We start from the raw sequence: 89,844 nt of genomic DNA on the forward strand, positions 1-89,844 counted from the left end.
AATGAACCGGTTGTCGTTTACTAAACGTCAGTCATCCTATTGTGTTAGCCATTAAAGCTGAAAAGGCAGGAAATCGTTCGGGACGATTTCCTGCCTTTTTTGATAAGGTATCTATTACTTTTATACTCTACTAAACTCATCAGGATCCGCAAACATACGCTTATCCTGATTCAAAGCGTTTATTTTATCCATATCCTCTTGTGAAAGTTCGAAATCGAAGACATCCGCATTTTCAGCAATTCGGTGAGGTTTAACTGACTTTGGAATAGTGATTACTCCAGTTTGAATATCCCAGCGAATAATGACTTGAGCCGTGGATTTACCATACTTTTTGGCAATTTCAACTAACACAGGCTCGTCTAGAAGCCCCCCTTGCATTAAAGGTGACCACGCTTCAAGCTGTATTTCATTTTTCTTACAAAAATCATGTAATTCTCTTTGATTAAACCGTGGATGGTATTCTACCTGATTAACCATTGGTTTAATTTCACAGTTAGTCAGAATATCTTGAAGGTGATGGACTTTAAAGTTACTTACTCCAATGGCACGGACACGTCCATCTTTATAGAGTTTCTCAAGCGCTCTCCATGTATCCACGTATTTTCCATGGGATGGAAGCGGCCAGTGAATGAGAAGAAGGTCTAAATAATCTAACCCTAGCTTTTTCATACTTACATCAAATGCCTTTAATGTCTCTTCATATCCTTGATCAGCATTCCAAACCTTTGTGGTAATAAAGAGCTCCTCACGGGGAACGTTTGATTCAGCAATGGCCTTGCCAACACCTTCTTCATTTTTATAAATTGCTGCTGTGTCAATACTTCGGTAGCCAGCCTCAAGAGCTGCTTTAACGGAATTGACCACTTCTTCTCCGTCACTTACTTGAAAAACACCTATTCCTACCCATGGCATTTTGACACCATTATGTAATGTCACCGTACTTTTTAGACTAGTAATCATAGATCTTCTCTCCTTCACAAACTATTAATATTTTCGAATACTAAAGCTTCACGTAATCTCTCCACTGATGAACAGGCTGCCAATTTAACAATTTTTTTGCTTTTTCATTATTTAGCAATGGTGCAAAACCTGTTAAATCCTTACGGAAATCCTTAACATCTGGATAGCAAATTTCCATTAATTGTTTGCTTTCAATGTCCATACTGGTTTCATCCGCACCAATATTAAGAGCAACTGAACCGAGTCCGTCTGTCTCAATGGCCAACCGGTACGCAGTCGCAGCATCTCTTGTATCAATATAACTCCAAAGAATGGTTTTTCGTTGTTCAGGGTCATGAATAAATCCAGGAAAATTTTTATACATTTCTGGAGAAATGACATTTCCTAATCTGAATGACACCACTTGCATGCCTGTTCTTCGGTGAATCATATCGGCTGTTTTTTCATTCACAATCTTGGATAATCCATAGCTTTCTTCCGGCAATTGTGGATGTTCCTCATCGATCGGTACGTATTGAGGCTGCAGATTCTGCTTTGAAAAACAAATACCATAGGACGACTCACTTGAAGAAATGACAGCCTTTTTAATTCCTAAATTCCCTGCGGCTTCTAAAATGTTATAGGTGGACATGACATTGTTTTGGAAGGTCACTTCATTTGGATGCGAGTAAGCAACTGGGATTGCTGCAAGATGAATGACAGCATCCGCACCAGCTAATACTCCATATACCTCCCCTAGTTTCGTTAAATCTGTAATAACCGTCCGACAAAGCTGTTCTTTAGGGTATTTCATGTCGGCATTGACAACCTCATACCCATGGTCCAGAAATTCTTTTATGACGTCCCGTCCCAGGAGCCCGCTTCCACCTGTTATTACTACTTTTTTCATGCCTACTCCTCCCTTTCTAACAACTCACTATTCAGCGATTGACATTTGTTTGTTGTTTGCATAAACTAAGTATATTATAAAGCGTTTTATTTTCAAGTATTTTGTTTATGATTTGTTCTTTATAAAACGCTTCCCCGCTTGCACTATTATCATGCCTAAAAACTAGTAGAATCTTAAAATAGTAAGGAGATTATAAAATGGCTAAAACCGTAAAACCCAATAAACCTGTAGTGGAACATATCTATACAGCCGATCCTTCAGCCCATGTTTTCGAGGGTAAAATTTATATCTATCCTTCCCATGACCTTAGTCATGAAGGACCTCTAACCCAAGACGGGGAACACTATGCAATGGAAGATTATCATGTTCTCTCGATTGAGGATTTTAACTCTCCTTGTGTAGACCACGGAGAAGTGCTTCACGTGAAGGATGTACCATGGGCAAAGAAACAGTTATGGGCACCCGATGCAGCCTATAAAAACAATAAATATTATTTATTTTTCCCTGCCAAAGATCACAATGATATTTTCAGAATAGGAGTTGCTACTAGCTTACATCCCGCTGGCCCTTTCATACCAGAGGAAAATTACATACCAGGCAGCTTTAGCATTGATCCCGCTGTTTTAGTGGATGATGATCAAAAGGCATATATGTATTTCGGCGGACTGTGGGGCGGACAATTAGAAAAATGGCAAACGGATACTTTTCTTGCTGATGGGGAAGGTCCCGCTGAGTCAGAACCTGCTTTAGGACCGATGATAGCGGAATTAACGGAGGATATGCTGACTTTTAAAGAAAAGCCACAACAGATTTCCATTGTAGATGAAGAAGGGAATCCAATCCTTGCTGGAGATGAGGAAAGGAGATACTTTGAAGGCCCATGGGTCCATAAGTACAACGGAAATTATTATCTCTCTTATTCTACGGGAACTACACATACCATCGCGTATGCTATGAGTAAAAGTCCACAAGGCCCATTTGTTTTTAAAGGGACAATCCTTACTCCAGTAATAGGCTGGACAACCCATCATTCGATTGTGCCATTTGGCGATAAGTGGTATTTATTTTATCATGATAGTTCTTTATCAAATGGAGTAGATCACCAGCGCTGCGTAAAATACACAGAACTAAAGTATAACGAGAATGGGACCATCCAAACAATTGATCCCTATAATGGTAATGAATAAAAATGGGAAAACCCACAAATGAAAATTTTTATGAGTAGTTAAAGGCCATCTCTTAGAGTTGGTCTTTATTACATAATGGGATTGGAGGAAATGAGATTTGATATGCCAATCATGACCGGAGCTAATCGCCCCGGTGCTCCAAAAGAAGAAAAAATCCCAACGGTATGATAAATTCACTGTTTAAAGAGAGGTCCTAAGTACTAGAAGAGAAAATGCCAATCTTAGGAAGTAAGTGTTATGATATAAATATAATACTAGAAAGGAGCATCAGGATGGATCAAGATATTCTAGTTCGGAATAATGTGAAGGTCAAAGGCCAAGGCAGACAATCAATTATTTTTTCTCCAGGCTTTGGCTGCGATCAAACGGTATGGAAGTCGGTTGCCGACGCATTCAGTAAAGATTACCAAGTCATTTTATTTGATTATGTAGGTTCGGGGCATTCAGACCTTCGTGCTTATGACTCAAAAAAATATAGTAGTCTTCATGGCTATGCTCAAGATGTACTGGACATTTGTTCAGCCTTAGATCTAAAAGAAACTGTATTTGTTGGACACTCTGTTGGGAGTATGATTGGTGTATTGGCATCATTGAGGCATCCTGAGTACTTCTCTCATCTTGTTATGATTGGCCCTTCTCCATGTTATCTAAATGACCCTCCGCATTATTTTGGAGGTTTTCAAAAAGAGGAGCTGTTAGGTTTAATTGATATGATGGAGAAAAATTACATAGGCTGGGCGAATATGTTTGCACAGACGGTAACGAACAATCCGGAACGGCCGGAGGTTAAACTTCAGCTGGAAGAACGGTTTTGCTCCACTGACCCGATTATTGCCCGCCAATTTGCAGAGGCTGCCTTTTTCGCAGACAACCGCGACGATTTAAAAAAAGTAACGGTACCCTCACTTATTTTACAATGCTCAAATGATATTATCGCTCCAGCAGCAGTGGGAGAGTATGTTCATCAGGAAATTCCTGCTAGTATACTGAAAATAATGGAGGCAACAGGCCATTGCCCGCATATGAGTCATCCCGAGGAGACCATCCGCCTCATCCATCAATACCTGGAGGAAGCTTCCACAGCAGGCAGCCTGGTGGTTAGAGGTGTTACTATTTAATGGACGAACAACTCGATCATGCACCTTGTGGATTTCTAACTCTATCAGAAGATGGTCTGATTTTATCCATTAACCACACATTACTTACGATACTTGATTACACCCAAAATCCATTCATAGGACAGCATGTCAATTCCATTCTCACCGTTCCTGCCCGTCTGTTCTTTCAATTCTACTTTTTTCCGCTCATAAAACTAGAACAGCATGTCGAGGAAATGTATATTTCACTCGTATCTAGTAAGGGAGATGAGATCCCGGTTCTGATCAACGCTCTCCAAAAAGAGAGAACAGAGGCAACGGTATTGGAATGTATTTTGATTCCCATGCGTAAAAGAAGCGAATATGAAAATGAGTTGCTGCTAGCAAAAAAGGAAACAGAAGCGGCATTAAAGGCAAAGGATCAAGCGAATGCAGAATTAGAGGCTACTCTTAAAAAGCTGGAAAAGCAAAAAGAAGAACTGCTTGAACTGAACAAACAAAATCACAACTATAAAATAGAAACAAAAAAAGAGTTGGAGCTTGCTAGAATCATTCAGGAAACATCATTAACTAACCCGATTAACAATGAAAAGGTAGAAATGGAAGTATTCTATAATGCCTCTAGCGAGTTATCCGGTGACATCTATGGGATTTACCAAATGGACCAGCATCACTATGGAGTTATTCTGCTTGATGTGATGGGCCACGGGATTTCTTCCGCTTTAATTACGATGACTCTTCATTCTCTGTTTCAAAGATTACTTTCAGCCGGAGTTGCGGTTGATATTGTGATGAAAGAGCTGGATCGCCATCTTCACAAATTGTTTGAGAACAACGAGGAAGCTAGGCATTATTCTACCGCTATCCTTCTTGCAATTGATACAGATAGACAAATAATAGAATACATCAATGCAGGCCATCCGCCTGCTTTATGGCAGGACTCTGACGGAAAACAATGTGAATTATCTTCTACAGCCCCGCCACTTGGAACCTTTGAGGGTATAGAATTTAAGGCAAATTCATTCACCTTCGGAAAGGGGGACAGATTGCTCCTTTACACAGATGGTGTTGATCCCCTTGCATCAGACCACTTAGCTCCATTATTAAAGGAAACAGTCTCATTACCTTTAGTAGAACTAAAAGAAAAAATTTTACAGTCCCTAAACCACGAAAAGAATATCTATCATAAGAGCGATGATGAAAGCTTTATTCTCATTGACCTAAAATAACGAAACCAAAAAATGTCCACTCTACGTGGACATTTTTTGTGTGTTTGTCTTTTTATGGTGTCAGGCACCAATATTATAATAAGGATTCTGCCCCGTCGATATAGATTTCGCTTCCGGTGATGTGGCTTGATTGGCTGGAGGCTAGGAATAGGACGAGGTCGGCGACTTGATCGGATGTTCCTGCTTTATGTTCTAGCGGCTGGCTGCCCTGCGGATATTCAACAGGTATTTCAATCTTTTTTAGATTCTCCTTTTCTTTCCAGGTATTCTCATTGATATTCGTATCTATTGCCCCTGGACAGATCATATTGACTCTAATCTTATAATTAGCGAGCTCGAGTGCTGCCATTTTCCCAAAGCCCATCTGGCCGATTTTAGATGTACTATACGCAGACATACCAAAGTTTTTATATACTCTGTTCCCATTGATGGAACTCGTAATAACGATACTGCCGCCACTAGACTTCAAATGAGGAATGGCATATTTGACAGTAAGAAAGGTACTTGTTAAATTATTAGAAATAGTCAGCTCCCAATCTTTCGGATTCAAATCCTCAATTGGAGCAACCTCCCCGTTAATGCCAGCATTCGCAAAAACAACATCAAGTCTTCCCCACTGATCAACCGTTCTTTTGTAACATTCCTCTACTTCCTCTGGATGAGAAACATTGGCTTCTATGACAAGCGCCTCACTGCCCATTTCTTCAATTTGCTGTTTCACTTCTTCTACGTTTTCTTTATGCAAATCGACTAAGGCAATCTTACCGCCATTTTGTGCTAGCTTTATAGCAGCTGCTCTGCCGATCCCTGACCCAGCCCCTGTAACAAAAGCAACTTGATTTTGAAGTAGTTTCTCCACGTAATAAAGCCTCCTTAATTAATGATGTATTTTGTACTATAACCATCCTCAAGGTTTTAAAACGGGAGAAACACATCTATTTAAGAAATGGTCCAAATGTCCTGCCGTTCTTACTCGATTGAAATAATACCCTTTTCGCCCTGTGAAACTTTCCCCTGCTTCTTAATGTTTAATTTCGTTAAGTTTGTGAAAACAACAGGAGAAACGGTCGACGGTACTGATTGCTTAATCTTATCTAAATCAAATTTTATAATTTCTTGCCCTTTCGAGATTGAATCGCCATCCTTCACAAGAACAGTAAATCCTTCCCCTTTTAAACTTACGGTGTCCATACCAATATGAATCAATATCTCATATCCCTGTTTTGATTTAATGCCCACCGCATGTTTAGTAGGGAAGACATTGATAATTTTCCCATCTACTGGAGAAACCACAGAACCCTTGGCAGGAATAATTGCAAATCCGTCTCCCATCATTTTTTGTGAAAATACTAGATCCTCCACTTCCGTGATCGGAATAATTTCTCCTTCAATCGGCATCACAAAATCTTGTTCACTTAACGGCAGGTAGTTTTGAGTTTCAGCCATTACAGCTTGCTCAGAAGGAATGCTTACTGACTTTGTTTCCAATCTCTTCATCGCATCTGCTACAAATTCAACTTCCGTCCCGACAATGATTTGCAGGTTTGTTTTGTTTAATTTCATAACACCCTTTGCACCGTGCGATTTTAATGAAGAATCTCTTACTTGGTCCATGTCCTTAACATTTAAACGAAGACGTGTGGCACAGTTATCAATAGTTGTAATATTTTCCTTGCCGCCAATATCATTGATAAAATGATAAGCCATCGTTTCGTATTTAGTTGCTCCAGTAACGGATTCAATCGATGCTTTTTCTTCCGATTCTTCTTCTTCGTCTTCACGGCCTGGAGTTTTGATATTAAATGCTTTAATGACGCCATAAAAAACAAGAAAATAAACCACTCCGTAAATCAAACCAACTAGTAGTAAAAGCAGCGGTTTTTGCGCAATATTAAAGTTTAAAATATAGTCAATTGCTCCGGCTGAGAAGGTAAAGCCGTCCTTAATCCCTAACAAAGTTACGATGACAAATGAAAGGCCTGTTAATAAGGCATGAATTCCGTATAGCAGCGGTGCAATAAACATAAAGGAAAATTCAATTGGTTCGGTAATACCTGTAATGAATGAGGTGAGTGCGACCCCAATAAACATACCAGTAATCGCTTTTCTTTTTTCCTTCTTAGCAGCTGCAATTATGGCAAGTGCTGCCCCAGGCAATCCAAACATCATAATAGGGAAGAAGCCTGTCATATAGGTTCCAGCCGTTGGGTCACCTGCAAAGAAGCGGGCAATATCTCCTGATTTACCTTGGAATGTTCCAAATTGAAACCAAAACAAACTGTTTAAAACATGGTGAAGACCAAGCGGAATTAACAGACGGTTTAAAATCCCAAAGATACCTGCTCCAAGTGCCCCTAAACCAATGATCCAGTTACCGACCCCATTTATCGCATCTTGAATCGGCGGCCAGATAAATCCAGCAACGCCAGCAATAATGACCATTGTTACCGAGGTTATAATCGGTACGAATCGTCTTCCACTAAAGAAACCTAGCCATTCAGGTAATTTGATATCATGAAAACGATTGTATAATAGTCCGGAAATAATTCCAGTAAGGATTCCTCCAAGAACACCCATATTAATATCTTTATCAATAGCTACTGTTCCTTGGGTTAAAACCAAGTAACCAATCGCCCCCGATAATGCGGCTGCCCCATTACTATCCTTTGCAAACCCCATGGCAACACCAATCGCAAAAATTAAAGCTAAGTTTGCAAAAACAGCATTACCTGCATTTGCAATAAATGGGATATTCAGCAAATCCGGCTGCCCAAAACGTAATAACAGACCAGCAGCTGGTAAAACGGCGATCGGAAGCATTAATGCTTTCCCAATTCGCTGTAAAAATCCTAACATGAAGCATCTCTCCTCTTTTTATGTGTAAGCGTTTTTATATCACAAGGACCATCATACCATCCAACTATTATAGTTGTCTATACCAATAAAGTTGAAATTATTGGTAAACAAGCAGATAAATAGCATATAATATAGAGAGATACCGATATTTATTCCTGAAAATTGGTATAGACATCTATATTTTGTAAATGATAAAATTACGGTGTCTGGAAAGGGAGTAATGAACATGACGATAAAATTTACACCTATTTTGCTCAAGGGAATTCAAATATATGCCGAAGGTCAATGGATTAAAAATGGCTATATAAAAATAAAAGATCAAAAAATCGTAGAATTAGGTCCAATAGAAGATCTCACCTTCGAGGAAGAATGGGAGGCACTTAACATTCCTACATCCTATAAAGCCGTTCCCGGTTTTATCGACGTTCATATCCACGGGGCCAACGGAGCCGATACGATGGACGCCACACAAGAAGCGTTAGATACCATGACCCTGGCATTGCCAGGTGAAGGAACCACTAGCTTTTTAGCCACAACCATGACCCAAGAAGAAAATAAAATTGAAGAGGCCTTACTAAACGCCGGCCGCTTCATAAAAAAAGATCAATCTCCAGGAAAGGCGGAAATACTCGGAATCCACCTTGAAGGTCCGTTTGTTAATAAAAAGAAAGCTGGAGCCCAGCCCATTCAACATATTGTTAATCCGAATCTGAAACTGTTTAAAAAATGGGAAGACCTCGCTAGTCAATCCATTAAACTTGTCACACTTGCACCCGAGCTGCCAGACGGGCTCGAGCTGGTACGATATTTAAAGTCAAAGGGAATCATTGCTTCCATTGGCCACTCAGACGCCACATTTGAAGACGTCATTCAAGCCATCGACGCTGGTGCAAACCATGTCACCCATCTATACAACCAAATGCGGGGCCTGCATCACCGTGAGCCTGGTGTGGTGGGAGCAGCCTTCTTAAGGGAAGAGCTAAAGGCAGAATTAATCGTAGATGGTGTGCATGTCCATCCCGAAATGGTGAAACTAGCCTACAAACAAAAAGGGAAAAAGGGAATCATTTTAATCACCGATGCCATGCGGGCAAAGTGTCTAAAAAATGGTCATTATGATTTAGGCGGACAGGATGTAATCGTCCAGGATGGAAGAGCAACCTTACGTGACGGAACCCTTGCAGGCAGTATTCTAAGATTGGGACAAGGAGTTAAAAATATAGTAGCCTTTACCGGATGCAAACTAGAAGAAGCAGTTGAAATGGCTGCTGTCAATCCAGCCAAACAACTGAAAGTTTTTGATCGAAAGGGCAGCATTTCGAAAGGAAAAGATGCGGATATTGTAATCCTTGATGAGAACTTGGATGTTTATCTGACGATATGCCGTGGAAAGGTTGCCTATATTAAGGGAGGAAGAACAAAATGAAGGTTATAGAAGCAATCGATTACCAAGATATGAGTAAAATAGCCGCCGATTATATTATTCAAAAAGTGATTCAATCTCCAAAAATTAAACTTGGACTTGCCACAGGCGGAACGCCTATGGGGATTTATGCCAATTTAATTGCTGATCATCAAAAGAATGGGACTTCGTATCGAGAGGTTACATCCTTCAATTTGGATGAATATGTCGGACTCTCTGGAGACAACCCGAATAGCTATCGTTATTATATGGACGATCACTTATTTAATCATATTGACATTCAAAAAAATAACACATTTGTTCCACGTGGAACGGTCGATGATGTCCTAAAAGAATGTGAAGCCTATGAGAAATTAGTTGCTCAACATAACGGAATTGATTTACAAGTTCTTGGGATTGGAGCAAATGGCCACATCGGATTCAATGAACCTGGAACACGCTTTGATACTAAAACGCATGTGGTTCAATTAACGGCATCCACGAGACAAGCGAATGCACGATATTTTAACAGTTTGGAGGAGGTTCCGACAAAAGCCCTAACGATGGGAATAGCGACAATAATGAAAAGCAGAGAAATTCTCTTACTCGTTTCTGGAGAACAAAAAAAGGATGCACTGAAGAGACTTTTGACTGAAGATACGATCGATGAAAGATTTCCTGCATCCGTGCTGAAAAATCATCCATATGTTACAATTATTGCAGATAAGGCTGCAATTGCTGGTTTAAAGGTTCACAGTTGAGTTCTCCTCTTTCGTGTCCTTTTAAACGAGAAGCAAACAGGTTTCCCGAGTTTAAATAGAAAGGATGCACGAGAGGAGTATGATCAAAAAGGATTCCCCCATCCCGATATATTATCAACTTCAAGAGCTTATAAAGGATTTAATTGAGAAAGGTGAGTTAAGACCCGGCGATTCCATTCCTCCTGAACGAGAGTATGCTGAAAAGTATCAAATCAGCCGGATGACAGTGAGACAGGCTTTAACCCAGCTTGTGAACGAGGGCTACCTACATCGAATTCAAGGCAAAGGGACTTTTGTGTCAGAGCGAAAAATTGAACAACCGCTTCATCGATTACGCAGCTTTACTGAAGATATGGTTGCTAGAGGATTAAAACCAGACAGTCAATTGCTCTCCTTTGAAATTATTCCTGCGACTAGCCAAATTGCCAGCCAGCTCGGTATTCAAGAACATGGCCCCGTGTATGAGATTAAACGTATTCGGCTTGCTGATGATGTTCCAATGGCTGTGGAATCAAATTATATCTCAGCAAATCTTGTTAAAGGCCTAACAGAACAGATTGTGAAAAAGTCTGTTTATGCCTTCATTGAAGAACAACTGAATTTTCAAATAGACCACGCCTCACAAGTAATTGAATCGTCCATCGCGAATCAAGTTGAGGCTAAATTTTTAAAAATAAAAAAAGGTGCCCCGATTATGCTTATTCAACAACAAACCTTTTTAAGGGATGGTACTCCCGTTGAATATGTCCGCTCCTCTTATCGTGCCGACCGGTATAAATTTATGATTCAAATGAAACGGTAAAGTCGAATAGCGGAGGCGCCTTGGTCCATTTTCAAGTTAATTTTAAACTTTCTTTATCATTAGAAAAGCCAAGACTCAATCTAGAGTCTCGGCTTTTTTAGCATTCGTTTATCCTTTCATGTATTTTGATAAAATCAAACTTAATGATACGCCATAAGAATATTATCTCTTTACTTCGACTTTCCCTGAACCAATCGCCTCGAGCTCTTCTAACGCAGGTATACCTTCCCAGTCACCTTTAAATTGAGTTGCTAACGCTCCCATAATATTGGCTCGATTCAAGGCTTTTTCCAGAGAAGCTGGTGTCATGGAAGTTTGATTGTCTAAAAAGACAGAGACAAATCCAGCCGCAAATGCATCCCCAGCACCCACTGTATCGATTACCTGTTGGACAGCATGGGGAGCCGCTTTCATTGAATTTCCTTCTATAAAACCAATCGAACCTTCTGCGCCAAGCTTTACTGCCACTACCTTTGGTCCCATTTCAAGAAATTGTTTACCGTAATCCTCGATTGATTGTTTCCCGATGAGAAAATCTGCTTCTTCTACACCCGGAAGAAACACATCGCATAATGGGATAAGAGAAAGCAGCACCCTTCTTGCCTGCTCCTCACTCCAAAGCTTTCTCCTTAGGTTAGGATCCAATGAAATCGTTAATCCCATTTCTCTGGCAAGTTCCATTGTTTTACGAATGGCCGCAGCAGCATTTTCACTTAATGCAGGTGTAATTCCTGTAACATGTAAGTGCCTGGCACCTTCCAGCCACTCTGGACCAACATCAGACGGTTCCAATTTACTGGCGGCAGAGTTTTTCCGATAATAGTACACGGTTGGATCTCCAAACGCTTTTGTCTCCTTAAAGTAAACAGCTGTAGGGGATCCTTCATCGCGGAGGGCATGGGATACATCCACCCCTTCGCCCGCAAGCGTTGATAAGATAAAATCACCAAAAGGATCGTTGCCTACTTTACTAATCCACCGAACGTTTTTCCCTAAACGAGTTAGTCCAATGGCTACATTTGATTCTGCACCTGCCAATGACTTTGTAAAAAGGGACTCATACTTAATTCCCTTTTCGCCCATTGGCTGGAATAAGACCATACTTTCACCGATTGTCACAACATCCGCTCTATGATTTTGCTGCAATTTCCTCCACCTCTTTAGCTAGTTTGGTATACGATGCTGCCATATGAGTAATCCTCTCAAAATCACCTTTTTCAATCAAGCTATTATTTACGAGATTTCCCCCTAGGCCTACTGCAACTGCGCCGTAATCAAGTACTTCCTTGATATTATCTAAATTGACCCCGCCCGTAGCAACCATTGGAATATGAGATAGAGGCGCTCGTAAATCCTTAATATATTTCACACCTAGGGAACCAATTGGAAATACTTTTACTGCCTTTGCCCCGAGATTATAAGCCCGGACAATCTCGGATGGAGTCATGGTTCCCGGCCAGACCTCCACACCCTGCTCAAGTCCATATGTTAAAACTTCCTCATCAAGGTTTGGCGAGATGATGTATTCAGCACCCGCTTGTATCGCTTCCTTTGCCATTTTAAGATTTAAAACGGTCCCTGCGCCTACTTTTATTCGTTCTCCAAATTTCCCCTTGATTTCGTTAATCATATCTAAGGCGCCATCCGTATTTAAAGTAATCTCTAAAAATGAAATTCCTCCTTCCGCTAGAGCTTTGGCGGTTTGCTCCCCGCTGCCCATTGGAATTCCCCTGACGATAGCGATTATTTTTTCCTTTGCAAGTAACGACAGTAAATCTTGTGCCAATGTCTTGTCCTCCTAAAGTAGAATTGATCGTCCCCACGGCTTCGTTATAGCAAAGCCTATAAAGTAACTCCGGTCTTAAAAATAGCAATCTCTTTAAATTCATTTTTTTCATTGTTTACGAGTTCACCGCTCGCTACTTTAATAATATAGTCAATAAAGTCCCGCAAAACAGCATCGCTTGGCTGCTCAAGCAAAACTCCTGCATTATAGTCAATCCAATGAGGCTTTGTTTCATAAAGCGGTGTATTCGTTGATACCTTCATTGTTGGGACATATGTGCCAAATGGGGTACCTCTGCCAGTCGTAAAGAGAACCAATTGACAGCCAGCTGATGCCAAAGCAGATGCAGCAACAAGGTCATTACCCGGAGCACTTAAAAGATTTAAACCATTTTTCTTGATTCTTTCTCCATATTTAAGTACGTCATTAACCATCGATGTTCCTGCTTTTTGGGTACAGCCAAGCGATTTATCTTCTAGTGTCGTGATGCCGCCCTCCTTGTTCCCTGGTGATGGATTTTCATAGATCGGCTGATTATTGGCAATAAAATATTGTTTAAAGTCATTGATTAGTTCTACAGTTTTAGAAAATACTTCTTCATTCGCTGCCCGTTCCATGAGAATCGTCTCAGCACCAAACATTTCAGGAACCTCGGTTAAAACTGTCGTTCCACCTTGAGCCACAAGGAAGTCGGACAGCCTGCCGAGCAGTGGATTAGCAGTAATACCAGACAGACCATCCGAGCCGCCACATTTTAGACCGATTTTTAATTCAGACAATGGTACATTATCACGCTGATCATTTTTGGCATTTTCATAGATTTCCTTTAATAACTTTACTCCTGCCTCAATTTCATTTGAAACCTCTTGCGAAACGAGAAACTTTACTCTATGGTCATCAAATTCGCCAAGACTCTCTTTAAATTCATATAAATTATTATTTTCACATCCAAGGCCTAACACCAGCACACCACCCGCATTTGGATGAAGGACTGCATCTCGCAATATGTCTCTTGTATTCGTATGGTCATCCCCAAGCTGGGAGCATCCGTAGTTATGTTTTAGGACAAGAACGTCCTCAAAAGGGCTAATATCGCCAACTTCTTTTACAAACCGCTTAATGATCGTTTCTGCTACGCCATTCACGCAGCCAACTGTTGGGACAATCCAGAGTTCATTACGAATCCCAACAAGACCGTTTTGGCGTCTGAATCCCTTAAAGAATAACGGTTCTTGTTCATAGGGATTTTCAGTAAGCTTTTGGTTGAATTGGTAGTCCTGAATGCCATCAAGATTGGTTTTCGTATTGTGAGTATGGACATGTTCCCCAGCATGAATAACCCCTTTTGCATGCCCGATTGGATAACCATATTTAACCACATTTTCATTTTCCTGTATGTCCTTTATAGCAACCTTATGGCCTCTTTTAACAGCCTCTTTTATGGTGACTTCATTTTCGTTTACTTTAAATGATTGACCCATTTCCAGGTCCTTTAAGGCAACGACAACATTATCATTTTCATTGATTTGAATAATATCTAACATGATTGTTCCCCCTTATTGTTCGACTTTTACGTTTAATACAGCTGCAACCGCGCTTATCATTCCCTTAGTTTCAATCTCATAAAGATAATTTGTTACCATATCGGTTAATCCCGGAACTGCATTTAAGTCTAATTCCCAATTCTTCTCATATCCTAAGACCGATTTGACAATGGCTCTCAAACTTTCAACTGTTCCATCAAATGTTCCCCATTGCTGATGAAATAAATCAAGAATATCCTGGTCATCTGACAACTGAATATCTTCTGTTCCTCTTTTTCCTTTATAGAAAGAAATAAGCGCTGCAAGAGAAAATACAAGTTTAGCAGGCAATTCTCTCTTCCGATCAATAAATTCCAATAACGATGGCAGATTTCTTGTTTTATATTTTGACATGGAATTAAGTGAAATGCTCATAAGGAAATGTTTGATAAATGGGTTCATAAATCGTTCAAGAATTGCATCAGCAAAATGGTTTAATTCTTCAACTGGAAGATCTAAGGTTGGAATAATTTCATCAAAGATTAGTTCCTTAATATAGGACCCCACTACTGGGTGACCAACTGCTTCAGCGACAGTATCTAAGCCATATAAATAAGACACTGGGGTCATGGCTGTATGAGCGCCGTTTAAAATTCGTACTTTTCTTGTCCTGTATGGGGTTAAGTCATCCACAAATAATGTATTTAGGCCTGCCAAATGTGTTGGAAACTCTTCCTTAATCCATTGCGGACCTTCAATCACCCATAAATAAAATTGTTCGCCGACTACAACTAAATCATCTTTGTAACCAAGCTCTTCTGTCATTTCATCAATTGTATCTCTTGGAAAACCTGGGACAATCCGGTCCACAAGGCTGTTACAGAAGGTATTTGCTTCATTTAGCCACTGAATAAATTCGTCACCAAGGTTCCATTGGATCGCATATTGGAGAACAATCTTTTTCAATTTTTCACCGTTACACTCAATTAATTCACAAGGAATAACAATGAATCCCTTATTTATATCCCCATTAAAGGCTTGAAAGCGGCGATAAAGGAATGCTGTTAGTTTACCAGGATAGCTTTTTTGCGGTTGATCTTCTAAACCATCCTTTTCATCATAAGCAATGCCGGCTTCTGTTGTATTAGAAAAAATAAACCGCAAATCTGGATTTTTTGCTAGCTCAACAAATTGCTCGTATTGAGTGAATAAATCTATACCTCTACTGATAGCATCAATTAAGGTATGCTCTTTAACCGGCTTTCCGTCTTTGAAGCCTTGCAAATAAAGGGTATACAGGCCATCCTGTTCATTGAGTTTTTCTACCCCTGCACTTCCCCGTGGCTGGACGACCACCACACTGCCATTAAAATCCGTGGTCTTGTTCAGAATATCAATTTGCCAATCAACAAACGCCCTTAAAAAATTCCCTTCTCCAAATTGCAACACCTTTTCAGGATAGTTTTTATAACCTTCAACTGTTTTTTTGTTTAGTTTTTGCATGATGGTTCCTCCTCTATTATGCACACGTGAACATTGTGTTTTATTTAAAACCCGTTTATAAGCATTTCCTTACAAACGGGAAAATCATTACTTCCATGTTGAAACGGATTTTCTTATCATTAACTCTGTTTCAACAAATATTTTTTCGCCTTTAATCTCTTGACTTTCGATAGCTTTCAGGATTTTTTCTGCACCGAGCCTGCTGATTTTCTCAATTGGTTTCTTGACGGTTGTTAATGAAGGATTGGTATATCGTGCAATTTGAATATCATCAAAACCTATGACAGAAATGTCCCCAGGGACAGTTAGTCCCTTTGCAAATACAGCATTGAGAGCACCTACTGCCATATCATCATTGGAACTAAAGACGGCTGTTGGCGGGTTTTCTAAAGACAACAATTTTTCCATCGCCTTATAGCCGCTTTCCATATCATAATTTCCGTTAACAATATATTCGCTCTGAATGGGAATTTGCTCATCAATCAAGGCCTTTAAATATCCCTCTCTCCGCTCCAATGAAGATTTAAACCCTTTAATACCTTCTATAATCGCAATATCCTTGTGACCCTTTTGGATAAGATACTTTACAGCCTGACAAGAACCTTCACGGTCATTCGATAAAATATTAATAATAGACTGGTCGCTAACCTCTCGATTAATCACAACAAGAGGAATTTTTTGATTAAGGACATGATAGATAAAGGAATTATCTACTTCACTTTGACTCATTAAAATAATTCCATCGAATCGTCTATGATGAATCGATGAAAAGGTAGGATAATCATCGATGCCTCTTACAAATAAATTATAATCCTCATTAATGACATGATTAACACCTTTTACGGTGTCTGCGAAGAAACTAGGTGATGTACCATTTGAAATACTTGTAAAGAAAAGACCTATTGTATAAGACTTTTGCATGACAAGGCTTTTAGCATTAAAGTTAGGAGTATAATTCAGCTGCGCAGCTATTTCTTGTATTTTTTTTTTGGTCCCCGGCTTTATAAGCGGACTGTCATTTAAGGCACGGGAGACAGTCGTATGGGATACATTTGCCAGTTTCGCAATATCTTTAATTGTAACCATGTTTGTTCACCCTTTATCTAACCTTCCGCTTTTAATTTTACCAGTAGAACCGATTTTTGAATATAATTATAGCTGCTTAGCTGCAAATCTAAAAGACGGGGGAGTGGATACCCTCCCCCTGTCTTTATTCTTAGAAACTTCCTCTTTCCCAACGGCCATTATTTAAATCATTAGCAATACCTTTGAATTTATCATCAGACAAATTGTATAGCAAGCCAAGAATGACTGCAGCAAGCAGTAAGGCAACTGCTGGATAAAGAGTCATTGTCCCCTTAATTCCTAAGAGTGTACCTGCAGATTGGTGAGCATTTGCAATATAGCCCGTTGCCGCAAGAACACCGGCAGATACTAGTGCAGCAAGTGACTGAGCAATCTTACGAGAGAAGTTAAATGCGGCATACGTAACACCTTCTTTACGAACACCAGTGTGCCAATGTCCATAATCAATTGTATCGGAAACAAAAGCCCATGTAACACCATTTGAAATCGCTAACGCGGCATACCCAATTGAAACTAAGACGATAAAGCTATAAATATTTGTTGGGATAATAAAATTTAAACCATCAGCAACGACACCGATTAACAAACCGGCCATCGCTGTTCTCTTTTTGCCAAAACGGCGTACTAACATTGGAATTAACGCGATACCTGCAACTGAACTACCCATTTGAATGAAGTTAATAATTGGCTGTAAACCAACGTGACCAAGGTTATACTGGCAGAAATAAATCATCATGGCATTATTTGTATTCATTGCTGAAATCGTAAACAAGGTCATTAAAATTAAGCACCATAATGGACGGTTTGTGAAGACGACCCGGAAATAGTCTTTCGCTGACTGCTTTTCTTTACCCTTAGCGTTTTCAGTTTTAATATGTTCTTTTGTATTTTTATAACAAATGAAGAAACCAACAATACCGATTAACGCCATAATAGCAGCAGTTACTGGATACCCTATTTTTTGACTTGGGAATAACATCAGTATGGGAACAAAGGCCACACCTGTAATCAATTGCGCACCGATTGAACCTGCTTGGCGTGTCGATGCCATGATCGACCGTTCGCCAACATCCCTCGTCATAACGGAAGCCAAGGAACCATAAGGAACATTTGTAAAGGAATAGATTAGACCCCATGCCATATAAGTACCATATGCCCAGGCAATTTTTCCGCCCATTGATAGATCAGGCATTGTAAAGGTAACAACCGTCATCACTGCCAGCAAAATAGAAGCAAACATCATAATAGGGCGGAATTTCCCACGTTTACCAGGCGTCCTCGAGTCAATAAAGGAACCTGCCAAAGGATCCATAAAGGCATCGAAGATTTTCGTTATTGAAAAAACACCTGCTGCAGCCGCTGCGCTAATGCCAGCAATGTCCGTATAGAAATGCATTAAGTAAGATTGACCTAAATCGAACATGAAGCCGTTTCCAAAGTCACCAAAACCATAACTTACTTTTTCTTTTGTGGTTATTTTTCCTAATCCTTGATCTGAAGTACTATTTTCATTATTTAATGATCTTGCCATATTGTCTGCCATAAATACACCACCTTTATATAATAAGGACTGCAGTTCTTTCTGATCGGTTCATTTAGACCCATCTATTGAATCCGTTTCCATAAATCTTAAAACCTCTGGTTTTTATTCTTGTAAAGGTTGTGTCTCCTTGAAATAAGAAGTGCCCTTTTGATATAATTTTATTGATCAATTTTTTCTAATGTTCCACCTTACTAGTATTACTCGCAATAATACTAGTAAAAGGGTGGGATTTTTTTTATAGTTCAAAACCAAAGTAGTCTTTGGCATTTTGATAACATATACCTTGGACAATACTTCCTAAAAACTCAATGTTATCTGGAACTTCCCCGTTTTCAACCCATTCGGCAATCTGGGAACATACGATTCTTCTAAAATATTCATGTCTTGTGTAAGATAGAAAACTTCTTGAATCTGTCAGCATACCAATAAATCGGCTGAAAAGCCCCATATTGGATAGTGACTTCATTTGTTCAATCATTCCATCCTTATTATCATTAAACCACCAGGCAGTACCGAATTGAATTTTCCCTGGAATTCCGCCGCCTTGGAAGTTACCAATCATAGAGGCAATGGTATTGTTGTCGTTAGGATTTAATGAATAGATGATGGTCTTTGGCAGTCCACTTTCCTGTTCAATTAAGTTCAATAATTTGGATAATGGCTTCGCAATCGATTCATCATTAATCGAATCCCAGCCAGTATCTGGGCCCATTACGTCAAACATTCTACTATTATTGTTTCTTAATGCATTAATGTGGAATTGCATCGCCCAGCCTAGCTGACTATAAAGTTTGCCTAAAAACTGATAGGTGAATGTTTTGTATTTCTTTTCATCCTCAATGGAAACCTTATTTCCCTGTAGTGCTTGATTAAAAATGGCAGCCGCTTCTTCTATTGTCGTATCCGCATACATCATTTGATCCATCGCATGGTCAGAGACTTTGCAGCCAACTGAATCAAAAAATCTTACCCGTGATTCAAGTGCCTCTAGGAAATTTTCATAGGATTCAATTGAAACACCTGATACTGTTTGAAGCAACTCAATCCATTGTTGAAAGGTGTCTCTATTAATTTCTAAAGCCTTGTCAGGCCTAAAGCTTGGCAGCACTTTAACAACAAAATTCGTTTCTTCTTTCAATTTAAGGTGGTACTCAAGACTATCAGCAGGATCATCGGTTGTACAAACGACTTTTACATTTGATTTGCTAATAAAATCTCTTGCTCCAAAGCCCTCACTATTCAATAAAGCATTAACCTTCTCCCAAATTTGCGGGGCACTTTCTTCATTGAGTAAATCATAAATCCCAAAAAACCTTTGTAATTCCAGGTGTGTCCAATTATATAACGGATTACCTATTGTCATTGGAACTGTTCTTGCCCAAGCCAGGAATTTTTCATAGTCACTTGCACTTCCAGTGATGAACTCTTCCTCTATCCCATTACTTCTCATTAAACGCCATTTGTAATGATCACCATATAGCCATATTTCCGTAATATTTTTAAAGGTTTTATTTTCATAAATCTCCTTAGGGCTTAAGTGGCAATGATAATCAATGATTGGCATTTGCTTTGCATAATCATGATATAAGCGGACGGCTGTTTCATTTTTTAAAAGAAAATTATCATTCATGAATTTTTGCATATTCTTCACCATCTTCCGATAAATTAGGTTTTGGCCATTCAGATCGCAAAACCTTTTTTGTTAACGTTAACATTGCGGCTGAAAAAAATTTTAATCCAAATAGTTATTGCTCTTTGCTTTGTTTTCTCGAAATGTTAACGTGAACATTTTTTCTATCTCTATAATAACTCGGATAAAGTCATCATTCAATCGTTTTTATAAAAATTTCAAAGCGTTTTCAAAAAATGTTCAAAGTGTGTCACAAATCTGTTATTACACTTTATTTGGCTAGATTAAATTGATAAACGATCATCAATCAAAAAATGCCGCCAATTCTGGTGGCATTCATTTAGTCAATAATCGTTTCTAGATTCTCTATAGACTTGCACTTGATTACGTCCTTCTCGTTTTGCAGAATATAAAGCTTTATCCGCTTTATTCAACAACTGATGTAGTGTTTCCTCTGTGTCTTCCATTGCCTCCGCTACTCCGCTGCTTAAGGTAACAGAAATAACTCCCTCAGTAGTTAGCAGCGGCTGTGTTTCGATCTGCTTTCGCAGTTTATTAGCCAACACTTCAGCCTCTACTACTGTCCATCCTTTCAGAGCCAGAACAAATTCCTCACCACCATATCGCGCGAATAGAATACCTTCCTTCAACTGTGTTTGGCACACGTTTACTACATGCACAAGCAATTGATCACCGACATGATGACCATAGGTATCATTGACCCTTTTAAAATAATCTATATCGCACAATATAACCGTAAATGGTAATGAATCCTTCTTTGCTGCAAAAAATTCTTGCTCACACTGCTGAAAAAATGCTCGGCGATTAAAAATTTGTGTAAGTTCATCATAATAGGCTTGATGCTCCAATTTCACCTGCAGCCTTTTTAGCTCGGTAATATCAGTAAATATAATTAATTGACCTTTACTATTATTAGCATGTTGTAAGGGTGAAGTACGCACTTGATAGATACGCTCTAAATGGTCGGCAGCTAACTGCATTTCCCAAGTGGACGCTGCCTTTTTTAGCTTAAAGGGAGACGAGCTGCCGGATAACATTGACCAAACCCGATCAAAGTCCAACCCGAACATCGATTTAGCCAGAGGTGGAAACATATTCTTACACGCTTGGTTAAACTCTATTAATCGATAGGATTCATCTAACACAATCACTCCATCATTAATACTATTAAATATCGCGTCTTTCGCAACTGGCATAATGGTAAACATTCGTGAGATGTTAATAGACCATAAATATAATAGTGATGAAAGCCATAAGACCATTGGAACTGGATCAATACCCGCAGGTGTAAAACCAATTAGATAAACAAAAGCGGTTAGCATCGGAACTAGTTGACCGCACAATAACGAGATTAATTGCGGGCGATAAATCTTAGCAGTCTCTCGCCAATGAAAAATAACGAGTAAAAAGGCTACAAACATACAGGCAAATATGAAAATGCCATGAATCATATACCAGATACCGATCTCCTGATGAACGTAGGGAGCTCCCAAGATTGGATCAATTTCAAACACACGATAATGCAAATGATGCCAATCATTCGTAGCAACCATGATCAAACTAACGAGTGGGATGGTAAGAAGAGCTGTAACCCCTTTTTTCGTTATCCTTATTCCCAAATACTGCATGATGAACAATAACCCTAAGGGTGGAGAAAATGGCATGCCAATGTATTGAATGATTGTCCAAAACTTTAGTTCTTCAAGTGTTGTAGCCATTAAACCAACAGCAGAAGCAAAACAATAAATGGTGATGGAGGCAGTATAAAAAATAAAGAAATAAGCTATATTTGTATAATGGTGCCGCTTTACATAGGCGTATAAGCATAAATACAAATTAAGTACGCCCGATGTACAAACCAGCGTAATATAGGCTGTCAATTGTGAGTTCACGTTTTTGATACCTCTTTTTGGATAACACTTTTCCCTTTAATGTAGCATAGATAAAAATAAATGTGGAATATTATTAATAACATCCTCTAGACCATCGTCTGCAAAATTGAAACCAAACCGAAACGGGAATTGGATCATCCAATTCCCGTTTCTCTACTGTATTTATTATGATGATTCTATCATACTAGGATTTAACGAAATTAACTATAGACCAATTCTTTTTCGCTTAGGTTAAGCGTCTGTGCTGTTGAAGTATGAATGTCGTGGAAAAACTCTGGATTTTCCACTAACGACAAGCCATAGGAAGGGATCATCTCCATGATTTTCGGTTCCCACTCTCTCAAATGCTGCGGGAAACATTTCGCTAACACTTCCAGCATAACGTGGACCGCAGTAGAGGCACCTGGAGAAGCACCCAGTAATGCAGCGATTGAGCCATCCGCAGCGCTAACTACTTCTGTTCCAAATTGAAGTGTCCCTTTACCGCCTGTCTCCGTATCCTTAATTACTTGCACACGTTGGCCTGCTGTCACGATATCCCAATCCTCGATTTTAGCATTCGGAATGAATTCCCGTAACTCTTCGATTCGTTGTTCCTTTGATAGCATGAGTTGTTGGATTAGATATTTTGTTAATGGAACATTCTTTGCCCCTGCAGCTAACATCGTCAGGACATTATTCGGCTTTACGGAATTTAGTAAATCCATGTTAGAACCAGTTTTTAAAAACTTTGGCGAGAAGCCAGCAAAAGGTCCAAACAGTAAAGTTTTTTTATGCTCAATAAATCTTGTATCAAGGTGTGGGACGGACATTGGGGGAGCACCCACCTTAGCTTTCCCATATACTTTTGCATGATGCTGTTCGACAATCTCCGGTTTGTTACATACCAAAAACAATCCACTTACCGGAAATCCCCCAATATGTTTTGACTCAGCGATACCCGTTTTTTGCAGCAAAGTCAGACTGCCGCCGCCACCGCCGATAAAGACGAATTTTGCTGTATGATATTCGATCGTATCGCTAGCGATATTATGAACTTTTACTTCCCAAGAGCCATCGTTTGCACGTTTAATATCTTTAACACTATGGTTATAATTTATCTCGACGTCTTTGCTCTTTAAATGATCAAACAACATGCGGGTTAACGCACCGAAATTGACATCCGTTCCGGAATCAATTTTAGTTGCCGCTATCGGTTCATTGGTTGTACGGCCTTCCATGATCAGCGGAATCCATTCCTTCAGTTTTTCAGGATCTTCGGAAAATTCCATCCCTTGAAACAGGGGATTGCTTGACAGCGCTTTAAATCGTTTTTTCAAAAAGGTTACATTATCTTCCCCTTGTACCAAACTCATATGAGGGATTGGCATGATAAAGTCTTGCGGATTTTGAATTAAATTACGGTTTACAAGATAAGACCAAAACTGTCTAGAGAGCTGAAACTGTTCATTAATTTGGATAGCCTTGCTAATATCAATAGATCCGTCCGATTTTTCGGATGTATAGTTTAGCTCACACAGAGCTGAATGGCCGGTACCGGCATTATTCCATTCATTCGAGCTTTCTTCTCCAGGATTTGCGAGTTTCTCAAATACTTTGATTTCCCATTCCGGTGCTAACTCTTTCAACAATGACCCCAAAGTCGCACTCATGACTCCGGCACCAATTAAAATAATGTCTGTTTTTGTCTGCATGCTGCTCATTATAACCGCTTCCTTATCTCTATATTTGAAAAAAGATGCAGGCGCTCCTGAATAGGTGTCACAAAAAGCAAGGCGCCGCCTAGGAACACACGTTTTTGAACCAATGATAATCAAGTGACAATTACTATTAATATTTATAGATTAATATATTTAGCATTATCTGATAATTATAAACTATTTAAAGCATGTAATAAAGTGGGACGTTCCTTTTTCGAGACCCTATAACACAAAAAAGCCGTTATGATTGGCATTCCTTTCCATACACAGTGAAGTTGAGCCAATTAGTAATGGTATTTCTATCAAACGAAAAGTAAAATAAAGGATGTAGTCATTATTTTTGTTAAGGGGCGGATCGATTTGATTATCGTAACAACTGAAAATATTGCTAATCATAAAATTACAGAAGTGATAGGTCCAGTATTTGGCTTAACTGTACGAGCAAGAGGAATTGGTAAAGATATCGTTGCTTCTTTAAAGGGACTTGTAGGCGGGGAAATCAGTCAATATACTGAAATGCTCGAAGATGCCAGAAAACAAGCAATTGACCGGATGGTAAAAAATGCTTCGGCCATGGGTGCAACCGCAATCATAATGATGCGCTTTGACTCTGGAGAAATCGGCCAGAATATGAGTGAAATTGTTGCTTATGGAACAGCGGTTATTGCTGAAAAGGTATAACCTATGAAATGGATTGTTGGCTTTTATGGAATTCAACTCATTATTCTAATCATTTTAATCATTGGATCTTGGTTCATTTGGGACCGCCGCTTCAAAGCCAAGCATGGACAGCAAGTACCTAAAGGCTTTGTCCGAACAAATGAGGTATCATTTGATCCAACAACAAATAAAAGATTAGTCGTTTACTTCAACCAGGAAACAGGAGAACGCTTTTATAAAGAAGAATGATGCCATTTCGATTATTAAAGAAAAAAGGAGCCGGTTTAATGTTTAACTAAACAGGCTCTTTTTGTTTTATTTTTCCGAACGGTTTTTGCTCGGTATGGCAAGCAAGCCCTCTATGCGTTTCTTTGAGACTGGTTCATTCGGATCAATATTTTGATGGGTGGTTTTAATTGCTTCCTCATAATTGGAAGCGTGATAGATACCTGTCCCAATCACAACTGCATCCGCACCTGCTTGAACAAATTCTGAACAATTATCCGGCTTCATCCCGCCATCGATAACGACGAAAAGATTAGGGTTTATTTCTTTGGCTCGTTCTCTAATTTCAATGATACGCTGAACGGTTTCAGAAGAAGGCTTTTGACCACCGAATCCTACCGTAACAGCCATGATTGTCAATGCATCTATCGACTTCAGTACATCATCTGATAGTTTGTCGAGAGGTGTTTCCTTAAGAATGGCGATACCTGCCCGTAACCCCCGCGCATGGATCGAGTCTATAATGGAAAGTGGGTCATTCGCTGCCTCTATATGGAATACCACCTGGTCTGCTCCCGCATCACAATACGATTCAACATGGTTCTCTGGATTACTAACCATTAAATGTACTTCAATCGGTACATTTGTTAAATTCCTAATATCAGAGACATCTTTTGGCCCAAATGTTGTTCTTGGAACAAACTTTCCATCCATAATATCAATACTAAAACCATCTACTCCTGCACGATCCACATCACGTATTTCATCTGCTAATTTCGACCAATCTGCATCTAGAATGGACGCAAGTACAATTGCCATATATTTACACCTTCCTGTATATAAGTTAACCACTTCAAGGGTATCTTAGAAATCCGATTAATTCAATATTTCCCTATTGTAAGCTTCAGGAAAATATACCCACTAATTGTACTTTACCTGTAATAAGGGAGTCAAGATTCCGCATTTTTTTAAAAAAAGGGAATTATAAAGAGGAGAAAGGAAGGAATAGGAAGGCAGAGGACCTAAGTAGAGACTCTGAACAAGTATTGAGAAAGGATGTGAAGAAACATGAGAAAACAATTAATGGAGATGCTAGAAGCTCGGCAAGAAGAAATGATTCAAATTCGCCGATATTTACATGAAAACCCTGAATTATCTTTTTACGAGGAAAAAACAGCTCAATATATTTTCGATTTCTATAAGGAAAAGGACGTAGAAGTTCAATCCAATGTTGGGAATGGTCATGGGATTATCGTGACCATTAAAGGTGGAAAGCCGGGGAAAACGATTGGACTTCGGGCTGATTTTGATGCCCTGCCAATTTTAGAAGAAACGGAGCTTCCCTTTAAATCAAAGAATGAAGGGGTCATGCATGCATGTGCCCATGATGGTCATACTGCTTACTTAATGATTCTTGCTGATTGTCTGATTCGATTAAAAAATGAGCTGCCTGGTACCATCAAAATCATTCATCAACATGCCGAAGAAGTACCACCAGGCGGCGCAAAAAGCATTGTTGACTCTGGAGCACTTGATGATCTGGACACTATTTTTGGAATTCACTTACTTCCACTGAATCCGGCAGGTTTTGTGGGATACCACAGCGGCTATTCGATGGCAGGTAGATCCTATTTTAAATTAGGAATTCAAGGGGTAGGGGGTCATGGCTCTTCTCCGCATATGGCCAATGATGCTATTGTTGCCGGTTCCTATTTTGTGACAGCCGTACAGACAATTATTAGCCGACGTTTAAATCCTTTTGATATGGGGGTCATCACCATAGGATCATTTGACGGCAAAGGAACCTTTAATGTGATTAAAGATCGTGTCGAGCTTGAAGGGGATATCCGTTACATGACAGGAGAAACAAAAGAGTTGATTGAAAAGGAAGTTCGCCGCATTGTCAGCGGGATGGAAGCTGAATTTGGTGTGCAATGTGAATTAACCTATACATCTGATTATCCGCCTTTGTATAATCATCCAGAGGTTACAGCAGGCGTGAAAGCCAGCCTTGAAGGGGCAAATGATCCTGACATTAAGCAGGTTGTGGAATATCCAATGATGTCACCTTCAGATGACTTTGCTTACTACTTAGAAAAAATCCCTGGCTGCTACTTTTATATTGGCTGCACCCCAAAAGGCGTCGAAAAACCTTATTTCAATCACCATCCAAAATTTGATATCGACGAAGACGCCCTCATTGTCGCAGCAAAATCAGTCGGTTATGCCGTTTGCGGCTACTATGGATTAGAGCAATAAGGTGTCAGGCACCATGTGAAAAATTCACATGGCGCCTGACACCACCGCGGCTATGGCTCTATTTTCAACCCCTTAAGGATTTTTATTTGTTTTTTTGAGGATTAAAAATAAGATCCTTGCTATAAAAATAGCCGAACCGATTTTCGTTAAATTGAACTCTATATGAATATGCACCCGATTTACTCTGCATTTGTTCACTAATAACCCCTGTTTTACTCTCAAATCCTTTTAAATAATAGTAATCCTCAGGCTCCATTCCCTGAATCGATTCTTTATCCATCACTTTTATCTTTACTCTTTCCCCAATTTCAAATTGCATCGCGGGAGACGCATCGTCTTTCTCATCTTCAGAAAGCAGCTGATGTTGTTCTTTCACAATCTCCATTTTCTACATCTCCTAATTTTTAAAAAATCACATTCTAACTGTACATAAGTCCCCTTTCATTGTCAACAAGGTTGACAAAACACAAAAATAGGAGTAACGTGGATTGTAAACTAGGTTTACAATCCTAAAAAAGGGGGTATAAAAATGTTTAACGTCGGAGATATGGTGATTTATTCCATACATGGTTTAAGCAGAATTGATGATATTTGTGAAAAAACGATTTCGAATGTGACCAAAACGTATTATGTTTTACATCCTCTTGATCAGACGAATCTCATCATCAGTGCACCCATTGACAGCGATAAAGTCGTGATGCAAAAATTGCTAGATCCAGATGAAGCTAAGGAAATTTTACTATCCTTCCAACAGCCGGAGGCAGGCTGGATCGAAAACCCAAAACATAGATACAGACAATACCAAGATATAATAAGAACAGGGCATCGCAGGGAGATTGCTAAAATAACCCGTACGCTGATGAGGAAAGACATGGAGTTGCATTTGGAACATAAAAAGTTGCATGAGCAAGACCGCAAAATATTAGACCCCATTCAAAATTTATTGTTTAAGGAATTAGCAATGTCTCTGGATACCACTTTTGATAAAATAGTTGAACAAGTAAACAGTTTAATAAAGCAATAATCAAAAAAAGAGTTGGAGATCATAGGATGACCATCTCAACTCTTTACTCTTTATAGGCTTCCTCTAATCCCCAATTAGATTTTAATAAATCCTTCAGGAACGCTACTTGCTGTTCTCCAATTTTATCAGCGACCTTTTTCACAAGTGAAGCCTTTAGTGCCGCATTTTTTTCATAACATGCTTCACCTAATAAAGTTAATTTTATGCATTTTTCTTTATTGTTGTTTTTTACATTCATTACCTCAACTAAATCTTTTGATTGCAGGCTTTTAATAAACTTATGGACTGCTTGCCGCGAAATATCTACACTTTTTGAGATATCCGCAATCGTCGGCTGCTTTTTGTAAATTCTCGCCATGATAAACCATTCAGAATTGGAAATATGAATATCACTGCTATCATTCCACAATTTCTCTGTGATTCTGCGAAGCAAAAGATGACGCTCACTTAATAAATCAATTAAGTCCAAGTAGTCTAATTCCGGATTCAAGTGTGTTCACTCCAATCATTCAATTGCCACCTACTATATAAAAAAACCTTTCAAATGTCAACCACGGTTGACATTTAATCAGTTGACCAAAAAAATGATTTAGTTGATATTAATCCTAATTTAATTATTAGAATTTTCACTTACTTCCGAAATGTTATTGTAATATAAATGGTACGAATGTAAACGATTTAACATCCCCCTGTTCTTTATCTCAGAAATATCTATGTTACGATTATGAAAAGTTAGCAAACAAAGAACATGGGGGTAAAAGAAATGCTTAAAAGAATAATAACGATTTTAGCAGTTGCTGTACTCTCGGTAACTGTAAGTGCTAATGTACAAGCTGCAACGGTAACAGTACAAAAAGGGGATACCCTCTGGGATTTCTCACGTAAAAATAATATATCTCTAGAAAGTATCCAAAAGTGGAATCAACTTACTACCGACCTTATCCATCCCGGAGATATCTTAAATGTTTCACCGGATAAACAACATATTGTTAAACAAGGTGACACCTTATGGGACATCTCCATAGCTAATCATATAACAGTTTCGCAACTTAAAGAGTGGAACGAATTACATACCGATCTCATCCATCCTGGATTGAATCTAATAATCTTTAATGGTACTAATACTACTACTAGTGCTGTAACAGAAAAACAGGCGATACCTTCTGCACAAACACAAAAGGGGAATGCACCTGCAGTACCAGCTGTAACCACGAACAATACAAGTTCAGAGGAAAGTACACAAGCGGCACCAGCAACTTCCACTAGAAATACAAGTTCAAAGGAAATTACAGTGAAAGCAACTGCCTACACGGCTTCGTGTGAAGGATGTTCTGGTACTACGGCTACTGGAATTAACCTGAAAACAAACCCTAATGAAAAGGTAATTGCAGTAGATCCATCTGTTATTCCACTTGGCAGTAAAGTTTATGTGGAAGGCTACGGTGAAGCTGTCGCTGGGGATACTGGCGGGGCTATTAAAGGAAATCGAATTGATATCTTTATTCCTTCTGAACATGACGCAATCAATTTTGGAGTAAAACAAATAAAGGTTACAATAATAAACTAACAGGTCCAATATAAAAAACGGCTGCCCTTTGTATAGAGGGTTGCCGTTTTTTTATGGATTAGCTTTAAATAAAGTTAGCAAATATATACAATATGACGATACTTATTAATATGGTTATATTTGATATAATCGCAATTAAACGGGTTGTACTATAGTTAAATTCAACTGCAAAGGTTAAGGCAGAGGCCGCACAAGGCAGCAACAGACCAATTAACATGGTAGATCGAAACATCTGACCATATGGAAGGAAAAAGTATAAAGCTAAGCCTACAATCAGCCCTAAACCATATCGGAAAGTTAAAAATTTTAACATAGGTTTGATTAATTGTTTTTCAAACTTAAAGTTTAAGTAAAGTCCTAATAATAATAAGGATAATGGCATATTTGCTCCAGAAATTGTTTTGGCAACATGAATGATCAGATCAGGTAAATGGATATGGCTATAATTTAAAATACTAGCAATAATATAAGTCATTAAAGGAACCGACTTGCTAAGTCTCTTTAAAATTTCAACTGGTTTTAGACCCAGTCCTTCTTCTGAAAAATAACTTCCTAGGATATAGGCAATTCCAAAGACTGTAAAAGAGGTTCCGACATCAAACATACTAAAATAGGTTAATCCCTTTACCCCCCAAATGGCATGAACGAGAGGGAAGGCAAATAACCCGACATTAAATCCGGAAAGCATGAGAAAAGAACCTTTTAGTTCCCTTTTCTCATGCTTGAAAAATAGAACGCCAAGCAATGCAGTCATGATTCCAAATATAAATACAATTACTGGTATCAAAATTAAAGAGGTTTCTATTTTTACAGAATCGAAGGTAACTAGAACCAAAGCAGGAAGGGTGATTTTAAAAATGATTTTCGAGATGACCTCTCCATCTGTTTCTTTTAACACCCGTAAACGTTTTAAAAGATAACCAAGCATAATAATCATGATGACGTAAAGAAATTCCTGATTCATTAAAAAAAGCACTCCTCTAAGATGTAATTTCCCTATGCTGCTCTAAGAACAAAATCTCAAACATTAGGATAACCTCTGCTAAAATGGCGGGAGGTGACAGGCACTTATTTCCTTTTTAATTATAGCAAATAAAAAATAGTCACTTAGTAATTAGGTAGACTATTACCCTGACAAACTTTTCATCCCTCATTTACTTATGGTACGGATTCACCGCCACTGTTATATCGTCAGTCCCTTGTTAATCATTGATCAATAACCATATAGTCCCATTTTCTAAATAGGTCCAAATATATATTGAATTAAATAAGGTAAAAGATTAGATTTAGAATATAAAAAGGATGTTAACGTTAACAAAAAAATGTTAACGTTAACATTTTGAAGAAAGGATGTGTAACGAGACGTTAGGAAGAAATTTATAATTAATCATTTAGGAAATCTGCTTTACTTTTGAAAGGCTTTTTAGGTTTTAGCTATCGGATTTTTTACTTAAAATTGAAAACGCTATCTTCAATTTTTGTAGGATTAATGCAAGATCAAAGTCAGGACTTTGTTCCATCTAAAATTGTAGCATTTTTATCTAAATCCAGGAGGTAATCTTATAATTTATGAGACTAAGAAAAAAAGCATTTTCAACCTTAGCACTAGGTCTAGCTCTAAGTTGTTCCTCAATCGCGCCATATGCAGTGTTTGCTGCTCCTCCAACGAGTGAAGCACAAGTTTCTTTGGATAAATCAGCGCCAACATCGCCTCTAAATCTAAATGCATATGCAACAACCTATAAGTCTGTAAGTCTTATCTGGGATAAGTCTACTGACAATACGGGGATTGCAGCTTATGATGTCTATGTAAATGGGAAATTGGCTGGAAGTACAACACCAAATGAATATGGGATTGCCATGACAAACCTTACCGTAACAGACTTAAAACCAAACACAATGTATAGTTTTAAAATCGTTGCTAGAGATGCTGCGGGTAATCATTCAAACAAAAGTGCTCACGTTAATGTGAGAACTGATGTATTAGGTAAAGTATTCAATGTCAAGGATTTTGGAGCAAAAGGTGACGGTTTAACCAAAGATACAGCTGCAATTCAAGCTGCCATTGATGCAGCTTCTACTAGTCCAAACAGTCTTGTCATACTTCCTGCAGGTACCTATTATTCTGCTCCTCTAAATTTAAAAGGCAATATGACATTTGAGATCCAAAAAGATGCAACCCTTCTTGGAAGCCGTGACATTACTGACTATCCAGTTATTGAAGACCGTTGGGAAGGTACTACCTTCCACTCTTATCAAAGCTTGATTGCATCCCAAGGTGCTAAAAATCTTAAAGTCATCGGTGAGGGAACAATTGATGGAAATGCTGGACCAATTAAAGCAATGCCTTCGAATGGAGTCGATGAATTCGGTTATCCTTATAAAAAAGTAAACCTTGCTGGAACATATGACTATAACAATGGAAAATATGATCCTAACACAGATGCTAGCACAACAGTATACTTTAATATGGGGTTATGGTGGGATAATCCAAAAGCTACCAATCCAGCAACTCAAATTGCCCGCCCAAGATTAGTTCAATTCAAAGATTCAGAAAATGTGCTTCTCCAAGGCCTAAACATTACCAATTCACCATCTTGGACAATCCAGCCTTTATACAGCAACAATGTGGTTATTGATAGTGTATACGTAAATAATCCAGCTGTCCCAGTGGATGCACCAAACACAGATGGTGTTGACCCAGACTCAGTTGATGGGCTAAAGATTTTTGGTTCGACATTTAATGTTGGTGATGATGCGATTGCGATTAAATCCGGTAAGGATGCCGAAGGCCGCCAAATTGGCAGACCAAGCCAAAACATTGAAATCCGAAACAATATTATGAAACATGGACATGGCGGCGTTACAATCGGCAGCGAAATGTCCGGTGACGTTAGAAATGTTGTTGCTAAGGATGATATATTTGACGGCACCGACGTTGGTATTCGTATGAAAACCCTTCGTGGGCGCGGCGGTACCATCGAAAATCTTACATTTGACAATATCATGATGAAAGATATTCAAGGTGATGTATTCAATATCAACTCAAACTACACATCAAATGGTGTTCCACTTCCATACACTGGTGTAGTTGATGAAACAACACCTCACATTAAAAATATTACGATCCAAAATATCACAGGTGAAGGTGCCCAAGAAGCTTCCTTCTTCCAAGGACTATATGAAAGCCCTGTTGATGGTTTAACATTAAAGAACATCACTGTGCATGCTGATAAACCTTTGTATTTCCAATACGTAAAGAATATTACCATGGAAAACGTGAACATCAACGACGGTGATATGTTCCAGACTGGAAGCATATATCAAAATCTCAAGGTTGATGGCAAGTCGCTTCCAGATACTGAATGGAAATAGCACAATAAGATTATGTAAAAGACAGCATTAGTAACAACTGCTAAGAAGGACAAACCCCCTCTTAGAAAAGAGGGGGTTTGTCCTTCATCTAGTACGTTGTTCATTATTTTTTAAGAAGTCTTAAGAAACACGTTTGATATCACCATTATCCGCTGCACGCTTGCCGATGCCAAAGGCGTAATAGCTGATAGAAATAAGCGCTAGAAAAACAATCCCTACCACAAGCGATACACGAGTATCCTGATTAAACCACATGGCGATTAATATTAGAACCAGAAAGGCGATGGTCAGATAGTTTGATACAGGGGTAAAAGGCATTTTGAATGGATGTTTGTCCATTTTGTCACCCTGCACTTTTCTGAAGCGAATTTGGCTGATCAGAATCACAAACCACGGAATCATCCCCGGAAGCACACTAGCACTATAGACATAGACGAATAAATTCTTTGGTGCAATATAACTTAAAATAATGCCCACTGCCAAACCAATCAGTACACCCAACGTACTTAATAATGGTACCCCATTAGAAGATAGTTTCGTAAAGATCTTGGGTGCTTGTCCATTAACGCCCAATGTGTAAAGCATTCGGCCTGCACTGTAAATCCCACTGTTACACCCGGACATTGCCGAAGTGATGACAACAAAGTTAATAATCCCCGCTGCTGCTGTAATTCCAAGTTTTGCAAATGTTGCGACAAACGGACTGCCAATAGAATGTAGTTGGTTCCACGGATAAACCGTCACAATCACAAAGATTGCTCCAATGTAAAAAATTAAAATCCGCCAAATGATGCTTTGGGTCGCTTTTGTTAATGTTTTTTGCGGATCTTTTGCCTCTCCAGCAGTAATCCCAATTAATTCGACCCCTTGATAGGCCCCAATAACAAGTGATAAGGCAAAAAGGAATCCTGACCAGCCGCCTGTAAAGAAGCCGCCATGTTTCCAAAGGTTGGTCAACCCGGTTGCGATTCCTCCATTGCCAATTCCAAAGAAAATGAGACCAAATCCGGCAACGATCATGACTAAAATAGTGACGACTTTTATCAACGAGAACCAAAATTCAAATTCACCAAAGGATTTTACTGAAATTAAGTTGGCTGCCCCAAGGATCACAAAGGCAACTAACCCCGGAATCCAAGCGGGGAGATCTGGGAACCAATATTTCATGTATGCCCCAACGGCAATAATTTCTGACATCCCCACAATTACCCATTGAAACCAGTTGCTCCATGCTGTTAAATACCCTGCTAATGGATGAATATATTTATAACCGAATGTTGCGAATGAGCCCGTACTAGGCTCCACATATAACATTTCTCCCATAGCCCGCATAATAAAAAAGATAAAAATCCCTGCGATGATATAGGCAAGCAGGACAGACGGACCCGTCCATTGAATGGTACTTGCTGAACCCATAAATAATCCGACACCAATTGTACCGCCCAACGCTATCATCTGAATATGACGCGATTTTAAGCCTCTCTTTAATTCTCTCGCTTCCACTACGGCACCCCTCTTCCTATTAATTCCTGTCTACTAATCTTTCTGAATTATTATTCGATTATAATACCTCCACACGAAAAATACAAATGTATTTTTCAGGAAAACACTACATATCAAGCTTTTTTAGATAATAGTTTTAAGGATAGGAATTAATTTTTGAATATTTGAATAACTTTATTGACACTATCATCCGTTAATTTAACTACTAACTAATCATTATAAGAGTGCCTATAAAGAGACAGCTTTAACTTTTTACGAGAATTAATAAATGAAAACCAGCATAAAGATAAAAAAAAACGATTGGAGTAGATTGCTTTGAGTAATTTCAATCCTGAAAAGCTATCAGTAGAATACAGGGATGCGATCACTGCTACCGAACCCGTTATTCCAAGATGCTACACACTAACTCACTCTGATTTAACCGGAGATCTATTTTTAACCATTGGAGTTCACTATGCCTGGGATAAGATAAATTCGATGAGAGATGAAGTATTAGGAGAATGGAAACAAATTGGAGGTTCCTGCTATTATTTTGTTTATTTGCATATAGATCAGGGACAATATACCAAAAATGAATCAGCAAAACGAAATGAAATATTTAGACGGGAATTACCGCTTGCATTAACAGCTATTCGACATGGTGATCGGTTTTTATTCAGCACATACCCTAATCTAGACCGAGCGTCCATCATCATTAACTTTATGTCTGCCTATCCTCAGTTTGCTAGACAAGAAAGTTGGGGGACTTTCCATAGTTATTTAATATAGACTAATTATCTATAAGTTTTTGACTCTTTTTATTTGTACACATTCAACTGACAAACACAGTCAGGATATTTTATAATAGAATTACATTGTTGTATATTATTGACAGGGATGGATAAAATTTGATTAAGAAAGTGTTGTATCTCCCCATACGTGTAACAGCCATTTTAGCTGGCTTTGTCTTTTTGATGAATATTCCTATATTTCTTCATTTTAATGCTAAGGAAAAAAGAATAGATTTGGATATTAGCTTATATTGGGAGTACTCCAAAAGTAACCTAAGCTGGTTTCTTCATATCAAAGATGAAGTTCCATTTATATTTGAATATTTAAATGCTTCAACCATTGATAAATATTTTTATACAATGAGCATCTTATTACTTGCTCTCCTATTTGTAGTAATTGTGGGGCTGGTTATCTCAACCACCATCATGATGCTGCCCACATCCGCTCGAAAAAGATTAACAGGTTTCATTGATTTCACGACGAGTGCACCTGAACTATTAATCATCTTCTTGTTACAATATTTAGTCATCTATCTATATAAAACATACGATATTAAACTGTTTCAGTTATATGGCGGAATGAGTACACAGCCCTACTTTTTACCAGCTTTCGTATCGTCCTTTCTCCCCGCCCTTTTCTTAATCCAGTTTTTATTAAAAGAATTTTTGAATGAAGAGGTCAAAGATTATGTCGTATTTGCAAGATCAAAAGGCCTGTCACGCAGAACGATTTACTTAAAACATATCATACGTAACATTATTCCTTTATTACTCATTCATTTAAAAGTAATTATCTGGTACATTCTTACGAATATTATTGTAGTAGAATACCTATTTAACATTGACGGGTATATAGGAATTGTAAAATCTTTCTTTGCTAAGCGGATTGTTCCATATGTTATCAGTCTTCTGCTTTTTGCTGTTCCTGTTATTCTATCGAATTTACTTTCTTGGATTGTAACATTTAGAATGAATAGAAAGGATCATAACAGTATATGAGGATATTAAATTATAAAAAGACCATTTTGGGCTTGTCGATTTTGGGTATTATCTTGATATTAAGCTTTCTCTATCCCCTATATGGTCCTTCAGATTTTAACAAAATGCGAATTCTTTCGGATGAAAGTGGGAATATAATCGGCGTCCCACCTTTCCCGCCTTCCTTTCATTTCATTCTTGGTTCTGACCGAAATGGAGCAGATATCCTTTTAATGATGATATATGGCGCAAAATATACCATCCTTATTGCCTTTGGCATCACCATACTGAGAGTTTTGATTGGTGGTCTGTTCGGGATCATTTTTTCCTTTTGGCTTAAGCTATTTTTGCCAATTGTAAAGGATTTGTTTGTTGTATTTCGAATTATTCCGCATATTATTATCACCTTATTACTTATTACCGCTACTTCCACTATCTATGTAAAAGATGGTGCCGTGTTTATAATTGCTTATCAGATGATCATTTTAGTAATTGTGGGTGTTCCTTCTGTCCTCATTAGTACATCAGATATTATCCAAGAACTAAAAGGAAAGTCCTTTATTCAAAGTTCATATTTGATGGGGGCAAGTCATTTCCATATTATAAAAAGGCATCTGAAGCCTTTTATGAACTCTTACGGTTTGCTACTATTTGTCCAACAATTACTCAATACCTTGGTGTTAATTATGTTCCTTGGTACCTTCAATATTTACTTGGGTGGTATCTCACTGGAGGAAATTGTCGGGACCTCAGAAACAGGAAGCTTGGGGATCGGTGCTCATAATGTTCCAGGCCAAGTTAGTTCACTTACGAAGGAATGGTCGGGATTAATTGGCCAAAACTACCGAGAATTCTATAGGATTCCATGGATTGTCTTAGATCCACTTTTTGGGTACTTTTTTTTAATATTCCTAATTAATATGATGAAAAAAGAGCTTGAGGCAGTAATGGCAGGCAATTTCAAAAATCTCCTATCTAAGAAAGTACAGAAAAATAACAATCGTGGTGACTATACTGTTCCACCTCTTTCAGCGGACTTTACCTTTCAAACTAAAACAGAGTTGGAAAAATGACAAAACAAGAAGGTGTATAAACCTAAATAAAAATCTGACTCTAGTAAAATTAGAATCAGACTTTTTGTTTGTATTACTTTATTCATTATACTGGACTCACTTTCCTGTACTCTCCCTATATTAATTTGTTCCCGCAAGTCCTTTGAACACTTCGCAAGCAATTTCTATGTTTTCGTCACGGAAATCATATTCAGATGTATGAACATGAGGGTAATTTTCTCCGTTTCCTACATAAAAGTATGCTGCTGGTATTACTTTTGTATAGTGTCCAAAATCTTCAGATGGTCGAAGTGGTTCTTCCATTTCTACAAGTTCAAACCCTTTTTCTTTTGCTACAGCACGTACTTTATCTACACACTCCTTGGAGCTTTTCGTTTCCGGGAATGAGTCGCTGTATTCAAAGCTTACTTTCAATCCGTATTTCTCTGCCTCTTCATTGGCAATTTTTATCAAGTTATCACGAAGTTGGTCTAATTCATCTTCATAAAGGGCACGAATGGTTAAAAGCAATTCTCCATTGTATGCAGACATTCCAAAGTTTCTTCCGCCCACATTGATTTGAACGATGGTACAAAGGAGAAGTCCTTTGCTATTTTCAGTAAGGGAAGGAATAGCATCAACGATTTTTGCAATCGCAAAGGAAGGATTTTTACCTGTTTCCGGTTGACTGGCGTGAGCAGGGGCACCTTCCATTTTGATACTCATGCCTGTTGAAGCACATTGAACGTTACCATTTAGCACGTTGACAGATTGGAATGGCATACCAGCCATGTTGTGATAACCATAGATTTCATCAATTTTTTCTACTTTCAACATTGGGACACATTGAACGGCTCCATTGCCCACTTCTTCTGCCGGCTGGAATAAGAAGAAGATATTTTTATCCGCACCCTTTTGGTCGACTTCCAGAGCAAATCCGGCAAGTGTGGAAGCATGGCCATCATGACCGCATTTATGTGCTTTTCCAGGAAATTTGGAACCCCAAGGAATATCTATATATTCATCCATTGGCAGTGCATCAAAATCGGCACGGAAGGCAATGTTTGGTTTGTCTTCTCCAACACGATAAATCGCATAAAACCAGTTTCCTTTATCGACAATTTCAAGATTTTTTGTATTGTTTTTAACAAATTCCATTAAATGCTGTTTTGTCCACACTTCTTCATTCGAAAGTTCTGGATGCTCATGTAATTCATGACGTAAGTTGACAGCCAATTCATAGTTTTTCTGTTCCATTATAATTCACTCCTCAAATTGTGGTTTGAATGAACTGGGATGAAAGAGCCGCTCTCTATGAAGTTAGACTCTTTCATCAGAGTTAATCGATTGAGTCCAGTAACATTTAGAAAGCAATTGCACCTGTAGCAAGCAGAATTGCCATTACTACACCAATGATAAATATCACAGCCATCCAGAACCATTCAGCTTTAGAGATCACCTTGCCATTGTCCTTCTTCGTTTTATAGAAGACAAACATTCCGATTGCATAAATGATGAAGGAGGCAGCAAGGAAGACAAGTCCAACTGAGATATAGCAATAAACAGTGTAAATAATGGCGATCACTGATGAGATAAATGCACCGGCACCTAATTTATCTTTCATTGATACTTTGAATGCATATAAAGCTGATAGTAAATAAGGTAAAATAATACAGGTTGTTGCTAATAGAAGAACCATGTTGTAAATGTTTTGCAGTCCTTTTGATAATAGAACTAAGAAGAATACTTGAGCGATCCCGTTTGTTATGAAAAGAGCAAACGTCGGAGCGCCATTTTTGTTTGTTTTAGTAAATGCTTTTGGTAAAAGACCTTCTTTTGCAGCCACATATGGAAGCTGTGCTGCAATCATAATCCAAGTTAATAATGCACCAAGTAAGGAAATGATAATACCTAATTTAACAATTACAGCACCTGCTGAACCAATCACCGTTGCTCCTAAAACATCTGCAAGAGGAGTAGATGCACTTGCAAGTTGATGTGCTGGAATAACACCCATTGAAACCGCAGAAATAGCCATATATACAATTAACGTAACGATAATAGCGATAACGGTTGCTTTCCCAACGATCTTTTGTGACTCTGCTTTTTCAGCAAGGATTGAGGAAGCCTCTACGCCGATAAAACACCAAAGAATAACACCCATTGCTGAGTTAATTTGATGACCTAATGATGCAGCCGTTACAGGTGCAGTCGCTTTAGCTAAAACGCTTGTCCAATTTGGAACATTGAAGTTCACTGGATGGAATACGAATATACCAAGCAGGATGACCAGTGCTAATGGAAGCAATTTTGCAATGGTAACAATCAAGTTAATAAAACCAACCTGTGCCTGACCTTTGGTTTGTAAATAAACAACTGCCCATAAAATGACTGACGCCAAGATAAAAGATGCAATTGGCGGTATTTGATGCGATGTTGGCAATAAACTATTGAGCGTTTTAATTAATAGGGTAAAAAAGGCTACATTTCCGAATAACCCGCTGACCCAATATCCGAATGCTGATAGAAACCCTAGTAAATCTCCAAATCCTTCTCTTGCATAAGAAGCAATACCACCGGCTAACTCTGGCCTTTTGTTGGCCAGAAGTTGGAAGATTAATGCTAACCCAATTACCCCGATACCTCCGACAACCCACGCAAGGATAACGGATTGCGGATTGGCGACATTAATTAAGTCCGTTGGGCTATTAAATACACCGCCTCCAATCATTGAACCGACACCAAGAGCTATTAACGCCATAAGGCCTAACTTTTTTCCTGCTGCTTTTGTTTGACTCTCTTCTATATTTTTTGGCATGGATTTTGCTGAATTTGCTGCCATATCGTTCACCGCTTTCTCTTTTTGTAATTAGCCAACTTTCAATGTTGAACATATTTTTTCTTACCTTAATAAATAGTACAAGTTTCAAATCATAAAGTATGTTCAACATTGAGCAATCTTACGCTAAACATAATTAACAATGCACCAACAATAGAAAACGTATTTTCTAAGTTGTCTGCCAACAAGTTTGTTCCATTACCCCTTTGTGTTACTATACGTACGTACGGATTACTGTAAAACAAATTTTGTTTTTCGCTTTACATGTTTATTATAACAAGTATTAAGCATAAAAATATTCCAAACTGTAATAATGAAGGTATATGATTTAGAATATATGTTAGATTACCAGCTAGAGAGAAGGAGGCGGCAAATCGGTGGAACTTAGGCATTTACAAACTTTTCAAATTGTTGCCGAGGAACTTAATTTGTCCCGTGCAGCAATGAGGCTAAACTATTCACAGCCAACAGTGACAAAGCATTTAAAGATCCTCGAAGAAGAAGTCGGAATGCCATTGTTTGAGAAAAAAGATGGAAAAAAGGTACTTACAAAAGCGGGGGAAATACTTTACAAGCATAGTAAAAATGTTCTGAGCGAGATGTTTCAGCTAAGCCATGATTTCTTATTTTTTAAAGAGCAAAAAACGATTATTCGTGTAGGCGGCCTTGAGAATTATTGTTATAACTATTTTCTCCCGAAGATTCGAACGTTTTTGGATAAGTATCCGGATGTCACAGCAGAAGTACATGCTGTCAGCAATGATAATGCCTTGAAACAGGTGTTGAATCAAGAATTGGACTTTGGGATTGCGGTAGGCAAGCAGAGTACAGCAGATGTGATCGATTGTGTACTTGGATATGAAGATTTGGTTTTATTTGCATCAAGCAAAATAGCCAAGGATAATTCTTATTTGGAGTACTGTATAGAACATTACCCTGTTCTTTTAGACCATCGAGCAAACTATATCTACTATGGTTTCCTGAAGCAAGGGGTAACCTTTCCTCGAATGGTCCACTGTAATAGTGATGAGGCTGTAAAAGAAGGAGTACTAAACCACTCCTATCTCGGGATGTTAGGAACAGGCAGATTAAAGGAAGAAATTGAATCTGGCGAAATCACCATATTACATACCTATTCATCACATGTCCCGGTAAAAATATTTACTCATAAATCAAATTTAGACATTCCATTATTTAAACAATTTTTTCATTCATTTCAACGATAAAAAAGCTGGTCAACGATAGGCGTTGATCAGCTTTTTATTAGAAAAAGATATCTTGGGCAACAAGAGCTCCTACTTCCTATTATTTTTTGTTAACTTCAGAGTGAAAGTTCAAAGCTTCTAATTGTTGTTTAATTTTGTTTGCTTGAATTGGGGTTCGACAAATAATCATACAGACGTCATCTCCGCAAATTGTTCCAATTTTCCCCTCTAAATCGATAGAATCCAAAAGAGCACCGAAAGAGTTAGCGTTACCTGGTAAGGTTTTAATAATTACAAAATGGTTAATAACCTCCATACTAACAAAGTCATCTTTCATCTTATGCTGCAGTTTTTCGGTAATGATTGGTATTTGATCATTAAAAATACTATATTTGAAACCTCCATCTTTGGAGCGGACTTTGAATAACTTCAATTCATGTATGTCTCGGGATAGAGTTGCTTGGGTCACATTTAATCCTTGTTGATAAAGCAAATGCCGCAAATCCTCCTGATTAGTGATCTCATGTTGAGAGACCAGTTTTCTTATCAGGCGCAGCCTCATCTCTTTTTTCATAAAAATGAACTCACCTTCCTATATTCCAAATATATATCCTATTGCTATACACATTCTTAGTAAACAATGCTAGATAAACTGCATAAAACAAGTTGTTTTTTAGCTTTACCTATTAAGTATAACAAGGATTTTTCATAAAAATATTCCAAACTGTAATAATTAATATGGAAAATTGGAATAGGAAGATCGCTCTATTAACCCGTATTAAGGGTGAAAATCTCTTTTTCGATTTAAGAACCTAATCAAAGCAATAAATCCACGTGATGACCAAAACGTGATTGTTAGTATCCCTAAAGTATAAAATGAGTTCCACCCTTTACTATATTTCACTAATTTTGTATTTCGTTCAAGCCACCATTGAATAAATGTCATCGGTGCACTAAATAGAAAAACACTCGGAATGATCTTAGAAGGTTTTAATTTATAGGTAAATTGGCTATACAGCACACATAATAATGGGAAAATTACATAATCAAAAACGATGTTAGTTTCAAAAAACTTGGAAAAATATCTATATGGGTATGAAACCAATTTTTTCCTTACTACTGGACCATCAATCATAGTCGTAATAAATGTCTTGAATAAATAAACAAGAAACCAATCCTTTATTGGTCCTTTTTTAAATAGAAAGGACCAGCCGCCTATTCCTAAAATGGTTATTATTTTCAAAAATTTTTTATCGTTCACTTCAAACGCCTCCATAAATTTATTTTGTATCCAATCTAGAAAATTATGATGTTTTATCTAAATTTTTCAATTGGCCAATGTCTAGAAAAGATCTAAAGAAGAAATAATAATCTGGATACCTTTAGAAGATTAAACAAACCAAATTTATAAATTCACTTTAGTAATGAGAGGAAAATTTCTACATGGATAATTTAGATGATCTCGTGCCTTCACATCAACCACATGTAAAACAATTTTTTGAACAAATCAAAAATATGATGTTGGGCCAAAATTCTGATGAACAGCCCTCCCCATCTTTATCGGCCGAAACTAGTTTATCTGTCCAAATGGCTAGTAGCTTTCAAAATACGAGAGCTGCATTTATGGCTTTTGCAGATGCGGTAATTCCTTCCACCTTAGGAGCTTTGGATTTGCGAATTGACGATTATATGGTTTGGGTATTAGATCATTTTGTTTCAATCCAAGGAGAATGGAGTGTGAAAAACATCCCGCTATCTTCTCAAACTGCAAGAATACTTGATATTGCCGCTTACCAATTAATTGCTTCCGGAAATATAAAAGTAACTCCAGATTATTCTTCTAATCCAGATGGTGGCCCTTTTTTAGCCTTATCACCTATTGATCGTTTTGAAGCGATCCGTTTGTTAGAAAACCAACAAGTTGATCTAGAAGTCCTTCCCCCGCCTTATCGAAATAATGGTGGTTTAGTTAAAAATGTCATAACCTCCCTCCATCAAATGGTTATGTTTGGCTATTATTCAGAATGGTTTTCTCTTGGGTCTACTCGACAAGCTTACCCGGAGGATCATCGGATAGAAAGACAGCCATTTTTGTGGGAGAGTCTGAATTATCCAGGACCTTCCTATGGGTATCGGGCAGTTAGAGGATTTTTAGTAGATAAATTTTCAGAATAGAGGCACTGAATATGAGTTTTGATGCGGATGTAATCATTATTGGAGCCGGCGGAGGCGGGGCTGTGGCCGCTAAAGAGTTAGGTGAATTAGGAATCAAAGTCCTCGTCCTGGAAGCAGGTCCTTGGTATGGGAATAAAAAATGGCTCCATCCTAATCGGGAACGTGGAGCTGTTAGCAGCTCCAGTGTAGCAGATTTAGATATTAACCTCTTGCGCAGTCAATATACAAAAAATGAACATACGATGAATTCCTATGAATTTGGTCGTTTTCGCTGGGGTCCTGCTGATCGCCGCCGCTCACCCTGGCACAGGAATCTCCCTAAAAACGGACTTCTCTGGCAAACAACTGGTGTAGGAGGAACAACACAACATTACTGGGCAAACTCACCACGTGCCTATTCCAAGGCTATTGATGATGTTTGGCCCATTTCCTATCGGGAATTGATCCCTTACTACGAAAAGGTAGAAGATACTTTGCCCGTTCGACCTGCTCCGACTACTCCAAAAGAGGAATTATTTTATTACGGTGCAAAAAAAGCCGGGTGGTCCCTGCTGAATACCTTAAATCCAACTTCTCCTGGCTACCGTCCTAACCCCAATGCAATCCTGCACCCAAATGAACGGTTGATGGATACGGATACTAGTCTTGAAGAGATATCCAAAATGGAGGGTTGTACGCTTTGCGGCCATTGCATTAATGGCTGTCCGCATGGTCCATCAGTGGAGAAAGTGGCTAAGCGCCCTACTAACATAAGTTATATACCGCTTGCCTTAAAAACTCACAATGTAGAGGTTCGGCCTAATACCTATACAACAAAGATCTTAACGGAAGACCATTCCAAAGAAGGCCTTCGTGCAGCCGGAGTTCAGTACAGAGATACATGGACAGGTGAGACGGGAGAATTGTATGCCAAAGTGATTGTAATGGCAGCTGGCTGCATTGAAAGCCCGAGACTTTGGCTAAATTCGAATTTGCCTCAAAATTCGTGGGTTGGACGGGGATTGACCCACCATTATTGGGATTGGGTAACCGGTTTGTTTGATGAAAAGGATCTTATGAGCATATTGGGACAACCAAATGTGAACCCATTTGTTGGCCCTACATCAGGGGGACGAATAGATTATCCCGGACTAGGATGTATCCAGCCAGCTGGAGTAAGCCCGGGATTATTTGCCTCTTTAACCTTTGGGTTTACCGACAGTGGATATGATTTTGCACATAATCCTTCGCCGGATGACCTTTGGGATCAGGAAGGCAGGGTAGTAGGCAATGAATTAAAAGAATGGATGTACAATTACAATAATACATTGAGCATGATGATTCTCACCGATGATCAACCACATAAAAGGAATGGTGTAACCCTTAACCCTTTAGTAAAAGATGAACACGGTCCTATTCCAATCGTACAGTATACACCAAGTAAGGAAGATAAACAGAAACGGACTCTGCTCGCGAAATTTGCCGCCGACATTTTACGTAAAGCTGGTGCCAAGAAGATTATCCGTTCCAATTGGCCTGCTCACTTATTTGCCCATATTGAATCAACGATGCGAATGGGGTTTGTAGTAGATAGTAATTGTGAAGCCTATCAGGTTAAACGTCTTTTTATTGCTGATAATAGTGTGCATTTTAACGGGATAGGAGGACCTAATCCTACTTTAACTACCCAAGCATTAGCTACACGAACAGCTGAAAAGCTAGCCAATATTTATTTTAGTTGAATCTTTGAGGGTATAATACACACAGATAGATAGATCATTACCTAAGTAGAAAAGGCACTTTTAAAAAAAATGCCTTTTCTACTTAATTATAATCTCACTTTTATTTATGGGACGGTTCAACCTGATTAAAGTTAATATTAATAAACTGCCTCTATTTATGATAAGGTTCATCGCACCTATTTAGGCGGCAGTTTTATCTCTTATCTACCTTATCCAACTCTCCCTATTCCTTTAGAGCTTTTGTCCATTAGATTTAATAACTTCTTGATACCAATAAAAACTATCTTTTTTGATTCTTCGTAGATCCATATTGTCATGATCGGTTCTATTAACGTAGACAAATCCATATCGTTTTCTAAATCCGCTGGTTGTGCTTAATAAATCCATGTACGACCATGGGCAATAACCAAATAATTGGACACCATCACCGATTGCTAAACGGCACTGTTCAAGGTGTATTTTCAGATAATCTATTCGGTACTGATCATGTACTTTTTCATCATCTGTTAACATATCAACGGCACCAATGCCATTTTCCGTAATAATGATTGGAATTTGATAACGATCATTTAATTCATTCAACAGTGTACGAAGTCCAATTGCATCAATTTCCCAATCCCAATCTGTTTTTTCTAAATACGGATTCGAGCTTCCCTGGTAAATACCCGGAACCACTTCAAACTTGGTCTCACCTTTTTTACCATTCATATTGATACTCATATCTTTATTCTCCATTGTTTCCGGAGCAAATTTTACAACCCTGCTTTGATAATAATTAATTCCTAAAAAGTCAGGCTTTGCCGATTGAAGCAGTTCCATATCTCCATCCTCGATGGTTGGCGTTACACCATTTTCCTCCATGTATCTCCAAACATTATCCCGGTACTTGCCATAAATATATAAATCGGTAAACAAATAGGTTCGGAAATCATTGGCTTCACGGGCTGCTTGGACATCTTCAGGTCTGCAAGTCTCTGGATAATTTGGTGAAAGCCCAATGGCTGGTCCAATCTTCGCATTAGGAATCATTTCCCGGCACAAGTGAATGGCCTTTGCATGTGCAAGTGTCATAATATGATTCATTTCATATTTTTGCTTTTCCAAAGGCGATTCTTTATTAAATTCCATCAAATATGGCAGAAGAAACATATTGCTTTGTTCGTTAATCGTAAACCAGTATTTGACCTCTTCACCAAATTGCTCAAACAAAACCTTACAAAAGTAGGCAAAATCGTCAATAATCTTTCTGGAAGACCAACCTCCGTATTCTTCTTGAAGGCAAACAGGTAAATCAAAGTGGTAGATGGTTACTAATGGTTCAATCCCATTCTCCCGTAATTCATTTATAAGCCTTTTATAAAAATTAACTCCCTTTTCGTTCACCTCTCCACGGCCATTTGGCAAAATACGAGGCCATGAGATTGAAAAGCGATAGGCCTTCATTCCTAGCTCTTTCATGAGTGCTACATCCTCTTTGAACTTATGATAATGATTTGATGTAACACTTGTATCGGCATAATTAGGATTGATATTCTTATCAACAATGGATAAAGATTTGCCATCCTCCAAATGGGCACCTTCAAACTGGTAAGCTGCCGTCGCGGCTGCCCAGAAAAAATCCTCCGGAAATGCTATAGAATCTTTATATTTCATGATCCTTTCCTCCTAAAGGAAAATGCCAGACTATACCTGGCATTTTCCATAGTAACTATCTTTCTTCAAGCTTTCTCAAACGTTGATCGTACACTTCAAATAAACGGACAATATGATTAGCTGTATTCCACTCACTCATTATTGTCATTAATGTGTCTTGAGCATGGGCAAACAAGAGGGAGAATACAACCTTCTCACCACGTGCTTCTCCCTGTATAGTTTCTGTCTGGGCAGAGTGAGCAGCAGTGATCTTCTTTTTTGCTTCTGTAAGCTTCTCTTTGGCCATTTCAAAATCACAACCTGCAACATAATCTAGTGCTTCCTTTATAATCAATCTTGCATCTCCGGCATTCATGATTATTATCATAGATACTTCAGTCATATCATTGTCTCTTGAGCTGTTGTCGTTCATTATATAAACCTCCACTTTTTGTTCTATTCTTCCTGTTCCTTTTTAAACAATTGTAGGTCATAAACCTTAAAGAACGGGAACCAAATCAACCATGATACTACTATTATTACAACTAATAATAGTAATCCTCTTAAGTCTGAGTTAACCAGAAATGTAGAAATCCCAACAGGCAAATACCATAGCTGTAATAGTTTTGCAGGAATTGTAACCCATCCTAAACTCAAAACAATGTAAGTTATAGCTGGAATAATCAGTCCATTTAACCACATTGGAATCATTAATATTGGGTTAAATGCTACTGGAGCACCAAAAATGACAGGTTCGTTAATATTGAATATCGCTGGAGTAATCGTTACCTTACTAATTGCTTTTAATTGATTAGACTTTGCAAAAAATAACATCATTAGCACCAATGGAAGTGTCGTTCCCATGCCGCCAACCCATACCCAGCCCATAAGGGATTCAAATGTATGGATATTATGAGGCTGTAGCCCCTGTTCCAAAGCTTTGGTATTTGCTTGAATACCCTCTAACCAAACGGGATACATAATTGGGTACAATACCCAAGCGCTAATTCCGAATGAATAGAGGAAAATACCAATGAATGTGATTAAGACAAACCCAACAAAGCTTTGCGCAATTAATGAAAGCGGTTGGAAAAGTTTTAAAATTAAATTATACAAATCGATATGCATTTGGAACGCGAACAGCCATCCTACAAGCAATAAGAGAGTTACCGGTATAATCGTATCAAACCAAACAATGATAAAATCAGGTAAAGAACTGGAATTTTTAAAAAAGGATACCTTGGTGAATAGAAACATTACCGCACCCACGAGAAGACCTACGATAAGTGCAACAAACATGCCGTTCCCACCAAATCGCTCAAGTGTAAAGGTAATCCCGCCATCCGTTGTGAGCTTAGGCATAAGTAACATTAAAAACAAGGAAACACCTGTTAAACCCGAGATTATTTTTCTGTCGTTCTTTTTCTTTTTTTCCATAATGAAATAGGGAGTTAAAAGTGCAACAAAAATACTAATAAGTCCAAATGAAAAGGTCGTGATTGGTGAAAAATCAGGCATTTTCGAAAAGTAATTATTCAAGATTGAAATCAATGTAATCAGCGATCCAACCAAAATCAACGGCAAAATCGCCATGAGGGCATCCTGGATTGATGAAACCCATACATTCCTCGTTATTTTATTCATTTTTGGCGTAAAGTTTTGGTTCATCCAATTAATAAACGTATTCATGGAATAACCTCCATTCTATTTATTTTTCGTCAAGCAGTTCCAAAATAAGGTCTAGACCTTTGTTTCCGTCCAAAAGACCATAAATAGTTTGAGGGATGACCACAGCCGGAATGTTATAAGGTTTAACCTTCAATTTTAAATCCTCTTCCATATATTGCAGATGCGGACCAATTAACAGAGCATTAATTTCATTCAAATATTCGTCCACTTCAGACTCGCTTCTTGCCATTACGTTTAGTTCAACATTTCTTTTTTTTGCCGCCTTTCGGATGTTTTGAGCCATAAATCCACTTGAAGCACCGCCACCACAAATTAATAAAATATTTTTTTCAGTCATTTTAAATTCCTCCTATTAAGTAAGTTTGAATTAATCTTCCTGATGTAATTGTCCTACTTTAGTATCTTTCCGCTCAAGTTGAAAAAGTTCCTAGGGGTAGGAAATTTTTCAACTATAATTTTATTATCTGTTTTTTTATACTATAAAGTGGAAAACTAACGATAAATAAGCTTTGGGGGTTCTGAGTCATGAAAAGGGAGAGAGAAAAAGCGGTTATTCAATTTTTATTAAATAAGAATGATTGGGTAAAGGCAGATATTTTGGCGAAACAATTCTCTGTGTCCAGCCGAAGCATTCGTAAATATGTAAATGAAATAAATGAAACCACCTCTCCATCTGTTTTGATTATGTCCTCTAATCTTGGCTATAGATTAAATGAGAGTGCTTACTATGAGATGCAACAGCAGGAGGAGCAGAAAGAAACACCTGACGGATTGAAACCACTTGAACGGCTTTATTATCTATTAAAGCAATCAATAACCTATTCCGAGGGTATGGATATATTTGACCTGAGTGAAGATATTTATGTAAGTACCTCTACTATTGAAGGTGATTTAAAAAAGGCTAAAGGTCTATTGGCGCAATTCAACTTATCCTTCAAACGTAACGGAGATTTAATTATTTTAAATGGTTTGGAAAAAGATAAACGGAAGCTCATGAGTCATATTTTTCATGAAGAAACGAAGGAACAATTTTTGCATGTAGACAGTATTCAATCAGCTTTTGGTTATAATTTAAAAGACTTCAAGGAGGAGCTTATCAAAGTACTGGCCTCCTATGATCTTTTTGTTAATGAGTACACAATCGGGAACATTTTGCTCCATATAGTGATTGCAACGAAACGTATACATCAGCACAGCACAGTATCTGAGGAAAACATAAAGACATTGACCAAAACGAAGGAGTATAAGGCAGCATCCGATATTGCCAAATTAATTAAAGCTAAATTTGGTGTAACTTTTGACGGAGCGGAGCTTTATTACTTAACGATTCTTTTGATTAGTAAAACTACGATCCTGAGCTATGACAGCCTTAATAAGGATAATCTCAATGAATATATTGAGCAACGCTACATTAATTTAGTAAACGAAATCATTCAAAAAGTAAAAGATTATTATTTAGTAGATATTTATGATGATGAATTTTTAATTAAATTTACGCTGCATATTCGCAATTTAATCAACAGAGCAAGACATAATTATTTGTCAAAAAACCCATTAACTAAACAGATTAAATCGTCCTATCCACTGATATACGATTTGGCAGTTTTTATTTCGAATCAGATACAAAAAAAGGAACACATTCAAATAAATGAGGATGAAATTGCTTACATCGCTTTCCACATCGGTGCCTTTCTAGAACGTCAAAAAACGCTGGAAAATAAAATTACCTGCACTGTTATTTGCCCAGAGTATTACAATATGCATATTCCGATGTTAAAAAGACTTGGCCATTCTTTCGGAGACCAAATTGAAATTAGCATAGTCATTACCGATGTCGATATTGAATTGGAACAAATAAACACTGACCTAATTATAACAACAATTCAGATTCCAAAATTGATGGGTTATGAATTAGTTTGTATTAATCCCTTTATTTTAGATGAGGATATCCAAAGGATACAGCAAAGTATAACAAAAATTAATAAAAGGCGAAGCCGAATAAAGCTGAAAAATCATTTAATCAGCCTATTTGACCCCCACCTGTTTCAACAGAATATTTACCTAAATGATGAGTTTGAGATGATTCGGTTCATTGGAGTTAAGATGGTTCAATTAGGCTTTATCGAAATAGGGTCCATTGACGATATAATCGAAAGGGAAACCATGTCTTCTACTTCGTTTAATAATAATGTTGCGGTGCCCCATTCGATGCATATGAACGCATTAAAGTCTGCTATTTCGATTGTACTAAATGACAAGCCTGTTAATTGGGGAAACAATTCCGTACAAATTATAGCGCTAATTGCCCTAAATAAGGATGAACGAAGCATTTTTCGAGATATCTATGATAGTTTTATCAAAATATTATCAGAACCGGAAAATGTTTATCTGCTATTAAAATCTAAAAATTATGATGAGTTTATAAATAGCCTTTTATCATTAATGAATGAATGAGCAGAACACCCTTAGCCTAGGGATTTTAATAGGACATCCAAAAATATAATGAAATTAATAAAGATTTAAATTAAATGAAAAAAGGAGCCTCGTTTTATAAAACAAAAACTGGCTCCTTTTTTACACTTAATTCACTTTCAATCTCCACTTCCAAAAAAAGAATAGATTTCGATATATAAATCTTTTACCTTTGGTACGATTCAGAGAAATTTTTGTAAAAAAACTGCCTCTATTTATGGTAAGGTTCACCTCACCTATTATACCAGCAGTTTTTTATCACTATTTCCATATTTTAAAAAAGAATTATAATTCTTTCTATCGATCGAAAATTCATAAAGTTCGTCGATTCATTTACATAAACAAACGATCATGGGTTTTAACAGTATTTTTAAAATGACAAATTTGCGCATGATTTAGGACAAATTTTGGGTATTTAGGATGTTACCAATCCTCTATAATTAAAAATACAAGGAAGCGTTTACATTGACGCTCTTTCGAGAGGAAATTAGTAATCTTTTTACTAATCTTAAGTAATTTTTTTCAGAAGGGGGGAGGCAATAAACTAATTTCTACTACCGTATTGTAAACAATAGCTTTGTTGATCATTGATTTAGTAGGGAGGAGATTAATAAATGAAGAAACTATTTAAAAATGTAATGATTCCTATACTGTCAGCACTACTCATTCTGCCTGCTTTTAGCACACATACCTTTGCAGATGAAGTGGTTAATAATGGAAAGGTCTCGACTCCTACTTCCAGTGTCGAGCCAGGCTCTTATTATAAAGAGCAAATGATAGAATTAGGCTCGGCAACACCAAATGTTAAAATCTATTACACTTTGGACGGAAGTACTCCAACAAAAGCTGATCATTTATATGTTGATCCCATCAGGGTAGATAAAGATGTAACCATTAAGGCAATAGCCATTCGGGGGAACGTAAATGGCAAGGCATTAGCAGTCAGCAATGGAAATACGAAAAGTGATGTATCAATTTTCACATACACTTTTGTCAACAGAGCTTTTATTGCTTCTAAATTTTTAAGTTTTACCTATAAAGATATGCCATATCGTCTCTATGTACCCGAGAATTATGATTCCACTAAATCTTATCCCCTAGTGTTATTCTTACATGGTGGCGGGGAGCGTGGCAACGATAATGTTAGTCAACTTATGGCAAATGATGGTGCAGTGATTTGGGCGTCACCTGAAAACCAATTAAAACATCCAGCTTTTGTTCTTGCCCCTCAGGCACGTAATGTGTGGGATGGAGGTTTTGGTCTAACTCGTGATATTAATAACATGATTTCCTTAAACCGGGTATTTGAGGTTTCACAGGATTTGAATACAGCTTATGAAATTCTTCAAAAAGTAAAAAGTGAATATAATATCGATAGTCATCGCTTGTATTCTACAGGCTTATCACAGGGTGGCTTTGGTACGTATAATTTAAATATGAAATACCCAGATTTGTTTGCAGCAATGGTAACGATTTCAGGCGGTGGAGATCCGAATCAAGCATACAAGCTCATTCATAAACCACTTTGGGATTTTCATTCTGAAGACGATGTAGTTATACCTGTCTCCTATTCAAGAAACATTATTACCGCAATAAAAAATGCAGGGGGCGACCCAATATACACAGAATATCCGGCAGTATTAGGATATAACCACGGTGCATGGGTACCTGCTTATGAAAACAAAGAAATGATTGAATGGTTATTTAAGCAAGTAAAATCAAATTAATTTGTCATTGATGCGGTAACGGAAACTATCCAGGAGAGCCTACAAATGTTGAAATTTGGAGGCTCTTTGTTTTTTTAAAAAATGGTATTTTGATACTATTATCACTAGGCTAGTGTGTCAGCCCCCCGATGCTTTAACGCAGCGAGGGACTGATCCTTAAATTCTTATTTGGTTTAACAATCTAATGATAGGATTAAAAAACGGGAAGACCAAAATGTCATTGTAAGATAAATTGCTCCTATATATGGTACGGTTTACCATAACGTATATAAATGAGGTTTTCTCTAGATTAATTTCTAAAAAGGAGACATTGGCTATCAAAATGATCACAAAGTGATGATCAATAGTTCTTTTAATAACGCCACCTTTTAAAAAGCTTTTCAATGTGCTGTGGTGTTGTTCTGCAGCATCCTCCTATCAACCTTGCCCCTGCTTGGTACCATTCTTCAGATTGCAGTTCGAAGCTGTTACATAATTCTTGACCATGCCATGTTTTTGTTTCTGGATTATAGGTTTCTCCGGAATTCGGATATACAAGAATAGCCTTTTTCGAATTCGCACCCAACTCCCTGATGGCATTAGTAACATATGTTACTGGCGCACAATTTACACCAATTGCAACAATTTGTTTATCTCCTTCAAAAAACTGTGCACACTTCGCAAGCTTTGTACCATCACTAATCTCTTTTTCATTTTTCAAAGAAAAGGACAGCCATGCATATGCCTCTGGAAATTCCCGCAATAAGGCAGATAAAACTTTCGCTTCTTGCAAGGAAGGGATCGTTTCAAATGCTAATAAGTCGGCTCCCGCTTCAATCAACGTCGCCATTCTGGAACGGTGGAATTCTACTAATCTTTCATCTGTCACACCGTAATTTCCTATATACTCTGAACCATCTGCCAGGTAAGCTCCATATGGCCCAACTGATGCGGCCACTAGCGGCTTAGGCCGGTTCGGTTGTGTATTTTCCTTCCAAAAATCATCTCTTGCCCTTCTTGCCAGCAACACCGTTTGCTTAATTAACTCCAAAGCTTCCTTCTCTTTTATTCCTCGCGCGGAAAAACCATCAATCGTTGCTTGATAGCTTGCCGTGATGGCACAGTCCGCTCCAGCACGAAAATAATCAGAATGAACCTGATAAATCAATTCCGGATTTTCAAGTAAAACACGTGCGGACCATAGAGGATCATCCAAATTACATCCATGTGACTCCAGTTCTGTAGCTAATGCTCCATCAAGAAGCATAATGGAATGTTGGGATAAAATAGCATCAATTGGGTTGATTTTGTTGGACATAATCGACTCTCCTTTTCTTTAAATTTTGCGTAAGATAATAGCTGCCGTAGCAAAGCAATACAAATGGAATGCCGCAATATAAGGCTATTCGTTGGGTAGGATCAAAAGCAATTCCAATACAAGATGCAAGACATAATACAAAAGAAGCGATTGGGACAAACGGATAGAGCGGCGTTCTATAGACCAAGTCCTCTACAGAATTTCCTTCTTTCAAAAATTGTCTGCGAAATAAGAACTGTGAGGCACTAATACTCATCCAAACGACAACCACTGCCAAACCGGAAATAGATACAAGCACGATGTACACAGTATCTGGTGCAACAATGCTTGAGAACAAAGCTAAAGCTCCGCCTAACATACTGAAAATAACTCCATTGATCGGAACACCCTGTTTTGTCATTTTTGCAAAAATGGGTGAGATGGTTTGCTTATTTGCCAGTGACCATAGCATTCTTGAGGAAGCATAAAGTCCTGAATTGGCAGCAGACAAAATCGCTGTTAGGATAACAAAGTTCATCATATCTGCAGAGTAAGGCACCCCAATACGTTCAAGGACTGCAACAAACGGGCTCTCTAATACTCCTGCATCGTTCATTGGCAATAACGCAGATAACACTATGATTGTTCCTATAAAAAAGATAATCAATCTCCATAAAGTGGTGCTAATTGCCTTCGGGATTGTTTTTTGCGGATCCGCCGTTTCTCCAGCTGCGATACCGATTAATTCCGTTCCCGAAAAAGCAAAATTAACCGCAAGCATTGTCATGATAATGGCGAAGGCACCATTAGGAAACAAACCTGCTTTTACCAAATTAGAAAAGAAAGGCGCTGAGTTCGAATGTGACATGGGAAGGGCGCCTACCATTGCGGCTACACCTAAAATAATAAAGATCACAATGGCAATTACCTTTATAGATGAGAACCAGAATTCCATTTCTGCGAAAAACTTAACGGTAAATATATTAAATAGAAAAATTAAAATAGCAAAAAAAGCACTCCAGATCCAAACATTGATCGACGGAAACCACCTTTGCATAAGCATTCCCGCAGCAGTAAATTCAGAACCTAAGGCAACCGTCCACGTTAACCAATACAACCAAGCAACAGTATATCCTGTTCCGGGTCCGATGTATTTAGCGGCAAAGCTATGAAATGCACCCGTTTCAGGCATATGTACAGAAAGCTCACCCAAACATAGCATTACTAGATAAACCACTAATGCACCAATCAGATAGGACAGAATCGTACCAAATGGACCTGCCTGTTGAATCGTATAGCCCGAACTTAAAAATAATCCAGTTCCAATCACACCGCCAAGTGATAGCATGACAATGTGACGCGTTTGCATTTTTCTTTGAAATTCTTGTCCATTTTTTTTCTCCATTTATATTCTCCTTTACTGCTATCCAGAAAAACAAAAAAGCACTCAAAAATGAGTGCTCGACTGACAAATAAAAACTGACTGCTCTTATCTATCAGGTTTATCACCCGCTGGAATTAGCACAGTATCTTAAGCAGACCTGTTGCTGAGGTCTCATAGGGCCAGTCCCTCTACCTCTCTGGATAAGAAATAATTTTTTATAACCTTACCAATCAATTCTCGAGTTGTCAATACCTTCAGTATTTTTAGAAAAATAATTTATAATAGAAATGCCAGAATTTTGATAGAAACACAAAAGAGTAAAAAACCTCATTTACTTATGGTACGGTTCATTCCGATTAATTCTAAACGCCCGATAAATCTGTTCCACCAGAATCAGCCTCATTAATTGATGGGGGAACGTCATCCTTGAAAAAGACAGCTGCTCATTTGACCGTTTAATCACTTCATCACTCAAACCAAGCGATCCTCCGATCACAAAGGCTACCTTACTTTTTCCATATGTAGCTAATTGATCTAAGTTTTTAGCCAGCTCCTCAGACGATTGCAATTTTCCCTGAATGGCTAATGCAATCACATATGTATCCTGGCTAATTTTAGCTAAAATCCGTTCGCCTTCTTTTTGCTTCACCTGCAGCATTTCCAATTCACTTAATTCCTCAGGAGCCTTTTCATCGGCAACCTCCACCATTTCAACTTTTGCATAAGCAGTTAATCTTTTTAAATATTCCTCGATTCCCTGCCGTAAATATTTCTCTTTTAACTTACCAACCGTTATGATCGAGATATTCACAATCCACAACCCTTTTCAACTAAATTACAAACAGCTTACAAACAAGATATCCACAGAAGTTATCCACATATTCACATTTTTTATCCACATCTTGTATGGAATCATTTGTTCGCCACCATATATACAGCTTGTTTTTCGCAATATTCACAACCTGCGTCTGAATTATCCACAGGTAATTGTGATAAAACTGGATATGTTTGATATTTATCCACAATATCATCTAAGGCAATGTCCACATGCTCCTCACAGCTATAAATCATCTTTTCTCCTCGCTTTCACACTTTATCATTACTACTATTTTTACCCTTCTCACGGCCATCATACTTTTAACCTCATTTATCATACCATACAAATAAAAACGGGAAAGTGAATGGCTCACTTTCCCAAAATGGTGTTTACTCCAGTTTTTCACCTGACAACGTTAAAGTAGTTTCCTTTAACTTTCCTGCACGGTAAAACTTCACCTTTAACTTCTCGCCAATTTTCTTTTTCTGATATAAATGTTTACGCAGGTCAATCACATCATTAATTTTTTCTCCATCCATTTCCACTATCACATCCAGCTCTTGTAAACCCGCCTCCGAAGCTGGTGAGTTATGCATTACCTGGCGAAGCGCGACACCATAATTGACATCACGTGGTAATTTTAACGTTTGTTCTTGATAGTACGCAGGAATTTCACTAATGGACTTTAGATCGACACCCATATATGGACGTTTAACAACACCAAACTGTTCAAGGTCATCAATTATAGGTTTAGCCGAATTGATGGGAATGGAGAGACCAATTCCCTCAACAGCCTCCTGAGAAATTTTCATTGAATTAATCCCGATGACTTGACCTTCCATATTGATTAACGCACCACCACTGTTACCAGGGTTAATCGCGGCATCCGTTTGTAATACCTCAGACTGCCAATCGACCACACCGTCCTGGTTGATATCGACAGGAATGGTCCGTTTTAGACCAGAAATAATTCCTTGCGTTACGGAACCAGAAAATGTCGCCCCAAGCGGGTTTCCGATGGCAATGACCGGTTCACCTAACTTCAGGCTGTCAGAATTTCCGAATTCCGCTACTTTTTTAATCTTACTTGCATCAATTTCAAGAACGGCTAGGTCTGTCCATATATCACTGCCAAGCAGCTTAGCCGGAATCTTGGTTCCGTCATCCAGACTTACTTCTAGGCTGGTAGCTCCCTCAACAACATGGTGGTTTGTGACAACATAAGCTTTACTTCCTGCTTTTTTATAGATAACTCCCGATCCCGTCCCCGCAGCCTGTTCTGATGAATCACCGTTATCAGACCAAAAGCTAGAAGATTGGATATTATTAATACCGACGACTGCTGAACCTGTTTTTGCAACAGCCTTTGTCGTGTTGGTATTCACATCATAGGAAACCTTTTCAACTACATTCTGCTGATTATCATGATTACTCGTTTCTGCTGCCTGATTTTGGTCCGCTGTTAGTTTATAGGGCAATATTCCTTGCTTTGATAAAGTTGGGATGGCAAGAATCACTAGGATTGCCCCAATGATTGCTCCAACCAGACTTGCTAGTAATACACCGCCTCTTTTACTTCTCTGCTCCCGGTAGCGTCCTTGTGTATGATCGTCATAATAGCCCATTTACACCATTCCCTTCTTCGAAAAGTGCTAGTTATTATTTTGTATATACCACTTATAATTATAATCATTCTTCCTAAAATTACTAACCTATTTCCGCATTTGTTGTTTTTGCGAACTTTAAACTTATAAAAAAAATAGAGGCCTTTATGGCCTCCATTCAATCATTATACCGCTGTTAAAATCGTTGGGGTTTTTGGATCTGTATCATAAAGTTCAAATTGTTCACCAACCATCAGACCGCGGCTTTCTAATGTTTGTGCGACCGCCATTTTCGCTAAATCCTTCATATTATTATCAAGACTCAAATGGGCGAGATAGACCCGTTTCGTCCGGTCACCTACCACATCACTCATGGCGAGGGCCGCATCTTCATTGGAAACATGCCCCACATCACTTAAGATCCGGCGTTTAATATTCCAAGGATATCTGCCCATCCTCAGCATCTGAACATCATGATTCGATTCAAAGATGTACACATCCGCATTAGAGATTGTCCCTTTCATCCGGTCACTTACATAGCCCGTATCCGTGATCAGTACTAGTTTTTTTCCTGACTGATGAAACACATAAAACATTGGCTCTGCTGCATCATGGGACACACCAAAGGACTCGATATCCGTTGAACCAAAACTTTTTACGGTTTCCATATTAAAGACAAATTTTTGCTCTGTAGGAATTACGCCTACTGAACTTTCCATGGCCCGCCATGTCTTTTCATTTGCATACACAGGCAAATGATATTTACGCGCGAGGACCCCAATTCCCTTGATATGATCACTGTGCTCATGTGTGACAAAGATGCCGGAAAGCTTGCTGATATCACGATCAATCTGTCCAAAAAGAGACTCCATCTGTTTTCCGCTGAAGCCGGCATCAACCAAAAAGGAATGTTCATCAGACTCAACAAACAAGGCGTTTCCCGTACTGCCGCTTGCTAGGATACTATATCGTAACGACATACTTCTTCACTCCACTTTACTATTTTCCTGACTATTAAACTCAATAATCTGCCCTTCAAACGCATTGACAAACAAGCTCTCCTTATCATTCACCACAAAGTGCCACGTTGGGGCTAATACTTGCGATGCAGCCAGCTGGATGAGCGTTGAATAGCCTAACTCAATCCTAGTTATTTTACTTTTTGGCTTTAAGGCGCCCTTTTGATGCAAGGTTTCAATCGCCTTTAATGGCGGAAGAATTTCTTCTTTAGCAGTCAGCTTTTCAATTTCCTCTAAATAGGTTTGCTGGTAGGATGTTATCTGGTTTTCCTCATTCACATTAAATGTAATCATCCCATTAATATTTTCATAAAATGGGTAATTATCGTATTGTTGAAAATAGGTGATCGTATGTTTCTTATCATCCTTCTCCCAAAATTGGTAATGCTCACCGTAAAGGATTCCTGCTTTTATAAAAGAGGCAAGGTCTGCGGGTTCAAATTTAGAATTTAGCTGAATCGGTTTATCAAGCATGACAGAGAGAGTCGAAGTCGGTTCCGTTGATAAGACCTTCTGTCCTTTTAATTTTGCCATATCCCCTTTTGTAAACGTCTTTGGCTTTGCACTTAGATATTGGTCTTTAATCGGGGCTTTCGGAAGCTCCACATACGTAATCTCATCTGCCTTCAATTTATCTTCAAAGGAAGTTGGGGTTATCACTTCGTAATTATTAGCATCACGCATTTTCATAAATTGGAATAAGAGATACACATCTAATATTAAAAAAGTAATGATAAAAATCGTTTTAATTTTACTCCAATCCATCTACAGAACCCCCTCCCAGGTTACTCAGCATAATTTGACCCCAAGATTTGTTATACCGATAAAACCAAGCAGGTTCTAAGAGAATCAGTTTATTTTCATCCGAACTCCTAACCATTTGATAGCCAAGGACTAACTCTTCGAGAAGCTCCGGCTTAAAGTTCTTATTACTTTGTAAAGCGGCTAAAATTTCATGTCCTGAAGGAGGAGTAACAGTTTGCATTTCTGTAAGTAAAGGAAGATCTAAAGTAATATTCGGACGGACATATTTATTAATCTCGTCACGTCCCCACTCCTCGGTCATTTCAGATAATCCATTATTATTAAAGATAGGATAGCCATCCGTACTATATAATCGAAACGTAACCGATCGTTTCGATTCACTTTTAGAAACATAACGAAACGAATCGGTCCAGCCTCCATGTTCATTAACAAAATCAATACTTCTTTTGACCAAATCGTAGGAGCTATCTACAAAACTTTCTTCTGGTGTCGGGTTGATGTATTGCAAAATGTTACTATCATAGTTAACCGTCATTTTACTTGAATCATTCGTAAATTCCTCACCATGAGGAATAGAGCTCCTTTGAACGAAACTTGGATCGTCAAAAAGGGCATCTTTAAATTCATCAGAATTAAGCGTTACAGGTAAATACTTATAGGTCGTCATTTTTACTTTAGCTTCTGGCAGATAAATGCTGCGTTTATCAGAAGACTTATAGGCAAAAAACTTTGGATAACGAGCCGCATTTTTATAGTAATCTCGATTAAACTCATTTAAATTAGCGGTGGAAATACGACTTACATAAATTTGTCCCGTTTCAGTAGAGGCAAAATAAACACTGCCATTCCCTTTATCCAATTCATTAACATTTACAATAATCCGATTAAAATTGAAGGGAGGAATTTTCTTACCTTCAATATTTAAAACACTTAGATATAACTCAATCGGAACGTCCCCAGGGAAGACGAGTTCAGCATTGCCGCTGCCATGGATAAAACTGTCCAAATTCCCGGCCCTTTCGGTATAGTTTTTCACGTCAGAAATGGTCCAGCTGCTTATTTCTTTCATTAACTTATCCAATTCATCAGGACTACTAGTTCCGTAGTGCTCCCCTTTCACATGAAATAATACCTGATCAGGCCTTACTATTTTTGTTACATCTTGTTTTTTATCTACTGTTACCTCTGCTACCGTTTTACTTTTTTCCATCTTGTCGTAGTTGGGCTGGTAAGTCCAAAGATTCCAAGTAAGCAGCAGACTTACCAAGACCAAAACGGTTAAAATTCCTGACTTTATATTTTCATATCTCATGACCATTCATCCTCTTCAGAACGTTCATATGGCAGGGAAAAGGATATCTTTGTCCCTTTACCTTCTTCACTTGTTGCCCAAATCGATCCGCCATGAGCCTTGACCATTTCCTGAGCAATCGCAAGTCCTAAACCTGTTCCGCCCAATTTACGAGTTCTTGCTTTATCCACCCGGTAAAAACGATCAAAGATTTTTCCAATATTCTCTTTTGGAATTCCTACTCCTTGGTCCGATACGCTGACAATAATCTTATCCTCTTTTTCTTTTATCGAAAAAGTAACCTGTCCGCCTTCAGGAGAATACTTTAAGGCGTTAGAAATAATATTGTATAAGACCTGAGTCATTTTATCCTCATCTACTTCCACAAAGATCGCCTGCTTCGGAAGCTTACGTTTAAAGGTTACGTTCTGTTCCTTTGACATTTCAAACCGATCAATAATGTTGTTGTAGAAGTCGACAAAGTTTACCCATTCCTTCGTTAACTTGTAATCAGTGCTATCCATTTTTGATAATTGTAGAAGGTCATTGACAAGACGGATCATTCTTTCCGTCTCGGTTCGCGTTACCTCTAAGAAACTAGGGGCAATTTCTGCATCTTGCCATGCGCCATCTGCAAGTGCCTCTAAATAACTGCGCATCGTGGTGAGAGGTGTTCTTAATTCATGCGAAACATTGGCCACAAATTCTCTTCTTTCAGCGTCAATCTTTTCTTGGTCCGTGATATCATGTAAAACGGCAATCAATCCGTTAACAAATCCTGTCTCCTTTTGAATAATCGAGAAATTAGCTCTTAGTATATAGCGCTCTGCTTTTGTACTATAGTCTAAAATTAATGACTCATTTTCCTCCAGGAGGTCTTCAAATGTGTTCGTGTCATCCAAGTCCAATAACTCAACAATCGGCTGAGATAAAACTGTTTCACGTGAAACATTCAGCATTTCTGCTGCAGGATCATTAATTAAAATGACACGGCCTTTTCGGTCTGTTGCAATAACCCCATCTGTCATATAGGAGAGGACGGAGGATAGCTTTCTACGTTCCCCTTCCGTCATCGCCTGGGCTTCCTGCAACTTTTTCGTCAAGTGGTTAAAGGTAACAGCGAGCGTACCTATTTCATCTTGACCATACACCTTTACCTTCCGAGAAAAGTTTCCTTTGGCCATAGCAAGCGCTTGTTTCTTCATATCCGCTATTGGCCGGGTAATCGTTTGGGCTAATAAAATTCCCAATACAGCCGTTATTGATAAGGCAATCGCTGTACCTGTAGCAAAAATATTATTAATGGTCTTCATTTGCTCAAACACATTTTCAATTTTTGCGACAAGGTAGATGGCCCCAATGACTTTTTTACCAGATTTAATAGGCGTTGAGAGGACCCAGATTCGATGCCCGGTTTTTTGTTCAATCTTGATGGAGCTTTGATTTTCTTCCAAAACCATCGATTGTTTTACCTGAAGAACTGTGGTCCTTTGACCAACAAGACCCTGGTTACTGGATTGAGAAGTACCTAGGATCTTTAAGGAACGATTTTCAATCACTTGGACCTCTGTGATATCACTATCACCTTCATCAAAGTCCTTAAGAACTTTCTTCAAATCGTCTTCAAGTGTCGGGTCTTCTGGTTTTCTATCTTTTTCCATTGCCTCGACCACATTATAAGCAAGTAAATCCACCCGCTGTTGAATCGAAGTTTGAAAGTTTGTCCGCAATGTTTGTTCAAGTTGTTTGACAAAGTAAACACCGATAATTTGCATTGCTACTAAGATAAGCAGGACATAGATGAGAACAAACTTTACATGTATCGAGCGAAAGAAACCAACCTTTTTCATTAATTAATTACTCCTGTTCAGGATTGCGTAAATAGTAGCCAACCCCGCGGCGAGTGACAATCCATGTTGGATGGCTTGGGCTATCCTCAATTTTTTCACGTAATCGTCGTACCGTTACATCGACGGTCCGTACGTCTCCATAATAGTCGTATCCCCATACAGTTTGCAGCAAATGCTCCCTCGTCATCACTTGGCCAATATGCTGTGCTAGGTAATACAGCAGTTCAAATTCACGATGAGTTAGTTCAATTGTTTCGCCTCGTTTAGAAACCACATAGGCATCTGGATGAATCACGAGTGAGCCAATCTCAATTTCATTCGTTTCGTTTTCAGCATCCGACTGCGCAATAATTTGATTATGACGACGTAAGTTCGCTTTGACACGGGCAATTAATTCCCTTGTACTAAAAGGCTTTGTTACGTAATCATCTGCCCCTAATTCAAGTCCTAACACTTTATCAATTTCTGAGTCCTTGGCGGTCAGCATAATAATGGGCATTTCATATTTCTTACGGACTTCACGGCAAACTTCCATCCCGTCACGTAATGGAAGCATAATATCTAAGAGGATTAGATCAGGCTGAATTTCATCCACTAATTGGAGTGCCTCATTGCCATCATAGGCACAATAAACGACATAACCTTCTTTTTTTAAGTTGAATTGCAAAATATCTGCAATTGGTTTTTCATCATCCACAACAAGAATTTTCTTTTCCATACCATTACTCCTTTTCGTTCAATTGATCCAATCTAATCTATTCAATTAAAAGCCTTTAGAAGTCATACCTATACTACTTTACTTTACCATTTTATAAGTAAGAATTCACCTATAATCAGCATTTGGCAGGATTGGTATAACCTTCTTTGACTATTTCTAAAGCAAATAGAAGAGTCTCTAGAAGTAAACTAGAGACTCTTACCATTAATGTATATAAGATAACGGATTGACTAGACTTCCGTTTTTATAAACCTCAAAATGAAGATGGACTCCGGTTGCATCACCAGTTGCCCCCATAATTCCAATCGCTGTACCCTTTGACACCGTTTGTCCCGCTTTGACGTTTAGGGAAGACATATGTCCGTATAGAGTGCGGAAGCCATTGTGGTGGTCAATAATAACTTTGTTTCCATAGCTATTGCTCCAGCCTGCAAAAACAACTACGCCATTATCTGCCGCCTTAATGGACTTATTACTAGGTCTTGCGATATCAATTCCTTTATGCATTTTGCCCCAGCGCATCCCTTGCTTACTTGAAATATAACCGCCGACAGTCGGCCAGGCAAAGCTGCCCTCCCCGCGTGAAGGGATGACTTTCGTTCCTTTTAAAACAATATGATTAACCGGCTGTACGAGAATCTGCTCATCGGACTGATTTTTTTTAACTGTTACACCGTTTTGCTCTGAAATTTGATAAGTAACCAAACGCGACCCATTCTGTCCGGCTTGTTTTTCTTTTGTTTCCCCCTTTGGCACAGAGGAATCCTCCACAACTTGGTTAGCAAATGGAATCGTTTCTTTTTGATTGACTTCCTTATCAACGACCACATCAACAAACGGTTTAATGGCTGTAATAGTTAACTCCTGGCCAATCTTTAATAAACTATTAGAGGCCAAACTAGGATTTAATGTGATCAATTCTTCCACGTTTAAACCATGATTATGAGCAATTGTTTCAAGAGCATCGCCTTTTGCTACCGTATACTTCTTTTCCTCTAAGGTACCCTTTTGTAAATAAGCAACGGCATCCTCAGCGCTCATAATTTTCTCTGGTGTAATATTTTTTTCTTCAATCGATACTTCCTTTGATAAGCGTACATCTAAAAGACGTGTTTCATTTTCTTGTAAAGGAGGAAGTGCTGCATCCTTTTGATTTTTTCTAGCTTCTAGTTCGGTTAGCTGTGCGTCGGAAACATAATGCTGTTTGAGCTTTTTTATAACTTCCTCAGCAGAGTCTTTATTATCTAGATAAACCACAGGTGTCCCATCGATAACAAGGGCGGAAGATTCCGCCTCCAATTGGAAGATATCATTAAACTTTTGAACTGTTTCCTGATTATTGGCTGTTGAGTGCAAGACCTGTTCAGGTATGTATTGAACTTGCGGCTCAATCTTCAGGTTAAAATTTGCAAACGATTTCTTTGCATTATCCACTTTTTCAGCAATTAACGTGTTCACAACACTTTTATCGGTAACATTACCTAAATAGGTACCATTAAGGTATACATGGTAGATCTTAGTTGAATTTGCTGATAGGGCAAAAGCAATAGGCCCATTACTAAAGGCAACAACTGAAGCAGCCATTGCCGTAATGACTGTTGTTTTCAGCCATAAAAACTTATTTGTTTTAGATTTTCTATTTGAAAATAACATTTTTTCCCCCTAAACCACGGTAAAACCCTTCTCAGTCTGCTATGTATGTCTAATAAAGAATTTTCCATATTTTTGACCTTTATTACTGTAACATAGTTTTTTTCAGATAGATTAATAGTCTTAATAATGTAACAAAAATGTATAACACCTGACATTTTTCACATTTTAGCGACATATTTCAGGTCTATTATCCCAATATTATTGGGTAGTTTATTTCTAGAATTAGGAGGAAAAACCTTATATCGTATGGATTTAATAGGGCAAGATTCGTAGAAATAGCTTTTTCAGCTTGGTGTCCACATAAACATACAGAAACATAAAAAAAGAAGCTGCATTTGCAAGCTTCTTTTTTTATGGCTCAGGACGGAATCGAACCGCCGACACAAGGATTTTCAGTCCTTTGCTCTACCGACTGAGCTACTGAGCCAACTATGGCGGTCTGGACGGGACTCGAACCCGCGACCTCCTGCGTGACAGGCAGGCATTCTAACCAACTGAACTACCAGACCATATTTTAATTGATCATCAGCAAGGAAACCGTCCTTGCCAGTCACTCGCTGACAATCAAAAGCCAATGACCCCTACGGGACTCGAACCCGTGTTACCTCCGTGAAAGGGAGGTGTCTTAACCGCTTGACCAAGGGGCCATATAGATTAAAATGGTGAGCCATGAAGGACTCGAACCTTCGACCCTCTGATTAAAAGTCAGATGCTCTACCAACTGAGCTAATGGCTCGTACTTTTTGTCGTATCGTGACGACGCTTATTAATATATCATGGATATAATAATAATAGCAATACTTTTTTTAAATGTTTTTTCAAAAAAGTTTGAAGCCCTCATAGAGAGGGCTTCTCATTAAAAAAGAACGTATCGGTATTTTTAATAACTATCTAGCTACAGTTCCTAAGCGCTTCCGCTTTTAGATTTGTCTCCAAGGGCTGCGAACGACGTTTGTTTGCATACGATCGGGACCGACAGAGAAGGTGGTTAATGGAACTCCAGTAAGCTGTGTTACTCGTTCTACATAATGACGGGCATTTACAGGAAGTTCATCCAAAGATTTCACACCAGTGATATCCTCAGTCCAGCCAGGAAGTTCCTCATATATTGGCTCACATTGTGATAAAATCCTTAAATTTGCAGGATATTCAGTAATAACTTCATCCTTATAGCGATAAGCCGTACAAATTTTCAACGTTTCAATCCCTGTTAACACATCAATGGAGTTAAGGGATAAATCAGTTAAACCACTAACACGGCGAGCATGGCGCACAACAACACTATCAAACCAGCCGACACGACGAGGGCGGCCTGTGGTTGTACCATATTCACGGCCTACTTCACGGATACGGTTGCCAATTTCATTATCTAATTCCGTTGGGAATGGACCATCACCTACGCGGGAGGTATAGGCTTTACAAACACCGACTACATGGGTAATTTTAGAAGGACCAACACCTGATCCAATCGTTACTCCACCTGCTACAGGATTTGAAGAGGTAACGAATGGGTAGGTACCTTGGTCAATATCAAGCATAACCCCTTGGGCACCTTCAAATAATACTCGTTTCCCTTCATCTAGAGCATCATTTAATACAACAGACGTATCACAGACATACTTCTGAATCTGTTGCCCATATTCATAATATTCGTCTAAGATATCTTCCTTTTTAAAGCCGTCGGTTTCATAAATCCGTTCAAATAAGCGGTTTTTCTCTTCAAGATTTTGTTGTAATTTTTCTTCAAAAATTTCACGATCGAGCAAATCAGCAATCCGAATCCCAACACGGGCAGCTTTATCCATATAGGCTGGGCCGATTCCCTTTTTAGTTGTACCAATTTTATTTGCACCCTTACGCAATTCTTCCACTTCATCTAATTTTAAATGATAAGGGAGGATGACATGGGCACGGTTACTAATCCGAAGATTATCCGTAGTCACACCCTTTTCATGTAAATAAGCAAGCTCTGCTACAAGTGCTTTCGGATCAACAACCATTCCATTGCCGATAACACTAATTTTTTCTTTATTAAAGATTCCAGACGGTATTAAATGTAACTTGTAAGTTTCTCCGTTAAATTTGATCGTATGGCCAGCATTGTTGCCGCCTTGATAACGTGCGATTACTTCTGCATTTTCAGAAAGGAAATCGGTTATTTTCCCTTTTCCCTCGTCTCCCCATTGCGTTCCAACAACTACTACTGATGACATGTAAGGCACCTCCAAATTAAATGGGCTTTCCTATTTACCATACACCAGTTTATCAATTTTTAGGTCTAAAAGCAAACGAAACACGAACATTTAAATAAAATTATAATATTATGTTCGTAAAATATTAATATAGTCATCTAGTCACTTTTAACAGCAGTCAAACAAACGACAAAAAAGGCCAGCCAAAGCGGGCTAGCCTTTCAACCTACGCACCTGGAGGCTCATAACGTGTCTCTAGGTTTACGAACTTATTATATTCCTTTACAAAGGCTAACGCTACCGTTCCAGTCGGGCCGTTACGCTGTTTAGCAATAATGATCTCTATAATATTTTTATTCTCTGATTCCTTATCATAGTAGTCATCACGATAAAGAAAAGCAACAATATCAGCGTCCTGCTCAATACTACCGGATTCACGGATGTCCGACATCATCGGGCGCTTATCCTGACGTTGCTCAACGCCACGGGATAGCTGGGAAAGGGCAATAACAGGGACCTTAAGTTCACGGGCTAATTGCTTAAGAGAGCGGGAAATCTCAGAAACTTCCTGCTGGCGGTTTTCACCCGATCTGCCGCTTCCTAAAATCAGCTGCAAGTAATCAATTAATATCATGCCGAGACCATGCTCTTGCTGAAGACGGCGGCACTTTGAACGAATATCACTAATTCTAACCCCTGGAGTATCATCGATAAATATCCCAGAGTTTGAAAGGCTGCCCATAGCCATCGTCAGCTTGCCCCAGTCATCGTCTGTAAGCGAACCTGTCCGGAGTCGTTGTGCATCTATATTGCCTTCTGAACAAAGCATACGCATAACGAGCTGTTCAGCACCCATCTCAAGACTGAAAATAGCCACATTTTCATTCGTTTTTGTAGCTACATTGGCGGCGATATTCAAAGCAAAGGCTGTTTTACCTACAGAAGGACGGGCACCTACAATGATTAAATCATTGCGCTGGAATCCTGCTGTCATTCGATCAAGTTCAGCAAATCCAGTTGAAATACCAGTAATCTCGCCAACCCTATTATGCATTTCTTCAATATTGTCATACGTCCGAACAAGAACATCTTTGATATTATGGAAAGCTCCAGCATTCTTACGTTGTGCCACTTCCATAATACTTTTTTCTGCTTCACTTAAAAGTGCTTCAACCTCGTCTTCACGAGAATATCCATCAGAAGCAATATTTGTTGCTGTCCGGATTAATCTTCTTAAAAGAGATTTCTCTTCTACAATTCTAGCATAATACTCTATGTTTGCAGCCGTCGGTACAGACCCAGACAAATCACTTAAGTAACTAACACCGCCAATATCCTCAATCAGTTTGGCAGCAGCTAATTCCTCCGTTACGGTCACAAGGTCAACAGCTTTACCTTGGTCATTTAAGTCCAGCATAACATTAAAGATCTTTTGGTGAGAGGCACGATAAAAGTCCTCAGGGATTAATATTTCTGATGCAACAGTAAGCGCAGAAGGCTCTAAAAAGATAGCCCCTAACACGGCCTGTTCCGCCTCAATATTTTGCGGCGGCATACGATCTGCTAATACATCATTCATCTATCAAAACCTCCTAGTCTAGAAGGATAATTAAAAACAATATTAAAAGTATCATATCTTGGAAAGAAAAAAGTGACCAGTTATAACCGATCACAAGAAATTTGCTACATATTATTCTATCATGTTTATTGTTACTTTCGTACTGGCAATTTTTCACCTTATTTTACTTCTGTTACTGAAACCGTTAACGTTGCTGTTACTTCATGGTGAAGTTTTACCGGTACCTTTGTATGTCCTAAAGTCCGAATCGCATCATCTAACTCCATTTTGCGTTTATCAATTTTAATGCCATGTTTCTTTTGTAATTCTTCAGCAACTTGCTTAGTGGTAATAGAACCGAAGAGTCTGCCGCCTTCGCCAGCCTTAGCTTTTAGTTCAACTGTAATCTTATCTAACACTTCCTTCAGCTTTTTAGCTTCCGCAAGCTCCTCGGCCGCAGCCTTTTCTTCTTTTTTCTTTTGAGCATCAAGAGAACTGATATTGGCATTGTTTGCCTCAATCGCCAAACCTTGCTTAATTAAAAAGTTATGAGCATAGCCATCCGCCACGTTTTTAACTTCTCCCTTTTTCCCTTTTCCTTTAACGTCCTTTAAAAAAATTACTTTCATTCTTTTTTCACTCCTTCAAAATATTCATCAATGGCCAGTTTTAATCGGACCTCTGTTTCGTCAATCGTCAGTCCGGTCAGCTGGGTAGCTGCATTGGTTAAATGACCGCCGCCCTTCAAGCTTTCCATGATCACCTGAACATTGATATTTCCCAGCGATCTCGCACTGATGGCGATCACACCCTCATCCCTTTTCGCGACCACAAAGGACCCGCTCACCCCATCCATAGCTAATAAGGTGTCTGCAGCCTGGGCAATGATTACTTGGTCATACTGGTCTTGTTCTGTGCCCTTAGCAATCGCTATCCCATCATGGTAGAACGAAACCGATTCAATTAACTTTGATCTTTTTATATAGGTATCAATGTCCTCTTTCAAAAACTTTTGAACTAGGATCGTATCGGCTCCATGCGCACGAAGATAGGATGCTGCATCAAATGTCCGTGAACCGGTTCTTAATGTAAAACTTTTTGTATCAACAATGATTCCGGCTAAGAGAGCGGTCGCCTCAATCATTTCAATTTTACTCCGTTTTGGCTGATATTCCAAAAATTCCGTCACAAGCTCTGCGGTTGACGAAGCATATGGTTCCATATAGACAAGTAAAGGGTTTGAAATAAAATCTTCACCACGGCGATGATGGTCAATTACCACCACATGGTCAATTTTATTTAATAACCGTTCCTCGATCACCATGGAAGGCTTATGGGTATCGACAACAACAAGTAAAGTCTTTTCTGTGGCAATTTCTAATGCGAGTTCAGGTTCAATGAAATAAGAATATAATTCTTCTTGGTGGCGTATCTCTTCCATTAACCGTTTTACTCCGCTGTCCATTTCCTGCTTATTTACAACGATATAGGCTTCCTTTTGGTTCATTTGGGCTACCTTGTAAATCCCAATGCCTGAACCAATTGAATCCATATCTGGATTCTTGTGACCCATAATAATGACTTTATCACTTGCAATAATCAAATCTCTGATGGCATGTGAGATAACTCGTGCTCGCACTCTTGTTCGTTTCTCAACAGGGTTCGTTTTGCCGCCATAAAATTTCACTTTGCCGCTCGGCAGTTTAATTGCCACCTGATCTCCGCCTCGTCCTAAAGCTAGGTCAAGGCTTGATTGGGCCATTGCACCCAATTCTGGAAGAGAGGATACGCCTGTTCCCACACCGATACTTAAAGTGAAGCTGACATTTTGTTTAGAAGTCATTTCTCTTACTTCATCGAGGATCGTGAATTTTCCTTTTTCAAGATTTCGAAGAATTCTTTCGCTAAATACGGCAATAAAACGCTCAGATGAAACTCTTTTCAAATAAATTCCATTATCCTGGGCCCACTTATTTAAAATCGAAGTAACTAAATTATTAATGCTTCCGCGCATTTGATCATCCATACCTTGGGTAAGGTCATCATAGTTATCAAGAAAAATGGTGGCAATGGCCGTTCGATCATCTTGATATCTTTTTTCAATTTCGGTTTGCTCGGTGACATCAAAGAAATATAACAGCCGTTCTTCACGTTTATGGACAACGCGGAACTTCCGCTCATGAAGGGTAATTACTTCTGTTTCCACCTCTTGTTTAATCAGAGGAATCAACGCATCTGCAACATCATAAAGGGATCTTCCTACCAATGTAGTTTCATCAAAACAGGAGGAAAGATAAGGATTCGTCCACTCAATATAATACTCCTCGTTGATCAGCATGATCCCGATTGGCATTTCCATCAGGGCTTCTTCGCCAACCTTCTTCACTCGGTAGGAAAGGGTGGAAATGTATTCTTCCATCTCTTTTCGCTCTCTGCGGTCAATGATTAACATATAGTAGAGGGGAACTAACATTAATAAGAACCCCGCTGTGCTTAAAATCCAATTATATAACCACAGGATGATAAGCAGAATCACCGTAACGCCAATTAGCCCATAAAAAGGGTAACGAATTGACCGCTTTTCAAAAAATGCAGGCAAAGTCTTCAGCTCCTTGACGTTTTTACTCTTTTTTTACGAATCGGTTTCTAAAATCAAACCCTAAATCGGTAATGCCTAATATCATTATTATATAATGAACAATCGGCAGGATGAAAGATAGAATTACAATGAACACTGCAAGTCCTTTGCCAATGGACCGCTGATAAAAAATATAAAATAAACAGGCTAACCCTTGGATTAATAAAAATAGTTCCAAAACAAATCTTGCGTTAATTAATGCTAGGTATAGATAGGTGCCTTCTTGGGGATGAAACAACAAATATCCGCCTAATGCCGCTAAATAATACCATAAAAGGCTTTTCGGGAGTCTAAGATTTCTAAATTTCCCCCATGAAGGAACTGTAATTCCAAACCTTTTGGCAATAGGAAAACAAATCCATTGGGTAATAAAAGCATACACAATTGAAACAGTTATTAAATAACCTGGCGCTAATTGTTGAATGTTTTTAATTAAGTTGGCATTTTGCGCCTGCATCAGCTTAATTTGCTCTTCATTCCCCAATGCTTTCAACATTGCCGCTGATTGTTTCATTGATTGGTTTAACATTGTATTCATTTCTTGGATAAAATTGATGTTCATAAAAGTGACAAGCACGACATAAAAAATGATTAAACCTACAATAAAGGTTAGTGTACTTCCAATTAAAATAGCGGAACGGCTTTTTGTTTTTTGAGTCATATAGCCCATGACCGCACCAGCAGTCCCAAAAAGCACCATCAAGCCCAGCCCTTGAAATGAACTTGAAATAAACGAAATAATAATGGCAGCGATAAAGAAAACAGCGATATATTTCAGATCATTTTTGGCCGAAAACATGATAAAAGGCAGTGGCAGAATAAAGACACTAATGATGCTTAAAGGCGGGATGTAGATGGTTATTAATAAAAAGATAGTTAAGGCAGCTAAAAGAATAGCCCCTTCCGTTAAGTTACGGACATTTTTCACTTCAACACCTCTTACAATTAAATCTATCTCTTTATTTTAGCCACTAACTTGTTTTGATACAACTATTGAGAAAAGAAAAAGACAGTAAGGGAAATCCTTACTGTCTTTTTAGACACAATTTATTATTCTCCAGCCACGAATGGTAGTAATGCCATTTGACGTGCACGTTTGATTGCAACTGTTAGTTTACGTTGATATTTAGCGCTAGTACCAGTTACACGACGTGGTAAAATTTTTCCACGCTCAGAGATGAATTTTTTAAGTAAATCTACATCTTTATAATCGATGCGAGTGATACCATTTGCTGTGAAATAGCAAACCTTACGACGCTTTGCGCGACCGCCTTTACGTCCTCCTGCCATGAAAATTCCCTCCTTTATTTATTTTATGAAACCCATCAAAAGGTTACTTTTTAGAATGGAAGATCGTCATCAGAGATGTCAATCTGGCCAGTTCCTGCAAATGGATCTTCATCCATACGAGTAAACCCTTTGTTTTGATTTTGGTTTGGACGTTGATTCTGATTGCCGCTGCCATAGGAATTACCTTGTTGTGGTTCCATAGGAGGAGCACCATAATAATCGTTATTGCTTCTTCCGCCACCACCAGAAGAGGACTTAGGCTCTAGAAATTGAACACTTTCCGCTTGAACCTCTGTAACGTAAACACGTTTACCATCTTGTCCCTCATAGTTGCGCGTTTGAATACGGCCATCAACACCTGCAAGGCTGCCTTTTTTTAAGAAGTTCGCCACATTTTCAGCTGGTTTACGCCAAACAACACAATTAATAAAGTCTGCTTCCCGCTCACCTGATTGACTAGAAAATGGACGGTTAACTGCTAAAGTAAAAGTAGCAACAGGAACCCCATTTGGTGTATAACGCAAATCTGGATCTTTTGTTAAACGACCTACAAGCACGACACGATTCATCATCAGAATCAACTCCTTTTCTTTTGGAAATATGTTCCACGTGGAACAATTTTACCAAGAAATCTATATAAGTCTTAAGCTTCTTCTTTAATTACGATATGGCGAATGATATCTTCGCTGATTTTTGCAAGACGAGAAAATTCTTGTACTGCAGCAGCTGAAGATGTAGTTTTAGCGATTTCGTAGTATCCGTCACGGAAATCGTTGATTTCGTATGCTAGACGGCGCTTACCCCAATCTTTTGTTTCAGCAGTTTCCGCTCCGTTTTCAAGAAGAATAGTGTTAAAACGCTCTACAAGAGCCTTCTTTGCTTCATCTTCAATATTTGGGCGGATGATGTACATGATTTCGTACTTATTCATCACAGTCACCTCCTTTTGGTCTAAACGGCCCAGTTATGGGCAAGGAGCAATTAATTAATTACTCACAAGTTGAAATTATAGCACATTATAAATGGAAATGCAATGACGTTCATGTTTCTGCCATTTTATTCATCCTAAAGCTTTTAAAATAATGAAAAGCTCTGCCAAAAGACAGAGCAAAAAATAACTTATACGTTAAAGCGGAAATGGATGACATCGCCGTCTTTTACTTCATAGTCCTTACCTTCTAAGCGGACCTTTCCTGCTTCCTTTGCGGCATTATGGCTGCCAGCAGCTAACAAATCATCAAAAGAAACAGTTTCCGCACGAATAAATCCACGTTCAAAATCAGAATGAATAACGCCGGCACATTGTGGAGCTTTCATTCCTTTTCTGAAAGTCCAGGCACGTACTTCCTGTACACCCGCTGTGAAGTAAGTAGCTAAACCCAGCAGGCTGTATGCAGCACGAATTAATTGATCTAACCCGGATTCTTCAATGCCTAACTCAGAAAGGAACATCGCCTTCTCTTCACCTTCAAGCTCAGCGATTTCTTCTTCAATTTTGGCACAAATGACAATCACTTCGGCATTATCCTTTGCCGCAAATTCACGTACCTTTTGTACGTATTCATTATCTGCTGGGTCAGCTATATCATCTTCGCTGACATTGGCAACATATAAAACCGGCTTAATCGTTAACAAGTGAAGACCTTTAACAAGTTTCAATTGCTCATCGGTAAAGTCAATTGTTCGAGCCGGCTTCTCAGCTTCAAAGGCATCGCGCAGCATCGCAAGGACTTCAAATTCAGCAGCCGCTTCCTTATCTTTTTGCTTAGCCAGCTTTTCCACACGGCTAATTCTTTTTTCTACTGATTCCATATCGGCAAGAATTAACTCAAGGTTAATCGTTTCAATATCATCAATTGGATCTACCTTACCAGATACGTGGGTGATATTTTCATCTGCAAAGCAGCGGACTACCTGACAAATCGCATCTACTTGGCGAATATGTGAAAGAAACTTATTTCCGAGTCCTTCACCTTTACTAGCCCCTTTAACAATCCCGGCAATATCGGTAAATTCAAATGCCGTTGGGACCGTCTTTTTTGGCTGCACCAGTTCCGTTAATTTTTGCAGACGATGGTCAGGTACTTCAACAATTCCTACGTTCGGGTCAATCGTACAGAAAGGATAATTCGCTGATTCCGCTCCTGCTTGTGTTATTGCATTAAATAATGTCGACTTACCAACATTCGGCAAACCGACAATACCAGCTGTTAAAGCCATTCACGTTCACTCCTAGTAATAAGTATCTATATAAAAATAAGTTCTTTATATATTAAAAAGCCTCTCACAATTATAAGGCAACAAACATAAAAAATACAACTGCCGCTTTTTTTGCAGCAGTTAGTTGGTTTCCCACTTTTCGAGATTTACTAGACAATCGTAAAGGGTGCTGCCCATCCCATTATCTGATTCACGGCTCGAGGTCAGTTGATTAACAGAGCCGCCAAACTTCTTCCAGATGCCTTCATCCATATTAATCGTGTTAGGATGTGCCTTCACTAATATGGAAATATACCCCTTCACTTCGCCGCGCTCATTCCATACTCTTACAAAATCACCGTTTACTAATCCTTTTTCTTCAGCAATATTAGGGGCAATCTCTACTTTAAGCTTAAGGGTCTCACCTAAAAGATGATAATTTTGGGAATGGTTCGAACGCATTGGATGGATGGTCAGCAGCTGATAGGGAAAGTCTTTGGCAAGCAAAGGATTGTTCCACTTGGATTCATCTGGAACCGCTAACGTTAACAATCCGTTTTTACCCCTTTGTTGACCTATTTGAGAAGTAAATTCAAATTTTCCAGAGGGGGTTTGAAATTCACGATTATGCCATGGCACCTTTTCAACTGGCAGTTCCATCGTGTGCTGCTCTTTTAATTTTTCAAGAGTAATGCCTGAATCTTTCAGCGGCTTTAAGGTCATCCTTAACCATTCATCTCGCGTATAAGCAAAATCATCACCGAATCCAAGTCTTGCTGCCAGCTGTGTCCATATCCATAAATCGGATTTTGCCTCCCCAGGGGCTGAAACAAGTTTTGGACTGTAATTTACATAATGATGATACATAGAAGAATAATAAAAATCTTCTTCTTCAAAAGCAGTTGTCGTAGGCAAAACATAATCCGCCACTAATGCGGTATCCGTCATAAATTGCTCCAGTACTACAACGGTCGGCACAGAAGAAAAGGCCTTTTCAACTACACCGCTATCCGGAACCTGTGTAAGCGGGTTCCCGCATGTCACCACAATCATTTCAATTGCTGGATCGGCAGCCTTTAAAGTCTCTTCCGCCTGTTTCATTATAGAGAATTGGCGGCTCTCTTGTTTACGATGAGGGAGGGTTAACTCATGAAAAGCGAAACTTTGGCCAACCTGAAGATTAGCATAATTGGCTCCTCCTCCAGGAAGGCCAATATTTCCACTGATAGCTGCCAGGGCATCGATCAAACGAATGGTATTTCCGCCATTTTCATAGCGCTGCATTCCTAAGCCCATAAAAGTAGCGGTGGGTCTGTCACTATATACTAGTGCTAATTGGGTAATCATCTCACCAGACACTTCTGTCATTTCACTGATTTTTTCTAAGGAAATACTATCGAGAAGCCCTACTAAATCTTTGAATCCGTGTGTGGCTTGATCAATGAAATCCCGATCTTCTAGTCCAAGCCGGAGTATTTCTTTCATAATACCAGCAGCCAATATTCCATCCATTCCCGGTTTTATGGTAATAAATTCATCCGCTTGTTTGGCTGTCGCATTATAAAGCGGATCAATCACATATAACTTAACACCTTGTTTCTTTGCCTCTAGTAATCTTTCATATAAATGCATATTGGTTCTGGCAACATTTCGTCCCCAAATAATAATATTTTTGCTGTTAACAATATCATCGGGTTCATGGCTATAGGCATTTCCAAAATCCCACTTCTGGGCTTCAATTCCTGCTCCCCAGCAGAGAGATCCATAAACTTGCGTTACCCCGCCATAACAATTAAAAAAGCGCTGGTCTAAATTTTTTAAAATTCCATTATTGGCATAGTCATGGCTGTGCAGTACAGCAGTTGTCCCAACCGTTTGTTTTATTTCTAGAAACTTCGCTGCGATTTCATCAAGGGCCTGCTCCCATGAAATTTCTACAAATTCTCCATTTATCTTTTTTAAAGGGTATAATAGACGCTGCTCAAAATTGGTTCTTTTCTCTAGCATCCGCCCGCGCCCGCATATTTTCCCTCTAGTGATGGGATGTGCCGGGTCACCCTCCACTTTGACCACCTTGCCATCGTCAACCGTTACCTGAAAGCCACAGCTATCCCAGCAGTTTAACGGACATGCCGCCTTTCGTATTTCTACCATCATCCCCACCCCCGCTATACTGTTTCCATTTATCCATCAGCATACTAGAGCTGAATAAAAAAAGAAGCATGAAAAATTATCCTTCATGCTTGACTAAAATTTTTTTCATTTTCCTTGAAAACTCTCTTCTTGGGATCAAAACACTATGACCGCAGCCCTCACATTTTATCCGGACATCCATTCCCATCCGAATAATTTTCCAGCGGTTGGTACCACATGGATGTTGTTTCTTCATCTCTACAACGTCATTTAGGGCAAATTCTTTTTCTTCCATCTGTTTGTCCCCCTTAAACACTTGGTTATTACATATTACCATTATCTTTCGTATACATGACCATCCGTGGATACGGAATTTCAATTCCATGCTCATCTAAAGAAAGTTTAATATCTTTGCGAATTTTCCTTGCTACTGAGGAATGCTGCATTGGCAGTGTTTCAGCAACAATTCTTAATGTCACCTCGGACGGCCCAAAATTTTGAATTCCAAGATAATCAGGTACTTTAATCAATTCTTCATATCTTTCCGGCATCTTTTCAAGTAACTCCCTAATAACCCTTTCAGCTTTATCAAGGTCCTCTTGATACGCGATGCCAACATCAATGATCGCTAAGCTGTTATTAAGTGAAAAGTTTGTTACCTCTGCAATACCTCCATTAGGTAAAATATGAACTTCTCCCGTCCAGCTCTTTAATTTGGTTGTTCTTAATCCAATTGCCTGAACGTTTCCTTCAAATATTCCAATCCGAACATGGTCACCTACAGAAAACTGATCTTCGAAAATAATAAAGAATCCGGAAATAACATCCTTTACTAAGCTCTGAGCGCCAAAACCGACTGCTAAACCAACGACTCCAGCTCCGGCAATCAGTGCCTTCACATCGATTCCCAGTACCGATAGGACCATCATAAGGGCAATAAAGTAAACAACGTAGGTAAGCATATTGTCAAGCAGCTTAGAAAGTGTTGCTTCCCTTCGTTCAGATGTGTTTAACGGAGAAAGGTTTCTAATCTTAAAAATGTTATGAATGGCCAGCTTGCCGATTCGAATTAAAATATTGGCAATAGCCATGATCACAATTATTTTAAGCAAGCCTTCTCCGATATTCAACCAAGTGTCTTCATTTTGATATTTATCAATAAGCTTTTGTATTCCTCTTTGTGTAAGACTCATATAACACCTTCCTCTAACCCTCTGTTCCCATTCTATTTTAACAAGTTTTCTTTTTAGATAATAGCATTATGAATTTGCATTTTTTGCCTATCCGATGTATAGATTTTCAAAATTTTCCGTATACTGTTTAAAAACACGGATAACAGCCCCATAACGTGCTGACTTTTTCAATGAATGATTATGTGTTAGGGAGTGGACGGAATGAATTTGAAGACTAGCCTTTTTGACAGGAGGGGCAAGGTAAGCATCGGACATGATGAATCGGATGCTGCTGAACAGCTTGCTCATGAATTACTCCTAAATATCCCTAGTGTCACTAGACGTCCTATTGTATTTGTTTGTATTGGAACTGACCGCTCCACAGGGGATTCATTAGGACCGCTAGTCGGGAGCCTTCTTGAGGAAAAGGAACTCCAATCATTTTACGTTTACGGAACTTTAGATGAGCCTATCCATGCTGTTAATCTGGCAGATAAACTGCGTGAGATTACTACCATTCATGCCAATCCATACATAATTGGGATTGATGCCTGCTTAGGACGGATTAAAAATGTCGGTGTCATCCAAGTTGGGAATGGGCCAGTCAAACCAGGAGCAGGAGTTAACAAGGAACTGCCTGCCGTCGGTGACATTCATATTACTGGGATTGTCAATGTCAGCGGGTTTATGGAATTCTTCGTCTTACAAAATACAAGGTTGAATCTTGTGATGAAAATGGCTAAGACGATTGCATCGGGAATCGTTCAAGCCAGCCTGCTTTACCCAACCCAAAACTGGACAGAATTGGAATGGATAGAGGAAGAAAAGACAAATTAAAAGAGCAATCGATCAGTGGTCGATTGCTCTTTGCACTCATAAAAAAAAGTGATGATAGCTATAGAGAATAGTAACGATTATCCCTGTGACTACAATTCCTGGCAGTAGGTTTGCTACTTTGATTTTCACTATACCGGTAAGGTTCAATCCGATGGCAAAAATCATCACACCACCCGTTGCAGTCATTTCAACAATAAATTGATCCATTAATTCCCTGGGAACGAAGCGGTCAATTTGTGTCGCAAATAAGGCAATTAATCCTTCATAGAGGACAACAGGGATGGCTGAGAAAATAACGCCAATTCCTAGCGTAGTTGTTAAGATTAACGCCGTAAAACCATCGATTAATGATTTGGTGTATAATACATCATGATCGCCGCGAATACCGCTATCAAGAGCACCAATAATGGCCATTGCCCCAATCACAAAGATTAAGGTTGCCGTCACAAATCCCTCAGAAATACTTCCTTTCCCATTTGAACCTACCCTGCGTTCGAGCCAGCCGCCTAAATCATTTAATTTATCTTCTAATCTTAATAGCTCACCGGCAACAGCGCCCACTACTAAGCTAATAATCACGATTAGAAAGTTTTCACTCTTTAAGCCCATTTGTAAGCCTAAAACCATAACGGACAGACCAATTGCATACATGACGGTCTTTTTCATTCCCTCTGGTATCCGATTTAACCATTTTCCTAGAAGAGTACCAATAACGATTAATAGACCATTCACAAGTGTTCCTAATAAAAACATACTCTTTTCTCCTTCTTCGTCTCTCGAAATAATAATAAATTTAACCTAGCATGTCCATGGATAAATTGGAAGATAAATTAAAATAAAAAACCCGCCTAGCGGCGAGTTTTAGCTTTTCTTATTCCTCTTGATCAAGCATTTCTAAGATCCGCTCTAAATCCTCTTGTGAGAAAAATTCAATTTCAATTTTCCCTTTATTTTTCTTTTGAACAATATTTACCGTTGTTCCAAACCGTTCACGAAGAGAATGCTCACGCTGCTGCACAAATACATCCTTTTTCTGTTCCGGCTTTTTTGTTTCACGTGAAACATTCTCATTTATTTGCTGGATTAACTTTTCTAATTGACGGACATTCAGTCCTTCCTTGATTACCTTGTCGACTAAAACAGGCAGCTTTGCTTTCTGTCGGAGTCCTAGTAATGCACGGCCATGTCCCATTGAAATACTCCCGCTTGAAATAAGTTCCTGAATTTTTGGAGGGAGGGAGAGCAGGCGGATATGATTCGCTACATGCGGCCGGCTTTTTCCTAGACGCTTAGCTACCTCTTCCTGTGTAATCTTTAACTTTTCTATTAATGTTTGATATGCTTGTCCCTCTTCTATCGGGTTTAAATCTTCTCTTTGCAGGTTTTCTAGGACAGCTAATTCCATCATTTGCTGCTCCGTGAGCTCACGGACAACAGCAGGGATGGTTTCAAGCTTCGCTTCCTTGGCAGCGCGGAAGCGCCGTTCACCGACTACAATTTCATAGCCCCTGATACTTTTGCGGACGACAATCGGCTGCAGAATCCCATGCTCTATGATGGAATCTCTTAGTTCGTCAATGGTTTCTTGCTGGAAGGTTTTCCGTGGCTGATATGGGTTTGGACGAAGCTCTTTCAGTTTAATTTCCTGGACTGTCTCTTCTTTACTTGCTTCATTAAAGAAGGCATTCAATCCTTTTCCTAAACCTTTAGCCATTTGAAACCACTTCCTTCGCTAAATCTAAATAAACTTCCGCCCCCCGGGATTTAGCATCATAAGTAATGATTGGCTCCCCATGGCTGGGTGCCTCACTTAGACGTACATTTCTTGGAATAATGGTTTTATAGACTTTGTCTTGAAAGTATTTTTTTACTTCTTCAATCACTTGAAGCCCAAGATTTGTTCTTGCATCAAGCATCGTTAGCAATACGCCCTCAATTTTTAAATCTTGATTTAAATGTTTTTGGACGAGTCTAACTGTATTTAATAATTGACTAAGACCTTCTAATGCATAGTACTCACATTGTACCGGGATTAATACCGCATCCGATGCAGTTAGTGCATTTAATGTTAATAGTCCTAATGATGGCGGGCAATCAATAATAATGTAATCAAACTGATCTTTCACTTCCCCAAGAGCACGTTTTAACCGAACTTCTCTTGAAATAGTCGGAACCAATTCAATTTCGGCTCCTGCTAGTTGAATAGTAGCGGGCATCGTATACAAATTTTCAACAGAGGTTGCTTTAATGACATCCTTTGCTTCTACATCATCTACTAAAACATCATATATACACTGTTCTACTTCAGCCTTTTCAATACCAACTCCGCTTGTTGCATTTCCCTGCGGATCAATATCGACTAGTAAGACCCGTTTCCCTATGTATGCTAAGCAGGCACCTAGGTTGACAGAGGTTGTCGTTTTTCCGACTCCACCTTTTTGGTTTGCGATTGAAAGGATTTTCCCCACGTTGTCACCTACCTAAAATTAAAAAATAGTAAATCTAGGATTCTATCAAATGTATTAATTATCTCAATAACGGAAAAGAAAGTAAATTTTCCATTCCTTTATTCTAACATGATTTTAATTGGAGTTGGTTTGTTTCCTAAAAAAATTCCACTAGTAGATTTAGCTTATTTTTCCAATGGTGAACAAAAGGCAAAGGAGGGATTCTAAATAAAAAAAGAAGAACCAAACATCATTCCGTCTAGTTCTTCGCTATCTATCTATTTATTTACTTTTTCTTCGGGATGCGGATTGTAAATTGGTAAAACTCATCAAATTCCTCTTCCTCAGAGTCCAGGTTGATCCCGCTGTCCGATACCATGGAAAGTGATTGCCGGATGGTATTTACGGCAATTCTCATATCTTTACTAAAAGCCTTACGCTTCGGCTTTGGTGCTTGATTTTTTTGTTCAAGCAAGCGGACAACACGTTCCTCCGTTTGCTTTACATTTAAATTTCTCTCCATTACTTCAGCTAATAAGGTCACCTGTTTTTCCGGATCCTTAAGTGGAATTAAGGCACGAGCATGGCGCTCAGTAATGACTTTACTTAATAAGGCATCCTGAACAGGCTGTGGTAATTTAAGCAGGCGCAGCTTATTAGCGACAGTGGATTGACCTTTTCCAAGCCGCTGTGCTAATGCTTCCTGCGTTAAATTGTGCAATTCAAGCAGTTTACCATATGCAATAGCTTCCTCAATCGGAGATAATTCTTCCCGTTGTAAATTTTCAATCAGGGCTACAGATGCAGTTTCTGTATCGGAAAGATTTTTAACAATGGCCGGCGCTTCTGTCCAGCCTAGCTTTTTCATCGCCCGCCAACGCCGCTCTCCGGCAATAATCTCATATTTATTGGCTGCAAACTCCCGGACGACTATTGGCTGAATAATACCATGTATATGAATCGTACGTGATAATTCTTCAATTTTCTCTTCATCAAATACCGTCCGTGGCTGGAATCGGTTCGGAATTATTTGGTTAATCGGTATTTTCTTGATTTCTTCGTTTCGTTCTATATGCAGCTCCTGCTCAACCTCTTGCTCTCCCTTTTCGCCGAGGCCAAAAAAGCGTGTAAATGAACTCTTCATCCCCAACACCACCTTTAAGAAACTCCCTATTACTTATTCTATATGCAAATAATTTCTTCCTGCCTGGGATCCTGCTTTTGTAAAATTGTTAAGTGCTTTTAGACGAAAACTGGCAAAAACCGGCAGTGATTTTAGCTTATTCAATTGGCGACTTGCCAGGTGTACCTGGTTTGCGCGGGTACTTCTTTGGCGTTTGTTTTTCTTTTTTTATAATCAGAATGGTTCGTTCACTATCTTCCATTGGCAGCGTAAATGTATGGACCTTTTCAACCTTGCCGCCAAGCGTAGTAATTGCCTTTTGGCCAGCATCTAATTCTTCCTTAGCATGCAGGGCTTTCATAGCAAGAAAATGCCCGCCTACTTTTGCTAGCGGAATACAAAACTCGCTTAACACTGACAATCGAGCCACAGCTCGTGCTGTCACAACATCAAAGCTTTCCCGATAGGCGGGATTCACCCCAAAGGTTTCAGCGCGGTCATGAACAAAATGAATATTCTCCAAATGTAAAACATCAGCAAGATGGTTTAAAAAGGAAATCCGTTTGTTCAATGAATCTACGATTGTTACTTCGATATGTGGATAAACAATTTTCAAGGGAATACTTGGAAAACCAGCCCCGGCACCAACATCGCATAAATGAAAGGGTTTCGTAAAATCAAAGTAGAAGGAAGCTGTGATTGAGTCATAAAAATGCTTTAAATACACATCTGTTTTTTCCGTGATGGCGGTTAGGTTCATTTTTTCATTCCACTCAACCAAGGTTGTAAAATAGGTTTCAAACTGGTCAAGCTGTTTTTCGGAAAGGGTAATTCCCTTTTCCTGAAGGTTCGCTGTAAATTGTTCAATATTCATTAACAAATCTTCCTCACTCATTATCTAGCATTGCCGCTGGAGAGCTCTATAATAAGCTAAGAGCTCCTCCGCGGTTTGCTTATTCTCATTCGTTTGAAACCCTGGCAATCCGTCCTTGTTCGAGATAAACAAGCAGGATGGAAATATCTGCAGGATTCACTCCGGAAATACGGGATGCCTGGGCAAGGGAGACAGGTTTAATTTGCTTAAGCTTTTGTTTTGCCTCTGTTGCGAGACCATTTATGGCATCATAATCAATATTTTCAGGAATTCGTTTGTTTTCCATTTTCTTAAGCCGTTCTACTTGCTGCAGCGATTTATCAATATAACCTTCATATTTAAGTTGAATTTCTACTTGTTCTTTCATTTCATCATCCAAAGGAAGGTCGCTGCTAGTTACTTTTTCTAATAACTTATACGTCATTTCTGGCCTTTTTAATAAATCAGAAGCACGGATCCCGTCTTTAAGCTCACTGCCGCCGATACTGCGAATCAACTCTTGAACTTCTGCAGATGGTTTTAAAATAATCGACTGTAACCGTTCCTTCTCTGCTTCAATTGCTTCCTTCTTGACTAAAAATGTCTCATAACGGTCATCACGGATTAGGCCAATTCGATGACCAATTTCAGTCAAACGAAGATCAGCATTATCATGGCGCAATAACAAGCGGTATTCCGCACGTGAGGTTAGCAAACGATATGGTTCATTGGTCCCTTTAGTAATTAAATCATCAATTAATACTCCAATATAAGCATCGGAGCGGCTTAGAATTAATTGCTCTTTTCCTAAAGCATTTAACCCTGCGTTAATTCCTGCCATGATTCCTTGACCAGCAGCCTCTTCATAACCGCTGGTACCGTTAATTTGGCCGGCGGTGTATAGATTTTTGACAACCTTAGTCTCTAACGTTGGCCATAACTGTGTTGGGACAATTGCATCATATTCAATGGCATACCCAGCCCTCATCATCTGGGCATTTTCTAACCCAGGAACCGTTTTAAGGATCTGCAGCTGTACATCTTCAGGAAGGCTGGTTGACATTCCCTGCACATAGACTTCCTGTGTATTTCTTCCTTCCGGCTCCAGAAAGATTTGATGGCGCGGCTTGTCATTAAAACGGACCACCTTATCTTCGATGGATGGACAGTACCTTGGACCTGTTCCTTTAATCATGCCGGAAAACATAGGGGAACGATGTAAATTGTTATCAATGATTTGATGTGTTTGATCATTTGTATAAGTTAACCAGCATGGCAGCTGATCGGTAATATATTTCGTCGTTTCATATGAAAAGGCTCTTGGAACCTCATCCCCTGGTTGTATTTCAGTCTTGCTGTAATCGATCGTATGACTGTTTACCCGTGGCGGTGTACCTGTTTTAAAACGGACTAAGTCAAAACCAAGCTCCTCTAAATGCTCAGACAACCTAATCGATGGCTGCTGATTATTAGGCCCGCTTGAATATTTCAATTCGCCCAGGATAACCTCCCCACGCAAATAAGTGCCTGTTGTGATAACTACCGTTTTAGCACGGTAAATCGCACCTGTCTTTGAAATAACCCCAGTAACCACTCCATCTTCAACGATCAATTGTTCAACCATACCTTGAAGGAGCGTTAAATTAAGTTCTTCTTCGAGTGTTTTTTTCATTTCATGCTGATAGGCAAATTTATCGGCCTGTGCCCTTAAGGCTCTTACTGCGGGTCCTTTGCCGGTGTTTAACATTCTCATCTGGATATAGGTTTTATCAATATTTTTGCCCATTTCGCCGCCAAGGGCATCAATCTCACGAACGACAATTCCCTTAGCCGGCCCGCCGACAGATGGGTTACATGGCATAAATGCCACCATATCTAGGTTAATCGTAATCATTAACGTTTTTGCACCAAGTCGTGCGGCCGCAAGTCCGGCCTCACAACCAGCATGCCCTGCACCAACGACTATGACGTCATATTTTCCTGCTTCGTATTGCATTTGTTTCCTCCTTTTCCGTACCATTACGGAAACTTGCTTCTCCTAGCTCCCTGCGAGAGCTAACGCTTTTTTATTATCCTGTCCAGAATAGGCATTAGCAAAACGAATGCCTTCCCCAGAGTTCTTTATTTTCCTAAACAAAATTGGGAGAACAATTGGTCAATGAGACTCTCATGAACACTATCACCAATGATTTCACCAAGCAGCTCCCATGTCCGAGTCATATCGATTTGAACGATATCAATGGGAACACCCATTTCAACCCCTTCAATGGCATCTTCTATTGTTTGGAGACTCTGATTCAACACCGCAATATGGCGGGTGTTTGAAACATAGGTTATATCTCCTGCTTCAATTGACCCTGAGAAAAATAAAGAAGAAATCGCTTCTTCAAGATCATCAACGCCGCGTTCTTCCAACAACGAAGTGGTCACCAATTTATGCTCATTAGCTAATTTCTGAACCCGCTCCAAATCAATTTGCTGTGGCAAGTCTGTTTTGTTCACTATAACTATAACATCCATTCCTTTGACCACTTCAAATAGATTTTCATCTTCTACCGTCAGCTGATCTGAATAATTCAATACAAGTAAAATCAGATCCGCCTCTTTTAAAACTTGACGAGAACGTTCCACACCAATCCGTTCAACAATATCTTCCGTTTCCCTTATTCCCGCAGTATCTAATAAACGAAGTGGAACACCACGAACATTCACATATTCCTCAATCACATCGCGGGTTGTCCCTGGGATATCCGTAACGATCGCTTTATTCTCATGAACGAGGCTATTTAATAGGGAAGATTTCCCGACATTGGGCCGGCCGACAATGACGGTTGACAACCCTTCTCGTAATATTTTTCCCTGCTCCGAAGTTTTCAGCAGTTTTTGAATTTCTTCCCGTACAAAGTGAGCTTTTTCTAAAAGCATTTTATGTGTCATTTCTTCGACATCGTCATATTCCGGATAGTCGATATTTACTTCCACATGGGCTAAAACCTCTAAAATTTCCTGTCTTAATGTTCGAATTAATTTAGAAAGACGGCCTTCCATTTGCCCTAGAGCAACATTCATCGCCCTGTCTGTTTTTGCCCGAATTAAATCCATCACCGCTTCAGCCTGTGATAAGTCGATTCGTCCATTTAAAAAAGCCCGTTTGGTAAACTCTCCTGGTTCAGCCAATCGTGCTCCAACCTTTAACACCTGCTGGAGTACTCGATTGACAGAAACAATTCCACCATGGCAATTAATTTCGACTACATCCTCTTTAGTAAAGGTTTTAGGCCCCTTCATCACCGAAACCATGACCTCTTCGATGACATCGCCATTTTTTGGATCCACCAAGTGTCCATAGTGAATCGTATGGCTGGAAACATCGATAAGTTTTTTTCCTCCGATGCCTTTAAACATCTTGTCCGCAATTGGGATTGCCTGATCACCACTCAAGCGCACAATGGCAATAGCACCCTCCCCCATCGGTGTCGATATTGCCGCAATTGTATCGTATTCCATTTACTTCACCTCACAAATAAAAGCTCAATCTATATATGATCGTAAATTTTATATCCAAAAAAATAGAATACCACATCATTTTCTGTTAAAAAAGTAAACCACTTCGACTATCTTACTTATCCACAGTCTTGTGAGGTCCTTTTATTATTTTAACTTATCAACATGTGAATAACAATAAGCTGAGAAGCACACCTTCATTTTGTTAATCAACAAAAGTTATCAACAGTCTTATTTTTTAGATTGCGTTCACCTTTAAAGGTGATTTCCGCTCCAGGCAGCTTCGCTCCAATCAGCATGCTAAAAATAAACATAAAAAAAGACACTCTACTTGGTAGAGTGCCCTTCATGTTAGTTACTGTTCTGCTTCTAGTTATCTTCTTACTGGTGTGATAACGATAAATCGATGGGGTTCGGATCCGTCAGAAAAAGTCTTAACGCGTTTATTATCAGATAAAGCACTATGAATAACTTTACGCTCATACGAAGGCATTGGTTCTAAAGCCACATCTTTTCCTGTCTTGACAGCCTTACCGGCAAGCCGATGAGCCAACTGAATGAGTGTTTCACTTCTTCGATTCCGGTAATCTTCAGCATCCAAAATGACATTCAAATAGTGATTCGAAGAACGGTTAATGACCAACTGAGTTAAATATTGAAGTGAATTTAGGGTTTGACCTCTTTTTCCAATTAAAAGAGCAATCTTTTCACCCGTCATCACAAAGGTCACTTGCTTACCATCTCGTATAATTTCAATTTCCGCCGGTGCACCCATTTGTTCACTAACTTGTTCTAAAAACTTCTTTGCCTCTTCAATTGGATCAAGGATAACCGTTACTTTGACAACAGCAGGCCTTGCTCCAAAAATTCCGAAGATCCCTTTTTTTCCTTCATCGATTATATCCACATCTGCGCGGTCTTTGGTGGTATTTAATTGAGCTAAAGCTGATTCTACTGCTTCTTCGACAGTTTGTCCTGTAGCAGTTACCTGTTTCACTTTTTTGCTCCTCCCGCATTACCGGCGGCCTGCGCCCTTAGGTCCGGTCCTTTAATAAAATAGGTTTGAACAATCATAAATATATTTCCGACAACCCAATACAATGAAAGAGCTGCAGGGAAACTAAACGCAAAGAAAACAATCATAATAGGCATCATCCAAACCATCATGGCCATTTGTGGATTTTGCTCTTGTCCTGCCATCATCATTTTTTGCTGAATAAAGGTTGTTATCCCTGCCACAATTGGCAAGATATAATAAGGGTCTTTTTCTCCCAGATCAAACCATAAAAAACTATCGGAAGCAATTTCTCTTGTTCTGGAAATTGCATGATAAAAACCAATTAAAATCGGCATTTGTACGATTAACGGAAAACATCCAGCCATAGGATTGACCCCGTGCTTTTGAAAGAGTGCCATCGTTTCCTGCTGGAGCTTTTGCTGTGTTTTTTGGTCTTTCGAGCTATATTTTTCACGAAGTGCCTTCATTTCGGGCTGCAAAGCCTGCATAGCCTTTGAGCTCCTTGTTTGTTTGACCATCAGCGGCAGAAGTACTAAACGAATAAGAATGGTTACCACGATTAGTGATAATCCATAGCTTCCCCCAAGCAGATGCGCTCCCTCTTTAATCACCCAAGATAACGGATAGACAATATATTCATTCCAAAAACCTGTACTTTCTGATGTAATCGGCTTTTTAATTTCACTGCAGCCAGTTAAAAATAAGAATACAGAAAGGACGCCGAACGAAAGTAATATTCGTTTTTTCAACCAAAATTTCCTCCTTACCTATACTAAATAAATTAATGTCTTGATATGTAATTTCTTTCTTTATCCTGCAGCTCTAACCCAACCAGCTAGTCCACAACTTTTGCTTTCATTTTAGCATTTTTATGGAGTGGATGTCTTTACTGTTTTAGGTTTATTAAAACTATTTTTCAGAATGGTTAGTTTTTCTTCAATACTTTCCCAACCTTCAGTACATGGGTAAGACTCTTCTTCACTTCAAAGAAGTCCATTTCAGCAACAGGTTTCCTGGCGATGATTACATAATCATTCCCTTTTATCAGTTGATCCTGCATTTCCGTGACGGATTGCCTTACATAACGTTTTATTCTATTTCTAGTAACAGCATTTCCAAGCTTTTTACTTACAGACAATCCGATTCGAAAGTAGTCTTGTTCCTCTTTTTCTAATGAATAGACTACAAATTGCCGGTTTGCAAACGACCGGCCCTTCTTAAAGGCCGCTTGAAAATCGTTATTCTTCTTTACTCGGAATTCTTTTTTCATAAAAAAAACTCCTTTATCTAGATTTATACGATGAGAATTGTCCAGCAGCAGCGCCTCGGGGCTCGGAGCCCCTGATCAAAACGCTTCTGCTTTTCTTTGTCTAGCTTCAGCCCCTGGTCAAGGCGCTTCCGCTTTTCTAATAGCGCTTCCACTATAATTGAAAAAAAGACCACTGAGACGTTTCAGTGGCCTAAGCTGATAATACTTTTCTTCCTTTTTGACGACGGCGAGCAAGAACCTTACGTCCGTTTGCTGAGCTCATGCGACTGCGGAATCCGTGAACTTTACTATGTTTACGTTTATTTGGTTGATATGTTCTTTTCATATATGACACCTCCCTGAGGAATAGCTATCAAATTTAAATCTTAATTGACAGTCCTACTTATTATAAAGACGTCTACTTGTAATTGTCAACATCTCTCTAAAGATTATTCGTTATTTCCAATATTTCTCGGTATGAGTTCTTTGCTTACAAGAAATTCTATCGGTAAGA

General features: G+C 38.8%; 82 protein-coding genes, 4 tRNA genes and 1 riboswitch (1 of these 87 running past the window's edge). Of the genes, 22 read left to right on the forward strand and 64 right to left on the reverse strand.

Annotated features, from left to right (window positions below; translation table 11 throughout):
- On the forward strand, window positions 1-24 hold the end of the coding sequence (locus L1999_RS29095) for a L,D-transpeptidase family protein (protein WP_235741690.1). It extends 1,359 nt beyond the left edge of the window; the window shows 24 of its 1,383 coding nt (coding positions 1,360-1,383); the start codon falls outside the window, past its left edge; its stop codon occupies window positions 22-24.
- A 96-nt stretch (window positions 25-120) separates the two neighbouring features.
- Here L1999_RS29095 and L1999_RS29100 read toward each other — a convergent pair whose 3' ends face one another.
- Entirely contained in the window at window positions 121-960 is an 840-nt protein-coding gene (locus L1999_RS29100; RefSeq protein WP_235741691.1) for an aldo/keto reductase, read from the reverse strand.
- Window positions 961-1,000: 40 nt separating this feature from the next.
- Window positions 1,001-1,849 carry an NAD-dependent epimerase/dehydratase family protein gene (locus tag L1999_RS29105; protein WP_235741692.1) on the reverse strand — a complete coding sequence of 283 codons (849 nt, stop codon included), beginning with the start codon at window positions 1,847-1,849 and terminating at the stop codon, window positions 1,001-1,003.
- Window positions 1,850-2,046: 197 nt separating this feature from the next.
- Between L1999_RS29105 and L1999_RS29110 the strand changes: the two genes are divergently transcribed.
- The 3 genes from L1999_RS29110 (at window position 2,047) to L1999_RS29120 (ending at window position 5,362) form a co-directional block, all read left to right on the forward strand.
- Window positions 2,047-3,036, forward strand: a complete 990-nt coding sequence (locus tag L1999_RS29110) for a glycoside hydrolase family 43 protein (protein ID WP_235741693.1) — start codon at window positions 2,047-2,049, stop codon at window positions 3,034-3,036.
- 272 nt (window positions 3,037-3,308) lie between these two features.
- Window positions 3,309-4,154 carry an alpha/beta fold hydrolase gene (locus tag L1999_RS29115; RefSeq protein ID WP_235741694.1) on the forward strand — a complete coding sequence of 282 codons (846 nt, stop codon included), beginning with the start codon at window positions 3,309-3,311 and terminating at the stop codon, window positions 4,152-4,154.
- Entirely contained in the window at window positions 4,154-5,362 is a 1,209-nt protein-coding gene (locus tag L1999_RS29120) for a PP2C family protein-serine/threonine phosphatase (protein WP_235741695.1), read from the forward strand. The genes L1999_RS29115 and L1999_RS29120 overlap by 1 nt, the downstream gene beginning before the upstream one ends.
- A 73-nt stretch (window positions 5,363-5,435) precedes the next feature.
- Here the strand turns inward: L1999_RS29120 and L1999_RS29125 are convergent, their stop codons facing one another.
- Window positions 5,436-6,221, reverse strand: coding sequence for an SDR family oxidoreductase (locus tag L1999_RS29125; RefSeq protein ID WP_235741696.1), 786 nt, complete (start codon window positions 6,219-6,221; stop codon window positions 5,436-5,438).
- Between the two features lie 110 nt (window positions 6,222-6,331).
- Entirely contained in the window at window positions 6,332-8,218 is a 1,887-nt protein-coding gene (gene nagE, locus L1999_RS29130) for an N-acetylglucosamine-specific PTS transporter subunit IIBC (protein ID WP_235741697.1), read from the reverse strand.
- A 226-nt stretch (window positions 8,219-8,444) separates the two neighbouring features.
- Here nagE and nagA point away from each other — a divergent pair, with 226 nt between their 5' ends.
- From nagA to L1999_RS29145, 3 genes are all read left to right on the forward strand, one after another.
- Entirely contained in the window at window positions 8,445-9,644 is a 1,200-nt protein-coding gene (nagA, locus tag L1999_RS29135) for an N-acetylglucosamine-6-phosphate deacetylase (protein WP_235741698.1), read from the forward strand.
- Window positions 9,641-10,381, forward strand: coding sequence for a glucosamine-6-phosphate deaminase (nagB, locus tag L1999_RS29140; RefSeq protein ID WP_235741699.1), 741 nt, complete (start codon window positions 9,641-9,643; stop codon window positions 10,379-10,381). The genes nagA and nagB overlap by 4 nt, the downstream gene beginning before the upstream one ends.
- 79 nt (window positions 10,382-10,460) lie before the next feature.
- Window positions 10,461-11,183, forward strand: a complete 723-nt coding sequence (locus L1999_RS29145) for a GntR family transcriptional regulator (protein WP_235741700.1) — start codon at window positions 10,461-10,463, stop codon at window positions 11,181-11,183.
- 162 nt (window positions 11,184-11,345) lie between these two features.
- Here the strand turns inward: L1999_RS29145 and L1999_RS29150 are convergent, their stop codons facing one another.
- From L1999_RS29150 to L1999_RS29190, 9 genes are all read right to left on the reverse strand, one after another.
- On the reverse strand, window positions 11,346-12,329 hold the full coding sequence (locus L1999_RS29150) for a sugar kinase (protein ID WP_235741701.1): 984 nt from the start codon (window positions 12,327-12,329) through the stop codon (window positions 11,346-11,348).
- Window positions 12,313-12,969, reverse strand: coding sequence for a bifunctional 4-hydroxy-2-oxoglutarate aldolase/2-dehydro-3-deoxy-phosphogluconate aldolase (locus L1999_RS29155; protein ID WP_235741702.1), 657 nt, complete (start codon window positions 12,967-12,969; stop codon window positions 12,313-12,315). Before L1999_RS29155 ends, L1999_RS29150 begins: the two co-directional genes overlap by 17 nt.
- 56 nt (window positions 12,970-13,025) lie before the next feature.
- Complete coding sequence (locus L1999_RS29160) at window positions 13,026-14,513, reverse strand: UxaA family hydrolase (protein ID WP_235741703.1); 1,488 nt, start codon at window positions 14,511-14,513, stop codon at window positions 13,026-13,028.
- 12 nt (window positions 14,514-14,525) lie between these two features.
- A complete protein-coding gene (locus L1999_RS29165) occupies window positions 14,526-15,995 on the reverse strand; it encodes a tagaturonate reductase (protein WP_235741704.1) in 1,470 nt (489 codons plus the stop codon).
- Window positions 15,996-16,082: 87 nt separating this feature from the next.
- Window positions 16,083-17,081 carry a LacI family DNA-binding transcriptional regulator gene (locus L1999_RS29170; RefSeq protein WP_235741705.1) on the reverse strand — a complete coding sequence of 333 codons (999 nt, stop codon included), beginning with the start codon at window positions 17,079-17,081 and terminating at the stop codon, window positions 16,083-16,085.
- A gap of 130 nt (window positions 17,082-17,211) precedes the next feature.
- Window positions 17,212-18,612 carry a glycoside-pentoside-hexuronide (GPH):cation symporter gene (locus tag L1999_RS29175; RefSeq protein ID WP_235744502.1) on the reverse strand — a complete coding sequence of 467 codons (1,401 nt, stop codon included), beginning with the start codon at window positions 18,610-18,612 and terminating at the stop codon, window positions 17,212-17,214.
- Window positions 18,613-18,859: 247 nt separating this feature from the next.
- Complete coding sequence (gene uxaC, locus L1999_RS29180; RefSeq protein WP_235741706.1) at window positions 18,860-20,266, reverse strand: glucuronate isomerase; 1,407 nt, start codon at window positions 20,264-20,266, stop codon at window positions 18,860-18,862.
- Window positions 20,267-20,598: 332 nt separating this feature from the next.
- Window positions 20,599-22,167, reverse strand: coding sequence for a histidine kinase N-terminal 7TM domain-containing diguanylate cyclase (locus tag L1999_RS29185; protein ID WP_235741707.1), 1,569 nt, complete (start codon window positions 22,165-22,167; stop codon window positions 20,599-20,601).
- A gap of 200 nt (window positions 22,168-22,367) precedes the next feature.
- Window positions 22,368-23,870, reverse strand: a complete 1,503-nt coding sequence (locus tag L1999_RS29190) for a malate:quinone oxidoreductase (protein ID WP_235741708.1) — start codon at window positions 23,868-23,870, stop codon at window positions 22,368-22,370.
- Between the two features lie 357 nt (window positions 23,871-24,227).
- Here L1999_RS29190 and L1999_RS29195 point away from each other — a divergent pair, with 357 nt between their 5' ends.
- Window positions 24,228-24,548 carry a YbjQ family protein gene (locus tag L1999_RS29195; RefSeq protein ID WP_215045362.1) on the forward strand — a complete coding sequence of 107 codons (321 nt, stop codon included), beginning with the start codon at window positions 24,228-24,230 and terminating at the stop codon, window positions 24,546-24,548.
- Window positions 24,549-24,551: 3 nt separating this feature from the next.
- Window positions 24,552-24,776: a hypothetical protein gene (locus L1999_RS29200; protein ID WP_215045361.1), complete on the forward strand. Its 225-nt coding sequence runs from the start codon at window positions 24,552-24,554 to the stop codon at window positions 24,774-24,776.
- 66 nt (window positions 24,777-24,842) lie between these two features.
- On the opposite strand, the gene L1999_RS29205 is transcribed toward L1999_RS29200, so the two are convergent.
- Entirely contained in the window at window positions 24,843-25,571 is a 729-nt protein-coding gene (locus L1999_RS29205; protein WP_235741709.1) for a ribulose-phosphate 3-epimerase, read from the reverse strand.
- A gap of 249 nt (window positions 25,572-25,820) precedes the next feature.
- On the opposite strand from L1999_RS29205, the gene L1999_RS29210 reads away from it, so the two are divergent.
- A complete protein-coding gene (locus tag L1999_RS29210) occupies window positions 25,821-27,011 on the forward strand; it encodes an amidohydrolase (protein WP_235741710.1) in 1,191 nt (396 codons plus the stop codon).
- An 82-nt stretch (window positions 27,012-27,093) separates the two neighbouring features.
- Here the strand turns inward: L1999_RS29210 and L1999_RS29215 are convergent, their stop codons facing one another.
- Window positions 27,094-27,396, reverse strand: coding sequence for a hypothetical protein (locus L1999_RS29215; protein ID WP_235741711.1), 303 nt, complete (start codon window positions 27,394-27,396; stop codon window positions 27,094-27,096).
- Window positions 27,397-27,540: 144 nt separating this feature from the next.
- On the opposite strand from L1999_RS29215, the gene L1999_RS29220 reads away from it, so the two are divergent.
- On the forward strand, window positions 27,541-28,035 hold the full coding sequence (locus L1999_RS29220; RefSeq protein ID WP_235741712.1) for a CarD family transcriptional regulator: 495 nt from the start codon (window positions 27,541-27,543) through the stop codon (window positions 28,033-28,035).
- A gap of 43 nt (window positions 28,036-28,078) precedes the next feature.
- On the opposite strand, the gene L1999_RS29225 is transcribed toward L1999_RS29220, so the two are convergent.
- The gene (locus tag L1999_RS29225; protein ID WP_235741713.1) at window positions 28,079-28,525 is read right to left on the reverse strand and encodes a MarR family winged helix-turn-helix transcriptional regulator; all 447 of its coding nucleotides are present in this window, start codon (window positions 28,523-28,525) and stop codon (window positions 28,079-28,081) included.
- Window positions 28,526-28,798: 273 nt separating this feature from the next.
- On the opposite strand from L1999_RS29225, the gene L1999_RS29230 reads away from it, so the two are divergent.
- On the forward strand, window positions 28,799-29,602 hold the full coding sequence (locus L1999_RS29230) for a LysM peptidoglycan-binding and 3D domain-containing protein (RefSeq protein WP_235741714.1): 804 nt from the start codon (window positions 28,799-28,801) through the stop codon (window positions 29,600-29,602).
- A 64-nt stretch (window positions 29,603-29,666) separates the two neighbouring features.
- Here the strand turns inward: L1999_RS29230 and L1999_RS29235 are convergent, their stop codons facing one another.
- The gene (locus L1999_RS29235) at window positions 29,667-30,566 is read right to left on the reverse strand and encodes an AEC family transporter (protein ID WP_235741715.1); all 900 of its coding nucleotides are present in this window, start codon (window positions 30,564-30,566) and stop codon (window positions 29,667-29,669) included.
- 605 nt (window positions 30,567-31,171) lie between these two features.
- On the opposite strand from L1999_RS29235, the gene L1999_RS29240 reads away from it, so the two are divergent.
- A complete protein-coding gene (locus L1999_RS29240) occupies window positions 31,172-32,977 on the forward strand; it encodes a glycoside hydrolase family 28 protein (RefSeq protein ID WP_235741716.1) in 1,806 nt (601 codons plus the stop codon).
- A 120-nt stretch (window positions 32,978-33,097) separates the two neighbouring features.
- On the opposite strand, the gene L1999_RS29245 is transcribed toward L1999_RS29240, so the two are convergent.
- The gene (locus L1999_RS29245; RefSeq protein ID WP_430539997.1) at window positions 33,098-34,480 is read right to left on the reverse strand and encodes an amino acid permease; all 1,383 of its coding nucleotides are present in this window, start codon (window positions 34,478-34,480) and stop codon (window positions 33,098-33,100) included.
- 315 nt (window positions 34,481-34,795) lie between these two features.
- On the opposite strand from L1999_RS29245, the gene L1999_RS29250 reads away from it, so the two are divergent.
- From L1999_RS29250 to L1999_RS29260, 3 genes are all read left to right on the forward strand, one after another.
- Entirely contained in the window at window positions 34,796-35,248 is a 453-nt protein-coding gene (locus L1999_RS29250; protein ID WP_235741717.1) for a staygreen family protein, read from the forward strand.
- A 119-nt stretch (window positions 35,249-35,367) separates the two neighbouring features.
- Complete coding sequence (locus L1999_RS29255) at window positions 35,368-36,249, forward strand: ABC transporter permease subunit (protein WP_235741718.1); 882 nt, start codon at window positions 35,368-35,370, stop codon at window positions 36,247-36,249.
- Complete coding sequence (locus L1999_RS29260) at window positions 36,246-37,301, forward strand: hypothetical protein (RefSeq protein WP_235741719.1); 1,056 nt, start codon at window positions 36,246-36,248, stop codon at window positions 37,299-37,301. The genes L1999_RS29255 and L1999_RS29260 overlap by 4 nt, the downstream gene beginning before the upstream one ends.
- 120 nt (window positions 37,302-37,421) lie before the next feature.
- Here the strand turns inward: L1999_RS29260 and L1999_RS29265 are convergent, their stop codons facing one another.
- Both L1999_RS29265 and L1999_RS29270 read right to left on the reverse strand, forming a co-directional pair.
- Window positions 37,422-38,537, reverse strand: coding sequence for a M20 metallopeptidase family protein (locus L1999_RS29265; RefSeq protein ID WP_235741720.1), 1,116 nt, complete (start codon window positions 38,535-38,537; stop codon window positions 37,422-37,424).
- 106 nt (window positions 38,538-38,643) lie between these two features.
- Entirely contained in the window at window positions 38,644-40,122 is a 1,479-nt protein-coding gene (locus tag L1999_RS29270; RefSeq protein WP_235741721.1) for a basic amino acid/polyamine antiporter, read from the reverse strand.
- A gap of 374 nt (window positions 40,123-40,496) precedes the next feature.
- On the opposite strand from L1999_RS29270, the gene L1999_RS29275 reads away from it, so the two are divergent.
- Window positions 40,497-41,345 (forward strand): LysR family transcriptional regulator, encoded by an 849-nt coding sequence (locus L1999_RS29275; protein ID WP_235741722.1) that lies wholly within the window; start codon window positions 40,497-40,499, stop codon window positions 41,343-41,345.
- Window positions 41,346-41,424: 79 nt separating this feature from the next.
- Here the strand turns inward: L1999_RS29275 and L1999_RS29280 are convergent, their stop codons facing one another.
- Window positions 41,425-41,898 carry an arginine repressor gene (locus tag L1999_RS29280; RefSeq protein ID WP_235741723.1) on the reverse strand — a complete coding sequence of 158 codons (474 nt, stop codon included), beginning with the start codon at window positions 41,896-41,898 and terminating at the stop codon, window positions 41,425-41,427.
- A gap of 204 nt (window positions 41,899-42,102) precedes the next feature.
- Complete coding sequence (locus tag L1999_RS29285) at window positions 42,103-42,585, reverse strand: CBO0543 family protein (protein WP_235741724.1); 483 nt, start codon at window positions 42,583-42,585, stop codon at window positions 42,103-42,105.
- A 182-nt stretch (window positions 42,586-42,767) separates the two neighbouring features.
- Here L1999_RS29285 and L1999_RS29290 point away from each other — a divergent pair, with 182 nt between their 5' ends.
- Window positions 42,768-43,499: a hypothetical protein gene (locus tag L1999_RS29290; RefSeq protein WP_235741725.1), complete on the forward strand. Its 732-nt coding sequence runs from the start codon at window positions 42,768-42,770 to the stop codon at window positions 43,497-43,499.
- Between the two features lie 11 nt (window positions 43,500-43,510).
- Complete coding sequence (locus L1999_RS29295; RefSeq protein ID WP_235741726.1) at window positions 43,511-45,220, forward strand: GMC family oxidoreductase N-terminal domain-containing protein; 1,710 nt, start codon at window positions 43,511-43,513, stop codon at window positions 45,218-45,220.
- Between the two features lie 231 nt (window positions 45,221-45,451).
- Here L1999_RS29295 and L1999_RS29300 read toward each other — a convergent pair whose 3' ends face one another.
- The 4 genes from L1999_RS29300 to L1999_RS29315 are packed head-to-tail and all read right to left on the reverse strand — an operon-like array spanning window position 45,452 to window position 48,878.
- Window positions 45,452-46,873, reverse strand: a complete 1,422-nt coding sequence (locus L1999_RS29300; protein WP_235741727.1) for a glycoside hydrolase family 1 protein — start codon at window positions 46,871-46,873, stop codon at window positions 45,452-45,454.
- A 55-nt stretch (window positions 46,874-46,928) separates the two neighbouring features.
- Window positions 46,929-47,285: a PTS sugar transporter subunit IIA gene (locus L1999_RS29305; RefSeq protein ID WP_235741728.1), complete on the reverse strand. Its 357-nt coding sequence runs from the start codon at window positions 47,283-47,285 to the stop codon at window positions 46,929-46,931.
- Window positions 47,286-47,308: 23 nt separating this feature from the next.
- Window positions 47,309-48,541, reverse strand: a complete 1,233-nt coding sequence (locus L1999_RS29310; RefSeq protein ID WP_215047324.1) for a PTS sugar transporter subunit IIC — start codon at window positions 48,539-48,541, stop codon at window positions 47,309-47,311.
- Between the two features lie 19 nt (window positions 48,542-48,560).
- Window positions 48,561-48,878, reverse strand: a complete 318-nt coding sequence (locus tag L1999_RS29315; RefSeq protein ID WP_215047323.1) for a PTS sugar transporter subunit IIB — start codon at window positions 48,876-48,878, stop codon at window positions 48,561-48,563.
- 188 nt (window positions 48,879-49,066) lie between these two features.
- Between L1999_RS29315 and L1999_RS29320 the strand changes: the two genes are divergently transcribed.
- Complete coding sequence (locus L1999_RS29320) at window positions 49,067-50,995, forward strand: BglG family transcription antiterminator (RefSeq protein ID WP_235741729.1); 1,929 nt, start codon at window positions 49,067-49,069, stop codon at window positions 50,993-50,995.
- Between the two features lie 632 nt (window positions 50,996-51,627).
- The gene (locus L1999_RS29325; RefSeq protein ID WP_235741730.1) at window positions 51,628-52,740 is read left to right on the forward strand and encodes a chitobiase/beta-hexosaminidase C-terminal domain-containing protein; all 1,113 of its coding nucleotides are present in this window, start codon (window positions 51,628-51,630) and stop codon (window positions 52,738-52,740) included.
- Between the two features lie 352 nt (window positions 52,741-53,092).
- On the opposite strand, the gene mmuM is transcribed toward L1999_RS29325, so the two are convergent.
- The 27 genes from mmuM to L1999_RS29460 form a co-directional block, all read right to left on the reverse strand.
- Window positions 53,093-54,037 carry a homocysteine S-methyltransferase gene (gene mmuM, locus L1999_RS29330; protein WP_235741731.1) on the reverse strand — a complete coding sequence of 315 codons (945 nt, stop codon included), beginning with the start codon at window positions 54,035-54,037 and terminating at the stop codon, window positions 53,093-53,095.
- A complete protein-coding gene (mmuP, locus tag L1999_RS29335) occupies window positions 54,012-55,421 on the reverse strand; it encodes an S-methylmethionine permease (protein ID WP_235741732.1) in 1,410 nt (469 codons plus the stop codon). The genes mmuM and mmuP overlap by 26 nt, the downstream gene beginning before the upstream one ends.
- An 81-nt stretch (window positions 55,422-55,502) precedes the next feature.
- Window positions 55,503-55,607, reverse strand: a riboswitch (SAM riboswitch).
- Between the two features lie 124 nt (window positions 55,608-55,731).
- Complete coding sequence (gene rlmH / locus L1999_RS29340; RefSeq protein ID WP_144566156.1) at window positions 55,732-56,211, reverse strand: 23S rRNA (pseudouridine(1915)-N(3))-methyltransferase RlmH; 480 nt, start codon at window positions 56,209-56,211, stop codon at window positions 55,732-55,734.
- Window positions 56,212-56,312: 101 nt separating this feature from the next.
- Entirely contained in the window at window positions 56,313-56,471 is a 159-nt protein-coding gene (locus tag L1999_RS29345) for a CxxH/CxxC protein (protein ID WP_235741733.1), read from the reverse strand.
- A 135-nt stretch (window positions 56,472-56,606) separates the two neighbouring features.
- Window positions 56,607-57,842 (reverse strand): S1C family serine protease, encoded by a 1,236-nt coding sequence (locus L1999_RS29350; protein WP_235741734.1) that lies wholly within the window; start codon window positions 57,840-57,842, stop codon window positions 56,607-56,609.
- A gap of 164 nt (window positions 57,843-58,006) precedes the next feature.
- Window positions 58,007-58,801, reverse strand: coding sequence for an MBL fold metallo-hydrolase (locus tag L1999_RS29355; protein WP_215047318.1), 795 nt, complete (start codon window positions 58,799-58,801; stop codon window positions 58,007-58,009).
- A gap of 6 nt (window positions 58,802-58,807) precedes the next feature.
- A complete protein-coding gene (locus tag L1999_RS29360) occupies window positions 58,808-59,605 on the reverse strand; it encodes a two-component system regulatory protein YycI (protein WP_235741735.1) in 798 nt (265 codons plus the stop codon).
- Window positions 59,592-60,917, reverse strand: coding sequence for a YycH family regulatory protein (locus tag L1999_RS29365; RefSeq protein ID WP_235741736.1), 1,326 nt, complete (start codon window positions 60,915-60,917; stop codon window positions 59,592-59,594). The genes L1999_RS29360 and L1999_RS29365 overlap by 14 nt, the downstream gene beginning before the upstream one ends.
- Window positions 60,914-62,746, reverse strand: a complete 1,833-nt coding sequence (gene walK / locus L1999_RS29370; RefSeq protein ID WP_235741737.1) for a cell wall metabolism sensor histidine kinase WalK — start codon at window positions 62,744-62,746, stop codon at window positions 60,914-60,916. The genes L1999_RS29365 and walK overlap by 4 nt, the downstream gene beginning before the upstream one ends.
- Window positions 62,747-62,753: 7 nt before the next feature.
- Window positions 62,754-63,464: a response regulator YycF gene (gene yycF, locus L1999_RS29375; RefSeq protein ID WP_215047314.1), complete on the reverse strand. Its 711-nt coding sequence runs from the start codon at window positions 63,462-63,464 to the stop codon at window positions 62,754-62,756.
- 204 nt (window positions 63,465-63,668) lie between these two features.
- A complete protein-coding gene (locus tag L1999_RS29380; protein WP_235741738.1) occupies window positions 63,669-65,117 on the reverse strand; it encodes a peptidoglycan DD-metalloendopeptidase family protein in 1,449 nt (482 codons plus the stop codon).
- 354 nt (window positions 65,118-65,471) lie between these two features.
- Window positions 65,472-65,544, reverse strand: a tRNA-Phe gene (locus L1999_RS29385).
- 5 nt (window positions 65,545-65,549) lie between these two features.
- Window positions 65,550-65,626 (reverse strand) — tRNA-Asp (locus L1999_RS29390).
- Window positions 65,627-65,692: 66 nt separating this feature from the next.
- A tRNA-Glu gene (locus L1999_RS29395) sits at window positions 65,693-65,764 on the reverse strand.
- A 13-nt stretch (window positions 65,765-65,777) separates the two neighbouring features.
- A tRNA-Lys gene (locus L1999_RS29400) sits at window positions 65,778-65,853 on the reverse strand.
- Between the two features lie 184 nt (window positions 65,854-66,037).
- Entirely contained in the window at window positions 66,038-67,330 is a 1,293-nt protein-coding gene (locus L1999_RS29405; RefSeq protein WP_215047312.1) for an adenylosuccinate synthase, read from the reverse strand.
- A gap of 205 nt (window positions 67,331-67,535) precedes the next feature.
- The gene (dnaB, locus tag L1999_RS29410) at window positions 67,536-68,888 is read right to left on the reverse strand and encodes a replicative DNA helicase (RefSeq protein ID WP_235741739.1); all 1,353 of its coding nucleotides are present in this window, start codon (window positions 68,886-68,888) and stop codon (window positions 67,536-67,538) included.
- 158 nt (window positions 68,889-69,046) lie between these two features.
- The gene (gene rplI / locus L1999_RS29415; protein WP_235741740.1) at window positions 69,047-69,496 is read right to left on the reverse strand and encodes a 50S ribosomal protein L9; all 450 of its coding nucleotides are present in this window, start codon (window positions 69,494-69,496) and stop codon (window positions 69,047-69,049) included.
- Window positions 69,493-71,466, reverse strand: coding sequence for a DHH family phosphoesterase (locus tag L1999_RS29420; protein ID WP_235741741.1), 1,974 nt, complete (start codon window positions 71,464-71,466; stop codon window positions 69,493-69,495). The genes rplI and L1999_RS29420 overlap by 4 nt, the downstream gene beginning before the upstream one ends.
- Window positions 71,467-71,488: 22 nt before the next feature.
- The gene (locus tag L1999_RS29425) at window positions 71,489-72,433 is read right to left on the reverse strand and encodes a YybS family protein (RefSeq protein WP_235741742.1); all 945 of its coding nucleotides are present in this window, start codon (window positions 72,431-72,433) and stop codon (window positions 71,489-71,491) included.
- A 122-nt stretch (window positions 72,434-72,555) separates the two neighbouring features.
- Window positions 72,556-72,795, reverse strand: coding sequence for a 30S ribosomal protein S18 (gene rpsR / locus L1999_RS29430; protein WP_007088219.1), 240 nt, complete (start codon window positions 72,793-72,795; stop codon window positions 72,556-72,558).
- Between the two features lie 50 nt (window positions 72,796-72,845).
- Complete coding sequence (gene ssb, locus L1999_RS29435) at window positions 72,846-73,367, reverse strand: single-stranded DNA-binding protein (RefSeq protein ID WP_144566168.1); 522 nt, start codon at window positions 73,365-73,367, stop codon at window positions 72,846-72,848.
- A gap of 71 nt (window positions 73,368-73,438) precedes the next feature.
- A complete protein-coding gene (rpsF, locus tag L1999_RS29440; protein ID WP_098530221.1) occupies window positions 73,439-73,726 on the reverse strand; it encodes a 30S ribosomal protein S6 in 288 nt (95 codons plus the stop codon).
- A gap of 188 nt (window positions 73,727-73,914) precedes the next feature.
- Window positions 73,915-75,015: a redox-regulated ATPase YchF gene (gene ychF, locus L1999_RS29445; protein ID WP_215047307.1), complete on the reverse strand. Its 1,101-nt coding sequence runs from the start codon at window positions 75,013-75,015 to the stop codon at window positions 73,915-73,917.
- Between the two features lie 120 nt (window positions 75,016-75,135).
- Window positions 75,136-77,148, reverse strand: a complete 2,013-nt coding sequence (locus L1999_RS29450; protein WP_235744504.1) for a molybdopterin-dependent oxidoreductase — start codon at window positions 77,146-77,148, stop codon at window positions 75,136-75,138.
- Window positions 77,149-77,224: 76 nt separating this feature from the next.
- Window positions 77,225-77,422, reverse strand: coding sequence for a DUF951 domain-containing protein (locus L1999_RS29455; RefSeq protein WP_098530218.1), 198 nt, complete (start codon window positions 77,420-77,422; stop codon window positions 77,225-77,227).
- Between the two features lie 28 nt (window positions 77,423-77,450).
- Entirely contained in the window at window positions 77,451-78,320 is an 870-nt protein-coding gene (locus L1999_RS29460; RefSeq protein WP_235741743.1) for a mechanosensitive ion channel family protein, read from the reverse strand.
- 201 nt (window positions 78,321-78,521) lie between these two features.
- On the opposite strand from L1999_RS29460, the gene yyaC reads away from it, so the two are divergent.
- A complete protein-coding gene (gene yyaC / locus L1999_RS29465; protein ID WP_235741744.1) occupies window positions 78,522-79,136 on the forward strand; it encodes a spore protease YyaC in 615 nt (204 codons plus the stop codon).
- Between the two features lie 36 nt (window positions 79,137-79,172).
- Here the strand turns inward: yyaC and L1999_RS29470 are convergent, their stop codons facing one another.
- The 11 genes from L1999_RS29470 to rpmH form a co-directional block, all read right to left on the reverse strand.
- Entirely contained in the window at window positions 79,173-79,889 is a 717-nt protein-coding gene (locus L1999_RS29470; protein ID WP_235741745.1) for a DUF554 domain-containing protein, read from the reverse strand.
- Between the two features lie 118 nt (window positions 79,890-80,007).
- Window positions 80,008-80,850, reverse strand: a complete 843-nt coding sequence (locus L1999_RS29475; protein ID WP_235741746.1) for a ParB/RepB/Spo0J family partition protein — start codon at window positions 80,848-80,850, stop codon at window positions 80,008-80,010.
- Window positions 80,843-81,604, reverse strand: coding sequence for a ParA family protein (locus tag L1999_RS29480; protein ID WP_235741747.1), 762 nt, complete (start codon window positions 81,602-81,604; stop codon window positions 80,843-80,845). Before L1999_RS29480 ends, L1999_RS29475 begins: the two co-directional genes overlap by 8 nt.
- A 265-nt stretch (window positions 81,605-81,869) precedes the next feature.
- Entirely contained in the window at window positions 81,870-82,727 is an 858-nt protein-coding gene (gene noc, locus L1999_RS29485; RefSeq protein WP_235741748.1) for a nucleoid occlusion protein, read from the reverse strand.
- A gap of 136 nt (window positions 82,728-82,863) precedes the next feature.
- Window positions 82,864-83,580 carry a 16S rRNA (guanine(527)-N(7))-methyltransferase RsmG gene (gene rsmG / locus L1999_RS29490; protein WP_235741749.1) on the reverse strand — a complete coding sequence of 239 codons (717 nt, stop codon included), beginning with the start codon at window positions 83,578-83,580 and terminating at the stop codon, window positions 82,864-82,866.
- 85 nt (window positions 83,581-83,665) lie between these two features.
- The gene (gene mnmG, locus L1999_RS29495) at window positions 83,666-85,555 is read right to left on the reverse strand and encodes a tRNA uridine-5-carboxymethylaminomethyl(34) synthesis enzyme MnmG (RefSeq protein WP_235741750.1); all 1,890 of its coding nucleotides are present in this window, start codon (window positions 85,553-85,555) and stop codon (window positions 83,666-83,668) included.
- A 125-nt stretch (window positions 85,556-85,680) separates the two neighbouring features.
- Window positions 85,681-87,066, reverse strand: coding sequence for a tRNA uridine-5-carboxymethylaminomethyl(34) synthesis GTPase MnmE (mnmE, locus tag L1999_RS29500; RefSeq protein ID WP_235741751.1), 1,386 nt, complete (start codon window positions 87,064-87,066; stop codon window positions 85,681-85,683).
- Window positions 87,067-87,436: 370 nt separating this feature from the next.
- Window positions 87,437-88,060 carry an RNA-binding cell elongation regulator Jag/EloR gene (gene jag, locus L1999_RS29505; protein ID WP_235741752.1) on the reverse strand — a complete coding sequence of 208 codons (624 nt, stop codon included), beginning with the start codon at window positions 88,058-88,060 and terminating at the stop codon, window positions 87,437-87,439.
- Window positions 88,057-88,830: a YidC family membrane integrase SpoIIIJ gene (spoIIIJ, locus tag L1999_RS29510; protein WP_215047296.1), complete on the reverse strand. Its 774-nt coding sequence runs from the start codon at window positions 88,828-88,830 to the stop codon at window positions 88,057-88,059. Before spoIIIJ ends, jag begins: the two co-directional genes overlap by 4 nt.
- Before the next feature lie 176 nt (window positions 88,831-89,006).
- Window positions 89,007-89,351, reverse strand: a complete 345-nt coding sequence (gene rnpA, locus L1999_RS29515) for a ribonuclease P protein component (protein WP_235741753.1) — start codon at window positions 89,349-89,351, stop codon at window positions 89,007-89,009.
- 190 nt (window positions 89,352-89,541) lie between these two features.
- A complete protein-coding gene (gene rpmH / locus L1999_RS29520) occupies window positions 89,542-89,676 on the reverse strand; it encodes a 50S ribosomal protein L34 (RefSeq protein ID WP_063255153.1) in 135 nt (44 codons plus the stop codon).
- Window positions 89,677-89,844 lie beyond the last annotated feature (168 nt).

The sequence above is a fragment of the Neobacillus drentensis genome, assembly GCF_021560175.1.
GTDB lineage: Bacteria > Bacillota > Bacilli > Bacillales > Cytobacillaceae > Neobacillus > Neobacillus drentensis_A.

What these genes read in the sequence shown, in the direction of transcription:
- L1999_RS29100 (WP_235741691.1), bottom strand. Translation starts at nt 960, where the DNA reads ATGATTACTAGTCTAAAAAGTACGGTGACATTACATAATGGTGTCAAA.
- L1999_RS29105 (WP_235741692.1), bottom strand. Translation starts at nt 1,849, where the DNA reads ATGAAAAAAGTAGTAATAACAGGTGGAAGCGGGCTCCTGGGACGGGAC.
- L1999_RS29110 (WP_235741693.1), top strand. Translation starts at nt 2,047, where the DNA reads ATGGCTAAAACCGTAAAACCCAATAAACCTGTAGTGGAACATATCTAT.
- L1999_RS29115 (WP_235741694.1), top strand. Translation starts at nt 3,309, where the DNA reads ATGGATCAAGATATTCTAGTTCGGAATAATGTGAAGGTCAAAGGCCAA.
- L1999_RS29120 (WP_235741695.1), top strand. Translation starts at nt 4,154, where the DNA reads ATGGACGAACAACTCGATCATGCACCTTGTGGATTTCTAACTCTATCA.
- nagE (WP_235741697.1), bottom strand. Translation starts at nt 8,218, where the DNA reads ATGTTAGGATTTTTACAGCGAATTGGGAAAGCATTAATGCTTCCGATC.
- nagA (WP_235741698.1), top strand. Translation starts at nt 8,445, where the DNA reads ATGACGATAAAATTTACACCTATTTTGCTCAAGGGAATTCAAATATAT.
- nagB (WP_235741699.1), top strand. Translation starts at nt 9,641, where the DNA reads ATGAAGGTTATAGAAGCAATCGATTACCAAGATATGAGTAAAATAGCC.
- L1999_RS29145 (WP_235741700.1), top strand. Translation starts at nt 10,461, where the DNA reads ATGATCAAAAAGGATTCCCCCATCCCGATATATTATCAACTTCAAGAG.
- L1999_RS29160 (WP_235741703.1), bottom strand. Translation starts at nt 14,513, where the DNA reads ATGTTAGATATTATTCAAATCAATGAAAATGATAATGTTGTCGTTGCC.
- L1999_RS29165 (WP_235741704.1), bottom strand. Translation starts at nt 15,995, where the DNA reads ATGCAAAAACTAAACAAAAAAACAGTTGAAGGTTATAAAAACTATCCT.
- L1999_RS29170 (WP_235741705.1), bottom strand. Translation starts at nt 17,081, where the DNA reads ATGGTTACAATTAAAGATATTGCGAAACTGGCAAATGTATCCCATACG.
- L1999_RS29175 (WP_235744502.1), bottom strand. Translation starts at nt 18,612, where the DNA reads ATGGCAAGATCATTAAATAATGAAAATAGTACTTCAGATCAAGGATTA.
- uxaC (WP_235741706.1), bottom strand. Translation starts at nt 20,266, where the DNA reads ATGCAAAAATTCATGAATGATAATTTTCTTTTAAAAAATGAAACAGCC.
- L1999_RS29190 (WP_235741708.1), bottom strand. Translation starts at nt 23,870, where the DNA reads ATGAGCAGCATGCAGACAAAAACAGACATTATTTTAATTGGTGCCGGA.
- L1999_RS29200 (WP_215045361.1), top strand. Translation starts at nt 24,552, where the DNA reads ATGAAATGGATTGTTGGCTTTTATGGAATTCAACTCATTATTCTAATC.
- L1999_RS29205 (WP_235741709.1), bottom strand. Translation starts at nt 25,571, where the DNA reads ATGGCAATTGTACTTGCGTCCATTCTAGATGCAGATTGGTCGAAATTA.
- L1999_RS29210 (WP_235741710.1), top strand. Translation starts at nt 25,821, where the DNA reads ATGAGAAAACAATTAATGGAGATGCTAGAAGCTCGGCAAGAAGAAATG.
- L1999_RS29215 (WP_235741711.1), bottom strand. Translation starts at nt 27,396, where the DNA reads ATGGAGATTGTGAAAGAACAACATCAGCTGCTTTCTGAAGATGAGAAA.
- L1999_RS29220 (WP_235741712.1), top strand. Translation starts at nt 27,541, where the DNA reads ATGTTTAACGTCGGAGATATGGTGATTTATTCCATACATGGTTTAAGC.
- L1999_RS29230 (WP_235741714.1), top strand. Translation starts at nt 28,799, where the DNA reads ATGCTTAAAAGAATAATAACGATTTTAGCAGTTGCTGTACTCTCGGTA.
- L1999_RS29235 (WP_235741715.1), bottom strand. Translation starts at nt 30,566, where the DNA reads ATGAATCAGGAATTTCTTTACGTCATCATGATTATTATGCTTGGTTAT.
- L1999_RS29240 (WP_235741716.1), top strand. Translation starts at nt 31,172, where the DNA reads ATGAGACTAAGAAAAAAAGCATTTTCAACCTTAGCACTAGGTCTAGCT.
- L1999_RS29260 (WP_235741719.1), top strand. Translation starts at nt 36,246, where the DNA reads ATGAGGATATTAAATTATAAAAAGACCATTTTGGGCTTGTCGATTTTG.
- L1999_RS29265 (WP_235741720.1), bottom strand. Translation starts at nt 38,537, where the DNA reads ATGGAACAGAAAAACTATGAATTGGCTGTCAACTTACGTCATGAATTA.
- L1999_RS29270 (WP_235741721.1), bottom strand. Translation starts at nt 40,122, where the DNA reads ATGGCAGCAAATTCAGCAAAATCCATGCCAAAAAATATAGAAGAGAGT.
- L1999_RS29280 (WP_235741723.1), bottom strand. Translation starts at nt 41,898, where the DNA reads ATGAAAAAAGAGATGAGGCTGCGCCTGATAAGAAAACTGGTCTCTCAA.
- L1999_RS29290 (WP_235741725.1), top strand. Translation starts at nt 42,768, where the DNA reads ATGGATAATTTAGATGATCTCGTGCCTTCACATCAACCACATGTAAAA.
- L1999_RS29295 (WP_235741726.1), top strand. Translation starts at nt 43,511, where the DNA reads ATGAGTTTTGATGCGGATGTAATCATTATTGGAGCCGGCGGAGGCGGG.
- L1999_RS29300 (WP_235741727.1), bottom strand. Translation starts at nt 46,873, where the DNA reads ATGAAATATAAAGATTCTATAGCATTTCCGGAGGATTTTTTCTGGGCA.
- L1999_RS29305 (WP_235741728.1), bottom strand. Translation starts at nt 47,285, where the DNA reads ATGAACGACAACAGCTCAAGAGACAATGATATGACTGAAGTATCTATG.
- L1999_RS29310 (WP_215047324.1), bottom strand. Translation starts at nt 48,541, where the DNA reads ATGAATACGTTTATTAATTGGATGAACCAAAACTTTACGCCAAAAATG.
- L1999_RS29315 (WP_215047323.1), bottom strand. Translation starts at nt 48,878, where the DNA reads ATGACTGAAAAAAATATTTTATTAATTTGTGGTGGCGGTGCTTCAAGT.
- L1999_RS29320 (WP_235741729.1), top strand. Translation starts at nt 49,067, where the DNA reads ATGAAAAGGGAGAGAGAAAAAGCGGTTATTCAATTTTTATTAAATAAG.
- L1999_RS29325 (WP_235741730.1), top strand. Translation starts at nt 51,628, where the DNA reads ATGAAGAAACTATTTAAAAATGTAATGATTCCTATACTGTCAGCACTA.
- mmuM (WP_235741731.1), bottom strand. Translation starts at nt 54,037, where the DNA reads ATGTCCAACAAAATCAACCCAATTGATGCTATTTTATCCCAACATTCC.
- mmuP (WP_235741732.1), bottom strand. Translation starts at nt 55,421, where the DNA reads ATGGAGAAAAAAAATGGACAAGAATTTCAAAGAAAAATGCAAACGCGT.
- L1999_RS29345 (WP_235741733.1), bottom strand. Translation starts at nt 56,471, where the DNA reads ATGATTTATAGCTGTGAGGAGCATGTGGACATTGCCTTAGATGATATT.
- L1999_RS29350 (WP_235741734.1), bottom strand. Translation starts at nt 57,842, where the DNA reads ATGGGCTATTATGACGATCATACACAAGGACGCTACCGGGAGCAGAGA.
- L1999_RS29355 (WP_215047318.1), bottom strand. Translation starts at nt 58,801, where the DNA reads ATGTCGTTACGATATAGTATCCTAGCAAGCGGCAGTACGGGAAACGCC.
- L1999_RS29360 (WP_235741735.1), bottom strand. Translation starts at nt 59,605, where the DNA reads ATGGATTGGAGTAAAATTAAAACGATTTTTATCATTACTTTTTTAATA.
- L1999_RS29365 (WP_235741736.1), bottom strand. Translation starts at nt 60,917, where the DNA reads ATGAGATATGAAAATATAAAGTCAGGAATTTTAACCGTTTTGGTCTTG.
- walK (WP_235741737.1), bottom strand. Translation starts at nt 62,746, where the DNA reads ATGAAAAAGGTTGGTTTCTTTCGCTCGATACATGTAAAGTTTGTTCTC.
- yycF (WP_215047314.1), bottom strand. Translation starts at nt 63,464, where the DNA reads ATGGAAAAGAAAATTCTTGTTGTGGATGATGAAAAACCAATTGCAGAT.
- L1999_RS29380 (WP_235741738.1), bottom strand. Translation starts at nt 65,117, where the DNA reads ATGTTATTTTCAAATAGAAAATCTAAAACAAATAAGTTTTTATGGCTG.
- L1999_RS29405 (WP_215047312.1), bottom strand. Translation starts at nt 67,330, where the DNA reads ATGTCATCAGTAGTAGTTGTTGGAACGCAATGGGGAGACGAGGGAAAA.
- dnaB (WP_235741739.1), bottom strand. Translation starts at nt 68,888, where the DNA reads ATGAATGATGTATTAGCAGATCGTATGCCGCCGCAAAATATTGAGGCG.
- rplI (WP_235741740.1), bottom strand. Translation starts at nt 69,496, where the DNA reads ATGAAAGTAATTTTTTTAAAGGACGTTAAAGGAAAAGGGAAAAAGGGA.
- rpsR (WP_007088219.1), bottom strand. Translation starts at nt 72,795, where the DNA reads ATGGCAGGAGGACGTAAAGGCGGTCGCGCAAAGCGTCGTAAGGTTTGC.
- ssb (WP_144566168.1), bottom strand. Translation starts at nt 73,367, where the DNA reads ATGATGAATCGTGTCGTGCTTGTAGGTCGTTTAACAAAAGATCCAGAT.
- rpsF (WP_098530221.1), bottom strand. Translation starts at nt 73,726, where the DNA reads ATGAATAAGTACGAAATCATGTACATCATCCGCCCAAATATTGAAGAT.
- ychF (WP_215047307.1), bottom strand. Translation starts at nt 75,015, where the DNA reads ATGGCTTTAACAGCTGGTATTGTCGGTTTGCCGAATGTTGGTAAGTCG.
- L1999_RS29450 (WP_235744504.1), bottom strand. Translation starts at nt 77,148, where the DNA reads ATGGTAGAAATACGAAAGGCGGCATGTCCGTTAAACTGCTGGGATAGC.
- L1999_RS29455 (WP_098530218.1), bottom strand. Translation starts at nt 77,422, where the DNA reads ATGGAAGAAAAAGAATTTGCCCTAAATGACGTTGTAGAGATGAAGAAA.
- L1999_RS29460 (WP_235741743.1), bottom strand. Translation starts at nt 78,320, where the DNA reads ATGAGTCTTACACAAAGAGGAATACAAAAGCTTATTGATAAATATCAA.
- yyaC (WP_235741744.1), top strand. Translation starts at nt 78,522, where the DNA reads ATGAATTTGAAGACTAGCCTTTTTGACAGGAGGGGCAAGGTAAGCATC.
- L1999_RS29470 (WP_235741745.1), bottom strand. Translation starts at nt 79,889, where the DNA reads ATGTTTTTATTAGGAACACTTGTGAATGGTCTATTAATCGTTATTGGT.
- L1999_RS29475 (WP_235741746.1), bottom strand. Translation starts at nt 80,850, where the DNA reads ATGGCTAAAGGTTTAGGAAAAGGATTGAATGCCTTCTTTAATGAAGCA.
- noc (WP_235741748.1), bottom strand. Translation starts at nt 82,727, where the DNA reads ATGAAGAGTTCATTTACACGCTTTTTTGGCCTCGGCGAAAAGGGAGAG.
- rsmG (WP_235741749.1), bottom strand. Translation starts at nt 83,580, where the DNA reads ATGAATATTGAACAATTTACAGCGAACCTTCAGGAAAAGGGAATTACC.
- mnmG (WP_235741750.1), bottom strand. Translation starts at nt 85,555, where the DNA reads ATGCAATACGAAGCAGGAAAATATGACGTCATAGTCGTTGGTGCAGGG.
- mnmE (WP_235741751.1), bottom strand. Translation starts at nt 87,066, where the DNA reads ATGGAATACGATACAATTGCGGCAATATCGACACCGATGGGGGAGGGT.
- rnpA (WP_235741753.1), bottom strand. Translation starts at nt 89,351, where the DNA reads ATGAAAAAAGAATTCCGAGTAAAGAAGAATAACGATTTTCAAGCGGCC.
- rpmH (WP_063255153.1), bottom strand. Translation starts at nt 89,676, where the DNA reads ATGAAAAGAACATATCAACCAAATAAACGTAAACATAGTAAAGTTCAC.